Annotated in this window: 107 protein-coding genes and 1 pseudogene (1 of these 108 cut by a window edge); 55 read left to right on the top strand and 53 right to left on the bottom strand. The window is 57.2% G+C overall.

From position 1 onward, the window contains the following. From wzxC to DVA43_RS02690, 17 genes are all read right to left on the bottom strand, one after another. Window positions 1–1,132 carry the 5' portion of a colanic acid undecaprenyl disphosphate flippase WzxC gene (gene wzxC / locus DVA43_RS02770; protein WP_114314512.1) on the bottom strand. 347 nt of this gene lie to the left of the window's left edge, so 1,132 of the gene's 1,479 nt are visible here — the first part of the coding sequence; the start codon lies at window positions 1,130–1,132; its stop codon lies beyond the left edge, outside the window. A gap of 1 nt (window position 1,133) precedes the next feature. Beyond that, window positions 1,134–2,528: an undecaprenyl-phosphate glucose phosphotransferase gene (gene wcaJ, locus DVA43_RS02765; RefSeq protein WP_103825086.1), complete on the bottom strand. Its 1,395-nt coding sequence runs from the start codon at window positions 2,526–2,528 to the stop codon at window positions 1,134–1,136. 49 nt (window positions 2,529–2,577) lie between these two features. Continuing rightward, window positions 2,578–3,948, bottom strand: coding sequence for a colanic acid biosynthesis phosphomannomutase CpsG (gene cpsG / locus DVA43_RS02760; RefSeq protein WP_103825085.1), 1,371 nt, complete (start codon window positions 3,946–3,948; stop codon window positions 2,578–2,580). 116 nt (window positions 3,949–4,064) lie between these two features. Beyond that, the gene (gene cpsB / locus DVA43_RS02755) at window positions 4,065–5,501 is read right to left on the bottom strand and encodes a mannose-1-phosphate guanyltransferase (RefSeq protein ID WP_114314511.1); all 1,437 of its coding nucleotides are present in this window, start codon (window positions 5,499–5,501) and stop codon (window positions 4,065–4,067) included. A gap of 3 nt (window positions 5,502–5,504) precedes the next feature. Next, window positions 5,505–6,728 (bottom strand): colanic acid biosynthesis fucosyltransferase WcaI, encoded by a 1,224-nt coding sequence (wcaI, locus tag DVA43_RS02750; protein WP_114314510.1) that lies wholly within the window; start codon window positions 6,726–6,728, stop codon window positions 5,505–5,507. Beyond that, window positions 6,725–7,198, bottom strand: coding sequence for a GDP-mannose mannosyl hydrolase (locus tag DVA43_RS02745; protein WP_114314509.1), 474 nt, complete (start codon window positions 7,196–7,198; stop codon window positions 6,725–6,727). The genes wcaI and DVA43_RS02745 overlap by 4 nt, the downstream gene beginning before the upstream one ends. Window positions 7,199–7,200: 2 nt before the next feature. Next, window positions 7,201–8,166: a GDP-L-fucose synthase gene (locus DVA43_RS02740; RefSeq protein ID WP_114314508.1), complete on the bottom strand. Its 966-nt coding sequence runs from the start codon at window positions 8,164–8,166 to the stop codon at window positions 7,201–7,203. Window positions 8,167–8,168: 2 nt separating this feature from the next. Further along, entirely contained in the window at window positions 8,169–9,290 is a 1,122-nt protein-coding gene (gene gmd, locus DVA43_RS02735; protein ID WP_103180220.1) for a GDP-mannose 4,6-dehydratase, read from the bottom strand. 27 nt (window positions 9,291–9,317) lie between these two features. Further along, on the bottom strand, window positions 9,318–9,866 hold the full coding sequence (gene wcaF, locus DVA43_RS02730; RefSeq protein ID WP_114314507.1) for a colanic acid biosynthesis acetyltransferase WcaF: 549 nt from the start codon (window positions 9,864–9,866) through the stop codon (window positions 9,318–9,320). Between the two features lie 15 nt (window positions 9,867–9,881). After that, the gene (wcaE, locus tag DVA43_RS02725) at window positions 9,882–10,628 is read right to left on the bottom strand and encodes a colanic acid biosynthesis glycosyltransferase WcaE (protein ID WP_114314506.1); all 747 of its coding nucleotides are present in this window, start codon (window positions 10,626–10,628) and stop codon (window positions 9,882–9,884) included. A gap of 11 nt (window positions 10,629–10,639) precedes the next feature. Then, window positions 10,640–11,860 carry a colanic acid polymerase WcaD gene (gene wcaD, locus DVA43_RS02720; RefSeq protein ID WP_114314505.1) on the bottom strand — a complete coding sequence of 407 codons (1,221 nt, stop codon included), beginning with the start codon at window positions 11,858–11,860 and terminating at the stop codon, window positions 10,640–10,642. Continuing rightward, on the bottom strand, window positions 11,835–13,052 hold the full coding sequence (wcaC, locus tag DVA43_RS02715) for a colanic acid biosynthesis glycosyltransferase WcaC (protein ID WP_114314504.1): 1,218 nt from the start codon (window positions 13,050–13,052) through the stop codon (window positions 11,835–11,837). Before wcaC ends, wcaD begins: the two co-directional genes overlap by 26 nt. Then, on the bottom strand, window positions 13,049–13,537 hold the full coding sequence (gene wcaB, locus DVA43_RS02710) for a colanic acid biosynthesis acetyltransferase WcaB (protein WP_103181109.1): 489 nt from the start codon (window positions 13,535–13,537) through the stop codon (window positions 13,049–13,051). The genes wcaC and wcaB overlap by 4 nt, the downstream gene beginning before the upstream one ends. 2 nt (window positions 13,538–13,539) lie before the next feature. Continuing rightward, a complete protein-coding gene (gene wcaA, locus DVA43_RS02705) occupies window positions 13,540–14,379 on the bottom strand; it encodes a colanic acid biosynthesis glycosyltransferase WcaA (RefSeq protein ID WP_114317059.1) in 840 nt (279 codons plus the stop codon). A gap of 20 nt (window positions 14,380–14,399) precedes the next feature. Then, the gene (wzc, locus tag DVA43_RS02700; RefSeq protein ID WP_114314503.1) at window positions 14,400–16,562 is read right to left on the bottom strand and encodes a tyrosine-protein kinase Wzc; all 2,163 of its coding nucleotides are present in this window, start codon (window positions 16,560–16,562) and stop codon (window positions 14,400–14,402) included. A gap of 2 nt (window positions 16,563–16,564) precedes the next feature. After that, window positions 16,565–17,008 (bottom strand): low molecular weight protein-tyrosine-phosphatase Wzb, encoded by a 444-nt coding sequence (wzb, locus tag DVA43_RS02695; protein WP_114314502.1) that lies wholly within the window; start codon window positions 17,006–17,008, stop codon window positions 16,565–16,567. A 5-nt stretch (window positions 17,009–17,013) separates the two neighbouring features. Next, complete coding sequence (locus tag DVA43_RS02690) at window positions 17,014–18,150, bottom strand: polysaccharide export protein (RefSeq protein WP_103825076.1); 1,137 nt, start codon at window positions 18,148–18,150, stop codon at window positions 17,014–17,016. Window positions 18,151–18,841: 691 nt separating this feature from the next. On the opposite strand from DVA43_RS02690, the gene DVA43_RS02685 reads away from it, so the two are divergent. Next, window positions 18,842–20,425: a TerC family protein gene (locus DVA43_RS02685; protein WP_114314501.1), complete on the top strand. Its 1,584-nt coding sequence runs from the start codon at window positions 18,842–18,844 to the stop codon at window positions 20,423–20,425. 39 nt (window positions 20,426–20,464) lie between these two features. Here DVA43_RS02685 and asmA read toward each other — a convergent pair whose 3' ends face one another. The 3 genes from asmA to udk form a co-directional block, all read right to left on the bottom strand. After that, complete coding sequence (gene asmA / locus DVA43_RS02680; RefSeq protein WP_114314500.1) at window positions 20,465–22,318, bottom strand: outer membrane assembly protein AsmA; 1,854 nt, start codon at window positions 22,316–22,318, stop codon at window positions 20,465–20,467. Between the two features lie 27 nt (window positions 22,319–22,345). Continuing rightward, window positions 22,346–22,927 carry a dCTP deaminase gene (gene dcd / locus DVA43_RS02675; RefSeq protein ID WP_103825073.1) on the bottom strand — a complete coding sequence of 194 codons (582 nt, stop codon included), beginning with the start codon at window positions 22,925–22,927 and terminating at the stop codon, window positions 22,346–22,348. A gap of 89 nt (window positions 22,928–23,016) precedes the next feature. Then, window positions 23,017–23,658: a uridine kinase gene (udk, locus tag DVA43_RS02670; RefSeq protein ID WP_032612454.1), complete on the bottom strand. Its 642-nt coding sequence runs from the start codon at window positions 23,656–23,658 to the stop codon at window positions 23,017–23,019. Between the two features lie 343 nt (window positions 23,659–24,001). Here udk and DVA43_RS02665 point away from each other — a divergent pair, with 343 nt between their 5' ends. Next, window positions 24,002–27,331 (top strand): diguanylate cyclase, encoded by a 3,330-nt coding sequence (locus DVA43_RS02665; protein WP_114317058.1) that lies wholly within the window; start codon window positions 24,002–24,004, stop codon window positions 27,329–27,331. Here DVA43_RS02665 and alkA read toward each other — a convergent pair. Further along, window positions 27,299–28,165, bottom strand: a complete 867-nt coding sequence (gene alkA / locus DVA43_RS02660; protein ID WP_114314499.1) for a DNA-3-methyladenine glycosylase 2 — start codon at window positions 28,163–28,165, stop codon at window positions 27,299–27,301. The genes DVA43_RS02665 and alkA overlap by 33 nt on opposite strands. 133 nt (window positions 28,166–28,298) lie before the next feature. On the opposite strand from alkA, the gene yegD reads away from it, so the two are divergent. The 7 genes from yegD (at window position 28,299) to baeR (ending at window position 40,866) form a co-directional block, all read left to right on the top strand. Further along, on the top strand, window positions 28,299–29,651 hold the full coding sequence (gene yegD / locus DVA43_RS02650; RefSeq protein WP_114314498.1) for a molecular chaperone: 1,353 nt from the start codon (window positions 28,299–28,301) through the stop codon (window positions 29,649–29,651). Window positions 29,652–29,893: 242 nt separating this feature from the next. Continuing rightward, on the top strand, window positions 29,894–31,126 hold the full coding sequence (locus DVA43_RS02645) for an MdtA/MuxA family multidrug efflux RND transporter periplasmic adaptor subunit (protein WP_114314497.1): 1,233 nt from the start codon (window positions 29,894–29,896) through the stop codon (window positions 31,124–31,126). Continuing rightward, the gene (locus tag DVA43_RS02640; RefSeq protein ID WP_114314496.1) at window positions 31,126–34,251 is read left to right on the top strand and encodes an MdtB/MuxB family multidrug efflux RND transporter permease subunit; all 3,126 of its coding nucleotides are present in this window, start codon (window positions 31,126–31,128) and stop codon (window positions 34,249–34,251) included. The genes DVA43_RS02645 and DVA43_RS02640 overlap by 1 nt, the downstream gene beginning before the upstream one ends. After that, window positions 34,252–37,329, top strand: a complete 3,078-nt coding sequence (gene mdtC, locus DVA43_RS02635; protein ID WP_114314495.1) for a multidrug efflux RND transporter permease subunit MdtC — start codon at window positions 34,252–34,254, stop codon at window positions 37,327–37,329. After that, on the top strand, window positions 37,329–38,744 hold the full coding sequence (locus DVA43_RS02630) for an MFS transporter (protein ID WP_114314494.1): 1,416 nt from the start codon (window positions 37,329–37,331) through the stop codon (window positions 38,742–38,744). Before mdtC ends, DVA43_RS02630 begins: the two co-directional genes overlap by 1 nt. Continuing rightward, window positions 38,741–40,144, top strand: a complete 1,404-nt coding sequence (baeS, locus tag DVA43_RS02625) for a two-component system sensor histidine kinase BaeS (protein ID WP_103825065.1) — start codon at window positions 38,741–38,743, stop codon at window positions 40,142–40,144. Before DVA43_RS02630 ends, baeS begins: the two co-directional genes overlap by 4 nt. Further along, window positions 40,141–40,866 carry a two-component system response regulator BaeR gene (gene baeR, locus DVA43_RS02620; protein ID WP_114314493.1) on the top strand — a complete coding sequence of 242 codons (726 nt, stop codon included), beginning with the start codon at window positions 40,141–40,143 and terminating at the stop codon, window positions 40,864–40,866. The genes baeS and baeR overlap by 4 nt, the downstream gene beginning before the upstream one ends. Window positions 40,867–40,903: 37 nt before the next feature. Here baeR and DVA43_RS02615 read toward each other — a convergent pair whose 3' ends face one another. The 3 genes from DVA43_RS02615 to DVA43_RS02605 form a co-directional block, all read right to left on the bottom strand. Next, on the bottom strand, window positions 40,904–41,647 hold the full coding sequence (locus DVA43_RS02615; protein WP_103825100.1) for a MerR family transcriptional regulator: 744 nt from the start codon (window positions 41,645–41,647) through the stop codon (window positions 40,904–40,906). A 114-nt stretch (window positions 41,648–41,761) separates the two neighbouring features. Further along, complete coding sequence (locus DVA43_RS02610; protein WP_114314492.1) at window positions 41,762–42,982, bottom strand: diguanylate phosphodiesterase; 1,221 nt, start codon at window positions 42,980–42,982, stop codon at window positions 41,762–41,764. Between the two features lie 128 nt (window positions 42,983–43,110). Then, window positions 43,111–44,231 (bottom strand): IS3-like element ISSen4 family transposase gene (locus DVA43_RS02605; protein WP_087451024.1). Its coding sequence is split into 2 segments (ribosomal slippage): window positions 43,111–43,973 and window positions 43,973–44,231, totalling 1,122 coding nucleotides; the frame shifts between segments, so codons are not numbered across the junction. A 280-nt stretch (window positions 44,232–44,511) separates the two neighbouring features. Here DVA43_RS02605 and ycgZ point away from each other — a divergent pair. The 5 genes from ycgZ to yegS all read left to right on the top strand — a co-directional run bounded on the left by ycgZ (window position 44,512) and on the right by yegS (window position 48,783). Continuing rightward, window positions 44,512–44,751, top strand: a complete 240-nt coding sequence (ycgZ, locus tag DVA43_RS02600) for a regulatory protein YcgZ (protein ID WP_114314491.1) — start codon at window positions 44,512–44,514, stop codon at window positions 44,749–44,751. A 137-nt stretch (window positions 44,752–44,888) separates the two neighbouring features. Then, complete coding sequence (locus DVA43_RS02595) at window positions 44,889–45,206, top strand: hypothetical protein (protein ID WP_210406695.1); 318 nt, start codon at window positions 44,889–44,891, stop codon at window positions 45,204–45,206. A gap of 38 nt (window positions 45,207–45,244) precedes the next feature. Beyond that, window positions 45,245–45,523: a biofilm development regulator YmgB/AriR family protein gene (locus DVA43_RS02590; protein WP_103825060.1), complete on the top strand. Its 279-nt coding sequence runs from the start codon at window positions 45,245–45,247 to the stop codon at window positions 45,521–45,523. A 173-nt stretch (window positions 45,524–45,696) separates the two neighbouring features. Then, on the top strand, window positions 45,697–47,058 hold the full coding sequence (gene yegQ / locus DVA43_RS02585; RefSeq protein WP_114314490.1) for a tRNA 5-hydroxyuridine modification protein YegQ: 1,362 nt from the start codon (window positions 45,697–45,699) through the stop codon (window positions 47,056–47,058). 825 nt (window positions 47,059–47,883) lie between these two features. Further along, a complete protein-coding gene (gene yegS, locus DVA43_RS02580; RefSeq protein ID WP_114314489.1) occupies window positions 47,884–48,783 on the top strand; it encodes a lipid kinase YegS in 900 nt (299 codons plus the stop codon). 93 nt (window positions 48,784–48,876) lie between these two features. Here yegS and DVA43_RS02575 read toward each other — a convergent pair whose 3' ends face one another. The 9 genes from DVA43_RS02575 to thiM form a co-directional block, all read right to left on the bottom strand. Then, window positions 48,877–49,650, bottom strand: a complete 774-nt coding sequence (locus tag DVA43_RS02575; RefSeq protein ID WP_114314488.1) for an ABC transporter ATP-binding protein — start codon at window positions 49,648–49,650, stop codon at window positions 48,877–48,879. Between the two features lie 9 nt (window positions 49,651–49,659). Further along, entirely contained in the window at window positions 49,660–50,523 is an 864-nt protein-coding gene (locus DVA43_RS02570; RefSeq protein ID WP_114317057.1) for an ABC transporter ATP-binding protein, read from the bottom strand. Further along, window positions 50,495–51,400, bottom strand: coding sequence for an ABC transporter permease (locus DVA43_RS02565; RefSeq protein ID WP_103825056.1), 906 nt, complete (start codon window positions 51,398–51,400; stop codon window positions 50,495–50,497). Before DVA43_RS02565 ends, DVA43_RS02570 begins: the two co-directional genes overlap by 29 nt. Continuing rightward, a complete protein-coding gene (locus tag DVA43_RS02560; RefSeq protein ID WP_103180251.1) occupies window positions 51,397–52,434 on the bottom strand; it encodes an ABC transporter permease in 1,038 nt (345 codons plus the stop codon). The genes DVA43_RS02565 and DVA43_RS02560 overlap by 4 nt, the downstream gene beginning before the upstream one ends. After that, complete coding sequence (locus DVA43_RS02555; protein ID WP_114314487.1) at window positions 52,431–54,047, bottom strand: ABC transporter substrate-binding protein; 1,617 nt, start codon at window positions 54,045–54,047, stop codon at window positions 52,431–52,433. The genes DVA43_RS02560 and DVA43_RS02555 overlap by 4 nt, the downstream gene beginning before the upstream one ends. 36 nt (window positions 54,048–54,083) lie before the next feature. Then, window positions 54,084–55,238: a mandelate racemase family protein gene (locus tag DVA43_RS02550; RefSeq protein ID WP_114314486.1), complete on the bottom strand. Its 1,155-nt coding sequence runs from the start codon at window positions 55,236–55,238 to the stop codon at window positions 54,084–54,086. Window positions 55,239–55,547: 309 nt separating this feature from the next. Continuing rightward, entirely contained in the window at window positions 55,548–56,600 is a 1,053-nt protein-coding gene (gene fbaB, locus DVA43_RS02545) for a class I fructose-bisphosphate aldolase (RefSeq protein WP_103180254.1), read from the bottom strand. A gap of 118 nt (window positions 56,601–56,718) precedes the next feature. After that, window positions 56,719–57,519 carry a bifunctional hydroxymethylpyrimidine kinase/phosphomethylpyrimidine kinase gene (thiD, locus tag DVA43_RS02540; protein ID WP_114314485.1) on the bottom strand — a complete coding sequence of 267 codons (801 nt, stop codon included), beginning with the start codon at window positions 57,517–57,519 and terminating at the stop codon, window positions 56,719–56,721. Further along, window positions 57,516–58,286, bottom strand: a complete 771-nt coding sequence (gene thiM, locus DVA43_RS02535) for a hydroxyethylthiazole kinase (protein ID WP_114314484.1) — start codon at window positions 58,284–58,286, stop codon at window positions 57,516–57,518. Before thiM ends, thiD begins: the two co-directional genes overlap by 4 nt. Before the next feature lie 221 nt (window positions 58,287–58,507). On the opposite strand from thiM, the gene DVA43_RS02530 reads away from it, so the two are divergent. The 29 genes and pseudogenes from DVA43_RS02530 (at window position 58,508) to DVA43_RS02390 (ending at window position 80,470) form a co-directional block, all read left to right on the top strand. After that, window positions 58,508–59,731 (top strand): tyrosine-type recombinase/integrase, encoded by a 1,224-nt coding sequence (locus DVA43_RS02530; protein ID WP_114314483.1) that lies wholly within the window; start codon window positions 58,508–58,510, stop codon window positions 59,729–59,731. 112 nt (window positions 59,732–59,843) lie between these two features. Beyond that, complete coding sequence (locus DVA43_RS02525; RefSeq protein ID WP_114314482.1) at window positions 59,844–60,050, top strand: AlpA family transcriptional regulator; 207 nt, start codon at window positions 59,844–59,846, stop codon at window positions 60,048–60,050. Between the two features lie 282 nt (window positions 60,051–60,332). Continuing rightward, window positions 60,333–60,923 (top strand): hypothetical protein, encoded by a 591-nt coding sequence (locus DVA43_RS02520; RefSeq protein ID WP_147271008.1) that lies wholly within the window; start codon window positions 60,333–60,335, stop codon window positions 60,921–60,923. Between the two features lie 87 nt (window positions 60,924–61,010). Next, window positions 61,011–62,102, top strand: a complete 1,092-nt coding sequence (locus DVA43_RS02515) for an AAA family ATPase (RefSeq protein WP_114314480.1) — start codon at window positions 61,011–61,013, stop codon at window positions 62,100–62,102. 480 nt (window positions 62,103–62,582) lie between these two features. Next, the gene (locus tag DVA43_RS02510) at window positions 62,583–63,056 is read left to right on the top strand and encodes a hypothetical protein (RefSeq protein ID WP_114314479.1); all 474 of its coding nucleotides are present in this window, start codon (window positions 62,583–62,585) and stop codon (window positions 63,054–63,056) included. Beyond that, window positions 63,056–63,409 carry a hypothetical protein gene (locus tag DVA43_RS02505; protein WP_114314478.1) on the top strand — a complete coding sequence of 118 codons (354 nt, stop codon included), beginning with the start codon at window positions 63,056–63,058 and terminating at the stop codon, window positions 63,407–63,409. Before DVA43_RS02510 ends, DVA43_RS02505 begins: the two co-directional genes overlap by 1 nt. A gap of 15 nt (window positions 63,410–63,424) precedes the next feature. Continuing rightward, the gene (locus tag DVA43_RS02500; RefSeq protein WP_114314477.1) at window positions 63,425–64,447 is read left to right on the top strand and encodes a hypothetical protein; all 1,023 of its coding nucleotides are present in this window, start codon (window positions 63,425–63,427) and stop codon (window positions 64,445–64,447) included. Window positions 64,448–64,712: 265 nt separating this feature from the next. After that, entirely contained in the window at window positions 64,713–64,895 is a 183-nt protein-coding gene (locus tag DVA43_RS02495) for a hypothetical protein (protein WP_114314476.1), read from the top strand. Window positions 64,896–64,897: 2 nt separating this feature from the next. Then, entirely contained in the window at window positions 64,898–65,233 is a 336-nt protein-coding gene (locus DVA43_RS02490; protein ID WP_114314475.1) for a hypothetical protein, read from the top strand. Continuing rightward, the gene (locus DVA43_RS02485) at window positions 65,230–65,481 is read left to right on the top strand and encodes a hypothetical protein (RefSeq protein ID WP_114314474.1); all 252 of its coding nucleotides are present in this window, start codon (window positions 65,230–65,232) and stop codon (window positions 65,479–65,481) included. The genes DVA43_RS02490 and DVA43_RS02485 overlap by 4 nt, the downstream gene beginning before the upstream one ends. Before the next feature lie 154 nt (window positions 65,482–65,635). After that, window positions 65,636–65,761 (top strand): hypothetical protein, encoded by a 126-nt coding sequence (locus DVA43_RS25240; protein ID WP_256387103.1) that lies wholly within the window; start codon window positions 65,636–65,638, stop codon window positions 65,759–65,761. A gap of 44 nt (window positions 65,762–65,805) precedes the next feature. Further along, window positions 65,806–67,452 carry a tape measure protein gene (locus DVA43_RS02480; RefSeq protein WP_114314473.1) on the top strand — a complete coding sequence of 549 codons (1,647 nt, stop codon included), beginning with the start codon at window positions 65,806–65,808 and terminating at the stop codon, window positions 67,450–67,452. After that, entirely contained in the window at window positions 67,452–67,796 is a 345-nt protein-coding gene (locus DVA43_RS02475; protein ID WP_114314472.1) for a hypothetical protein, read from the top strand. Before DVA43_RS02480 ends, DVA43_RS02475 begins: the two co-directional genes overlap by 1 nt. Next, window positions 67,786–68,469, top strand: a complete 684-nt coding sequence (locus tag DVA43_RS02470; RefSeq protein WP_114314471.1) for a phage baseplate protein — start codon at window positions 67,786–67,788, stop codon at window positions 68,467–68,469. Before DVA43_RS02475 ends, DVA43_RS02470 begins: the two co-directional genes overlap by 11 nt. Window positions 68,470–68,810: 341 nt before the next feature. Next, window positions 68,811–68,999: pseudogene (locus DVA43_RS25020) on the top strand (hypothetical protein); the annotation flags it as partial. A 304-nt stretch (window positions 69,000–69,303) separates the two neighbouring features. Further along, window positions 69,304–70,581, top strand: coding sequence for a tyrosine-type recombinase/integrase (locus tag DVA43_RS02455; RefSeq protein ID WP_114314468.1), 1,278 nt, complete (start codon window positions 69,304–69,306; stop codon window positions 70,579–70,581). Between the two features lie 273 nt (window positions 70,582–70,854). Continuing rightward, window positions 70,855–71,184 (top strand): hypothetical protein, encoded by a 330-nt coding sequence (locus tag DVA43_RS02450; protein WP_114314467.1) that lies wholly within the window; start codon window positions 70,855–70,857, stop codon window positions 71,182–71,184. Window positions 71,185–71,245: 61 nt separating this feature from the next. Next, entirely contained in the window at window positions 71,246–71,608 is a 363-nt protein-coding gene (locus DVA43_RS02445) for a hypothetical protein (protein ID WP_114314466.1), read from the top strand. Further along, entirely contained in the window at window positions 71,605–71,871 is a 267-nt protein-coding gene (locus DVA43_RS02440) for a hypothetical protein (protein ID WP_114314465.1), read from the top strand. The genes DVA43_RS02445 and DVA43_RS02440 overlap by 4 nt, the downstream gene beginning before the upstream one ends. Before the next feature lie 73 nt (window positions 71,872–71,944). Beyond that, on the top strand, window positions 71,945–72,445 hold the full coding sequence (locus DVA43_RS02435) for a lipoprotein (protein ID WP_114314464.1): 501 nt from the start codon (window positions 71,945–71,947) through the stop codon (window positions 72,443–72,445). Continuing rightward, window positions 72,445–72,837, top strand: coding sequence for a hypothetical protein (locus DVA43_RS02430; protein ID WP_114314463.1), 393 nt, complete (start codon window positions 72,445–72,447; stop codon window positions 72,835–72,837). The genes DVA43_RS02435 and DVA43_RS02430 overlap by 1 nt, the downstream gene beginning before the upstream one ends. A 20-nt stretch (window positions 72,838–72,857) precedes the next feature. Then, the gene (locus tag DVA43_RS02425; protein WP_168194636.1) at window positions 72,858–73,601 is read left to right on the top strand and encodes a hypothetical protein; all 744 of its coding nucleotides are present in this window, start codon (window positions 72,858–72,860) and stop codon (window positions 73,599–73,601) included. Further along, window positions 73,598–73,777, top strand: a complete 180-nt coding sequence (locus tag DVA43_RS02420) for a hypothetical protein (RefSeq protein ID WP_114314461.1) — start codon at window positions 73,598–73,600, stop codon at window positions 73,775–73,777. Before DVA43_RS02425 ends, DVA43_RS02420 begins: the two co-directional genes overlap by 4 nt. Window positions 73,778–73,879: 102 nt before the next feature. Further along, on the top strand, window positions 73,880–74,068 hold the full coding sequence (locus DVA43_RS02415) for a hypothetical protein (protein WP_114314460.1): 189 nt from the start codon (window positions 73,880–73,882) through the stop codon (window positions 74,066–74,068). 75 nt (window positions 74,069–74,143) lie between these two features. Then, window positions 74,144–74,443: a hypothetical protein gene (locus tag DVA43_RS02410; protein WP_114314459.1), complete on the top strand. Its 300-nt coding sequence runs from the start codon at window positions 74,144–74,146 to the stop codon at window positions 74,441–74,443. Between the two features lie 314 nt (window positions 74,444–74,757). Beyond that, a complete protein-coding gene (locus DVA43_RS02405) occupies window positions 74,758–76,287 on the top strand; it encodes an AAA family ATPase (RefSeq protein WP_114314458.1) in 1,530 nt (509 codons plus the stop codon). A 611-nt stretch (window positions 76,288–76,898) separates the two neighbouring features. Beyond that, complete coding sequence (locus DVA43_RS02400) at window positions 76,899–77,360, top strand: hypothetical protein (RefSeq protein ID WP_114314457.1); 462 nt, start codon at window positions 76,899–76,901, stop codon at window positions 77,358–77,360. 242 nt (window positions 77,361–77,602) lie between these two features. Continuing rightward, window positions 77,603–78,985, top strand: coding sequence for a diaminobutyrate--2-oxoglutarate transaminase (locus DVA43_RS02395; RefSeq protein ID WP_103825048.1), 1,383 nt, complete (start codon window positions 77,603–77,605; stop codon window positions 78,983–78,985). An 18-nt stretch (window positions 78,986–79,003) separates the two neighbouring features. Continuing rightward, window positions 79,004–80,470: an aspartate aminotransferase family protein gene (locus DVA43_RS02390; protein ID WP_103825047.1), complete on the top strand. Its 1,467-nt coding sequence runs from the start codon at window positions 79,004–79,006 to the stop codon at window positions 80,468–80,470. A 42-nt stretch (window positions 80,471–80,512) separates the two neighbouring features. Here the strand turns inward: DVA43_RS02390 and DVA43_RS02385 are convergent, their stop codons facing one another. The 3 genes from DVA43_RS02385 to DVA43_RS02375 are packed head-to-tail and all read right to left on the bottom strand — an operon-like array spanning window position 80,513 to window position 84,299. Beyond that, on the bottom strand, window positions 80,513–82,714 hold the full coding sequence (locus tag DVA43_RS02385) for a polysaccharide biosynthesis tyrosine autokinase (protein ID WP_114314456.1): 2,202 nt from the start codon (window positions 82,712–82,714) through the stop codon (window positions 80,513–80,515). Next, window positions 82,696–83,160, bottom strand: coding sequence for a protein tyrosine phosphatase (locus DVA43_RS02380; RefSeq protein ID WP_103825045.1), 465 nt, complete (start codon window positions 83,158–83,160; stop codon window positions 82,696–82,698). Before DVA43_RS02380 ends, DVA43_RS02385 begins: the two co-directional genes overlap by 19 nt. Next, window positions 83,160–84,299, bottom strand: coding sequence for a polysaccharide export protein (locus tag DVA43_RS02375; protein WP_114314455.1), 1,140 nt, complete (start codon window positions 84,297–84,299; stop codon window positions 83,160–83,162). Before DVA43_RS02375 ends, DVA43_RS02380 begins: the two co-directional genes overlap by 1 nt. A gap of 497 nt (window positions 84,300–84,796) precedes the next feature. Between DVA43_RS02375 and DVA43_RS02370 the strand changes: the two genes are divergently transcribed. Continuing rightward, window positions 84,797–85,129, top strand: coding sequence for an RcnB family protein (locus DVA43_RS02370; RefSeq protein ID WP_114314454.1), 333 nt, complete (start codon window positions 84,797–84,799; stop codon window positions 85,127–85,129). 85 nt (window positions 85,130–85,214) lie between these two features. Here the strand turns inward: DVA43_RS02370 and apbC are convergent, their stop codons facing one another. Then, window positions 85,215–86,324, bottom strand: a complete 1,110-nt coding sequence (gene apbC, locus DVA43_RS02365; protein ID WP_103825043.1) for an iron-sulfur cluster carrier protein ApbC — start codon at window positions 86,322–86,324, stop codon at window positions 85,215–85,217. 165 nt (window positions 86,325–86,489) lie between these two features. On the opposite strand from apbC, the gene metG reads away from it, so the two are divergent. Then, on the top strand, window positions 86,490–88,523 hold the full coding sequence (gene metG, locus DVA43_RS02360; RefSeq protein ID WP_114314453.1) for a methionine--tRNA ligase: 2,034 nt from the start codon (window positions 86,490–86,492) through the stop codon (window positions 88,521–88,523). A gap of 118 nt (window positions 88,524–88,641) precedes the next feature. On the opposite strand, the gene DVA43_RS02355 is transcribed toward metG, so the two are convergent. From DVA43_RS02355 to DVA43_RS02345, 3 genes are read right to left on the bottom strand one after another with little or no spacing between them, the layout of a single operon-like run. Beyond that, entirely contained in the window at window positions 88,642–89,112 is a 471-nt protein-coding gene (locus DVA43_RS02355; RefSeq protein ID WP_114314452.1) for a DUF1456 family protein, read from the bottom strand. 46 nt (window positions 89,113–89,158) lie between these two features. After that, complete coding sequence (btsR, locus tag DVA43_RS02350) at window positions 89,159–89,878, bottom strand: two-component system response regulator BtsR (RefSeq protein ID WP_103180279.1); 720 nt, start codon at window positions 89,876–89,878, stop codon at window positions 89,159–89,161. After that, the gene (locus DVA43_RS02345) at window positions 89,872–91,560 is read right to left on the bottom strand and encodes a sensor histidine kinase (protein WP_103825040.1); all 1,689 of its coding nucleotides are present in this window, start codon (window positions 91,558–91,560) and stop codon (window positions 89,872–89,874) included. The genes btsR and DVA43_RS02345 overlap by 7 nt, the downstream gene beginning before the upstream one ends. Before the next feature lie 218 nt (window positions 91,561–91,778). On the opposite strand from DVA43_RS02345, the gene mlrA reads away from it, so the two are divergent. Together mlrA and DVA43_RS02335 are read left to right on the top strand one after the other, a co-directional pair. Further along, a complete protein-coding gene (gene mlrA, locus DVA43_RS02340) occupies window positions 91,779–92,513 on the top strand; it encodes an HTH-type transcriptional regulator MlrA (protein WP_114314451.1) in 735 nt (244 codons plus the stop codon). A 59-nt stretch (window positions 92,514–92,572) separates the two neighbouring features. Continuing rightward, window positions 92,573–92,686 carry a protein YohO gene (locus DVA43_RS02335; protein ID WP_072036698.1) on the top strand — a complete coding sequence of 38 codons (114 nt, stop codon included), beginning with the start codon at window positions 92,573–92,575 and terminating at the stop codon, window positions 92,684–92,686. Here the strand turns inward: DVA43_RS02335 and DVA43_RS02330 are convergent. The 8 genes from DVA43_RS02330 to bglX all read right to left on the bottom strand — a co-directional run bounded on the left by DVA43_RS02330 (window position 92,661) and on the right by bglX (window position 103,302). Next, the gene (locus tag DVA43_RS02330; protein ID WP_103825038.1) at window positions 92,661–93,398 is read right to left on the bottom strand and encodes an ABC transporter permease; all 738 of its coding nucleotides are present in this window, start codon (window positions 93,396–93,398) and stop codon (window positions 92,661–92,663) included. The two genes, DVA43_RS02335 and DVA43_RS02330, sit on opposite strands and share 26 nt — an antisense overlap. Continuing rightward, the gene (locus DVA43_RS02325; RefSeq protein WP_114314450.1) at window positions 93,395–94,330 is read right to left on the bottom strand and encodes an ABC transporter ATP-binding protein; all 936 of its coding nucleotides are present in this window, start codon (window positions 94,328–94,330) and stop codon (window positions 93,395–93,397) included. Before DVA43_RS02325 ends, DVA43_RS02330 begins: the two co-directional genes overlap by 4 nt. Beyond that, on the bottom strand, window positions 94,323–95,480 hold the full coding sequence (locus tag DVA43_RS02320; RefSeq protein WP_114314449.1) for an ABC transporter permease: 1,158 nt from the start codon (window positions 95,478–95,480) through the stop codon (window positions 94,323–94,325). Before DVA43_RS02320 ends, DVA43_RS02325 begins: the two co-directional genes overlap by 8 nt. Before the next feature lie 19 nt (window positions 95,481–95,499). After that, window positions 95,500–96,417, bottom strand: a complete 918-nt coding sequence (locus DVA43_RS02315; RefSeq protein ID WP_114314448.1) for an ABC transporter substrate-binding protein — start codon at window positions 96,415–96,417, stop codon at window positions 95,500–95,502. 70 nt (window positions 96,418–96,487) lie between these two features. Beyond that, the gene (locus DVA43_RS02310) at window positions 96,488–97,723 is read right to left on the bottom strand and encodes an MFS transporter (protein WP_114314447.1); all 1,236 of its coding nucleotides are present in this window, start codon (window positions 97,721–97,723) and stop codon (window positions 96,488–96,490) included. 50 nt (window positions 97,724–97,773) lie between these two features. Continuing rightward, window positions 97,774–99,333 (bottom strand): MFS transporter, encoded by a 1,560-nt coding sequence (locus DVA43_RS02305; RefSeq protein WP_114314446.1) that lies wholly within the window; start codon window positions 99,331–99,333, stop codon window positions 97,774–97,776. After that, window positions 99,330–100,682 carry a glycoside hydrolase family 28 protein gene (locus DVA43_RS02300; protein WP_114314445.1) on the bottom strand — a complete coding sequence of 451 codons (1,353 nt, stop codon included), beginning with the start codon at window positions 100,680–100,682 and terminating at the stop codon, window positions 99,330–99,332. The genes DVA43_RS02305 and DVA43_RS02300 overlap by 4 nt, the downstream gene beginning before the upstream one ends. Before the next feature lie 322 nt (window positions 100,683–101,004). Next, window positions 101,005–103,302, bottom strand: a complete 2,298-nt coding sequence (bglX, locus tag DVA43_RS02295; protein WP_114314444.1) for a beta-glucosidase BglX — start codon at window positions 103,300–103,302, stop codon at window positions 101,005–101,007. 189 nt (window positions 103,303–103,491) lie between these two features. On the opposite strand from bglX, the gene dld reads away from it, so the two are divergent. Beyond that, window positions 103,492–105,249 (top strand): D-lactate dehydrogenase, encoded by a 1,758-nt coding sequence (gene dld, locus DVA43_RS02290; protein ID WP_114314443.1) that lies wholly within the window; start codon window positions 103,492–103,494, stop codon window positions 105,247–105,249. Between the two features lie 103 nt (window positions 105,250–105,352). After that, a complete protein-coding gene (locus DVA43_RS02285; protein ID WP_103825029.1) occupies window positions 105,353–105,907 on the top strand; it encodes a GNAT family N-acetyltransferase in 555 nt (184 codons plus the stop codon). Between the two features lie 77 nt (window positions 105,908–105,984). On the opposite strand, the gene pbpG is transcribed toward DVA43_RS02285, so the two are convergent. Then, on the bottom strand, window positions 105,985–106,905 hold the full coding sequence (pbpG, locus tag DVA43_RS02280) for a D-alanyl-D-alanine endopeptidase (protein ID WP_114314442.1): 921 nt from the start codon (window positions 106,903–106,905) through the stop codon (window positions 105,985–105,987). A 167-nt stretch (window positions 106,906–107,072) separates the two neighbouring features. Continuing rightward, window positions 107,073–107,660: a Yip1 family protein gene (locus tag DVA43_RS02275; protein WP_114314441.1), complete on the bottom strand. Its 588-nt coding sequence runs from the start codon at window positions 107,658–107,660 to the stop codon at window positions 107,073–107,075. Between the two features lie 149 nt (window positions 107,661–107,809). On the opposite strand from DVA43_RS02275, the gene DVA43_RS02270 reads away from it, so the two are divergent. Together DVA43_RS02270 and DVA43_RS02265 are read left to right on the top strand one after the other, a co-directional pair. Beyond that, window positions 107,810–108,076, top strand: coding sequence for a hypothetical protein (locus DVA43_RS02270; protein ID WP_114314440.1), 267 nt, complete (start codon window positions 107,810–107,812; stop codon window positions 108,074–108,076). A gap of 24 nt (window positions 108,077–108,100) precedes the next feature. Continuing rightward, a complete protein-coding gene (locus tag DVA43_RS02265; RefSeq protein WP_114314439.1) occupies window positions 108,101–108,661 on the top strand; it encodes a DedA family protein in 561 nt (186 codons plus the stop codon). A gap of 3 nt (window positions 108,662–108,664) precedes the next feature. Here the strand turns inward: DVA43_RS02265 and DVA43_RS02260 are convergent, their stop codons facing one another. The 3 genes from DVA43_RS02260 to dusC all read right to left on the bottom strand — a co-directional run bounded on the left by DVA43_RS02260 (window position 108,665) and on the right by dusC (window position 112,039). Continuing rightward, window positions 108,665–109,438, bottom strand: a complete 774-nt coding sequence (locus DVA43_RS02260; protein ID WP_114314438.1) for an SDR family oxidoreductase — start codon at window positions 109,436–109,438, stop codon at window positions 108,665–108,667. A 52-nt stretch (window positions 109,439–109,490) separates the two neighbouring features. Beyond that, window positions 109,491–110,909, bottom strand: a complete 1,419-nt coding sequence (gene mdtQ / locus DVA43_RS02255; protein ID WP_114317056.1) for a multidrug resistance outer membrane protein MdtQ — start codon at window positions 110,907–110,909, stop codon at window positions 109,491–109,493. Window positions 110,910–111,106: 197 nt separating this feature from the next. Then, window positions 111,107–112,039: a tRNA dihydrouridine(16) synthase DusC gene (gene dusC, locus DVA43_RS02250; protein WP_114314437.1), complete on the bottom strand. Its 933-nt coding sequence runs from the start codon at window positions 112,037–112,039 to the stop codon at window positions 111,107–111,109. Window positions 112,040–112,272: 233 nt separating this feature from the next. Here dusC and DVA43_RS02245 point away from each other — a divergent pair, with 233 nt between their 5' ends. The 4 genes from DVA43_RS02245 to sanA all read left to right on the top strand — a co-directional run bounded on the left by DVA43_RS02245 (window position 112,273) and on the right by sanA (window position 115,218). Continuing rightward, the gene (locus tag DVA43_RS02245; RefSeq protein WP_103825024.1) at window positions 112,273–112,671 is read left to right on the top strand and encodes a CidA/LrgA family protein; all 399 of its coding nucleotides are present in this window, start codon (window positions 112,273–112,275) and stop codon (window positions 112,669–112,671) included. After that, window positions 112,668–113,363, top strand: a complete 696-nt coding sequence (locus tag DVA43_RS02240; protein ID WP_103825023.1) for a CidB/LrgB family autolysis modulator — start codon at window positions 112,668–112,670, stop codon at window positions 113,361–113,363. The genes DVA43_RS02245 and DVA43_RS02240 overlap by 4 nt, the downstream gene beginning before the upstream one ends. 128 nt (window positions 113,364–113,491) lie before the next feature. After that, on the top strand, window positions 113,492–114,376 hold the full coding sequence (gene cdd, locus DVA43_RS02235; protein ID WP_103825022.1) for a cytidine deaminase: 885 nt from the start codon (window positions 113,492–113,494) through the stop codon (window positions 114,374–114,376). 128 nt (window positions 114,377–114,504) lie between these two features. Continuing rightward, complete coding sequence (gene sanA, locus DVA43_RS02230; protein ID WP_103180320.1) at window positions 114,505–115,218, top strand: outer membrane permeability protein SanA; 714 nt, start codon at window positions 114,505–114,507, stop codon at window positions 115,216–115,218. Window positions 115,219–115,343 lie beyond the last annotated feature (125 nt).

The raw sequence follows: 115,343 nt of genomic DNA, 5'->3' as shown, positions 1-115,343 counted from the left end.
CCAGATGGCCGCCAATAACGATCGCCGGAATAAACAGGAAAGTTTTGAATACGTTGAATTTAAAGCTGATGTCGACGCGGGCTTTTGCCATCAGCAGCGATCCAATCGGGTTGCCGACGGAGCGCAACAGCCCCACCACACACAGCAGTTGCAGGATCGGCACAATGCTCAGCCACTTCTCACCAAACACCAGGGGCACCAGATTGCCGGAGACCACCATCAGCCCCAGCAGCGTCGGGAAGTTAATGATCCCCACCACCGACAGTAGCTTGTAGAAGTTGAGCCTGAGCTTGTCGGTATCGTCCTGAATTTTAGCGAACGCCGGGAACAGCACGCGGGTGATGATCGGGTTGAGCTTCATCGGCGGCACCACCGCCACGTTGTACGCCAGGTTATAGCCACCCGCCACGCTGGCGCCGAGAATACGCGCCAGTACCAGGGTAGAGAGGTTGGTATTCACATAGTTGATGATGCTGTCGGCGGTCAGCCAGGCGCCGAAGCGCAGGTTGGATGACACCGATGCGAGTGAGAAGTGGAAGCCCGGACGGTAGATCTTGCGCCCGAAGTAGCCAAACAGCAGCGTGCGCACGGCAGAGTTAACCAGATACCCGAGGATGGCGGTTAACGCCCACGGCCAGAAATGGGCGCTGATCACGGTAAAGGTAAATCCGGCCAGCACCGAGCTGGTCTCGATCATGCCGATCTTGCTGAACTCAAGCTCCTTTTGCATCAGCGCGCGAAACTGCTGTCCGTGGGGGATCACCACAAACGCGAACGACAGCGTACGCATCAGCGGCGCCAGCTCCGGGTTGTTCAGCGCCAGGGCAATGGCATCGCTCAGCAGGAACAGCGCCACGAACACCAGGATGCCGAGGCCGACGTTCAGCCAGTAGAGGGTGGTCAGCTCCAGCTGGCTAAACTCTTTGCGCTGAATAATGGAGTTGGCGATGCCGAAATCTGACAGCGTATCAGCGAGGGCGATAATCACCAGCGAGACGGTCAACAGGCCAAACTGGTGATTATCAATAATGCGCGCCAGCACCGTCATCTGCACCAGCCCAAGGCCGATGATGATCACCGTGGCGATAGCCGACCACTTTGCCCCGCTAAGGGTTTTTTCACGTAAGCTCATGTCAGTACGCCGCTTTGTTCACGAAGCCCTTGAAGACGGTCAGGAAAACGATTTTGATATCGAACCAGAGGCTCCACTCGCGGATGTACTCCAGGTCGAACTCAATGCGTTTTTCCATCTTCTCCAGGGTGTCAGTTTCGCCGCGCCAGCCGTTGATCTGCGCCCAGCCGGTGATCCCCGGCTTCACCTTGTGGCGCAGCATGTAACCTTCGATAAGCTGACGATACTGCTCGTTATGGGCCACCGCATGCGGGCGTGGGCCGACAATGGACATGCCACCGGTAAACACATTGATAAACTGCGGCAGTTCATCAAGCGAGGTGCGGCGCAGGAAGTTACCCACGCGGGTGACGCGCGGGTCGTTTTGCGTTGCCTGGGTCACTACCTCGTCGTTCTCCATCACCTTCATGGAGCGGAATTTCCACACCATGATCGGCTTACCGTCCATGCCGTAGCGGGTCTGGCGGAAGATCACCGGCCCCTTTGAGGTGAGCTTCACCGCCAGCGCAATGGCGCACAGCACCGGGGAGATCAGCAGCAGGATCAGGGATGAAAGAACGATGTCCTCCACGCGCTTGAGCACCCGGTTGAGCCCGGAGAGCGGCGTGTCATACAGGGGCACCACCGGCACGCCGTTCACCTCTTCGATACGGGAATGCAGGATGTTAAAGGTGAACACGTCCGGGATGAGGATCACCGAGCAGGTGGTATCCGCCAGCTTACGCATCAGGGTTTTGATACGGGCCTCGTCGCTCATCGGCATGGCGATATAGACGTTATGAATTTTGCCTGCTTTGGCATCGTCAATCAGTTGAGAATAGTTCCCGGCCCAGTCAGCGGATACGCCGCCAGGCTGCGCGTCGTGATAAACGCCCACCACGTCAAAGCCCAGCCATGGCTCTTTGCGAAAACCGTCAAGCAGTGCCAGCCCGGCCGGCAGGCTCCCGGCCACCGCCACCCGGCGGGTGTTGTAGCCGCGGTTACGCAGCCAGCCCGCGCCAAAGCGAATAAGCGAGCGGCAGACTACCATCCCCACGCTGGTTAACAGATACCAGGCGAAATAGGTGGCAAAGCGATTATCAAAGTCATTATTGAAGGCCACCAGCCCGAAGCTGAAGACCAGGCTTAAGGTCCAGTTCTGCAACAGCAGCAGTAGCTCGGTGGCGATCTTGACGCCCCGCCATGAGCGGTAGAAGTCGGTCATCCCGCCGATCATCTGGAAGACCACCAGCGCGATCAGCGCCATCAGCAGATGCATGTAGAGGAACGGCAGCCCGCTGATTTTACACACCATCCACAACCCACCGAACATGATGGTGATATCAGAAAAACGCTGCACCATAGAGATTAACGATGCATTCGTTTTGGCTCGCTCGCGCTTTTTTAGATTTGTCATCGTTGTTCCTGTTTCAGGGCCCCCTCCCCCAACGGGAGAGGGGGAAAGGTTACTGATTCAACAGCGCCATAATGTCCTGTGTTCGCGCCGCCATCAGCGCCGCATCGGCACGGGATTCCACGTTCAGGCGCACCACCGGCTCGGTGTTCGACGAGCGCAGGTTGAAGCGCCACTGCGGGAAGGTCATGCTAATACCGTCGGTACGGTCGATCTCCAGCGCGTGCAGGGCAAAGTGGTGCTCCACGCGGGCAATCGCCTCGGCAGGTGCCGCCAGCGTGCTGTTGATCTCCCCGCTCGCCGGGAAGGCCGCCATGCGGTCGCGCACCAGTTCACCCAGCGACTGGCCCTTCAGGCACAGCAGCTCGGTCACCAGCAACCACGGGATCATCCCGCTGTCGCAGTAGGCAAAATCGCGGAAGTAGTGATGGGCGCTCATCTCGCCGCCATAAATCGCGTCTTCTTCGCGCATCCGCTCTTTGATAAAGGCGTGACCGGTTTTGGACATCACCGGCGTGCCGCCTGCTGCGGAGACCACATCCACCGTATTCCAGGAGAGGCGCGGGTCATGAATAATGCGCGAGCCAGGGTTTTTCTCGAGGAAGGCTTCCGCCAGCAGGCCGACGATATAGTAGCCCTCGATAAACTGCCCCTTTTCGTCGAACAGGAAGCAGCGGTCGAAGTCGCCGTCAAAGGCGATGCCCATATCGGCACCGTGCTCGATCACCGCGTTGCGGGTATCGTCGCGGCACTCCGGCAGCAGCGGGTTTGGAATACCGTTCGGGAAGGTACCGTCCGGGGTGTTGTGCACTTTGACGAAGGTGACCGGCACGTTCAGTTCTTTAAAGCGCGCTTCCAGGGCATCCACCACCGGGCCTGCGGCGCCGTTGCCGGAGTTGATGACCAGCTTCAGCGGTTTGAGGTTCGCCACATTGATGTAGCCCAGCAGGTGATCGATGTAAGCATCACGCAGATCGATTTTCTTATAGCTACCGCGCGTTGACTCGTTCACTGGTGGGAAGTCGTTGGCTTCCGCCAGACGCTGTACGTCGCGCAGGCCGGTATCGCCGCTGATCGGGCGCGCACCCTCGCGCACCAGCTTCATGCCGTTATAGTCCATCGGGTTATGGCTGGCGGTCACTTCGATCCCGCCGTCCACGCCTAAATGGAAGGTGGCAAAATAGATCTCTTCGGTGCCGGAAAGGCCGATATCCAGCACATCCACGCCCGCGTCCTGCAACCCTTTAGCCAGCGCCAGCTTTAACGCTTCGCTGGTCAAACGCACGTCGCCGCCCAGCACGATGGTTTTCGGCTTTAAATATTCGCCGTACGCGCGGCCAATGCGCCACGCAATGTCCTCATTCAGCTCTTCGCCGAGCTTGCCGCGAATGTCGTAGGCTTTAAAACAGGTTAACTTTTGCATCATTACCCCTTTTTCAGGCAACAGTTGGCCCGACCCGGAGAGGGCCAATTTAATTTTTTATTTCGTCTATTTCGTAGGCCGGATAAGCGAAGCGCCATCCGGCATTTCAGGCCGCGCTATACGCGCCCGTAACGGTCTTCAAATCGGACGATATCGTCCTCTTCCAGATACGATCCGGAGCGCACTTCAATCAGATCGAGAGGGATTTTCCCTGGGTTTTCCAGGCAGTGCGTCGCCCCCAGCGGGATATAAATCGATTCGTTTTCACCGAGCAGGGTCTCAACATTGTCGATAGTGACTTTGGCGGTACCTGCCACCACTACCCAGTGTTCCGCCCGGTGATGATGCATCTGCACCGACAGCCCCTCGCCCGGTTTAACGGTGATACGTTTCACCTGATAACGGTCACCTTCATCGATGGAGTCATATTTGCCCCACGGACGATAGACTTCGCGGTGAATGTGGTGCTCATGGCGGCCATCGGCCTTGATCTGCTCCACCACTTTTTTGACGTCCTGCACCGCGTTGCGATCGGCAATCAGCACCGCGTCTTTGGTCTGTACCACAACCAGATCTTTAACGCCGACGGTGGTGACCAGGCCCGATTCGGCATAGACATAACTGTTCTCGGTTTTATGGCTGATCACATCCCCGTGATGAACGTTACCTTCCGGCGTGTGGGCGCTGATCTCCCACAGTGAGGACCAGGAGCCGACGTCGCTCCAGCCCGCATCCATCGGCACCACCACCGCATCGGCGGTGCGTTCCATTACCGCGTAATCCACCGACTCCTCCGGGCAGGCTAGGAACGCGGCTTCGTCCACGCGGATAAAGTCCAGATCCGGGTCGACAGTCGCCATTGCGCGTTCGCAGGCTTCCAGGATGTCCGGGCGATACTTTTGCAGCTCTTCCAGATAGCGTCCGGCGCGGAACAGGAACATACCGCTGTTCCAGTAGTACTCGCCGCTGGCGACGTAGGCCTGAGCGGTTTCCAGATTCGGTTTCTCAACGAACTGCGCGACGTCAAAGGCCAGGCTGTCGCCCTCCCCTGGCGTGAAGTTGCCGCGACGGATATAGCCATAGCCGGTCTCCGGCAGGTCCGGCACGATGCCGAAAGTCACCAGCTTGCCGCTTTCGGCATAAGGGATGGCGGCACGCACCGCATCGCGGAACGCCTCTTCCTGCTGGATGACGTGATCCGCCGCCAGCACCAGCATCAGCGGATCGCAATCGGGACTGCTGCGCTTCGCCGCCAGCGCGGCGAGGGCGATGGCCGGGGCGGTGTTGCGTCCGGCCGGTTCAAGAATGATGTTTTCGGTCAGCTTGTTCAGTTGACGCAGCTGCTCGGCGACGATAAAGCGGTGCTGTTCATTACAGATCACCACCGGGCTTTCGCAATCTACGCCATTAAGACGGTTTACCGTGGTCTGCAGCATGGTGAGCTCCCCTTTCAGGCAGAGGAACTGTTTTGGATAGAGCACGCGGGAGAGTGGCCATAACCGGCTACCTGAGCCACCCGCCATCACAACCGGGTACAACGTATTCTTATTCATGATTTATCCCCGAATATCTGCAATAAACTGGTTCAGCACGTTCTCTTTCTCGAGCGTGCGTTCGGCATAGTCACGCGCGATCGCGTTCTCTTTGGGCATATTCAGCGCCTGTTCGATCCCGGCCACAAGGGCGGGTACCGACTCCGGCTCGACGCACACCGCGATCCCTGGCTGGGTGTCGCACAGCTGGCCCAGCTCGGTATGGGCTTCGGCGGTGATCACCGCATTTCCGCCCACCGCCAGAATGTTGGTCAGCTTGGAGGGCAGAACGGCATCCGCCGCGCCGCGCTTTTGTACGACCAGATGACAATCGGCCATCTTCAGCAGCGCCGGTAAGGCCTCGTAGGGCTGCAGCGGCAGGAAAGTGATGTTCTGCAGGCCGCGCTCCTGGGCCAACTTTTGCAGCCGCGCTTTGCCACCGCCCTGGCCGACAATCACAAACTGCCAGGGCTGGTCGCGGAGCTGTTCAGCGGCATCAATAACGTTCTCAAGCCCCTGCTTCTCACCGATGTTGCCGGAATAGAGAATGATTTTTTTGGCTTCTGGCAGACCCAGCTGCTCGCGCAGGGCCGAGGCCTCAACAGCAGTCACGTCGCGAAAACGCGCCACTTCCGACCAGTTTGGAAAGAAGATCACCTTCTCCGCCGCCACGCCCTTCTCCTGCGCTTTGTTCATCATCGAGCGGGAGATGGTCGAGACGTAATCGACGTTATGCAGGCTGCTACGCTCGAAGGCGCTGGCCAGTTTCGCCACTTTGCCGCCCTTGCCTTTCCCGGCCATTCCCAGGCCCAGCATGGCATCCACTTCGTAATCCTGAATGTGCAGCAGGGTGCGGGCGCCTGAGAGCTTGCCCAGCAGGCGCATACCTGGGGTACAAAACAGGGTCGGCACCACGCCAATAATGCGATCCGGCTTCCAGCGACGTTGCGCCATCAGCGGGAAGAAACTGCTCAGGGCAAAGCTGCCCAGATGAATCAAACGCTTTAAGGTCGAGGGCTGCTTTGGCACGTATAGCGGACAGCGCCAGACGGTCGCGGCCCCCTCTTCGCGGCGGTAGCGCCAGCTGGAATAGTGTTCGTCCACCTGCCACTCCGGATAATAAGGCGGTGCGGTAATGACCCGCACCTCATGGCCCTGGCGGGCCATCCACTCCACCATCTCGCCGGTGTACTTACCGATCCCGGTCAGCTCCGGCGAGTAGTTAATGCCGTATACGAGAATTTTCATAAGCCCGGCACTCCGGCCTGCTTCAGAAAATAGGCCCGGCTGTTGTCATGGACGTTATCGCTTGCCAGCAGCGCGTCGGGCGTCAGCCAGCGATAGTCGTCATGCTGCGCATCAGGCAGATGCAGCTCTGCCTGATTCACCTTCAGGCGAAAACCGAGCACCACATAGTGGGTGGTGAAATCGGTGCCGGAAAAGTTGTCGTCATAGAAGTGCTGCCAGACCCCGTAGAACTGCCCTGCCGTCATCGGCAGACGGAGCCCCAGCTCCGCCTGCGACAGACGCGCAAAGGCATTTTCCAGCGTCTCATCTTTCTGCACCCGCCCACCCGGCACGAACCAGTAGCCCTGTGCCGGACGATTGGTGCGCTGTCCGAGCAGGAACTCGCCACGCTCGTTCTCTACAATCAAATCGATGGAGATAAGCGGCGTGGAACGCACTACCGTGGCAAAATCTTCCTGACTTAAAAACATAGTTACCCCCGGAAGCGGTGCTGATTTTCCAGGAACCACTGGTAGGTGCTGGCCAGCCCCTGGGCCAGCGTCACCTCGTGGAACCAGCCCAGCTGGTGCAGACGGGTCACGTCCAGCAGCTTGCGCGGGGTGCCGTCAGGTTTAGTGGCATCGAAGGCCACGCGGCCTTTGTACCCCACCACCTGCGCGATGGTTTCAGCCAGTTCACGGATGGTGCAGTCCACCCCGGTGCCGACGTTGATGTGCGACAGCATCGGCTCGGTGTTCTCCTGCCACACCTCACGGGCCAGCTCCATCACATGTATGCTGGCGGCAGCCATATCATCCACGTGGAGGAATTCGCGCATCGGCGTGCCGCTGCCCCACACCACCACTTCCGGTGCGTTGCTGACGGTAGCTTCATGGAACCGGCGCAGCAGCGCCGGGATCACATGGGAGTTGCTTGGGTGGAAGTTATCGTTCGGGCCGTACAGGTTGGTCGGCATCACCGAACGATAGTCGCGACCGTACTGGCGGTTGTAGGACTCGCACAGCTTGATCCCGGCAATCTTGGCAATCGCGTAGGGCTCGTTAGTTGCCTCCAGCGTGCCCTGCAGCAGCTCGCTCTCGGCGATCGGCTGTTTCGCCATCTTCGGATAGATACAGGAGGATCCGAGGAACAGCAGCTTATTCACGTTGTGCAGGTGCGCCGCGTGAATAATGTTGCTCTCGATCATCATGTTCTCGTAGATGAAATCCGCCGGGTAGGTATTGTTGGCGACAATCCCCCCCACTTTCGCCGCCGCCAGATAGACCTGGTCGATGCGCTGTTCAGCAAAGAAAGCCTCAACTGCTTGCGCATCCAGCAGGTTAAGCTCGTCGCGGGTGCGCAGCACCAGCTCGACGTTGCCACGCTGCTCCAGCTGGCGAACAATCGCCGAACCCACCATCCCGCGATGTCCGGCAACAAAAATACGTTGTTTGGTCATTCTCAGGACTCCAGCGCGATGGCAACCTCGTAGCCGTGGGATTTAAGCAAGGAGTGTTTTTTCGCCGCTTCGAGATCTTTTGCCACCATCTCGGAGACCATCTCCTGCAGCGTGGTTTCTGGTTTCCAGCCCAGTTTTTCGTGCGCTTTGGTCGGGTCGCCCAGCAGGGTTTCTACCTCGGCAGGACGGAAGTAGCGCGGGTCAACTTCCACAATCACATCGCCCGGCTGTACGCCCGGTGCGTCGTGGCCGGTTACGGAGACCACAATCCCTTTCTCGTCTACGCCGGTGCCTTCGAAGCGCAGCTTGATGCCCAGCTGGGCAGCAGCCATCTCAACGAACTGACGCACGGAGTACTGCACGCCGGTGGCGATAACGAAGTCTTCCGGTTTTTCCTGCTGCAGCATCATCCACTGCATTTTTACGTAGTCTTTGGCATGGCCCCAGTCGCGAAGGGAGTCCATATTGCCGAGGTGGAGCTTCTTCTCCAGACCCTGAGCGATGTTGGCGATCGCGCGGGTGATCTTACGGGTCACAAAGGTCTCGCCACGGCGCGGAGACTCGTGGTTGAACAGGATGCCGTTGCAGGCGTACATGCCGTAGGATTCACGGTAGTTAACGGTGATCCAGTAGGCGTACATTTTTGCCACCGCATACGGAGAGCGCGGGTAGAACGGCGTTGTCTCTTTCTGCGGGATCTCCTGCACCAGGCCGTAGAGCTCGGAAGTGGAGGCCTGATAGAAACGGGTCTTCTTCTCAAGACCGAGGAAACGAATCGCTTCCAGCAGACGCAGGGTACCGATGGCGTCAACGTCAGCGGTGTATTCCGGGGATTCGAAGGAGACGGCCACGTGGCTCATCGCGCCCAGGTTATAGACTTCATCCGGCTGGACTTCCTGCAGAATACGGGTCAGGTTGGAGGTATCGGTCAGATCGCCGTAGTGCAGATGGAATTTCGGGTTCGCCGCGTGCGGATCCTGATAGATATGATCCACGCGCTCGGTGTTAAAAGAGGAGGCACGACGTTTGATTCCGTGCACTTCGTAGCCTTTTTCCAGCAGGAGTTCCGCCAGATAAGAACCATCCTGTCCGGTTACGCCGGTGATGAGAGCGACTTTAGACATGTTTATTTTCTCCAGACTTATCAGAAGTTATTCAGTTTCAACGCGTTCGCGTATCACCACTGCGGGATTGCCACGGCAAAGCCTGTTTGCCGGTAGCGACTTAAAAACACTGCTGCGCGCACCAATAACGGTGCCATTGCCAATGGAGACGCCGGGGGCGACAAATACGTCGGTCGCCAGCCAGCATTTCTCGCCAATGGTGATTGGCTGCGCATTAATATCAAAATGTTGACTCATATAATCGTGGCTGCCGGTACAGAGGTAGCATTTCTGAGATACCACTGCATTCGCGCCAATCGAAATTTCACCCAGCGTATATAACACCGCGTCGTCACCAACCCAGGCGTTATCCCCGAGACTTAATTTCCATGGGTAAGTAATTTTTACCGACGGGCGAATCACTACGTTTTTTCCGATTTTTGCACCGAAGCTGCGTAATAAAAATGCGCGCCAGCGATACATAATTTGTGGGGACCAGGCAAATAATGTCGCCTGTACCGCCCACCATAACTGCACCTTAATCCCCCCTGCGCCACGAAATCCTTTTGGCACAGAGAAGCCGCTTAATTCCTGCATACTTTTTCCTTATATTCAGACTTTGTTATATAAGGCTTTGGTTTTACCCGTGGTTTTAAGACGTAATAAATAAGATAATTCCGCCCATACACCCGGCACGCGTAATATGTCGCGTTGCACCTTGCGGGCATCCTGGCATAATTCCAGATTATTCGACGTTGACACGCCGCCCATCGAAAATTCAGAAACCAGACCAGGCAGACGTTTAAAAGGATATCCGGCTTTATACAGCCGAGCGGCCAGAGCGTAATCCGATGAAACGCGGTACTGCAGATCGTACGGGTACGTTTTTAACCCGCTCATCGGAAAGAAAATCGCCTGATGGCTGGCCGGCAGGCTGTGATAAATGTACCAGCCCGGTTTCGCCGTACGGCGCACTTTATTTCCATCACCGAAATCAAGTAACGCATCGCCCATATACATAGCGTTATCCTGGACTCGAACGAGTTGACGGACAAACTGCGCTACGTCGTCATGAAAAATATCGCCGGAATTAAGGAAGATGGCATAGCGCCCCTGCGCCATATCGATACCTTTATTCATGGCATCGTAGATACCGCGATCTTTCTCGCTGATGTAGCGTAAGTTATACTCACCATTCAGTTTTTCGAGGAATTCTGCGGTGCCGTCGTTCGAACCACCATCCACCACAATCCATTCAAAGTTGAGGCTGGGATCGCCTGCCAGATTGCGCAGCGACTGCCAGGTTTTTACCACGCCCTCGTAGTTACGAAAGGCGACAGTAATAACGCTTAGTAACATAAACCACCTCGTTATGAATGCGTAATATTAAGCGCTTTGCGCAAAATAAACGGGCATACAATCAAAAATGCATACTCTGGGCTAAATATTGACCCGGTAAAAAACAGCGATACTGGCGTAAAGAGATAAAGCTGTACGCGAAAATTCTGATTATCACCAAAGGCGCTGATCATCATTTTAAAAACTTTAAACAGATACCACGCCGTTAATAATACTGCGAACCATGAAAAATAAATAATCAGCAGATACAAGCCATTGTCTATTGTTTTTCCGACGTCCGCACCGTTAAAGATTCCGAATGATGCGACATATTCATAAAGTGAGCCAAATCTGACTACACCGTCAATATGGGTTAAAGAGTACCCCACCATCACCAGCGGACCGATAATACGGTAATAAGAGGATGACCCTTCGGTGCCCAAATCACCCAGACGTTCGGAAATATACGGGAAGGCAAATACCACCCCGACTAAAAAGACGGACAATGAAATGATCGCTAAAGGTAACTTTTTCTTGATCGCCTCTTTATTCAGATACTGGAACGCCCACTCCAGAAGGTAAAACAGAATAAATGTCATCACCCCGGAGAACGATCCTGACAGAACAATTCCTGCAAGAATCATAGCATCGCTCTTAGGCGTTTTGATACCAAACTGTTTGATGCTGAGCCAAATTGAGATTAACGCCAGAGCGAAGAATGCCGGTTCAAAATAGAGCGCTGTGGTACGCTTGCCGCCAAATTTAATGAAATTCAGTACATAGCTATTACTGTAAATAAGATATTTCGAAATTATTTCCATCAGGCTACTGCCGCCGGTCAGAATAATTTGCGCCATCTCCAGTGCGGCGAGGGTGACAATGATTCCAATGACCAGATAAAAGAACCTGAGGATCTTCCGATAATTGTGCGGCGAGACCGTTTTAAAGCGAATACTCCACACCATGCCAATAATGATGACGATATAGACAAACAGCATGGTGGAAGTAACGTATTTACTGGCATCCAGCGACTGACCAAAAATGTAGTTGAAGGCCGTCAGCCCCGCCCCCAGCCCCAGCGCTATCATCAGCTTTTTCACGCTGATTTTGTCGACAAACAGTAACAGCAGCAGCGGTAAAAAGGTCACGATGGTGATGGGGAAGCTCTCACCCAGCTGGGCAATTTTGACGTTGACCAGCAGGTAGATGAGCGGCAGCAGCAGATAGCTACAGATTCTGATAGAACGAGACATACTCCTCCAGCATCTGTTGTCCACTGTAGGCCTGGCGGCTGCGGGTGCGGAATGCCTTAAGGGAGGTGCCAAATACCGCCTGGGCGATATCCGCTTTCGCTAACTGCACCAGAGGCAGCACTTCCTCTTCGCTGAAGGTTTTGCCCCCCGATTTTTCCAGTACTTCCCGCGCGGCGTCGCTGTGGGTGGCGATCACCGGCACCCCGATGGAGAGCGCTTCGCACAGGATCAGCGGGTAGTTATCCACCCGGGAGCTGAACACCAGCGCATCCATCCCGTTCAGGGCGCTCATCAGTTTGCGTTTGTCGGTTTCGAAGCCGTGGTTCACCACGTTCGGCCCTTCAAACGGCGAGAATTTGCCGAAGGTGTGCAGCTCGATCTTGTCGCCGAGCGCCATCATGTTGCGCACCAGCTGCTGGTTGGTTTTGCCGTCGTAGCGCAGATCGTGCGCGACCACGGCAATTTTCGGCTTGCCGGCGGTGACAGCGACCGGGGTCAGCTCTGCCAGAATCGCCTCTGTCGCCACGTCGATACCGTTGTTGATGATCCGACAGCGCCCTGCCCCGTACAGGCTGTTAAAGGCGTCGGCCACATGCTGGCTGGGAGAGATGAACTGACAGCCGAGCGCCAGCATGTCGCGGAACAGCTGACGTTTGACATCCACCAGTTTATGGGCGCGATCCACCTTCACCGGCGGATAGTTGCTGAGCGTCGGGCATTTCTGACAGTTCGTTTTCCAGCCTTCGCAGCCGTCGGTAAAGGCGCAGCGGCCAGTGACGCTCCAGTGATCGTGCAGGGTCCAGACGAACGTGGTGTCGGGTTTGTGCGCCTGCACCTTCTGGCAAAACGCCACGACCTCTTCCAGTTTCAGCCAGTAGCTGTGCAGGACGTGAAAATGGAGCACTACCGGGCCCGGGGTGCGGGTCACGGTGCGATACAGGCTGTTGAGGTTGCCGAACAGATCGCGGTTAAACAGACGGAACAGGGCAATATTGGCCACTGAGGTCAGGCGCGGGGTGTGTTTCACCACCTGCGGATAGCGGTCGTGGCTGACGCTTTTCTTGCCGCCCTTGCCGTAACCGTAGATAAAGCGCGACTTAAGTCCTTTTTGCAGCGCGCGCTGATGCAGATCCAGCGCCACCCCTGCCGCCCCGCCTTCGGCGAGACGAACGTTAAATTGCAGAATGTTCATTTGATCACCTTCACGCGGGCCTTCTCGCCCACCACCAGCGCGTTGTCGGGGATGCTGTCCAGCACTACGCTTCCCGCCCCCACGGTGACGTTATTACCGACAGTGATATCACCGATCATCACCACGTTGGCGCCCAGCTCAACGTTATTGCCGATGACCGGACAGGCCAGGCTGTCCGGGCCGCGGTTACCGAGGGTCACACCGTGACGGATGGTAAAATCATCCCCGGCGACCACGAATTTATTGATCACCACGGCATAGCCGTGGTGAATGGTGAAGCGGCGGCCGATGGTGGCCGCGGCCTGGATTTCGTAGCCGAAAATGCACTCGGTGATGAGGCGGTAAAGCACCAGAACCGGTGCCGCCCATAGATTGTTGAGGACGTTTTTTTTGCGCCACACCGAGCAAAAATGGGCCACCCGATAAGCCAGCACCATGCAGCAGGGGCGCAGGCTCCAGCTGTTTGCGCGACAATCTTCCAGCACCATTATTTCCCCCGCAGTCCGTCGGCCAGACGCTTACCGTTACGGACCGAAATCAGCGTCAACAGGGTGCGCCAGTTCATCCGCTTATTGCGGATCTGATACAGCGTAAAGAGCTGATACTTGCGGCTGGCGCGGTCGAACTTGTCCCGGTGCTTGCGGTAGAAGTGGAAGTAGCCGGAGAATTTTTTCGGCGACGAGGTGATCTGCATTTCACCATGATTGATGTGCAGGATCTGGGTGGCTTCTTCTACCTTCCACGGCTCGCCATACTCCACCACCATCCGCAGGAAGATGTCGTAATCCTGGGCGGCGGCAAGCGACGTATCGAACAGGCACTCCTTAAAGCGCCACGCCCAGGTAAAGACCTGATTGCCGATGATGTTGCGCTTGTAGAACAGCTGGCGGGAGTACGGCGATTTTGGGTACAACGGCAGGCTGGCGGGCTGAGAGTAGACCTCCCCCTCGCAAACATAGTCGTTGGCATACAAAAAGGCGTGGGTCACCAGGTGGTGCTGATGCGCCAGGAAGGTCGACAGCCGGTTTGGCGTCCACTCGTCGTCATCGTCAATACCGGTCAGATACTGACCGGATGCCTGCAGAATAGCCTGATTGCGGACCGCGCAGGCGCCGGAGTTAATGGGGTTATGGGTGTAGATCACCCGCGGGTCGTCCAGGTCAGTGACAAACTTCTGGAGCTGCTCGTACGAGGAGGAGCAGTCATCAACGATGATCAATTCCCAGTGGTCATAATCCTGGCGCAATACCGATTTTATCGCACGGATCGCCAGCTGCTGACGGTTCCATGTCGGCATATAAATGGAAATCAAAGGACGTGGTGTCATGGTGTTCCCCGAATGGCTCATTACTTGCTGTCCGACTTATATTCGTACTCGTAATACCCGTAATCCTGATACCCGGTGGCGCGGCGGAAGATGGAGTTGAGGATCACCCCTTTCACCGGAATGCCGTTCTGCTCGAAGCGGCTGAGGCTGGTTTCCACCTCTTTCAGGGTGTTCACCGCGTAGCGCGCCACCATCAGCGTGGTGCCCGCATGGCGACCGACAATTGCCGCATCCGTTACTGCGAGGATTGGCGGGGTGTCGATCAGCACCAGGTCATAGTTTTCACTGGCCCACTTCACCAATTGAGTAAAGCGTTCGCTCATCAGCAGTTCCGACGGGTTCGGCGGCACCTGTCCGCGCGTGATCAGGTCAAAGTTAGGGATGGAGGTCGGCTTCGCGCACTGGCTGATATCGCCCTTGCCCAGCAGAATGTCCGACAGACCGTTAACGTTATTCGTGCCCAGCAGCTCGTGGGTGTAGCCCTTTCGCATATCGCAGTCGATCAGCAGCACGCGTTTGTTGGTCTGGCTGACTACCGCCGCCAGGTTGGCGCAGACAAAGGTTTTACCGATCGACGGGCTGACCCCGGTAAGCATCAGTACGTTGTTGCTGGCCTGCATCATGGCGAAGTGCAAACTGGTGCGCAGGCTGCGGATAGCTTCGATAGCCAGATCCGTTGGGTTACCGACTGCCAGCAGCTGGCTCTGTTTGTAGCGTTTGACGCCATTGGTGGTTTTGACGCTGTCGCGCGACTTCTGCCACTCCGACAGCGGGATGCTGGCGTAGACGTTGATGCCGTGCTCCTCCAGCACCTGCGGGCTTTCGATCCCACGGTTAAACAGGGAGCGCAGCAGCACGCCGACGATGGAGAGCATCAGACCGAGAATAATGCTGCCGAGAATAATCAGCGCCTTCTTCGGCTTCAGCACGCCCGGCTGGGTGATGGCCGGGTCGACAATCCGCACATCGCCAACGGTGCTCGCCTCGGTGATCTTCAGCTCCTGCTGTTTGTTCAGCAGCTGCATATAGACCTGCTGGCCAGACTCCACGTCGCGGGTCAGACGCAGGATCTCCTGCTGAGTCTTTGGCATCGCGGTGACGCGGTTATTGAGCTTGGCTTTTTCCTCTTCCAGCGTCTGGCGTTTTTCCAGCAGCGTACGGTAGGCCGGATGGCGTTTCGTGTAGAGTTTGGAAATTTCCGCCTCTTTAAAGGTCAGCTCGTTGAGCTGGGCGTCGATATTGACCATCGAATCCAGCACCGACTTCGCTTCGAGCGGCAGGTCGACGGAGTCTTTATCCTGACGGAAAGCGTTGAGCTTGTTCTCGGCCTGATCCAGATGGGCGCGCACTTCCGGGAGCTGTTTCGCGAGGAAGTCGAGGCTTTTTGACGCCTCTTCCGACTTACGCTTCACGTTCTGCGCCTGGTAGTTGCGGGTAATGCTGTTGAGAATGTCGCGGATCTTGTCCTTATCCTCGCCGGTAAAGGTCAGTCTCAGCACCCCGGTATCCTTTCCGGTTTCGGTGACCGACAGGTTGCCCTGCAGGTTATTGATCATCCCGAGCATTGAGAATTTGCTGACGGTGAACTCGCTGCCGCTCTGGGCATGGATGTCGCTGACCATCATGCTCACGCCATCTTTATTCAGCATCTCCCCCACCTTGCCGCGGGCGCTAAACCCGGCGTCGCTGGTAAGCTGATACTGGTCTTTCCCCAGCACCTCGAGGGTAAACTCCTGGCTGGCGCCCCCGGCAGGAAGCTGGAAGGTGGTCACTTTAACCGTGTCATTCTGACGGCCCATCAACCGGTCCCAGCCCGCACCAAACACCGGGAAGGTGTTTTTAGTGACGCCGATATCGAGGTCCAGATCGTCCACGGTTTTTCCCAGCACAAGGCGGGACTGGATCAGCTCAATTTCCGCCTGCGAGGCGGGCGGCTTGTTTGCCAGCGCCGATCCAATGTCCTGTACCAGGGAATTGCCGGTGTTTTGCTCTATTTGTACCAGCGCGTCGGCGCTGTAGATCGGGGTGGCAAAAAAGGTGTAAATCACCGCCGCAACGGCAAAGAGCGCGGTGATGCCAATCACCCACCAGCGCGCCTCGACCACGGTCCCGATCAGACGACCAATATCAATTTCATCACTGCCCGCGCTCGGGGCGGCAGAAGGTTTTACGTTTGCTGTCATTATTATCCCTGCTGAACGTTCAGTGCCTCTGCCCACTGGCGGGCAGACTGGTCGAGTAAGGTGTAAACCGCCTCAAACGCTTCATGGCTTTTGCGGTACGGGTCGGGGATCTCACGCTCGTTGTCCCAGTGACCAAACAGCATCACTTTGCCGCGCATCTCCGGTGCGATATCGCACAGGGCATGAATGTGGCGTTTTTCCATCGCGAGGATCAGGTCGTAGTCACGGCACAGGCTGGCCGTCACCTGACGGGCGCAATGCCCGTCGAGTGAAAGCTGATGCTCCGCCGCAACCTGACTTGCACGCTCATCGGCCCCTTTGCCCACCCGCGCGCCCAACCCGGCTGACGCCACGGTGAGCTGCGGTTGGTACTGCTTAAGTAGCCGCTCAGCGGTAGGGGAACGGCAGATATTCCCCACACAAACCACCAGAATTTTGTTAAACATCGTTATCACCAGTTGTGGTACTGATGTACCGTGTCGGTCATGGTATGGATATTGTTGATGGTCGGCATCAGCTGGTTCATCACACGGTTCCAGCGCGTTATCGGCGCGGTGGTGACATAGACCACGTCATATGGCTGGAGGCGGAAGCCGGTCGCCATCACCAGTGAGGTGGCATCAGACATATCCAGCTGGTAAACGTTGGCAATCTTGCCGTTCGCATTGTTTCCTGTAATAGGACGGATCACGAAGATACCGCTGGCATCGGAGGTGCTCATATCCAGCCCTTCCGCGTTGCCCAGCGCTTCGGTCAGGGTCATACCGCTCAGGTCCATCTTGAGGGTGCTCTGTTTCTTCACTTCACCCATCACGAACACTTTCAGGTCGTCATTGCGCGGCACAAACAGGATGTCGCCCGGATAGAGCAGACGGTTCTGGCTCAGATCGCCGTTCTGCATCAGCGCCTGCAGGGAGATACGCTCCTCTTTGCCTTTATGGGTCAGCACCACATTGCGCCAGTCGGCGCCATCAGTAAGCCCGCCCGCGGAGTTGATGGCGTCAAGCACCGTCAGCGGCACGTTGGTGATCGGCTGTTGGCCGGATTTATTCACCTGGCCGGAGACATAGACTTTCTGCGAACGGAATGCGGCGATATTAACGTCCACCTGCGGGTCAGCGATGTACTGCGCTAAACGGCCGGTAATATCACTACGGATCTGTGCGAGCGTTTTGCCCGCCACGCGAAGTTTGCCGACATAGGGATAGAACATGGTGCCATCCGCCTGAACCCAGTTGCCGGTATCGCTGGAGCTACGATACTGCCCCGCCGGGGTGGTCAGCTCCGGGTGATCCCAGACGGTGACGTTAATCACGTCCCCGGGCCCGACGCGGTACTGGTAGTTGGCGATCTCCTGGTCGAGATCGACATTCGGCCGTGCGACAATCGGGCGAGGGCGTAATTGTTCAACCAGCTGCGGGGTCATGGGATAAACGTTAACCATGCGGTTGATGTCAAAATCAGCATCCTGCTGTTTAATCACATCCTTACCGGAAGTTGAGATATTGCTGCCGGGGAAGATCGTACAACCACTCATCAAGGTCACAGAGACCAATAATGGCATCAATTTCATTTTGGATTTCATCATTGATTATTTATCACTATGGCAGAGTAATTATCCTGTGCATTTAAATAAGTGCGAAGGCGTATTACTTTTAGCATGCAGTCAATAAAAGAGAAATATAACTGGCATCAGTCCTAAAAGAAGCTTATTCGCTCTCAGGCTATTGACAGAATAATCGAGGCTGATTAACACGCTTTCAGGCACGCTACCGCCCTTGGCTTTCAGTTACCAATCTACTGTTTAAACAGCTAGTTAGGGGCAAGCACCCTCTTTGACAGGGTTTAATGAAAAAATATAACGGGCAGGATTAATCCGAACACGATATACATTTCTCAGGTCATTAAACCGACACAGAAATAGCACCAAAAACGACTGCTATTTGATGCTGAAAGAATTGTTGCAGCTATCCGAAAAGCAGGCAAGGAATCATCAACGAAGGCGTGGCTTTTAAGAATAATATTAACGGTCGCATTTCCGTATTTTTAGGAATAGCTTTATATTGACATTATTAAATAACGCCAGAGAACCTGCGATATTTCTTATTTTAATTTATTCGGAATTATTCCGATATTAACGTACAGAATGCAGGGTTTATTACCGGCCAGATAAGGAAAATCTATGCAGATAAATGCCAGGTCGGCATTGCATTTTTCTGGCGCAGTATCCATGATCGAAATGTGACAATTGTCATATAACGAAAGGTATTAGTCTCACTATGGAATGGATAGCAGATCCATCAATATGGGCCGGTCTGGTCACCCTGGTGGTGCTGGAACTTGTGCTCGGTATCGATAACCTGGTCTTTATCGCCATTCTCGCCGAAAAACTGCCCCCTGCTCAGCGCGACCGCGCCCGCATCACCGGTCTGTTAATGGCGATGGTCATGCGCCTGCTGCTGTTGGCCTCTATCTCCTGGCTGGTGACCCTCACCCGCCCGCTGTTTACCGTCCACGGCTTTGGCTTCAGCGCCCGCGATCTGATCATGCTGTTTGGTGGTTTTTTCCTGATCTTCAAAGCCACTGTCGAACTCAACGAAAGGCTGGAAGGCAAGGACAGCGAGAACCCCACCCAGCGCCGCGGGGCGAAGTTCTGGGCGGTGGTGGCGCAAATCGTGGTGCTGGACGCCGTCTTCTCGCTGGATTCAGTCATCACCGCCGTGGGGATGGTCGATCATCTGCCTGTCATGATGGCCGCCGTTATTATTGCCATTGCGCTGATGGTGATGGCCAGCAAGGCGCTGACGCGCTTTGTTAACGACCACCCGACCATTGTCATTCTCTGCCTGAGCTTCCTGCTGATGATCGGCTTCAGCCTCGTGGCGGACGGTTTTGGTTTCCATATTCCGAAAGGGTATCTCTACGCCGCAATCGGCTTCTCGGTGATTATCGAGGCGCTGAACCAGCTGGCGATCTTCAACCGCCGCCGTTTCCTCTCTGCCAATCAGACGCTGCGCCAGCGCACCGCGGATACGGTTATCCGTCTGCTGAGCGGCAAAAAAGAGGATGCTGAACTGGATGCCCAGTCCGCCTCGCTGCTTGCCGACCATGACAACAGCCCGATCTTCGCCCCTCAGGAGCGGCGGATGATTGAGCGGGTGCTCCACCTGAACCAGCGCTCCGTCAGCAGCATCATGACCTCGCGCCATGATATTGAGCACATCGACCTCAATGCCCCGGAGGCGACCATCCGTGCGCTGCTGGATAAAAACCAGCACACCCGCATTGTGGTCACCGGTAGCGACCGGGAAGAGGAGTTGCTGGGAGTGGTTCACGTGATTGACCTGCTCAATCAGCAACTGCGTGGCGAGCCGTTAAACCTGCGGGTACTGATCCGCCAGCCGCTGGTCTTCCCGGAAGTGCTGCCGCTGCTGCAGGCCCTGGAGCAGTTCCGTAACGCGCGCACCCACTTTGCTTTTGTGGTGGATGAGTTTGGTTCCGTGGAGGGGATTGCCACCCTCAGCGACGTGATGGAGACCATCGCGGGTAACCTGCCGAACGAAGTGGAAGAGATTGACGCCCGGCATGATATTCAGAAAAACGCCGACGGCAGCTGGACCGCTAACGGCCATATGCCGCTGGAAGACCTGGTGCAGTATGTGCCGCTGCCGCTGGATGATAAGCGCGAATATCACACCATCGCCGGGCTGCTGATGGAGAACCTGCAGCGAATCCCCCAGCCGGGCGAAGAGGTGCAGGTGGGTGATTACGCGCTGAAAACGCTGGAGGTGGAGAACCACCGGGTGCAGAAGGTGCAGCTGATCCCGCTGATCACGGAGGATGATGTGGATTACGAGGTGTGATGCGGTTCCCCTCACCCTCTCGGGTGAGGGGGGATAGCGCTACTGAAGCTTATCCAGCAACTTCTTCACATCTTTCCCGTTTTTCGAATCTTTATTCTTCTCCGCCCAGTCGCTCAGACGACGTTTCGCTTCATCCTGGAGATGCTTACGCAGCAGCTGGTCCACCTGCAGGCTGTAGTTCAGCGCCTGCCATTTGCCGTATACGTTCAGCGGGATCGGCGTCGTTTTCAGGAAATCGACCAGCTTGCCTTCGCCAAGCCAGCCCTCCAGCACGCGAACTTTGAAGCGGGTGTCGGCGGTCTCCTTAACCAGATCCAACGTGCCGTTGCCTTCGAGCATCAGCATTGGTGATTCGCCCTGCATCCCCTCAAGCGTCACCTGCCCCTTATTGAGGGTCAAATCGGTGACAAAGTTGTCCAGACGGGTCGCATTGTCAAAGTTGTCTTTAACCTTCACGTTACTGCTGCGCTCCACCGCCTGCTGCACCAGCTGCTGGAAGTTAAGCCCTTCCATGCGGGTATTGTGCATTTCCAGATGCGCCTTACCCTGCCAGTTGTGGCGGAAGGCTTCCGCGTCAATCTTGCTGCCGGAGAAGTCCCCGGCCAGGTTCAGGCTGCCGGTCAACGCAATCGGATAATTGAAGGCCTTCAGGATGGTGCCGATCTCAATGTTATCAAGACGCGGCTGGAAGGTGGTCTGGGCGGTGGCTTTACGCACGTCGAGCGTGCCGGGCAAGGAGAGCTGCCCTTCCCCCAATTTACCGCTCAGTTCCGCAATGGTCAGAAGCCCGTTCTTGTTGCTCATCTGGCTGCTGACCTGAGTAAAGTCCATCCCGCGCCAGCGAATGCTGTTGGCTTTGAGCTGGATATCGGCACTGAAACCGCGCAGGCCATTGTAATCAGGTTCGTCCAGACTGGAAGCGATAACCGGGCGCTGGGCTCTGGCCTGATTTTGCCCCTGCTGTACCGCCTGATTGTTTGCCGCTGCGGTCGCCTGCGCCGGGAGCAGATTTTCCAGATTGAGCCTGTCGAACTGCAGGTTCATGTTCCATTGCGGGTCGGTTCCCAGGATCACGCTGGCCTGCCCGGTAAGGGCGCTGTCATTAGCCTGCAGATTGAGTTGGTTAAGCGCGAGCTGTTTCTGCTCTTCGCGCCATTGAACCTGCAGCGTGCCCTGCCCGCTGATGCCCTGCGCTGGCAGATCGACGCCGGTCAGTTGCCAGGTGAGCTGCTGAATATCGGCATTCAGCAGATGCGGATAGTCAGAGGCGTTGACGTTAGCGCTAAACGCGAGGTTCAGATCGCGCTGATTGCGGTTCACGCGGGCGCTAAAATCAATTTTGCCTTTGTGATGTTCATCCTGCTCCATCTGCAGGTTGAGATTGCGAACCGTGACCTGCTCATCACCCTCGTGCTGGAACACCAGCACGCTGTCAGCCACCTTCAGACGACCAATGTCAAATGACCAGCCCGCGTCTTCCGCTTTATCGGGAAGGGTATTTTCCCGCGGTGCCACCGGGGCATCGGCATTACGAACCGCTTCGGTCTGCGGGGTCAGCTGGATCACCGCCCCTTTAAGCATCACCTGGTTGACCTGTAGCTGATGCGACAGCAGCGGCATTAACGCCACGTCAAGGCGCATATTGTCGGCAGTCACCAGCGGCTCGGTGGCCCCTGGCGCGGTGAGCGACATGCGCCCGGACAGGATGCTAAGCTGCGGCCAGACGTGCCAGCGCAGCGGGCCATCCAGCTTCAGGACATAGCCGCTGCGCGCCTCCACCTGACGCACCATATAGGCGCGAAAGTCATTGGGATTGACCAGCAGAACCAACGCTGACAGGCCTGCAATCAGCACCACCAGCAAAATCATCAGCGTTGTCAGAACTCTTCTCATGGCTTCCTCAATGGACCGGATTTAAGCTCAATCTTTATCAATACGACTGGCGACAGCACCCTGCTGATCGCGATATTTAGCATCCTGGCGGCGGTTGTACGGACGTGCCGCCGGGCCGGTTAACGGCTCGAAACTCAACGCGCCAATCATCATGCCCGGACGCAGCGCCAGGGGCAGTTTACCGGCGTTGAAAAACTCCAGCACAATACGCCCTGACCAGCCCGGATCGATACGGTGCGCGGTCACGTGTACCATCAGCCCCAGACGCGCCAGCGACGAACGCCCGTCGAGCCAGCCGACCAGATCCGCAGGCAGGGTGATAGATTCAAAGGTGACAGCCAGCGCCAGTTCACCCGGATGTAAATAGAACGCGTCGCCGTCGTCCAGCACGATTTCGTCGCTCATCACCCGATCGAGTGCGGCGCTGACTTCATCTTTCGGCCCGCTGAGGTCGATAAAGGGCGCGGTATGGCCGCTAAAGGTACGAAACTTATTCCCCAGACGGACATCGACAGTCACGCCGTTAATGCGCTCGACCGGCGGGCGCGGGGTAATGCTCAGACGTCCTTCGTCCAGCCAGGCTTCAATATCTCGATCACAAAGACGCATCACTTTCTCCTTTCGTGCAGCGCGCCCTCAGGCCACCAGAGCCGGAGGGCGAGCCCGGTTATCTTTGAACGGTACACAATTCGCGCGTGTTATTCAAAAAACTGGCTGATTTTCGCTTTCAGAATATCAATAGCGATGCGGTTTTTACCTCCGCGCGGCACGATGATATCGGCGTACTGTTTGGACGGTTCAATAAACTGCAGGAACATTGGGCGAACCGTTTTCTGGTATTGCGCCATCACCGAATCCATGGAGCGGCCGCGTTCGTTCACGTCGCGTTTGATACGGCGCATCAGGCAGATATCGAGCGGTGTGTCGACAAAAATCGAGAAGTTCATGGATTCGCGCAGACGGGCGTCGGTGAGCAGCAGGATCCCTTCGAGGATAATGACCTTTTTCGGCGCAATGCGCACCGTTTCCTGCAGACGGGTGTGTTCAACATAGCTATAGACGGGCAGCTCAATGGCGGTGCCGTTCTTCAGGGCCTGAAGATGCTGGAATAACAAGCTGTGATCCATCGCGCTGGGATGGTCATAGTTGGTCTTGACACGCTCTTCCATCGACAGATGGCTTTGATCTTTGTAATAGCTGTCTTCTGGAATAACGCCGATGTGCTCATCACCGACCTGTTCACGTAATTCACGGTAAAGCGTACTGGCAATGAGACTTTTACCTGAAGCCGATGCGCCGGCGATGCCTATAATGACGCACTGATGAGACTTATCAGTCATAAATTTTGCGACCTGAGTAACCTGGATGTAAGGAAGGACGACGCCTGAGCGTCAAACGCGGCAATTATAGGGATTTCATCGGCCTGATACCAGCCGAATAGAAATGTTATGCGAGACGCGTTCAAAGACAGTGCAGATTATTCCTGATACAAATTTTTTCGGCTACTTTTCCAGCGCCAAAGATGAATTTTTTGCAGGATAAGTATTTAATAATGCTGTGATGTCAATTTATCAGCGCATACCATATAAATTGTAAATTGTTTGTACTAGCATGAAGAAAATTAAAAAATGAACTCGTCCGGAGCAGACTCCTGGCGGCATGGCGTCTTCGGATAAAGCGGTAATGAATAAAAAATACCAGCGCGTTTTGGTCACTACGCCACATCCTTTACTACGGCTTGTCAGTCTTGGACTGGTTACCTTTATATTCACACTTTTCTCGCTCGAATTAACGCGTTTCGGCACTTTTTTGGCGCCTTTATGGTTCCCCACCTCTATTATCATGGTGGCGTTCTACCGCCATGCCGGAAAGATGTGGCCCGGCATCGCCCTCGCCTGTAGCGTCGGTAATATCTTCGCCACCTGGCTTATCTTCTCCTGGGATGCCATCAACCTGTGGTACACGGGCATCAACATTGTAGAGGCATTTGTCGGCGCGTTATTGCTGCGCAAACTGCTCCCCGGCTACAACCCTTTGCAGAATCTCGGGGACTGGATCCGTCTGGCGATCGGCAGCGCGCTGATCCCGCCCCTGCTGGGTGGCGTGCTGGTCTGGCTGCTGGTCCCGAGCGACGAGCCGCTGCGCAGCTTTATGGTCTGGGTGCTGTCAGAATCTGTCGGCGCGCTGGCGCTGGTGCCATTAGGGCTGCTGTTCAAGCCGCACTATCTGCTGCGCCATCGCAACCCCTGCCTGCTGTTTGAAACCCTGCTGACCATGGTGGTGACGCTGCTGCTCAGCTGGATCGCCCTGCATTTTTTGCCCTGGCCCTTTACGGCCATCATTGTCCTGCTGATGTGGAGCGCCGTGCGTCTGCCGCGTCTTGAAGCCTTCCTGGTCTTCCTGGTGACGGTAATGATGGTGTCGTTGATGATTGCCAAAAATCCGGTCCCGCTGACCACGCAAAATGTTGGCGCGATGACCAACGCCCCGTGGCTGCCCTTCCTGATGATGCTGCTGCCCGCCAACGTAATGACCATGGTGATGTATGCGTTTCGCGCCGAGCGTAAGCACATTACCGAAAGCGAAGAGCGTTTTCGCAACGCGATGGAGTATTCCGTTATCGGTATGGCGCTGGTCAGCACCGACGGACAGTGGTTGCAGGCGAACAAAGCGCTGTGCCAGTTCCTCGGCTACTCCCAGGCCGAGCTGCGTTCCCTTAGCTTCCAGCAACTCACCTGGCCGGAAGATTTAGAGAGCGATCTGGAGCAACTGGACCAACTGCTGCAAGGTAAAATCAACAGCTACTCGCTGGAAAAGCGCTACTACACCCGCAGCGGCGAGGTGGTCTGGGCGCTGCTGGCGGTCTCCCTGGTGCGTCACGCCGATGGTACCCCGCTCTACTTTATTGCCCAGGTCGAAGATATTAACGACCTCAAGCATACCGAATGGGTGAATAAGCGCCTGATGGAACGTATTACGCTTGCCAACGAGGCTGGCGGGATTGGCATCTGGGAGTGGGATGTCAAACCCAACGTCATCAGCTGGGATAAGCGCATGTTCGAGCTGTATGAAGTGCCTCCCCACGTTAAGCCCACCTGGCAGCTATGGCATGAGTGCATGCTGCCGGAAGATCGTGCCATGGCGGAACAGGTGGTACGGGATTCGCTGGCGGCCCGCGTTCCGTTCAAGCTGGAGTTCCGTATCCGGGTGAAAGACGGTATCAGGCACATTCGCGCTCTGGCGAACCGGGTGCTGAATAAACAGGGCGAAGTGGAACGCCTGCTTGGTATCAATATGGATATGACCGAAGTCAAAGAGCTGAACGAGGCGCTGTTCCAGGAAAAAGAGCGTCTGCATATTACTCTCGACTCCATCGGCGAAGCGGTGCTCTGTACCGACGTGAATATGAACGTCACCTTTATGAACCCGGTGGCGGAGAAGATGAGCGGCTGGCTGCAGGAAGAGGCTTTGTCCCAGCCGATCCTCTCGGTCCTGCATATCACCTTCGGCGATAACGGCCCGCTGATGGAGAACATCCATAGCGGAGATATGTCCCGCAGCGATATCGAACAGGATGTGGTGCTGCACAGCCGCAACGGCGGCAGCTACGATATTCACTACAGCATTACCCCGCTAAGCACCCTCGACGGGCAGAACATCGGCTCGGTGCTGGTTATCCAGGACGTTACCGAATCGCGCAAAATGCTGCGCGAGCTGAGCTATAACGCCTCTCATGATGCCCTCACCCACCTGGCGAACCGCGTCAGTTTTGAGGCCTCCCTTAAGCGGATGCTGCACACCGTGCAGGAGACGCGCCAGCGTCATGCGCTGGTGTTTATCGATCTGGACCGTTTCAAAGCGGTCAACGACACCGCAGGCCACGCGGCGGGGGATGCGCTGCTGCGGGAGCTCTCCTCCCTGATGCTGAGCATGCTGCGTTCCACCGATATGCTCGCCCGTCTGGGCGGGGATGAGTTTGGCCTGCTGCTGCCGGACTGCAACACGGAAAGCGCGCGTTATATTGCCGGACGCATCATCGACGCCATCAACGGCTATCACTTTATGTGGGAGGGCCGCCTGCACCGCATCGGCGCCAGCGCCGGGATCACCCAGATCGACGAGCGCAATAACCAGGCCTCAGAGGTGATGTCGCAGGCTGATATCGCCTGCTACTCGTCGAAGAACAGTGGCCGTGGCGTGGTGACGGTGTATGAACCGCAGCAGGAGCGGATGCTGAACGCGCCGGGCGCTATCTCGCTGGACGAGCAGTGGCACATGATCAAAGACAATCATCTGCTGATGATCGCCCGCAGCGTCGCCTCGCCGCGCATCCCTGAAAGCAGTACCTTCTGGATGCTTGCCCTGCGCCTGTGGACCAACGACGGCGAGATGCTCGAAGAGCAGGCTTTCCGGGCGGGGCTGGCGGAGCCGGAGTTAATCCACGCCCTGGACAGACGTATTTTGCAGGAGTTTTTCCGCAACTTCGCCACCCCATTGACCAACAAAGGCACCGGGGTCGCCCTGCCGCTCTCCATGGCCGGTCTTGCCAGCGCCACGCTGGTGGATGAACTGCTGGAGATGCTGCGCGCCTGTCCGCTGCAGCCGCGCCTGCTGCATCTGATCGTTAACGTCAGCGTCCTGACGCAGGAGGATGACAATACCCACCACAATCTGCAGAAGCTGCGTGAAGCCGGATGCCGTATCATCCTGAGCCATGTAGGCCGCGATATGGAGGTGTTCAACCACCTGAGCGCGCAGATGGCCGATTATCTGCTCCTCGACCCCGAGCTGGTGGCGAACGTTCACGGAAATCTGATGGATGAGATGCTGGTGACCATTATCCAGGGCCACGCCCAGCGGCTGGGCATCAAAACAATCGCCGGGCCGAGCAACCAACCGATCATGATGGATACCCTCTCCGGCATTGGCATCGACTATATCTACGGCAATACCATTGGCGAGCCGCAGCCGCTGGAGCTGCTACTGAATACCAGCTACTTCGGCATCAACTGACGGCGTCCAGCCGTCGGTGTACCAGATATGCAGCAGGGCGTACGAGCGCCACGGCTGCCAGCGTTCCGCATAGCGGCGGATTTGCGCCGGGGTCATCCCGGCAAAGCGCTGCTTAATCAGATAATCATCCGCCAGAAAGACATCTTTTGCCTGCCAGCCGCGCAGGGCGAAGTAGTTCGCCGTCCAGCGGCCAATTCCGGGCCGGGTCTGTAGCGCTTTAATCGCGCTCTCAATATCGGCCGGGGCCTCTGTCGGGAAATCCCCTGCCATGACCGACCGGGCCAGATGAATCAGCGACTCTGCGCGTTTCAGTGGCATGCCCAGCGCTTTCAGCGCCAGCGGATCGGTTTGTGCTACCGCGGCAGGCGTCGGGAAACAGCGATAGCCCAGCTCCCCCGGCAGGGGTTCACCACAGAGCGCCACCAGCTTCGCGGTGAGCTTCGCGGCCATCGCCACGCTCACCAGTTGGCCGAAGATGGCGCGCACGCCCTGCTCCCAGGTATCCATCGAGCCCGGCAGGCGCAGGCCAGGCCGCGCGGCGCCGAGCGAGCCCAGCGCCTGGGCGATCTGCTGCGGATCGCAGTGCAGATCGAACAGGCGGGTGATGCGCGCCAGGCAGAGATCGGCCACCGGCAACAGCCCGTCGCTGAGTACCACCTCCAGCGTGCCCCCGGGCTGCGGGGTGACGTGGATCAGCCCCTGATGTCCCTGGCAGGCAAAGCTGCGGGTATAGTCGGTGGGGGTCACGATTTCAATCCCGGCGACCGCACGATCGCCAAGAAATTTCAACATCCATTGCCAGTCATAGGGCGGGTGCCAGGTGAGGGTAAACATCGTCGCTCCTTTTTTTGTTCTGTCACAGCATAAACGGAGATCGCCACCTGCGCCTTGCTTTCATATTCCAGTTGTCGCCAGCCTGACATTTCGCTACAGTCTCGCCCCTTCTCAATGGCATGGGGACGCTGACGTGTTTATCGGATTTGACTATGGCACCGCCAACTGTTCAGTTGCGGTGATGCAAAACGGGCAGCCGCAGCTGCTGAAAATGGAAAACAACAGCACGCTGCTGCCGTCGATGCTCTGCGCGCCGACCCGCGAGGCGGTGAGCGAGTGGCTGTACCGCCATCATCAGGTGCCGGCTACCGGCACGGAAACCCAGGCGCTGCTGCGTCGGGCGGTCAGCTTTAACCGCGAAGAAGATATCGACGTCACCCCGGCCAGCGTACAGTTTGGCCTCTCTTCCCTGGGTCACTACATTGAGGATCCGGAAGAGGTCTACTTCGTGAAGTCACCAAAATCCTTCCTCGGTGCCAGCGGCCTGAAGCCGCAGCAGGTAGCGCTGTTTGAAGATCTGGTCTGCGCCATGATGCTGCATATTCGCCAGCAGGCCCAGACTCAGCTGACGGATACGATCACCCAGGCGGTGATTGGTCGGCCGATTAACTTCCAGGGGCTGGGGGGCGATGAAGCGAACCAGCAGGCGCAGGGGATTCTGGAACGTGCTGCGCAGCGTGCCGGGTTCCGCGACGTGGTGTTCCAGTATGAGCCGGTTGCCGCCGGTCTCGATTTTGAAGCGACCCTGAACAGTGAAAAACGGGTACTTGTGGTGGATATCGGCGGCGGGACCACCGACTGCTCGCTGCTGCTGATGGGCCCGCAGTGGCACCAGCGCCAGGATCGCGAGAGCAGCCTGCTGGGGCACAGCGGCTGTCGTATCGGCGGTAACGACCTCGATATCGCCCTGGCTTTTAAGAGCCTGATGCCGCTGCTCGGTATGGGCGGGCAGACCGAAAAAGGCACCGCGCTTCCGATCCTGCCGTGGTGGAACGCCGTGGCGATTAACGATGTGCCAGCGCAAAGCGATTTCTACAGCGTCGCCAATGGCCGTTTCCTTAACGATCTGATCCGTGACGCCCAGGATGGCGACAAAGTAGCGCTGTTGCACAAGGTGTGGCGTCAGCGTCTGAGCTACCGGGTGGTACGTAGCGCCGAAGAGAGCAAAATTGCCCTCTCCGAGGCCGCAGAGCACGCCGTGACGCTGCCGTTCATCAGCGATGAGCTGGCGACAGCCATCAGCCAGCAGGGGCTGGAGGCGGCGCTGGCGCAGCCTTTACAGCGCATCCTCGAGCAGGTGCAGCTGGCGCTGGATAATGGCAATGAAAAGCCGGACGTGATCTATCTCACCGGGGGTAGCGCCCGTTCGCCACTGATCAAAAAAGCGCTGGCGCAGCAGTTGCCGGGCATCCCGATTGCCGGGGGCGATGATTTTGGCTCCGTCACCGCCGGGCTGGCGCGCTGGGCGCAGGTGGTCTTCAGCTAGGGTGGGAATGCCGGGCGGCGCTTCGCTTGCCCGGCCTACAATACTCTTCCGCAGGGAGAGAATGTCGTTTGTGTAGGCCGGGTAAGGCGCAGCCGCCACCCGGCACGCAGAGCGCACCGGCCTTGCCCCGCGCCATTCGGACAATTCCAGACAGTCTTTCATATTTCCTCCATTTTTCCGCTCAATTGCCTCACTAAACTAGTATTATTTTCCGCACTGTTTCAGGACGAGAACATATAACGATGAAAGGCCGCAATAAATCCCGCTGGGTAATCGCCGCTGGCATCATTGTGGTGGCCCTTGCCACCGCGTGGTACTGGCATCAACACGCTTCGGCTCCTGCCGGTGCATCCAGCCAGGCGCAGCGCCCGGCAGGCGGTGGACGCCACGGGATGCGCGGCGGCGCGCTGGCCCCGGTTCAGGCCGCCACCGCGGTCAGTAAATCCGTACCGCGTTATCTTTCCGGGCTCGGCACCATTACTGCCGCCAACACCGTCACCGTGCGCAGCCGCGTCGACGGGCAGCTTATCGCCCTGCACTTTCAGGAAGGACAACAGGTAAAGGCTGGCGATCTGCTGGCTGAAGTCGATCCCAGCCAGTTCAAAGTTGCGCTGGCCCAGGCCCAGGGACAGCTGGCCAAAGATCAGGCCACCCTCGCTAATGCCCGCCGGGATCTGGCCCGTTATCAGCAGCTGGTGAAAACCAACCTCGTCTCCCGCCAGGAGCTCGACGCCCAGCAGGCGCTGGTGAGCGAAAGCATGGGGACCATTAAGGCAGACCAGGCCGCCGTCGCCAGCGCGCAGCTCCAGCTCGACTGGAGCCGCATCACCGCTCCTATCGACGGGCGGGTGGGGTTAAAACAGGTGGATATCGGCAACCAGATCTCCAGCGGCGATACCACCGGGATCGTGGTGCTGACCCAGACCCACCCTATCGATCTGGTCTTTACCCTGCCGGAGAGCGATATCGCCACCGTGATCCAGGCGCAGAAAGCCGGTAAAAGCTTAACCGTGGAGGCCTGGGATCGGGCCAACAAGCAGAAGCTGAGCGACGGTACCCTGCTGAGCCTCGATAACCAGATCGACACCACCACTGGCACCATCAAGCTGAAAGCGCGCTTCAACAATGAGGACGATGCCCTGTTTCCGAACCAGTTTGTTAACGCCCGCATGCTGGTCGCTACCGAAGAGAATGCGGTGGTGATCCCAACGGCAGCGTTGCAAATGGGTAACGAAGGCAACTTCGTCTGGGTGCTGAACAGTGACAACAAGGTCAGCAAGCACCTGGTGAAACCGGGCATTCAGGACAGCCAGAGCGTGGTGATTGCCGCCGGGCTGTCGGCAGGCGACCGTGTGGTGACCGACGGCATCGACCGTCTGACCGAAGGGGCCAAAGTGGAAGTGGTTGAAGCCCACGCCGACACCCCTGCCCAGCCAGCCAAACGCGAACATAAAAAACAGGGAGAGAACGCCTGATGCAGGTGATGCCCCCGAGCTCTACAGGCGGGCCGTCGCGTCTGTTTATTCTGCGCCCTGTCGCCACCACCCTGCTGATGGTGGCGATCCTGCTGGCGGGGATCATTGGCTACCGCTTCCTGCCGGTCTCCGCCCTGCCGGAAGTGGATTACCCCACCATTCAGGTGGTGACGCTCTACCCTGGCGCCAGCCCGGATGTCGTCACTTCCGCCATCACCGCCCCGCTGGAGCGCCAGTTTGGACAGATGTCGGGCCTGAAGCAGATGTCCTCCCAAAGCTCCGGCGGCGCGTCGGTGGTGACGTTACAGTTCCAGCTCAGCCTGTCGCTGGATGTTGCCGAGCAGGAGGTGCAGGCCGCCATCAACGCCGCCACCAACCTGCTGCCGTCTGACCTGCCTAACCCGCCGGTCTACAGCAAGGTGAATCCGGCGGATCCGCCGATTATGACCCTCGCCGTCACCTCCTCCGCCATGCCGATGACCCAGGTCGAAGATATGGTAGAAACCCGCGTGGCGCAGAAAATCTCCCAGGTCTCCGGCGTCGGGCTGGTGACCCTCTCCGGTGGCCAGCGCCCGGCGGTTCGCGTGAAGCTCAACGCCCAGGCGCTCGCCTCCCTGGGGTTGACCAGCGAAACCATTCGCACCGCCATCAGCAACGCCAACGTTAACTCGGCGAAAGGCTCCCTCGATGGTCCGACCCGGGCGGTGACCCTCTCCGCCAACGACCAGATGCAGTCCGCGGATGAGTATCGTCAGCTGATTGTCGCCTACCAGAACGGGGCCGCAATCCGCTTAGGGGATGTCGCCACCGTCGAGCAAGGGGCAGAAAACAGCTGGCTCGGGGCCTGGGCCAACAAGCAGCAGGCGATCGTGATGAACGTCCAGCGCCAGCCGGGGGCGAATATCATTGATACCGCCGACAGCATTCGCGCCATGCTGCCCACCCTTATCGACAGCCTGCCAAAATCGGTGAGCGTCAAGGTGCTGTCGGATCGCACCACCAACATTCGCGCCTCGGTCAGTGATACCCAGTTTGAGCTGATGCTGGCGATTGCGCTGGTGGTGATGATCATCTACCTGTTCCTGCGCAACGTTCCGGCGACCATCATTCCCGCCGTGGCAGTGCCCCTGTCGCTGGTGGGTACTTTCGCCGTCATGGTGTTCCTCGACTTCTCGATCAACAACCTGACGCTGATGGCCCTGACCATCGCCACCGGCTTTGTGGTGGATGATGCCATCGTGGTGATCGAGAACATCTCCCGCTATATCGAAAAAGGCGAAAAACCGCTGGCGGCGGCGCTGAAGGGGGCCGGTGAGATCGGCTTTACCATTATCTCGCTGACCTTCTCGCTGATTGCGGTGCTGATCCCGCTGCTGTTTATGGGCGATATCGTTGGACGCCTGTTCCGCGAGTTTGCGGTGACCCTGGCGGTGGCGATTTTAATCTCGGCGGTGGTCTCCCTGACTCTGACGCCGATGATGTGCGCCCGCATGCTCAGCCATGAATCCCTGCGCAAGCAGAACCGCCTCTCCCGCGCCTCGGAACGCATGTTCGAGCGGATTATTGCCGCCTATGGCCGCCTGCTGGCCAAAGTACTGAACCACCCGTGGGCGACCCTCGGCGTGGCGCTGGGTACCCTGGCGTTAAGCGTGCTGCTGTGGGTGATGATCCCCAAAGGCTTTTTCCCAATCCAGGATAACGGCATCATTCAGGGTACATTGCAGGCCCCGCAGTCGGTGTCGTTCGCCAGCATGGCCCAGCGCCAGCAGGCGGTTTCCGACGTGATCATGAAAGATCCGGCGGTAGAGAGCCTGACCGCGTTTGTCGGCGTCGATGGCACCAACCCATCCCTCAACAGCGCCCGCCTGCAGATCAACCTCAAGCCGCTGGACGATCGTGACGACCGGGTCAATACGGTGATCGAGCGATTGCAGCGCGCGGTGGCGAAAGTGCCGGGCGTGGAGCTCTACCTGCAGCCGACTCAGGATCTGACCATCGACACCACGGTGAGCCGCACTCAGTATCAGTTTACGTTGCAGGCCACCAGCCTCGACGCGCTCAGCACCTGGGTGCCGCAGCTGGTGGATGAGCTCCAGCAGCTGCCGCAGCTCTCGGACGTCAGCAGCGACTGGCAGGACAAAGGCCTGGCGGCGTATATCAACGTCGATCGCGACAGCGCCAGCCGGCTGGGCATTAGCATGGCGGATGTGGATAACGCCCTGTACAACGCCTTCGGCCAGCGCCTGATCTCCACCATCTATACCCAGGCTAACCAGTACCGGGTGGTGCTGGAGCACGATACCCGGCAGACGCCGGGGTTGGCAGGGCTGGATTCGGTGCGCCTGACCAGCAAAGATCGCGGGATTGTGCCCCTGAATGCGATTGCCAAAGTGGAAGAGCGCTTTACGCCGCTTGCGGTGAACCATCTGGATCAGTTTCCCTCCACCACCATTTCGTTTAACGTGCCGGACGACTACTCGCTGGGCGAGGCGATTCAGGCCATTACCGACACGGAAAAACGTCTCAGCTTCCCGACCGATATCCAGACCCACTTCCAGGGCAGTACGCTGGCGTTCCAGGCGGCGCTCGGGAGCACCATCTGGCTGATCGTGGCTGCGGTGGTGGCGATGTACATCGTGCTGGGGGTGCTGTATGAGAGCTTTATTCACCCCATCACCATCCTCTCGACCCTGCCCACCGCGGGCGTGGGTGCGTTGCTGGCGCTGATGCTGGCGGGCAGCGAGCTGGATGTGATTGCGATCATCGGCATTATCCTGTTGATCGGCATCGTCAAGAAGAACGCCATCATGATGATCGACTTTGCCCTCGCCGCCGAGCGCGAGCAGGGCATGCCGCCGCGGGAGGCAATCTATCAGGCCTGTCTGCTGCGTTTTCGTCCGATCCTGATGACCACCCTCGCCGCGCTGCTTGGTGCCCTGCCGCTGATGCTCAGCACCGGGGTCGGGGCCGAACTGCGCCGTCCGTTAGGGATTGGCATGGTGGGCGGTCTGCTGGTGAGCCAGGTGTTAACCCTGTTTACCACGCCGGTGATCTACCTGCTCTTTGACCGCCTGGCCCTGTGGAGCAAAAGCCGCTTCCCGAAACGTGAAGAAGAGGAGGCGTAAGTGAAGTTTTTCGCCCTCTTCATTTACCGCCCGGTGGCGACGATTTTAATCTCTCTCGCCATCACCCTCTGCGGCGTGCTCGGCTTCCGGCTGCTGCCGGTGGCCCCGCTGCCGCAGGTGGATTTCCCGGTGATCATGGTCAGCGCCTCGCTCCCCGGCGCCTCCCCGGAAACGATGGCCTCGTCGGTGGCAACGCCGCTGGAGCGCTCGCTCGGGCGCATCGCCGGGGTCAACGAGATGACCTCCAGCAGCTCGCTCGGCAGTACGCGCATCATTCTGGAGTTTAACTTTAACCGCGATATCAACGGCGCGGCGCGTGACGTGCAGGCAGCGATCAACGCCGCGCAAAGCCTGCTCCCGAGCGGCATGCCGAGCCGTCCGACCTACCGCAAAGCCAACCCGTCCGATGCGCCGATCATGATCCTGACGCTCACCTCGGACACTTACTCCCAGGGGCAGCTGTACGATTTCGCCTCCACCCAGCTGGCGCAGACCATCGCCCAGATTGAGGGCGTGGGCGATGTGGACGTCGGCGGCAGCTCCCTGCCCGCGGTGCGCGTGGGGCTCAACCCTCAGGCGCTCTTTAACCAGGGCGTCTCGCTGGATGACGTGCGCAGCGCCATCAGCAACGCCAACGTGCGCAGACCCCAGGGTTCGGTGGAGGATGGCAGCCGTCGCTGGCAGATCCAGACCAATGACGAGCTGAAGACCGCGGCGGAATATCAGCCCTTAATCATCCACTACAACAACGGCGCGGCGGTGCGCTTAAGCGACGTGGCAAGCGTCACCGACTCGGTGCAGGACGTGCGCAACGCCGGGATGACCAACGCTAAGCCCGCCATTTTGCTGATGATCCGCAAGCTGCCGGAAGCCAACATCATCGAGACGGTGAACAGCATTCGCGCCCGTCTGCCGGAGCTGCAGGAGACCATTCCGGCGGCCATCGATCTGCAGATTGCTCAGGATCGCTCCCCCACCATTCGCGCCTCGCTCGAAGAGGTGGAGCAAACGCTGATCATCTCGGTGGCGCTGGTGATCCTGGTGGTATTTCTCTTCCTGCGCTCCGGACGCGCCACGCTGATCCCGGCGGTGGCGGTCCCGGTGTCGCTGATTGGCACCTTCGCCGCCATGTACCTGTGCGGCTTTAGCCTCAACAATTTGTCCCTGATGGCGCTGACCATCGCCACCGGCTTTGTGGTGGATGACGCCATCGTGGTGCTGGAGAACATCTCCCGCCACCTCGAAGCGGGGATGAAGCCGCTGCAGGCGGCGTTGCAGGGCTCGCGTGAGGTGGGCTTTACGGTGCTCTCCATGAGTCTCTCCCTGGTGGCGGTGTTCCTGCCCCTGCTGCTGATGGACGGGCTGCCGGGGCGTCTGCTACGGGAGTTCGCGGTCACGCTGTCGGTGGCGATCGGTATATCGCTGCTGGTGTCGCTGACGCTCACGCCGATGATGTGCGGCTGGATGCTGAAACGCAGCCCACCGACGTCGCAGCCGCGCAAACGGGGCTTTGGCCGTATGCTGATGGCGTTGCAGTCGGGCTACGGTAAATCGCTGCAGTGGGTGCTGAACCACACCCGGATCGTCGGGCTGGTGCTGATCGGCACCATCGCCCTCAACGTCTGGATGTATATCACCATTCCGAAAACTTTCTTCCCGGAGCAGGACACCGGGGTGCTGATGGGGGGCATCCAGGCCGACCAGAGCATCTCCTTCCAGGCGATGCGCGGCAAATTGCAGGATTTCATGAAGATCATCCGCGAAGACAAAGCCGTGGATAACGTCACCGGCTTTACCGGCGGCTCGCGGGTCAACAGCGGGATGATGTTTATCACCCTCAAGCCCCGCGAGGAGCGTAATGAAACCGCGCAGCAGGTTATCGACCGCCTCAGGGGCGCGCTTTCGAAAGAGCCGGGAGCGAATATGTTCCTGGTGGCGGTGCAGGATATCCGCGTAGGCGGTCGTCAGTCGAATGCCAGCTATCAGTACACCCTGCTGTCGGACGATCTCGCGGCCCTCAGAGAGTGGGAGCCTAAGATCCGCAAGGCGCTGGCAGCGCTGCCGGAGCTGGCGGACGTTAACTCCGACCAGCAGGACAACGGCGCGGAGATGGCCCTGATCTACGATCGCGAAACCATGTCGCGGCTGGGCATTGACGTCAGCGCCGCCAACAGCCTGCTGAACAACGCCTTCGGCCAGCGGCAGATCTCCACCATCTACCAGCCGATGAACCAGTACAAGGTGGTGATGGAGGTCGATCCTCGCTATACCCAGGATATCAGCGCCCTGGATAAGATGTTTGTGATTAATAACGACGGCAAGGCGATCCCGCTCTCCTACTTTGCCCGCTGGCAGCCTTCGAACGCGCCGCTGTCGGTCAACCACCAAGGGCTGTCGGCGGCCTCGACCGTGTCGTTTAACCTGCCAACCGGCAAATCCCTCTCGGAAGCCAGCGACGCCATCAACCGCGCCATGACCCAGCTTGGCGTGCCGTCCACCGTGCGCGGCAGCTTTGCCGGCACCGCCCAGGTATTCCAGGAGACCATGAACTCGCAGGTGATCCTGATTCTGGCGGCGATCGCCACGGTCTATATCGTGCTTGGCGTGCTCTATGAGAGCTACGTCCATCCGCTGACCATTCTCTCCACCCTCCCCTCGGCGGGCGTGGGAGCCTTGCTGGCGCTGGAGCTGTTTGGCGCCCCATTCAGCCTGATTGCGTTGATCGGTATTATGCTGTTAATCGGCATCGTGAAGAAAAATGCCATCATGATGGTCGACTTTGCGCTGGAGGCGCAGCGCAACGGCAACATGACGCCGCAGGAGGCAATCTTCCAGGCCTGTCTGCTGCGTTTTCGCCCGATCATGATGACCACCCTGGCGGCGCTGTTCGGCGCTCTGCCGCTGGTGATCTCCAGCGGGGATGGCGCGGAGCTGCGCCAGCCGCTGGGGATCACCATTGTCGGCGGGCTGGTGATGAGCCAGCTGCTGACGCTCTACACCACCCCGGTGGTCTATCTGTTCTTTGATCGCTTACGGGTGCGTTTTTCACGTAAACAGAAAGAGACGGTAAACGGCTAATGACGGATCTCCCCGCTAACGTTCGCTGGCAGCTGTGGATTGTCGCCTTCGGCTTCTTTATGCAGTCGCTGGATACGACGATCGTCAACACCGCCCTCCCCTCCATGGCGAAAAGCCTGGGGGAGAGCCCGCTGCATATGCATATGGTGATTGTCGCCTACGTGCTGACGGTGGCAGTGATGCTGCCCGCCAGCGGCTGGCTGGCGGACAAAGTGGGGGTGCGCAATATCTTCTTTACCGCCATCGTGCTCTTTACCGCAGGCTCCCTGTTCTGCGCCCGGGCGGAGACGCTCAACGAGCTGGTGATGGCCCGGGTGCTACAGGGCGTCGGCGGCGCGATGATGGTGCCGGTGGGCAGGTTGACGGTGATGAAGATTGTCCCACGCGAGCAGTACATGGCGGCGATGACCTTTGTGACCCTTCCCGGCCAGGTGGGGCCGCTGCTGGGTCCGGCCCTTGGCGGGGTGCTGGTGGAGTACGCCTCCTGGCACTGGATCTTTCTCATCAACCTGCCGGTGGGCATTATCGGGGCGATTGCCACCCTGATGTTAATGCCGAACTACAAAATGCAGACCCGGCGTTTCGATCTGGGGGGCTTTTTCCTGCTGGCGGCGGGGATGGCGACCCTGACCCTGGCGCTGGACGGGCAAAAGGGGCTGGGGATCTCCTCCCTGGCCCTCGCCGGGCTGGTGACCATCGGCGTGCTGTCAATTCTCTGGTACCTGTGGCACGCCCGGGGCAACGACCGGGCGCTGTTCAGCCTGACGCTGTTTCAGAACACCACCTACCGGTTGGGGCTGCTCGGCAGCCTGGCCGGACGCATCGGCAGCGGCATGCTGCCGTTTATGACCCCGGTCTTTTTGCAGATTGGCCTCGGCTTTTCGCCGTTCCACGCCGGGCTGATGATGATCCCGATGGTGCTCGGCAGCATGGGGATGAAGCGCATTGTCGTGCAGGTGGTGAACTACTTCGGTTATCGCCGGGTGCTGGTCGCCTCCACGCTGGGGCTGGCGCTGGTGAGCCTGCTGTTTATGGGCGTTGCGCTGCTGGGCTGGTACTACGTTCTGCCGCTGGTGCTGTTCTGCCAGGGGATGATCAACTCCATCCGCTTCTCCTCCATGAACACCCTGACGCTGAAAGATCTGCCCGATGAGCAGGCGAGCAGCGGCAACAGCCTGCTGTCGATGATCATGCAGCTGTCGATGAGCGTGGGCGTGACGATTGCCGGGCTGCTGCTGGGCATGTACGGGCAGCATCAGCTCACCGCTGACAGCGCCGTCGTCCATCAGGTGTTTCTCTACACCTACCTGAGCATGGCGCTGATTATCGCCCTGCCAGCCTTTATTTTCGCCCGGGTTCCGGATGATACCAGCAAGAATGTCGTCATCAGGCGGCGCAAAAGGAGTGAACGATGAAGTTCTGGCGACCGGGTATCACCGGCAAGCTATTTCTGGCTATATTCGCCACCTGTATGGTCCTGCTGATCACCATGCACTGGGCGGTGCGGGTCAGCTTTGAGCGCGGCTTTATTGACTACATCAAACACGGTAACGAGCAGCGTCTGCAGGGCCTGAGCGATGCCCTGGCCGAGCAGTACGCCCTGCACGGCAACTGGCGTTTTTTACGCAACAATGACCGCTTTGTCTTTCAGATCCTGCGCTCGCTGGAGCACGACACTGACGACGATCGTCCCGGTCCCGGCATGCCGCCCCACGGCTGGCGTACCCAGTTCTGGGTGATCGACCAGGAGATGCGGGTGCTGGTCGGCCCGCGGGCTCCGGTGCCGCCGGACGGCACGAAGCGGGCCATCACCGTCAACGGCGCGGCTGTTGGCTGGGTGATCGCCTCCCCGGTCGAGCGGCTGACGCGCAATACCGACATCAATTTTGATCGACAGCAGCGTCAGACCAGCTGGCTGATTGTCGCCCTCTCCACCCTGCTGGCGGCGCTGGCGACCTTCCCGCTGGCGCGTGGCCTGCTGGCTCCGGTTAAACGGTTGGTGGACGGGACCCACCAGCTGGCTGCGGGGAATTTTTCCACCCGCGTCGATACCCGCAGCCAGGACGAGCTGGGCAAGCTGGCGCAGGACTTCAACCAGCTCGCCAGTACGCTTGAGAAGAACCAGCAGATGCGCCGGGATTTTATGGCTGATATCTCCCACGAGCTGCGTACCCCGCTGGCGGTGCTGCGCGGCGAACTGGAGGCGATTCAGGATGGTGTACGCAAGTTTACCCCGGAATCGGTCGCCTCTTTACAGGCGGAGGTGGGCACCCTCACTAAACTGGTAGAGGATCTGCATCAGCTGTCGATGTCCGACGAAGGGGCGCTGGCCTACCAGAAAGCGCCGGTGGATGTGATCAACATTCTGGAAGTCGCCAGCGGCGCCTTCCGGGAACGCTTTGCCAGCCGCGACCTGCGCATTGAGCTTTCGCTGCCGGAGAACGCGGTGGTATTTGGCGATCGCGATCGGCTGATGCAGCTGTTCAACAACCTGCTGGAAAACAGCCTGCGCTATACCGATGCGGGCGGCGCGCTGCGTATTTCCGGCAAATGTGAAGATCACCGCTTTGCGCTGACCTTCGCCGACACCGCGCCCGGCGTCTCTGACGACCAGCTCAACAAGCTGTTTGAACGTTTTTATCGCACCGAAGGTTCCCGCAACCGCGCCAGCGGCGGCTCCGGGCTGGGGCTGGCGATCTGCGTCAACATCGTTGAAGCCCACGGCGGAACCCTCCGCGCCGCCCATTCGCCTTTTGGCGGGGTTAGCATTACAGTAGAGCTACCGCTGGAACGCGATTTATCGAGAGAAGTATGACTGAATTACCCATTGACGAAAACACACCCCGCATCCTGATTGTGGAGGATGAGCCTAAACTTGGGCAGTTATTAATCGACTATCTGCGGGCGGCGAGCTATGCCCCGTCGCTTATCAGCCACGGCGATCAGGTCCTGCCGTATGTACGCCAGACCCCACCGGATTTGATCCTGCTCGACCTGATGCTGCCAGGCACCGACGGCCTGACCCTGTGCCGCGAAATCCGCCGCTTCTCTGAAGTGCCGATTGTGATGGTGACCGCCAAAATCGAAGAGATTGACCGCCTGCTGGGGCTGGAGATTGGCGCCGATGATTACATCTGTAAGCCTTACAGCCCGCGCGAAGTGGTGGCCCGGGTGAAAACCATTCTGCGCCGCTGCAAACCGCAGCGCGAGCTGCAGGCGCTGGATGCTGAAAGCCCGTTAATCATCGACGAAGGCCGTTTCCAGGCCAGCTGGCGCAGCAAGATGCTGGATCTGACCCCCGCCGAGTTTCGTCTGCTGAAAACCCTGTCGCACGAGCCGGGCAAAGTGTTCTCCCGCGAGCAGCTGCTGAACCACCTGTATGATGATTACCGGGTAGTGACGGACCGCACTATCGACAGCCATATCAAAAATCTGCGCCGCAAGCTCGAAGCGCTGGATGCCGACCAGTCATTTATTCGCGCAGTGTATGGCGTGGGTTATCGCTGGGAAGCGGATGCGTGCCGGATTGGCGGATGAAGGGGAAAAATGTTACCCGCTGCGGCGGGTAATGGCATCAGACAGCCTCAGCTGCCCCATGTGCCGTAATGATATAACCCTGCTTTTGCCAGTGCTCCAGCTGCTGGCGCTGTGCGTCCGATAAGGTTTTACCCGCCCAGACGAGGATATGTTGTCCGGGGAAGAACTCCGGGTGAGGTAACTCAAGAGGTTCAGCAAAGACGTTGATGCGCCAACCCCGTTGCGAAAGGCGCCACGCCTCTAGCCACAAACGGGTACGATCCTCCACACCCCAGCCAATCAGTAACGCATCCCTGCCCGCTTTGGTGCGCGACTCGGTCAGGCTGCTCACCGCCTGCTCAATCAGGATACCGTCCAACAGGCTACCCATGGCGCGCGCGGTGGCGTGATCAAGACTGAGCGTTTCCCGCACGGGGATAAACACATGATCGACCAACGCATCTACTGAGTGGTGCTGACAAAATACCGCGATCTGCGCGCGTGATTTTGCCGGGCTGACCTGGCGCAGCGTGCCAATCATCTCTTCCTGCAGCACACGCCAGTCTCCCGGTTCGGCGGGTTTATCCCCATCAAGGAGGGCTTTAACCTTACCAACCGGTACGCCACGTTCAATCCAGCGCTTGATCTCCTCAATGCGCTGTAGATCGTCGTCATCAAATTGACGATGTCCGCCTTCACTGCGCTGCGGTTTGAGCAGGCCATACCGGCGCTGCCATGCCCGCAGGGTGACGGGGTTGATGCCGCAGCGTTCTGCGACATCGCCTATACTGTAAAAGGCCATCGCTTCCTCATACATGATCGATATATTCATTGTTCAAGGTAACGAATCTCACCGGGCTGTACAACTCGTTATATTGTACAACAGAATTGTATCATTGCCCGGTGAAGGCTAGCGCTAAATCTCCTCGCGCGGCTCAGGCCACGAAACTGGCGGGATGCCGGCCAGTTCAGGGTGAGCAAACAGATGCCCCTGGAACTGCGAAACGCCGGCAGATTCGAGCCACATCCACTCTTCTGGCAGCTCCACACCCACCGCGGAGATCAATATTTCCAAAGCTGTACAACATTTGATAATCGCGAGCACGATCGCCTGCCGTGGACCACTCTTGTGCACGTCGCGGATCAGGTCCCGGTTGATCTTAATCCGGTCTGGCTGGAACTGCGCCAGCAGCAACAGGCCGGCAAACCCTCCACCGAAGTGGTCGATCGCCACGCCGATGCCCGCCGCTTTTAACTCCCGCACCGCACCGGTAAACGCATCCAGACGGGAGATGACTTCATGCTCGGTGAACTCCACCACAATCTGCTCGGGCACCAGCCCGTGAGCCTCTATCTCCTGAATGAGATAGCTGACGGCGTTGGGGATATTGACCAGCGTCATCGGTAAAAGGTTCACTGACAGGCTCTGTTCCCCCAGCCCCAGTGCGCTTGCCATCGCAAAGGCGACGCTTTTGCTTTTAAGGTCAGCTTCGTAGATGGCATCATCCTCCAGCCCCGCAAACCAGTGCTGGGTAGAACCCCCTTCCGGGGTGCGGACCAGAGCTTCAAGGGAGACAATTTCACGAGCCAGCGGATCGATAATCGGCTGGAAGGCGAAGTTGCACGAGTCACTGTAACGCCCCGACAGAGCACGTACGCTGGGCGCCTCAGTGTCCGGGACAAAGACCCAGTGATCCCCTGACGGTAGCTCAAAGTAGTTCTCTTTCTCACTCTCTTCGACGAAGGTTCTGAAGAAGTGCAGTGCCCTGTCGTTATAGGTCATCTGGTACTTTGTGGTGCCCTTATCCAGGACATTTTGCAGCACCTCGTGGCGGTCATAGTGCCGTAAATCAAACAGTTCCATGCCGTATTTACCGAAACGTCGGGCGGGGGAGTAATCGCACAACAGTTCCACCACGTTGTGGTGACGCGGATCCTCACAAATCGCGCCGTAAATGGCTCTTACATTCTCCTCAGGTCCTTCGAGCAGCTGAAAAAAGAGCTTGCCAGTAAACAGAAGAATCCCGCTAACGCCGGCTTCTCTGTTTTTTACATTTGCTGCAACAACCATGTCTTCCAGCATAGTAACCGGTACGTCGTCACGAAGGTGACTACGGTAAATGATGGTAGTGAGCATAGGGTTTCCAATAAGAGGAGGTGAATGAATGTCCACAGTATCAGATGGTTGGCTTTAAGTCTTATAAGCCTGCCCGGACGGAGCGCTACCCGTCACCTGTGACCTGCCCCCACGATTAGATACAACACTCAGTTAGTAACGTCGGAATCTTCATTCTCAGAATGACCCTTTCTCCAGCCCGCTGCAAATTCAGACGGTGTCTGATAATTCAGCGTGGAGTGCGGGCGGCATTCGTTATAATCCTGCCGCCAGTCATTAATAATTTTCCTAGCATGAACGATATCGCTGAACCAGTGCTCATTCAAACATTCATCGCGAAATCGTCCGTTAAAGCTCTCAATAAATCCGTTCTGCGTTGGCTTGCCCGGCTGGATTAAGCGCAACTCAACACCATGCTCAAAGGCCCATTGATCCAGTGCACGGCAAGTGAACTCCGGCCCCTGGTCAGTTCTTATCGTCGCCGGATAGCCTCGAAACAGTGCAATGCTGTCCAGAATACGCGTGACCTGAACGCCTGAAATCCCAAAGGCAACAGTGACCGTCAGGCATTCCTTTGTGAAATCATCGACGCAGGTAAGACACTTGATCCTGCGACCGGTGGAAAGTGCGTCCATGACGAAATCCATCGACCAGGTCAGATTGGGCGCCGCCGGACGGAGCAGCGGCAGACGTTCTGTTGCCAGCCCTTTACGACGTCTTCTGCGTTTTACGCCCAGGCCACTGAGGTGATAAAGCCGGTACACGCGCTTATGATTAACATGAAGCCCTTCACGGCGCAGCAACTGCCAAATACGACGGTAGCCAAAACGCCTGCGCTCCAGTGCCAGCTCAGTGATGCGCCCTGATAAATGCGCATCAGCAGCCGGACGGTGAGCCTCATAGCGGCAGGTCGACAGGGATAAACCTGTAAGCCTGCAGGCACGACGTTGCGACAGACCGGTCGCATCACACATCAACATCACGGCTTCCCGCTTCTGGTCTGTCGTCAGTACTTTCGCCCAAGAGCCACCTGAAGCGCCTCTTTATCCAGCATGGCTTCGGCAAGCAGCTTCTTGAGTCTGGCGTTCTCTTCCTCAAGCGACTTCAGGCGCTTAACTTCAGGCACCTCCATACCGCCATACTTCTTACGCCAGGTGTAAAACGTGGCATCGGAAATGGCATGCTTGCGGCAGAGTTCACGGGCGGGTACCCCAGCTTCGGCTTCGCGGAGAATACTGATGATCTGTTCGTCGGAAAAACGCTTCTTCATGGGGATGTCCTCATGTGGCTTATGAAGACATTACTAACATCGGGGTGTACTAATCAACGGGGAGCAGGTCACCTGTACTCGCAATAACGCCGTTAATGGTCGGCAATGTACAACGTTTTAAGCTTATTTTACAAAATAAATTCTATGCAACGCATTGAATATTAATACTTAGCACATAATGATCAAAATATATTTGTTAACTTGTACAATTAGTATGTACAGTATTTACAGCTTAACAAGATATTAACCTCTTTAATGCAGCGGATTTCAGGAGTGACATATGCGCGAGAACGGGTACACACCGAACACAGCCAATGCCATTGCCCATTATTTTAACAAAGCAAATCAACCTTCCCAGCAGGAGATGCTCGGACAGATTGTGGTAGAAATTTTACGGGAAGGAAAAATTCTTAATCGAAAAGCGATTTGCACCCGCCTGCTTTATCGAATGGAACAAGCATCGGATCGCGAAGAGGAGAGTCGCTATCAGACTCTGGTTGGCCTGCTGTTTGATCGTTAAGCGATACGTGACAGCGGCTGATTACCCTGTTTTTTGAGTCAGTTTTTTCTTTGAGACAGATTTTTTATACTGTCGCTACAGACTGACTTTATGCCGCATCTATTCCTGCAGGAAGATGCGGCGACAGAGACGTAGTTATGAACAGAAGTGACCATGAACGACTGACTGATGAACTTATTGGCGAAGCCACCTTTTCTCTACTGAAAGATAACGGCCCCATCAGCATGAAGCTATTGCTGGAGAGGCTACAGCAGATGTTATCGGTAGAGCAGGACGGGCAGCGTCGGCACGTTCTTTCCCGAATCATTTTGGAAATTTCCAACGATGGGAAGGATAGTACCCGGCGTAATACCAAAAGTGAGCGGCAGGAGTGGGATACGGATGGTCGACACAGCAGCAGCAATGTGTATCCCCTGTTTGGCAATAGCCCGCAAGCCAACAGGAATAAGCATTAACTGCACCACTTACTTATTAACTGAACCGGTGTGACACTATGAGCCAGGCTATGCTCCAGACAACTGACTTTTATGAAGAACTGCCCAATGCTGCATTGTCTAACTATTTTCGCAGCGCTGGCGCTATGCTGGCCGAAGAGTGGGCGTTGCTTCAGACTGTGACAGGCGCCATTCTGGATGCGAAGGAACCGCTGACTAACAAAGCGATTATTTTACGTTTGATTCGCGAAATCGAATCTACGCGCGACGTTGTCCGCGCCGATATCATTCGTAAGACCCTGGAAATTATTGTCGATCACACCCAGGACGACCTCTGATTACCCACGCCTGAGCCAAACACCGACGGTACTGTCCTGCCGTCGGCGTTTACTCACTCAATGGTTTACCTCCCCTTCCCGCAGCGCTACAATGCCCGCCCTTAATGTATGGGATCTCCTCCCGGCGCCCATCTGGTGTGCGCATCTGACCTGTCATCAGAACGAGAACTAACATGTTTAAACCGGAACTCCTCTCCCCGGCGGGAACGCTGAAAAATATGCGTTACGCCTTCGCCTACGGCGCCGATGCCGTTTATGCGGGCCAGCCGCGCTACTCCCTGCGCGTGCGTAATAATGAATTCAACCACGAGAACCTGCAGCTCGGCATCAACGAAGCCCACGCGCAGGGTAAAAAATTCTACGTGGTGGTTAACATCGCGCCGCATAACGCCAAGCTGAAAACCTTTATCCGTGACCTGAAGCCGGTGGTGGAGATGGGGCCAGACGCGCTGATTATGTCGGACCCGGGTTTAATCATGCTGGTGCGGGAGCACTTCCCTGAGATGGACATTCATCTCTCGGTACAGGCCAATGCCGTGAACTGGGCGACGGTGAAATTCTGGAAGCAGATGGGGCTGACCCGCGTGATTTTGTCCCGCGAGCTGTCACTGGAAGAGATTGAAGAGATCCGCACCCAGGTGCCGGACATGGAGCTGGAAATTTTCGTGCATGGCGCCCTGTGCATGGCCTACTCCGGCCGCTGCCTGCTCTCTGGTTATATCAACAAGCGCGACCCAAACCAGGGCACCTGCACCAACGCCTGCCGCTGGGAATATAAGGTCCAGGAAGGTAAGCAGGATGAGGTAGGCAATATTGTGCATAAGCATGAGCCTATTCCGGTACAGAATATTGAGCCGACACTGGGTATCGGGGCGCCAACCGACAGCGTGTTTATGATCGAAGAGGCCCAGCGCCCGGGTGAATATATGACCGCGTTCGAAGACGAGCACGGTACTTACATCATGAACTCTAAAGATCTGCGTGCCATCGCCCACGTTGAGCGCCTGACCCAGATGGGGGTGCACTCCCTGAAAATCGAAGGCCGCACCAAGTCCTATTACTACTGTGCGCGTACCGCTCAGGTCTATCGCCAGGCGATCGACGACGCGGCTGCAGGCAAACCGTTCGACAGCACCCTGCTGCAAACGCTGGAAGGGCTGGCGCACCGTGGCTATACCGAAGGTTTTCTGCGTCGCCATACCCATGACGACTACCAGAACTATGAATATGGCCACTCGGTTTCCGAACGCCAGCAGTTTGTCGGCGAGTTCACCGGTGAGCGCAAGGGCAACCTCGCGGCGGTGGCGGTCAAAAATAAGTTTCTGGTGGGCAACAGCCTGGAGTTGATGACCCCGCAGGGCAATATTAACTTCACCCTGGAACATATGGTGAATGGCAAAGGCGAGTCGGTCTCCGTAGCGCCAGGAGACGGTCATACCGTCTGGCTGCCTGTTCCGGAAGAGATTGGCCTGGATTACGCGTTGCTGATGCGTAATTTTGACGGCGAGAATACTCAGGCGCCGCACGCGAAATAATGAAAGCGGGTTATTTTTTGGTATGAGATGATTCTTAGAATTCGATCACATACCGCTGCGTTTGATGAGGGTATTATTATCAACGCTGAAAAACATAACCCATAAATGCTAGCTGTACCAGGAACCACCTCCTTAGCCTGAGTAATCTCCCTTACGCAGGCTAATTTTTTGTCTGAAATCCTCCTTCCCCCTTTCCTGACGCCTCTTCGCCCTGCAAAAAACACTAATGTAAATTTATTTCAGCCTATAACCAAAAGTACGTGAATTTATAAATATATTAAAGTTAGGTTATATATTCACGCAACCAATGCTATTCTTCTTTCGAATGAAATTTCACTTAAGGAGCAAGGAGGCAGTATATGTACTGGGTGGTTGAAAACAGGATGGTTTGCCCTCGTACTGGAACAATTTTTATACACGTACTCACCGTTAAAAACCTCAGGCTGATAATTTGGTATAAAGGAGATTATTTTATCAGCATCGGATCCGTTCTTGTCACAAGTCCCTTCGGTATCGCCGTTGACGGCAAACTCAGAACACTACACATCCTTCGAACATTTCCCTATACACCTTCGTTCTGGTCATCATTTCTTGAGAATTCAGGCTGCCCTGGCAATGAAGAGGGGCTGATTACCCGCTGTGCACATCGTCAGAAATGTGTTTTCGCTTTATGCCCGTATGGGGCGATAACCGCCTGACCAGGCCTGCACGAGTGGCGTTCACTTTGGCTCGCCACTCATTTAATTTTCGCCTTTCGTCCTCTTCTTACCCGCTTTTCCCCGCGCTGCGATACACTTCTGGAAGATCAGCACAGGAGCAACGTGGATGGCGACCTATCCAGCAAGTTTATTAATTCTGAACGGCAAAGGGACAGGCAACGATCTGTTGCGCGAAGCCGTGACGCTTCTTCGTGAAGAAGGGGTGGTGATCCATGTTCGCGTAACATGGGAGAAAGGTGATGCAGCTCGTTATATCAAGGAAGCCTGCGACCTCGGTGTGGAGACCGTCATTGCAGGCGGCGGCGACGGCACCATAAACGAAGTGGCGACGGCGCTGATTGACCTGCCCGCCGCGCAGCGTCCGGCGCTGGGCATTTTACCCCTCGGCACTGCCAACGATTTTGCCACCAGCGCCGGGATCCCGGAGGCGCTCGATAAGGCCCTGCAGCTGGCGATTGCCGGCAAAGCCACGGCGGTGGATATCGCCCGGGTCAACGACGAAACCTGCTTTATCAATATGGCGACGGGCGGTTTTGGCACTCGCATCACCAGCGAAACCCCGGAAAAACTCAAAGCTGCGTTGGGTGGCGTTTCGTACCTGCTCCACGGTCTGGCGCGGTTAGATACTCTGAAACCCGATCAATGTGAAATCCGCGGCGAAAACTTTCACTGGCAGGGTAACGCCCTGGTGATTGGCATCGGCAATGGCCGTCAGGCGGGCGGCGGCCAGCAGCTTTGCCCGGAGGCGCTAATCAACGACGGGCTGCTCGGGGTGCGTATCATTACCGGGGATGAGCTGCTGCCTGCCCTGCTCACTACTCTGACCAAAGCGGAAGACAGCCCGCATCTGGTGGATGGCGAGTCGGCGTGGTTCGAAATCCAGGCACCGCACGGCATGACCTTTAACCTGGATGGCGAACCGCTGAGCGGCGACCATTTCCGCATTGCGCTGTTGCCAGAGGCGATCCAGTGCCGGTTGCCGCCGGATTGTCCGCTTCTGCGCTGATTTGCCCGACGGCGCTGCGCTTGCGCGGGCCTACGGGTTTTGTAGGCCGGGTAAGGCGAAGCCGCCACCCGGCAACAGCCCGCACTATACACACTAATAGACCGCCACCTCCCGGGCCATCTCGCGGGAGTACTGCTGGCTGGCGTTAACCAGCATCCGGGTGTAATCGGTTTTGGCCTGCCCCGCCACCAGGTCGTCCACCGTCAACGTTTCCAGGATTTTCCCGTACTGCATCACCGCCACCTTCTGGCACAGATGGGCGATCACCCCCAGGTCGTGGGTCACCATCAGGTAGGTGAGCTTCGACTCGCGCTGCAGCTCCGCCAGCAGGTTTAAGATCTCCGCCTGCACCGAGACATCCAGGGCTGAGGTAGGTTCATCCAGCAACAGCACCTGCGGCTCCAGGATCAACGCCCGGGCGATGGCCACGCGCTGACGCTGGCCGCCGGAGAGCTGATGCGGGTAGCGGTCACGAAAGGCGCGGTTGAGGCCAACTTTATCCAGCAAGCCGTGAATACGCCGGTCCCGGTCGTTGATGCCGTGGATTTGCAGCGGCTCCTCCAGAATATCGCCGATGGTATGCCGGGGGTGCAGCGAACCGTACGGGTCCTGAAACACCATCTGTACCAGCCGACAGCGCTGGGGGCTGATGCGCCGCTCCAGCGCCTGGCCGTTAATCGCCAGCGCCCCCTCCCAGTGGGTGAACAATCCGGCCAGGCACTTCAGCACGGTGGTTTTTCCGGAGCCCGACTCCCCCACCAGGCCGTAAATCTCTCCTGGCTGGACGTTAATATTGATGTCATACAGTACCTGGTTGCGTTTCTCGCCTTCGCCGAACGCCAGATTCAGGTTTTTTACCTCGATCATCTTCGCTCCTTATTCGGTCAGCCAGCTGGCCTGACGCTGCAACACCGGCAGCACCGGACGGCGGTGATTCATCTCCGGCAGGGCGTTGATTAACCCCTGCGTATAGGGGTGCTGCGCGTTATGCAGGTCGCAGGCGGCGATGGACTCCACCACCCGCCCGGCATACATCACCAGCACCCGGTCGCAGAAGCTGCGCACCAGGTTGATGTCGTGACTGATAAAGATCAGCCCCAGCCCGCGGGACTGGACTAAATCGTCCAGCAGCCCCAACACCTGCAGCCGCACCGAGACGTCCAGTGCCGAGGTCGGTTCATCGGCAATCACCAGCTCCGGGTCGGTGATCAGCATCATAGCGATCATAATGCGCTGCCCCTGCCCGCCGGAGATCTCATGCGGATAGAGCTGATAGACCCGCTCCGGCTGGCGAATGCGCACCACGTCGAGCATCTCCAGCACTTTGGCTTTCGCCTCGGCCTTGCGTCCCGGATGGTGGGTCAGCCAGGCCTCGGCAATCTGATCCCCGACGCAGACCACCGGGTTCAGGGAGTACTTCGGATCCTGCATGATCATCGAAATACGCTTGCCGCGAATGCCGCGCATCTGCGCCTCGCTGACGCTGCGTAAATCGACATCGCCAAACTGCATCCGGGTGGCGGTGATCTGCGCCTTTGCCGGGTGCAGACGCAGCAGCGCCCGTCCGACGGTGGATTTCCCCGAGCCCGACTCACCGACAATCGCCAGCTTCTCGCGCCCGAGCTGAAAGGAGACGCCGCGCACCGCGTTGGTGACCGCGCGTCCGTTGATAAAGTCGACGTGCAGATCGCGCACATCGAGCAGCGGCACATCAGTTGCTGCGAGGATCGAGGATGTCACGTAAGCCATCTCCTAAGAAGTTGAACGCCAGGCTGTTAATCAGGATCGCCAGCCCCGGAATAGTCACCACCCACCAGCACTCCATCATGTAGGTACGGCCACTGGAGATCATCGCCCCCCACTCCGGCTCCGGCGGCTGTGCGCCAAGGCCGAGGAAGCCCAGCCCGGCGGCGGTCAGGATGATCCCGGCCATGTTCATGGTGATACGGATAATCACCGACGGCAGGCACAGCGGCACGATGTGGCGCCACAGCACCCGCACCGGGGAGGCCCCCTGCAGACGCACGGCGGAGATAAAGTCGGCCTGGCGTAACGACAGGGTTTCAGCGCGGGCCAGACGGGCAATCGGCGGCCAGGCGGTGAGCGTAATGGCGATCACGACATGTTCCAGCCCCGGGCCGAGCGCTGCGACAAACGCCAGCGCCAGCACCAGGCTCGGGAAGGAGATAAAGATATCGGTGACGCGCATCAGCACCGCATCCACCTTGCCGCCAAAGTAGCCGGCGGTAACCCCCAGCAGCAGCCCCAGCGGGCCGACGGTGACCGACACCAGCAGCACGATATAAAGCGTGATCCGCGAGCCGTAGACCAGGCGGCTGAAGATATCCCGACCAAACTCGTCGGTGCCGAACCAGTGCTGCGCGTTCGGCGCCACCAGGGCGTTATTCAGATCCTGCACCAGCGGGTTGTACGGCGCGATCCAGGGCGCGAAGGCCGCCACGATCAACAGCAGCAGAATAATACCGCCGCCAATGGCCGTCAGCGGGTTACGCGCCATCTGCCCGGCAAAGCCGAAGGTACGGCGGGCCATCCGCGCCAGGCGCTGGCGTCCTTCGCTGCGGGAAGCGCGCAGCGGTGTATCCAGAGAAACGGTCATGATTTCGTCCTCGGGTCAAAGAGTTGATACAGCATGTCGGAGAGCAGGTTGAGCATCACGAAGATCATCCCCACCAGCAGCACGCAGCCCATTACCGCATTCATATCCCCCAGCAGCAGGCTGCCGGTGAGATAGGAGCCAAAGCCCGGCCAGGAGAAGACGGTTTCAATCAGCACCGCCCCTTCCAGCAATGAGCCGTAGGCCAGCGCCACCACCGTCAGCAGCTGCACCAGGATGTTGCGAAACGCGTGGTTCCAGATCACCTGCCGCTCGGTTAAGCCTTTTACCCGGGCGGTGATGATGAACTCCTGCGACAGCTGGGCCAGCATAAAGCTGCGGGTCATGCGGCTGATATAGGCCAGGGAGTGGAAGCCCAGCAGCGAGGCGGGCAGCACCAGATGGTTAATGGCGTTCCAGAAGACTGCGCTGTTACCCGCCAGCAGGGCATCGACGGTCATCAGCCCGGTGCGGCGTGGCACCAGGCCATCCAGCCCTAAATCCAGCCGTCCGGCACCGCCTACCCAGCCAAGCCAGGCGTAGAACAGCAGCAGTCCCATCATCCCCACCCAGAAGATTGGCGTGGAATACCCGGCGAGGCTGATGATGCGTACCACGTAATCCGAGACGCTGTTACGGCGCGCGGCGGCCAGCACCCCCAGGGGGATCCCTAAACCGGCCCCGACAATAATCGCCATGGTCGCCAGCTCCAGGGTGGCCGGGAAGACGCGCAGAATGTCATCCAGCACCGGTTTGCCGGTCAGCAGGGCATTGCCAAAATCGCCGTGCAGCAGGTTGTTCAGGTAGATCCCGAACTGGGTCAACAGGGATTTATCAAACCCCAGCTGCTGATAGACCTGCTGATAGGTGCTGTGGTCGGCATCCGGGCCGACAATCGCCAGCACCGGATCCACCGGCATCACGCGTCCAATGAAAAAGGTCAGTACCAGCAGGCCGAACAGGGTCACCAGCACCTGGGTCAAGCGTTTTGAAAAACGCCGGGTGCGGGAGCCTGGAGCGAGGATCGCAACACTCATTTTTCACCTCCGGTTTTGTAGACTTCCCGCAGGAAGGTAGTGGCGGAGGGATGCGACTGGAAGTTTTTTACCTCGTTACGCACCACCACCGAATCGACCATCTGGGAGAGCGGGATCAGGGCGGGGATCAGCTGGTCGTAACGCACCTGAATCTGCTGGTAGTCGGCGATCTGTTTTTGCGGATCGCGCTCCAGCAGCGCTTTATCGATCATCTCGTTCAGCGTCTTGTCGTAAAAACCGGTGCGCCAGCCCTGGAAGTTGGTTAACCGGGCTGCGTCGCTGTTGTCCGGGTTATAGACCAGCGCGCGCAGGCTGGAGTGCGGATGCGGTTCCACGCCGCTGCCGCCGCGCCCCACCAGCATGTCGAACTTACGCTCGCGCATCGCACCATAGATCTGATTCCCGGTGCCGGTAATGATTTTGGCGTTGATGCCCGCCTGCATCAGCGTGGACTGTACGGCGATGGCGATATTGAGGAACGGCTGATCCGCCAGCACCCGCAGGGTGGTGTCAAAACCTTCCGGATAGCCCGCCTCCGCCAGCAGCTTTTTGGCGCGCGGAATATCGAGTTTGTAGCCCGGATCCGGCAGCGTCGACGGCATTCCCGCTTTGATGGGCCGCTGGTGCAGCACGCCGTAGCCCGGCATCAGCGCCTTGTTAATACCCTGATAGTCAATGAGATAGCGCACCGCCTCCCGCACTTTCGGGTTGGCGAAGTGTTTCTCCTTCATGCTCATCGCCACGTAGTAGACCGTGCCCTTCTGCACGGCTTCGACGGTGAGCTGCGGATCCTTGCGCAGGGCGTTGATGTCAGCCACCGCCATGTTGCTGGCGATATCCAGATCGCCTTTCTCCACCATCAGGCGCAGGGTCTGCGACTCCTGGAAGTGGCGCAGCACTACGCGGTTCATCTTCGGCTCTTCGCGCCAGTAGTGCGGATTGCGCTGCATGCGCAGCACATCTTTTGCCTGCCAGGTCTCCAGCATAAACGGCCCGGAACCGGCTTCGTTGGTGGTGAGCCAGCGGTTGCCCCAGTCGTTGTTCACCTCGTGGCTGAGCACCGTTTTACGATCCAGCACGCCAAGGTTGCCCAGCGCGCCGAGGGAGTAGATCACCAGCTGTGGGTCGTTGGCCTTCGGCAGGGTAAGCTGCACGGTGTAGTCATCCAGGGCCTTAATCTGCTGGTCGATGTTCTTCTTACTGAAACCGTAAGATTTCCATACCGAGGCCTGAGCAAGGTTGACGTGCAGTAAACGCCGCATGGACCACACCACGTCTTCGGCGGTCAGCGGGTTACCGGAATGGAAAGTGACGTTATCGCGCAGGTGGAAGGTCAGGGTTTTGCCGTCCGGCGAGATATCCCAGGATTTCGCCAGCGCCGGTTTGACGTTAGTGAGAGTGTTGGGGTCCAGTTCCACCAGCGAATCGTAGAGATTGACCACAATGCCGACCACTTCGTTGCCGGTCATCGCGGCCGGATCGAGGGTCAGCAGGTTGTTCATGTTCATACCGATGATGAGCTGATCGGGCGGCGTTTTCGCGTACGCCGCACCGCTCCCCATCATCAGCGAGAGCGCGAGTAAACACGCCCTCGTGAGGGAGTTTTTGTTCATCTGTGTATACCGTTTGTAGGGTAGAAGTTTTATTTATCAGTCGTGGCTGACGGTATTGGCTTCGATATACGCAAAATTAATCTCTTCGCCGAGTCCCGGGCGCGTCGGCAGGCTGACCATGCCGTTTTCATCCATTGGGTCGATCAGGCTGTGCAAGTACGCAGCTGGCTCATCGTAATCGAGGAACGGGTGCAGCAGTCCGCGCTCATACCAGCGGCAGTTCTTGATCGCGCCAATCACCGCCAGGCTCGCCGCGCCGTTGCCGTGCACTTCACAGTCCATACCAAACGATTCGGCCAGGTTCGCCACTTTCAGGGTTGGCGAAATGCCGCCCACGCCGTTGGCACCGGCACGCAGGATGTCGCAGGCCCCCGCCTTCACCCAGTCGGCGCGGCTGTGGTGCTTACCGCCCAGGCTTTCCGGCCCGATAATCGGAATGGAGAGGTTTTCCGCCAGCCAGGCATAGGAGGCCATGCTCTCCTCTTCCATCGGCTCTTCAAACCAGGCGAAATTCAGTTTTTCCAGCTCCTTACCGATCCACAGCGCTTCCGCGCGGCTATACCAGTGGTAGCCGTCGATCATCAGGTCGATATCCGGCCCGACCGCTTCACGCACTGCGGCGCAGGCTTTGATATCCATTTTTGGATTGGGAGCGAAAGAGACTGGCGGCATCCAGGTGTGGAGCTTGATAGCTTTGTAGCCGCGAGCAACCAGTTTTTCAGCGAAGCTGGCGTACTCTTCCGGGGTGGAGAGGCCGCCCGGCAGATCGTCCCCGCACATGGTGCTGCCGTAGGCCGGGACTTTGTCGCGGTAGCCGCCGAGGAGTTTCCACACGGGCATATGGAGTTTGCGGCCAATCAGATCCCACAGCGCCTGCTCAACAAAGCCCAGCGCGCGCTCGGTCAGCTGATGAGCGCTGCCGCGCTGCCAGTGCGCCAGCTCCTGCCAGATCTTCTCGCGATTGAACGCATCCTGGCCGACCAGCACTTTACGAAAGAAGGTGTTGACCACAAAGGGGCGCACCACTTCCGGCGGTGCAAATGAATACCCTTTGGTGCCATCGTCTGCGGTAATGGTCAGCATCGCCATTTTTGCCAGGCTTTCCGGTCCCGGATGGGAGTGTCCGGCGCTGTCAGAGACCCGGCGAGTGGGATACTGAAAGACGGTGACGTTTACAGATTCGATTTTCATTTTTTATCCTTAAAACGGCGTAGGTTCAGCGTGTTCTTTCATTTTGAAAAGCTGTTTCGAAACTAACTTTAAGCGCAAAATTCATCCACTTCCTTAGACAAATTCCGCTAAGCGCTGACCATTTTTTGTGCATTTGCACGGGCAGAAGTGACACTTTTCACAAAAGAGAGGGGAAATGTGAAGTGGATCGGAAGGGTGATTTGAATGAAATGAAACAAGGTTTCGTTAGTAGTTCTCGTCGCTGTAGGCCGGGCAAACGACGTGCCGCCCGGCATCTGCCCCGCTTCCAACGGAAGAGGGGCAGAATTGCTAGGCGATAGTGACTTTTTTATCGAGATAGACGTCCTGCACGGCGTTAATCAGCTTCACGCCGTCGGCCATCGATTTTTTAAACGCCTTACGGCCGAGGATCAGCCCCATGCCGCCCGCACGTTTATTAATCACCGCCGTGCGCACCGCATCGGTGAGATCGGTCTCGCCCCCTGCCGCGCCACCGGAGTTGATCAGCCCCGCGCGGCCCATATAGCAGTTCGCCAGCTGGTAGCGTACCAGGTCGATGGGGTTATCGCTGGTCAGTTTGCTGTAGACCCGATCGTCGGTATAGCCAAACTTGACCGCCGTATAGCCGCCGTTGTTCTCGGCCATTTTCTGCTTAACGATATCCGCCCCGATGGTGGCTGCCAGATGGTTGGCCTGCCCGGTTAAATCGGCAGAGACGTGGTAATCCGTACCGTCTTTATTGAAGGCCGGGTTACGCAGATAGGCCCACAGCACCGTCACCATGCCCAGCTCATGGGCGCGCTCAAAGGCGGCGGAGATCTCTTCTATCTGGCGGCGCGACTGCTCCGAGCCGAAATAGATGGTCGCCCCTACCGCTACCGCACCCATGTTGAACGCCTGCTCGACGCTGGCATACAGGGTCTGGTCATATTCGGTAGGGTAGCTCAGGGTTTCGTTGTGGTTGAGCTTGACGAGGAACGGGATGCGGTGGGCATAACGTCGCGAGACCGAGGCCAGCACGCCATAGGTGGAGGCCACGCAGTTACAGCCGGCCTCGATCGCCAGCTCGACGATATTCTTCGGATCGAAATAGAGCGGGTTAGCGGCAAACGACGCCCCGGCCGAGTGTTCTACCCCCTGGTCCACCGGCAGGATCGACAGATAGCCGGTTCCCCCCAGACGCCCGGTGTTATACAGGGTCTGCATGTTTCGCAGTACCGCTGGCGGGCGGTTGTTGTCGACCATCACGCGGTCGACGTAGTCATGGCCAGGCAGATAGAGCTGGTCGGCTGGAATGGTCATACAACGATGCTGTAACAGGCTTTCGGCATCTTTGCCAAGCAACTGCGCAATATCAGTCATAGGTTTGCTCCCCTTAGTGCCGACGGGCTGTCGGCATGTTTTCTCCAGGCTCACAGGATTGCGAGCTCCCTAAGCCTGGTCCGTGGGTGGCGATTTTTCCAGCGATAAGCGCTAACCTTCACCACCACGCATGGAAATGATGGACCGGACCAATGCCCTGCCCCACTTCCAGCGTGTCCGCCTCTGCCAGCGCGCAGGAGAGCCAGGCTTTGGCTTCGCGCACCGTATCCGCCCAGCTATTATGCCGCGGGCGCAGCGCCGCCAGCGCGGCCGAGAGCGTGCAGCCGGTGCCGTGGGTGTTTTTGGTATTGATGCGCGGGGCGGTAAAACGCAGGGTTCCATCCCGGGTAAACAGCCAGTCGGGACTTTCAGGATCGTCCAGATGCCCGCCCTTCATCAGCACCGCTTCACACCCCATCGCCAGCAGGGCATCGCCCTGGGCTTTCATCTCCTGCTCATTGCGGGCATGGGGCGCATCCAGCAACGCCGCGGCTTCGGGTAAGTTAGGGGTAATGAGCGCCACCTGCGGCAGCAGTTTCTTGCGCAGCGTATCGACGGCGGAAGGTGAAAGGAGCGGATCGCCACTTTTCGCCAGCATCACTGTATCCAGCACTACGTTCTTCACCTGATGACGCAGCAGCTGCTCCGCGACGGCCTCGACAATATCGGCCTCTGCCAGCATGCCAATCTTGGTGGTGTCGATACGCACATCGCTAAACACCGACTCCAGCTGCGCCGCCACGAAATCAGGTTCGATGCGATAGACCGACTGCACCCCGCGGGTGTTCTGGGCTACCAGGGCGGTGATCACCGAGCAGCCGTATGCGCCGAGCGCGGAGAAGGTTTTCAGGTCGGCCTGGATCCCGGCCCCGCCGCTGGGGTCGGTGCCGGCAATGGTCAGGGCATTAATCCGTTTCATCGTTGTGCCCCCAGTGTCCACAGGGCATCAAGGAACGCTGCCGCAAAACTGCCCGGCCCGCGGCTTTGGGCAGCCGCAAGGGTACCGGCCCGTTTCATCCAGCCGCAGGCCGCCGCGATGTTATCCAGCCGATCGCCCGGCAGCGAACAGCTGGCCGCCACCACCGCCGACAGCGCGCAGCCGGTGCCCACCACCCGGGTCATCATCGGGTCGCCCCCCGTCAGGGTCTGGGTGCGCAGCCCGTCAGTGACGTAATCCACCTCCCCCGTTACCACCACAATCGCATTGGTTTGTCGTGCCAGCGCCTGGGCGGCGGGCAGCGCGCTGGCTGCCGTATCGGTGGTGTCCACGCCGCGTCCGCCCGCGCTCATCCCGGCGAGCGCGAGAATTTCCGAGGCATTGCCGCGAATGGCCGCCGGTTTCAGGGTGAGAATTTGCTGGCAAAAACGGGTCCGGTACGCCAGCGCGCCAACGGCTACCGGATCGAGCGTCCAGGGCTTGTCCGCCGCCACCGCGCTTTCAATCGCCCGGCGCATCGCCTGGGCGCGCGGTGCGGTCAGGGTGCCGACATTGATCAGCAGCGCATCGGCCAGCGCGGAGAATTGTTCGGCCTCTTCGGCTTCAATCACCATCGCCGGTGATGCACCAAGGGCCAGCAGGACATTGGCGGTAAAGGTCTGCACCACATCGTTGGTCATGCAGTGGGTCAGCGGAGAACGGGTTCGGAAATGGTGTAAGGCGTGTAGATTAAGCAGGTCAGGCTGCATGGTATCGCTCCTGCCTTGCGCGAAGAAGCGATAGCCCGGAGGGCATCTGACTTCCCTACGCTGGCATTATCCAGATCAGGAAATTCGACGTCAGGTGTATGGCACCATATCCCGTTACTGTTACGGGAATTACGGGCATCTCAGAACAACGCCGAACACATTAAAACACATTGAAACACTGTTTAAATGGGTGCTTTATCAAGTAGCTGGGTAATTGAAATATGAAAGCACCTAAGAAAATAACCAAACAAGCCCAGGTCGACGCGCTGACGCTGCCCGCCGATAAAAACATGATGCGGGTCGCCGTATTTAACGGCGGTCTTACAGGGCTGTCGCTGGTGCTGCGTCGTACGTCTTCCGGCGGCGTCACTGGCAGCTTTATCACCCGTAAAGAGGGTAAGGACATATCGATCGGCCCGCGCTCGTCCTGGACGCTCGCAGAAGCGCAGGAACGCCACCGCGAGATCATGAGCAACATTAAACGCGGCGCAGATCCCCGGACGGAAGCGATCGCCGTACCGCATGACCTTAACGCGCTGTTTCGGGCCTACATCGACAACCCGGCTTTTGCACCTGCTGACTCCACCGTTAAAACGTATGTCAGCACCTGGGAAAAACATTGTAACCGCTTGTCGTCTTATGGCGAAACCCGGATCGAGAACTTCACCCGCGAGGGTGCGCACAATTTGATCCGCACGGTTGCCGGTCGTAGCGTCAACGTCGCCAAAAAGATCCGCGACATCCTGCTGGCAATGCGTCATTACCTTGAAAGCCAGTACGACATGCAGACGTTTGAAACACTGATGACCCTGCAAAAACTGCTGGGTAAGAACAACGCCGCGCTTGAACGCTCTTTACAGCCGCGCAAAAACTACCTGTCTAAAGACCAGTTGCGCGCGTTGTGGGCTTACCTGTGCGAGGACGACGCCCGCCCCGCTCACCTCGCCGCGCGTATGCTGATCTGCGCCCCGCTGCGTAAAGGCGAGGTCGTCGGGGCACGCTGGGACGAAGTCGACACGGCGGCGGGATTATGGCGGATACCCGGGAGCAGGACAAAAACAGGTTTTCCGATCAACGTACCGATCAGCCGGGAAATGAAAAAAATCTTCCTTCTGGCGAGCCTGTGCAACGACGGCGAATTTATCTTCGGCATCAGTTCGTCGGCGATCAATCACCGGTTGCCTGATATGCGTAAAGCCTGCGGCAACGCCGAACTGACCGTCCAGGATTTAAGGAGAACAGCCGCCCAGCTTTCGGCGGCTGACGAGCTTAACAACCCCGGCACTGGCTTAACGTTTATCGAGGCAGATCTGATCCTGAACCATGTTAAGGGGGCGAAGAGTGAAGCGTCCGCCGTTGCCTCGACCTATCAACCGGAAACGCTGCAAAAGATGGTCACAGACGCGATCCGCAAGTATCAGAAATGGTTAGCGAAAGTCCTGTAACGGGACGTGTTACGGGATGCTAAGTATATGATTTAGCATCGGAAATTCGCTTGATGCCGTCCATTTGTTCGGGTATGTTTCGATCTGTTCAACCAACAGAGAGGATCTGAAAATGCTTTTAAACGGTAAACAAACAGCCGAATACCTGGGCATTGCCCGAACAAAGTTTTATGCACTGCTGAAAGTGGATCCCACTTTCCCGAAAGGCGTTGCGCTGACGTCGTCCCAGCGTTTCTGGGATCCGGCACGTCTGGACGCATGGCGCGAGGCGCGTTTCGCTGAAGTGAATCAAAAACCGAAGGGAGGCCGGGCAGCATGAGCGAACGAAGAGTAGACAGGGAAGAACAGCAGCACAAAAACAAAAAGCCCGTCGGCCAGGACGAGCTTTTTTGAAGAGCATTAACCGCGTGATCAACGAGATTAATTATATGACCGATCATCAAATCAGTTCAATTTGTAATCGGCTGGTGGAGGTCAACAAGTGACAACCACCATCCCAGATACTAAACCAATTACGGGACGCGCGCAACCCGGTAAAGTCGTCCTCTTCCCGGGCACGACCGACGACGAAGCACTTCGCGAAATGCAGGCTTACGCGAGTATGTCGGACGAAGAACGCGCCGCAGAGATTAAAGCTATTCTGGAGGCCGCTGATGCAGCAGATGACGGCGATACGTGGCAGCGTCCGGCGATGTTCGCTGCAACGGAAGAACATTACACCGCGTTAAGTGCAACCACCGACAAAGGGATCACGTTCCATACTGTCGGCGTAAAAGACCCTGACGCGTTCGCCGAACAGTTACAGTATATCAACGGTCTGAAGCGCTGCACAGACGGCGGACGCGTTACCGTGACAATGCTTGATGCAACCCTTCCCGATCGTTACGACTGCTTAGGCGAGCAGTTAGCGCACTTCCTGCGCGACTTCCGCTTCCTGCTTTCTTACTATCGGGACACCGCCGGGGTTCGCCACGCACTGATCATGCTTCCCCATTCCGGCATCCCTGTCGAAACGTCCGACGAGTTCGCAGTACGAATCCGCGACGGCGTGCTGCCGTTTCTTAACAATGGTTCCTTTAAATGGGTAAACCAGTCGGCGCGCCTGTCCTATCGGGCTAACATTCGCAAAATCGAAGACGTGGAGATCTTCGACGGTGCGTTACTCGATGGCCAGGCTACGGCGCGTTACTAGGGGTTATATTCCGGGCAAGAAGATGCCGGGGCAGAGCCACAGCTGATCCAGCAGGCACCGGACAAAGGACGACCGCTGGTGGACGGTATGATCCAGGTCGGTGACTACGGCGTTATTTACTCCCCGCCGAACACCGGCAAAACCACGTTCGCGGCGTACCTGGGCTACTGCGTGGCAAACGGCATCGACGTCCTGGGCTTCATGCGGACGAAGCGCACCCACGTGATATACGTCGATCTGGAGTTCAACAACATCGACGGCATGTTACAGGCGTGCGCCGAGATCCACGGCGAGACGAACGGCTGGCGCGACCGGTTCCATATCGAGAACAACCTTACGGACCTGGGGAACGACGCCGCCGTCGATATCTGGTGCGCCCAGATGAAACGCAAGACCGGTGACGCGCCTGTCCTGGTCATTGTGGACACCCAGCGCAAGGCGGCGCGTAATTCCACGTTCAACGGGCAGGCGCTGAAGGAGAACGGCAACGACGACATGACCGTCATTGCCAACGCCCTGATGCGTATTTCCTGCCGTCTGAACGGCGCGGCCTTCAGTCTTCACCACACCACCAAAGCGAACGAAGAAGTTATGGCAGGCGGCGGTGCCCTGGAAGCGGGTATTACGTCCGCTTTCGTCCTGACGGTGCCGGACAAGTCGAAACCGGATTACCTGAACATTGCCGCCACGAAGCGACGCGGGAACGGGATGCCTAAATCGATCTGGTACGGTCTGGAGTTCCTGAACGTTCGGATCATGACTGAGGACGAGGAAGCCGCCGCGAACGCCGAGGCCGACGACTGGTTGCGTGATGCCCGCCGTTCTGCGTACGCAGGCAAGGCACCCTCGCACCAGAACAGATGGCAGAAGTTCGACACAGGCCCGCAGACGCACGCTAAGACGGTCTACCCTGGACTATTCGAGCCGTTCGACGTTCGCAAGGGTGCGATAAGCGGGAATGAGAATAAGACCGTTCAGCGCCGGACAGCGATCGACGCCGTCCGTGAGTTCGTAAACGACCGACCGAAAACGACGTCGGCGGATCTGGTTACTAATAAGCTGGCACCGTCACCGGACACCGCGCGCGATTATCTGAAGACGTTGCACGCGTCGGGATTGATAGCGCAAATTGAGCCGAGATCCGGCAAAAAAGGAGCGGTTTACGGTCCGGCGTCTTAACAGGGATTTTTAACAGGGTGACGTATAGAGATCTACGTCACCCCGTTAACAAGATAACACCAACCTAATAAAACCCCTTAAAGGGGTTTTTTTATTGGTGTCTGGGCTGTCGTTCCACGTTGACCGGACGTTAACAGGGTAACGGGTCCCCCCGTTTAGAACCCGCATGGTTGCTGGGTTTCTTAGTCTTAACAGGGGGACCCCGCAGAACGTCGCCCCGTTAACGTCGACGGCCTGCGAAACTCGTTTCGCTGGTCGGCGAGGTTGGCCCAGCCCGGCGAGGGCGGTTTTCTTAACAGGGTGATGCGTCGCCCCGTTAAAAAACGAAGGTCAAAGGCGGCTTATCAGTAAAGCGGTTGTCATAATTTATGGTTGTCACTTAACCCCTTTCCCCGCCTGTTAGCACCGTTACAAATTCCCGGGGATCCCTGAATGCGTGTTAGAACGGATTGAACCGTAACACCACCACAGGATCCGAATATGCCACGCGCACCGAAACAACCGCCCCGCGTTATGGGGAACGGTCACGACAAAGGCTTCCAGCCAGGCAGAAAGAAGACCGGCGGTCGCCGTCCTTCCGCTGACGTCTGGGAAATGCTCGAAACGGCGGCACAGCTTGCTAACGACCGGGCAGACCGCGAAGACAAGGTCGAACTGACCAAAGAACTGTTAGTCGCACAGCTGATCGAGACGGTCCGGCGTACGGCACCAGATACGGCGTTGCGCGTTCTGGTCCCGACGCTTTACTCGAAGGCCACCGTTAAGCCGGTCAACATCAAGATCGACACCACGACGGAAGGTTTACCGGCGTCCCTGGAGGCTATCGCCCAGCAGATGGCCAACGGCGGCGACATCACGGCGTTAACGGCAGTCTTCACCACGCTGAAAGAGTTACAGACGGCCCGCGCTGCGGCGCTGGAGCTTCGCGCACTTGAACGGGAGTTAGAAAAATGATGTCACCCAGCAGAATTAAGGCGCTGCGCAAGCGCGTACAGGCCAGCAACGAAGCCCGGACGTTGTCGGCGGGTAAACCTACCTGGTTCACTCACGAACGCTTTACGGAGGCTGTGAAGGCGTTTAAAGCGCAGGTCGGCGATCCGCCTGAACACCTGGGCCAGGACTGGGAGTCGTTCTTCCTGCCTTGGGAGGCGATGATCGCAGGCTACCCGGCGGACATGCGCGCGGACTTCGAACGGCACCAGGCAGAAGACGCCCGGGAGTTCAACCCGCCGTCGTGGAGCTTCGGCGAAATGGTCACACGTCAACACGTCGCCGACCACGGCGCGGCATATTCTGGAATTGAATAAATACCGGCGGAAATCATGACGACGATCGAGCAGCTACGGCGACAGGTCCGCCAGCACCTGGCCCCGATGGATGAAACCCCGGCGGACTACGTCGAGCCGACACCGGCAGAACAGAAGGCCAGCTATGAAGCGTTCTGGCGGAAGATTGAGCGCAACCCGCCCACCGGCAGGCGTGAAAAAATCAAAGGCCGGGAGGACGACGCCCGCGTCTCGGTGCCGCTGGTCGACAAGGCACCGAAACCGGCCCCCGCCCGCAGGAAGATGCCCAAGCTTGCGGAGGAACACGCCCACCAGCAGGCGCAGGCAGCGCGTAAAACCGCACAGGAAGCCCGTCAGCAGCTTGAGCAGTTCAACGCGGCGCGTGACCTGCTGGCGCAGCGCGTGAGCGTACGGCGGACCCCCTGCGGCCTTCTGGTCGAACTGCGTAAGCGGCAGGGACATAAACCGCTGACGCCCGACACCCTGCGGATCCTTGCCGCCGGTGCAGGTGTCGACGAAGCAACCGCCCGCCACGTCCTCGACAGCATCGCCATTGAATACAGGCGCAGCCAGCTACACGACCGGCGCTTCGTTCTGGCAAAATTCGAGGCGGTACACGGCAACGTTTACGATTACAGCCGCGTGGACTATCGCGGCGCAGAAGTGCCGGTCGTTATCGGGTGCCGCATTCACGGCGATTTTACCCAGCGCCCCCGCCAGCACCAGAGGGGCAGCGGGTGCCCTAAGTGCGGAAACGACGCGAAGGGTGACAGCCTGCGTAACACCACCCACAACGCCCGGGCGCGTAAGTTTTTCGCGAAAGTCCGCGAGGTTCACGGCGAACACTACGACTACAGCCGGGCATTGTACGTCAACGCCCACACGAAGATCGTGATCGGCTGTCCGGTTCATGGCGATTTTGAGCAGGAGCCGCAACACCATGCAGCGGGCAGCGGGTGCCGCCAGTGTCGCGACGAAAAATTCATAGCCAGCGGAGAGGCTACGCGCTTCCCTGCCGGAGTATTCCAACCCACCGCCTACAACATGCCCCGTATATAGCCTAAATCGCGCGTCAGCGCCTCGCTGTCGCGTTTTCCTACATATTCCAACTCACTCCACAGTAAAAACGCCCTGAGCGCGTCACATGCGCGTACGTTAAAACCCCTATATACGATCTTTCGATGCAAATTTCGCGAATCCGTCTGGCCATCGGAAAATAACACTCGACCGCTGATCATAGGTCGCCCGGTAAGCCTGCCCCGTGATCCTCTTAGCCGTCGGCACGGCGGCAGGCGAACCAAATCAACCAACCACGGGCGAAACAATGGACAAACCGAACACCAAAGAGATCGCCGCAGAAGTTAAAAGCGGCGTGGAAGTAAACATCGGCAAAGCCGACCGTAACACGCGCGACCGTGTCCGCTACGCCTGCGCCGCCCTGGGTTTTAAGGTGGTGATCAAGCGTGTCGGCTTCGGTTATTTAGTCAGCAAAACAGGAGCTATTTAACGATGGCCACACTTGAACAGAAAAAAGACTTTATCCGCCGTAAACGCGGCCCGCATTCGATCAGCCACATGGACGCCGCCGAGATCAGCCGCTACGCGCTGGCCATCGCTGGCACCACCAGCGAGAGCGCGCTCGACGGCATCATCGCCTTCGAGGAAGGCAGCATTCGCGCGGACAGTTCTGATAACTTCCGTTTCGACTACAACGACACCAGCCGCGCGAACGTTGAACGCCTGCGCATGGCGTTGCGTGGTCGTGGCGTGCTTCAGGCCAACAACTACAGCGACAGCAAAGTGATCAGCGAACACCGCCGGATCTTTACGGGGCGTGAGTCGTGAGCCGGGCTATCGCGGCAAAAGCCGCAATTCTGGCAGCGGCAGAACGTCACCCGGAAGACGGCGACATCGACGGCGCGTTCGATCAGCTGATCGCCGACACCCTGCCGGAGACTTACGCCCAGGCGCAAGCCGTGCCGGTCCCTGGTCTGTTCCTCGATGCGCTGGCGCAGCAGATGGCCCAGCGTTTACGACCAGCAGACGGCGAAACCAGCGCCACCAGCGGCGCGGGATATTCTGAGGACGAATAACAATGATCAACATTACACACGGTCGCGCCCGTCCAGTCGGCTGTTTATTTTTCAGATCGAAGATGGAACAGGACGCGTTTCATATCCTGCCGATCGCCTGGCGGCTGCGTCGCGACGCAAAAGCAAAGGCACAGGCACACCGCCGGGGTAAACCATGAGACATCGTATTCCACGCCGCAGCCGTGCCGAGATTGCCCGGACAATTCGTTTTGCCCTGGCGCGCCGCGCGGAGCGTCGGCGAGCAGCAGAACAGACCGCAGCAGTACCAACGCCCCGTTAACCGGGGCGTTCTGCTATTTAGATCTTAACAACCGGTGGTCGCTTATGAATATTCGAGAACTATTGATCAAGGTCGGTTTCGACGGCGGTAACGCCGATCGCGAACTTAACAACATCGACAAGAAAACCGACAAGGTTAAGCGCGGATTCGAAGCGCTTAACGGCGTTCTGGCGACCTTGTTTGCTGCCGGGTCCCTGCGCAGCCTGATCCAGACTGCGGAGAGTATGCAGAACCTGGACAGCAGATTGCAGGCTGTTACCGGCAGCGCAGCCGAAGCAACCGCAGCAATGCAGCAAGTCCACGCAGCCGCCAACGAAACCGGGATCGGCTTCGCTGAAATGGGCGACACCGTGGCCCGCGTTATCCCTGCGGTGAAAGATTTCGGCATGACCGCAGACGACAGCGTAAAAATTGCGACTAACCTTGCCGCCGCCCTGAAACTGAACGGCGCAACGGCAGCGGAAGCGGGAGCAGTGGTAACGCAATTTAGCCAGGCGCTGGGGTCCGGCGTGCTTCAGGGCGACGAACTGCGTTCGATTATGGAGGGCGCGCCGAACCTTTACCGCGACATGGCGAAAGCGATGAACGTCACGATCGGCGAGTTCAAGCAAATGTCGAGTAAAGGGAAGATTACGTCGAAATGGCTTGCGGACTTCATGCTGAAAAACGACAAGTACCGCAAACAGTTAAAGGAAATGCCGAAGTCGATCGGCTTCGCCTGGAACACCATTAAAAACGACGTCAGCGCCGCTATCTGGAGCGTGAACAAGCAAGGCGGTTTCCTGGCGACTATCGCGAACCGTATTTTAAAAGCGTGGGACAAGCTGAAGAAAGGCGCGGACGACTTCGTCGAATCCCTGGGCGGTCCTGACGGCCTGATCCAGCTTATGAAAGACTGCGGCGCAACGGCGATTTGGATGGCTGGCGCGTTCGCGGCTATCAAGATCGCCTCCATGCTTACCAACCCGGCAGGCGCGGCGACCGTCGCTGTTACGGCACTTGGCGCCGCTTTTCTGTTACTTAAAAACGATTTTGAGGTCTGGCAGAACGGCGGACAGTCTGCAATTGACTGGGGGCACTGGGGCGATCAGATTATGCGCCTGGCGGACGCGTTCGGGCTTACCGGCGACAACGTGAAGAAAACCGACGATGCGCTCAACGGTCTGAAGAGTTTTTCGCTGGCTGACTGGTCTGTGAAGAAAGAGATCGAAAGCATTAGCCGCATGTTTAACCAGCTTTCGAACACCATCAACGATACGGCAATGACGATTAAAGCGCTGTCGCAAGGTAACTTTGACGCCGCCAGTTATTACGCCGATCGGACAATGAAACCGGAAAAATACTACGACAAAAACGGCTTAACGCTGGATCCTAACGGTCGCGGCGCAACGGTCGATTATGCCGATCAGTATTACCGCAATGAACTTAACGGCAAAGGCAACCCGGTAACGCCGCAGAGCGCACCGACTACCCGCCAGGGCTGGGAAGGTGACTACGTTCCGCCGCAACTGCCCGGCGTCACTAACACGACGACCACCGTCAACAATTCGCCGACGTACAACGTCACCGTAAACGCCCAGACCAACGCCACCGCCGCCGATATCGGCGCAGAGGTCAAACGGCAGGTTAGCGCGCAGATGCCGCGCGACAGGCTCGCCGACTCGCTGAACAAAAACAGCGGGGCCAGATAATGCTAATCGAAACGATCCGCCGCTGGCGAATGATGCGTAAGGGCGTTAAGTGGCTTGATTTCCACGTCAACTTTTACGGCGCGCAGAGTGCGCGCCTTCAGACTAAAGCGGGTGGCGTGCTGGCCCTAGTGGTAACGCTGCCCGAAATGACGGTCGGCGAGCTTAAGGCCCGTTTCCCGGATTACGCCGACCAGTTAGCCGCATGGCCTGACGAGCAGAGCATGATCCAGAACTTCTCGATCGACTGGTTCCACCCTGAATACATTCCGGGCCGGAACCCTGCCGAGTGTCACGAAATTTACCGCGAGATCTTCGCGTACTGGAGTAAGCATAATGGCCTTTGATATCACAAGCAGCAGCGAGAAAAACCCGCTGTCGTTCCTTTTCCATGATACCAGCGACAAAATCTTCAATATCCAGGGCGGCGGCTTGTCGGCGCTGACCGTGGACACTGTTGATCGCGAGGTCCACGACTGGCATAACGAGATCAGCGACTACCCTGTCGAGGGTGCCGCTAATATCAGCGACAACATCAAACAGACCCCGGACCGCCTCGAATTTACCTGTTTTATCAGTAACACCCCGGTCGAAGGTACGTTCGACCAGGTGGCGAACTTTACCGATCGCTTTCTCAATGGTCGAAAGCGCACGCAGGACGCCTATAACCAGCTTTTAGCGCTTAAAAACCTGCGCATTCCGGTGACGGTCGCAACGCGTTACCGCGTTTACGAAAATATGGGTATCGAGTCCGTCAGCATTCCCCGGGAGCCGGACAACGGCGATGCGCTGGTCTTCGATATCACCCTGAAAGAAATTAACATTGTCAGTACGGCAATGACCAAAGTTCCCGAGGGTATCGGGCGTGCAGGCGCACAGGCTGGTAACAGCGCAAAAACCCGGTCCGGTGTGAAGGTAGACGCCGGTAAGTCTACAGGTCGTGTGACAGACGCCGAAGACGCACCTAAGCCGGTACAGACCCAGCGCAGCGCCCTAAGCGCGATATTTCACGGATTATGACCAATGACTCTCGATCAGATAACCGCAAGGCTGGCCATCGGCCCCGCCACCGCTGCCGAACTACTCCGCGCCGGTGCCACTGAAGACCAGATCGCCGGGCTTGTGCGCACCGGCTGCGCGGCGGTACTTCAACACGACCCTGATCCCGAAGCGCTAATAATCGGCGGCTATGGATCACCGGCCCCATTACATTGAACCCGCAGCCCGCCACCCCCGGCGGGCTTTATTGATTCACCTGAAAAATAAATGATCAACATCAATAAATAACATTCCGTTACGGTTTAAAAAGTGTGCGCTTCATCACAACAAACGACAACCACTTAACCCAGGAACACCCACCAATGATTAACCGTTACACCATAGGCGCAGCCGCTGCCCTCTTCGCCGTCGCCACATTCACACCTGAACCGGCGCACGCGATCAGCGCCAGCTACCGCGCACAGCTTGAAAAGAGTGGATGCACGCAGGTTACAGACTCTAACGGCACCTGTGACATTCATAAAACCAAAGCGCAGAACACAGGCGGCGCACTGCCTGACGTTATCGGCGGCAACACTGAAGATGCCTTCAGTGCATTATCTGCGGCGGGCTGGAACAGCAGCGAGCCGTTGACGTTCGACAAAGGCAATCACCGTCTGATCCTGACCGTTCGCGGCGACACGGTCATTAACGCCGAACAAATTAAATAAACCGTAGCCCGCAAAACGCGGGCTTTTCTATGCCTGGTGCGGCGAGGGACATTCAGAGAGTGAATGAAGCGCTTGTTTAATGTATTACATTGTAATACGATAATTGAACACCAAACAAGCGACAACCACACCAGGACTAACAACCATGCAAATTTTAAAAACACCCGCGCAGGTGCTTAAAGCGAAGCGCCCGCCAGAACAGAAGGTCGCGTCGTTCGCCATTGTGATCCCGGGCCTGACGACAGCGGGCCTTTACCTGCGGATCGACACATACAAAGGCGAAGACCGCGCCCGCTACTACCTGCCCCACCCTCGCACGGGTAAACCTGTTTTCCTGGGAAGCCGTGAGCGGGTGAGCGTCGTCGAAGCATACGCCTCGATGCTGACCGCCCAAGCCGACGCCCTGTTACACGGCGATCAGCGGCCCAGCGTGGCACGCGTGACGCTTTCCCAGGCGTTCGACGAATGGATGGCCAGCCGTGAACAGACCACGACGAACGAGCTTTACCGGTCATTCTGGCGTAACCACTTCGCGCCGCACTGCGAACGGCGGTTACTCAAAGATCTGGACGCGGCAGTCGTTACCGGCGTGATCCGCGCAGCCCAGGAAGCGGGATGCCCGCGCACCGTGTTACCGCGTGGCGTCTGGTTCTTTAAGCAATTGTCGATTTATGCGGAGGTCAATCACTCTCTGAAGGGTGCGCGCCTGCCGCCAGACTTCCAGTTATCGCACATCCTGGGGAAAGACGCGCCAGCACCCAGCACGCGACGTCAGGTGACGACAGACGAGGCAGGCTTCCGGGCATTGTTCGACCTCCTGCCGGATGATACTGAAGGCGACGCCGTGCGGTTCCTGATGCTGACCGGCACCCGCAAAATGGAAACGCTCGCGGCGACCTGGGACGAGATCGAAGACCTGAAGACATGGACGATCCCGGGCGAGCGTATGAAGCAGGGCGAGCCGCACACGGTTTACCTGATGTCCATGCACCGGGAGATCTTGCGCCGTTCGCCGACGTACAAGCGACGCGCGGAGCGTGACGAAAACGGCAAAGGGCCGCTGGTCTGGCCTGCGAAGAACGGGCACGGCATGACGGCGAACAGACCCAACAAGCTGTTAGCAAAACTGAAGGCCACCGGCACGGACGACAACGGCGAGATCCACCGGTTAACGCCGCATGACCTGCGCCGTAGCTTCTCAACAATAGTACGCACCAGTGAGGACGACGGCGGGCCGGGCAGAGACGCGGATCTGGTTGACCTTATGACGTCGCACAATCTTAAAGCCGACGCTATCCGGGATACATACCAGCGCCAGGCGAAGATCTACGCCGCAGCACTGCGCCGCGCGTGGGGCAAGGTGTCGAACTGGTGGCAACAACTGGAAGAAGATGCAGAGGAACCGATGCGGCACATTCAGTAAAGGAATAAAAAGGCCCACCGGAGATCCGGCGGGCCTTTCTACGTCCGGCAGGCACCACCCCGCCGGACTCTGGGCCACGGCACCACCCGACAGCCCAACGACAACCACGAAACCCGAAAGGGTACGAGGTTTAACCGTTGGCGAGTGTAGCACCGGCAACCGGTTAAAAACATGTACGGAGCATCAATAGCTAAAAAGGTCTTGTGTAATGTATTACATTGTAATACATTAATCCCACACCAAACGACAACCACCAGCTAGACGAGGCACCACATGAAAACTGTTAGCCGTGACGAACTCGATTCAATGATCGACCACATGGACGACGCAATCAGCGAAGGCAATATCCCCGCAGTGCGTTCATGGAAAGCAGATATCGACGCCGCAATCGCCGCAGCACACGACGAAGCGCTGGCCATCAACAGCGCGAAGGACCGCAACGCGAAAGCCCGGGCACGTATCAACGCCGCCGCAATGACGGCGGACGACCTGATCGCTACTGTCGCGAACGGCGACGAGGACGAGATCAGCCGCCTGGCCTGTTCTGCTGAACTGGCGCACCGCTGCGGCCCCGTCACCAACGTCGCCGCCTGCGCATTCTGACTACATGAGAACGGCGGGCCACCAGCCCGCCACCAACGACAAGCAAACGAGGCAATTAACCATGTATGAAAAAATTATCGCGGCAATGCAGCGCGGCACCCCGTTAGACATCGCTATGTGCGAGGAAGCGCCGCGCCTGGTAACGGCGTTCTGTACGGCAATCCATCGCGAATGCGGCAACGCCAGCCTGTTCGGTGACGTGGAAGTCGCCCACAACACGCCCGGGGAGATCGAAGAACTGGTCGAAGCGGTGTTTATTAAACGCCTTGTCGCCGCGATCCCACAGCACAGCCGCGCGGACATTATTTGCAGCGTTCTGCCGACGTTGATTAACGGCGACACGCTGACCGACGAAGGCCGCGACGTCTGGGAGACTATCAAGACGCAGATTGCTGAACTCTTACGCGAGCAGGCCAGCAAATGAAAGCACCAGCCGCCCGCCTGAACGCAGGCCAGGAGATCCGCCACCGTAAACGCTGGACGGCGATCCGGTCCGTCACCTGGCAGACCAGCACGACCCGCATCACCCTGGAGGGTGGCGAGGTCGTCACCTACTGGCACGACCAGATCATTAACTACCGCACGCCCGCCGTGGACCGTCACAGCGGCCCGGTGTACGCAAGCCGCATCGACGCCGACACGAAGGCAGACACGGCGAAAGGGATCGAATCAATCCGCGCCAAATAAGGCGCGGGATATTCAGAGACAGAATAAAAAACTTGCGTCCTACATAAACGACAACCACTTAAGAGACACCACCATGAAAAAACTGATCATCACCACTCTGATCGCCGCCACCCTGACCGGCTGCGCCAGTGCCCCGGCCTACCAGTCGCCGACCGCAGGTCGCGACCTGTCCACGCTGACGCCGCGTGAATTGTGCCTCGACATCGCGCAGACGCGCCACGTTAATGACTCCGCGCGTTTCCTCGCGGCACTTGACCGCCTCAACCAGTTGCAAGCCGCAGGACAGACCGGCAATGTAACGCCAGAAGCGTGTAAAACCATTGCCGATATGGAAGAACGTAACATTGTCGCGAGTGAACAGCGCCAGCAGGCGGTCGCTAACCAGAACGCGGCAGCGTGGGCCGCTGTAGGGGCCGCAGGTCAGCAGATGCAGCAACAACAAGCCGTGTATGACCAGCAAGCCCAGATGCAGCAACAGCAAGCAATGCAGCAGGCCCAGCACATGCAGGATCAGATGGCGGCGGATATGCGTAACCGCCAGTTAATCAACGCTATCAACGGGACGGGCTTCTGATGAAAAAATTAATCGTTGCGCTGGCGCTTGTCGCCAGCTTCACCGCCCAGGCTGAAGACTTCGCCAAACTGGAAACTAACGCAATGGCGGCGGTCATCGCTATGCAGGAACAAATGTTCGCCGCTACTGCTAACGTGCCAGAACTGAAAGGCGTTAGCGCTGACGACCGCCGCGTGATGGCCACGGTAGCCGCTAACGACGCGGCGGCGAAGGCTGATCAGAACATCGCGGCGGAACTGGCCCAGGGCCACACCTGCGACGAAATGCTGGCAGGGCTGAAGGAGAAAGACCGCGCCTATATCCAGCAGAACCCACAAAAAACGGGCTTCGTGATCGCCGGTGAAAAATACCTTAAGAACAAATGTCCGCTTATCGCGCGCGATATGCCTTAACAGCATCGGGAGACAAAACGATGAGCAGCAACAATCACATTTTTTCGGGCTTCAGCGGCTTTTGTCTTTTCGCCGTGATCTGCTGGTACGGCAAAGACTTTTACCAGGAATGGAAAGCAGACCGCGATCCGGTCGTGGAAGTAACCGCCGTACGGCTTGCCGCCGATATGGAGCAGAACGAACCCGGCACGCAGGCCAGCTTAGAAGGTAAGCGCATCGCAGTAACCGGAACGATCGAGAGCTTCGGCGAAACGTTCGGTAAAGGCCAGGTGCGCTTAACCGGCACCCCGGGCACGTTCGGCGGTTGTGACGTGGTGGTTAGTCTGGCTGACAAGTCCGACGCCACGAAGATGCACAAAGGCGACGTCGTTACACTGGTCGGCGTGGATCCGTCCGTCACCATGTGCGACGTATTCCTGGACGCGGGGAAGATTTACGCCAGCGCACCGGCACCGGCTGAACCAGAGCCAGCACCTGCACCCGCAACAAAACCCGCGCAGGCCGCAGGCCAGACGGCAACGATTAACGTCGACTGCGATATTATCGGGCGGTCTGTTCTGCGGGCGCGCGGCCTCGCTCTTGACGAGTATAACGTCGGCACTATGAAAGGCGCGTGCGAGGCGGGCGCGAAATGGGCGGCGAAGAACTACACAGCGAAGGAGATCCGGCACTACTCGCCTAATGAGTTTCAGGAAGCCGCGTTCAAAGCCGGTGCCCGTTATGTCCTGGATCAGTACGCGGCACAACTGGCGGCTGCAAAATGATCCGCGCCGTTCTGATACTGCTGGCACTGATGGCCAGCGCAGCGCACGCCGACACGGTGGAGCGCTGCCGGATTATTGCCAGCACCGGCGATAAGGTCTGCGAGGTGCGCGGGCGCGTGGTGGAGAGGTGCCACACGGACAGCACCGGCGCGGAGACATGCAGGCGTTACGACTGACGGCATATTCAGCCCGCAAATGTAACCCGCTTCGGCGGCTTTTATAGCCTCACCGATTACAATGTAATACACTATGAATGACAACAATTTAAGGAGACACCGATGCCACGCGCAACCAACACCACGCCCGCCCCTATTCCACCGGGCAAGCGAAAAGCAGTAACCCGCGATCACACTATGACTTTACGCCTGACGGCTGAAGAGAATGCGAAGATCGAAGCAGCTACGAGCGCGGAGGAAAACATAAGTAAAGGTGACGTCCTGCGCCGTCTGATCCGCGAGCATCTATAACCTTTTATCCGCGCGAATATGTAACGACAACCACCGCGACAGAATAAGTCGCCGCAAACCGTAGGCTGATATTCGATGAAAAACAACGTGAATTTAAACGACCTGTATGACAGCGGCACAATGCTACATAACGACGACATTACGCCGATCGCAGCCCGTCCCGTCCGGGTCAATACGTCTAACCAGGAACGAGAAGGCCAGCGGGACGCCGGGCGACCTATGACGGAAACCCATTTCGAATGGCTAATGATGGGTAAATGTAGCGACGAAAAAGGCTACCAGGTACGTATTGCAAAGTTTGAAGGTGAAATCGACTGCGTATATTTCGCAGATTTTGAGGCCGCACTGACTTACTTCAATAAGTGGGTTTATTAGTGAGAAAGAAGTCAGCGCCGAAGAAGCACCGCCGTTTGAGCCGTGGTGAGAAAGAACGGCGATGGGAGAACAGCCAGATGCCCGAACTAGTACGACGTGTGAACAACCCTTGCAACGTGTCCGCGTCGTGCTTTAATCGGCACATTCAAGACGAGAATAAGCCCGCTTCATGCGGGTTTCCTTCAATAGGATAAATCAAAAGAGTCCTCGTACATAATTGAGATATTTTACGGGAAATGTGAATCTGATATCATGGCCGAAGTGAGTCACATAATCATAAGTGCTCGTTATTTAATCATGCAAGGAAGAGTGCAATGCCTCCAATTCGCAAGAGCATTACCAATCAAAAACTCAATTCAATTAAAATCCAGAAATTAAAATGTATTAATGAATTGAATGAAATTTTTTTTAGCCCGCACCCTTTAACCGCCATTCTTGGCCCGAACGGTAGTGGCAAATCAACGATCCTTCATGCTTTAGCAAGTATATATATGCCGGAAGAAGGTTTTCCTGGTGAAGATAATAAATTAGGCGATTTTTTCCCTCGAAGCCCACAGGCTGAATGGAACGGAAGCAACTTCAATATCAATATATCATATCGTCGCGGTGCCGAACTAATTGAAAATGAGACCAAAAATTACGGAAAATCGAATAATAGAGGCTCTCGTTGGGTTCAAATATATGCCAGGCGCCCTATGCGAGAAGTTTACTATTTAGGTATTGATAAATGTGTTCCGATGATTGAGTCGGAGAAAAACAACAATGTTAAGTATGAAACAAATAATGTAAGCAGTAATGAGATTACTGCAATGCTTGCTAAAGCCTCTTACATACTAAACAAACGATACACTAGTTTTAACCATCATGAAAAACCGAACGGCTCAAAATTTATTGGCGTAGAAATTGAGGGCTTGGCATATTCATCTCTTAGCATGAGTGCAGGCGAACAAAAAATTTTCCTTATCCTAGAAACGGTTTTCAAAGCGGATAAAAATGCTCTCATATTGCTTGATGAACTTGATCTCTTGCTACATGACGAAGCGTTAAAAAAATTAATTTTTGTCTTATCTGAACATGCAAAAGACAAAAACAAACAGATTATATTCACTACGCATCGCGAGTTAATAATAAGCATGGCGGATAGAGTTAATATACGTCATATTGTATCTCTAGATGCTCGTTCTTACTGTTTTGAAGAAACCAAACCAGATGCTATAAATAGATTAACAGGTGAGCAAGTTACTCCATTAGAAATTTATGTTGAAGATGACGTAGCAAGCACAATTGCTAGAAAAATATGTTCTTCGCTTCAGGCTAGTAGATATGTAAAAATATTCATGTTTGGAGCAGCTACTAACGCCTTTACATTACTGTCAAGTTCTCTTATCAGAAATGAGGATGTTTCAAGAAAAATATACGTATTAGATGGCGATGAATATAACACAGACGAACTGAAATCCACAGCTGTAGATAGAGTGTTAACAGGAACAGAAGAAAGAACTGCCCAGTTAAAGATACAAGCTCAAGGAAAAGTTATACAATTTAATCTGCCCAATAATACTAAGCCTGAAGCTTTTCTCCATCAATTAATAACAACGATTTCAACTGAGGGTTTGGAAAACGATGCATTAGAAATTATTGAAGTTGCTAATAATATCCGCTATGAACTGGATGCACATAGATATATAACCAACATCATCAACAGGTTGGGCTTAGAACGAGCATCTGGGTTAGCTAAGATCATCGATCTTGCATCAAAACATCCTGATTGGAACCATTATACCCAAAGCGTCTCAGACTGGCTGACCCCCTTGATAGAAGAATTAAGAGAGCGGAACGACTAACGGTTACTGCCGTGAAAGAATACGCAGGCCTGATAAGTCCTTCGGCCTTTACATAGCAGCTTAAGAGAATGCTGGCAAACAATGATGTTTAACATTCTCTGCCAATGCTATATGTAAAGGCTAATGATGTGGATCTTTGTCGAGTGCAAAGAAAAACTGGGGACTTTTTTGGGTACACAGCAACGCGGGATGCCGGGATTACTGGCGCGGGTATATTCCAGATCAGGTGGTACGGGTATTTCTCAGCCTTCACAAAGAAGGGCACCCCGAGTCAAATTACATACTGTAATGGAGGCAGCGTAGAGGATGCGTCTGGCAATAGCAAGATCCCTTCTGGCCCCCTTTATTACATTCGCGTCACCACCCGGCTTACATCTGCAAAACCATTTTCCGACCTCCTGATAACCGTCAGCCAGGATAACTCTCAAGTTTTTAGCTATTCGTGCTAAATGTGATCTTCATCAACCTGATAACGCACCTCTTCCGCGATAGTCACCGCGAGCCATCGCTGCGTTTCTACTATAGACGCACGCATAGAATGGCCAGACCAACAATAATGAGCTTATCAACCCCGAGGAATATCGGTTCCTCAACTTATTTAAGGTTAATGTATGAAAAAGATTCTGTTAGTCGGGATGGTGGCTACGCTTCTTGCGGGCTGCGTCTCAGAAGAGCAGCGCTTAGCGCAGTGTCAGGCCAAAGGCGTAAGCCGCGACGCCTGCTACGTTGCCGATCAGAACCGTCAGGCCGCCCTCAATGCCGCGGCGGAAAAACAGGCCCTCGAGAATGCGCACGAAGCTGTACAACACAGTCAGGCGGCACACGTTGCCGACCCGCTGCGTGAAGCGTCATTTAGCGCCAATGGCATCAAAGCCAGCATCAATAACGGCTTTACCCAGGCGACCATCAACGGCAAAAAAGCCACGGTGAAACGCTTCAATGCTAACTTCTACGAAGTCAGAGGCGCAGGCTATGTCCTGTCGATCTCGCTGAATGCGGACGGCGTGACCGATGCCTCGTGGAACAAAACCCATGGCCGCGACAACGGCATTCTGAACGTCGTTCAAAAGTAGCCCAAAAGTATTCTAAAACGCCCCTCTTTTTTACACGAAGCGCCCCCCACAAAACCTCAGCTACCATGCGGGGTTACGCCTTACGCGCGTTGATTCAACGCGCGTTACAAAACGATAAACAATTAACCATTGAGCCCCGGGCAAAAAGGCTCTATATTGGCCGCGTTTTTTGAGGCCCTTCTCATTTTTTTCATTAATTATTCAATCGGAGCCACGTGCTGAGCTGCGGTTGTAGGAGTGATATGATGACGGATAAAGTCCGTATTGATACTTTGAATGCTTCTTCTTTCAAAACCAACGAAACCTATCTGGCCCGTCAGGCCGAAATGGAATCCAATGTCAGGAGTTATCCGCGCAAACTGCCTTTAGCTATTACCAAGGCGGAAGGGGTGTGGATCACCGATGCGGATAATAAAGAGTATCTTGATTGCCTGGCCGGTGCGGGAACGCTGGCGCTGGGTCATAACCATCCTGATGTGCTGAAAAGCATTCAAAGTGTCATTACCAGCGGCTTGCCGTTACATACCCTGGATCTGACGACGCCGTTAAAAGATGCGTTCTCAGAATACCTGCTCTCCTTGCTGCCAGGTCAGGGTAAAGAGTACTGCCTGCAGTTTACCGGCCCATCCGGTGCAGACGCCGTTGAAGCCGCGCTGAAGCTGGCGAAAAAAGTGACTGGCCGTAGCGGCATTATCAGCTTCTCCGGTGCTTATCACGGCATGACCCACGGCGCACTGTCCGTGACCGGCAACCTCTCTCCGAAAGAAGCGGTTGACGGCATGATGCCTGAAGTTCAGTTCATGCCTTACCCACACCAGTACCGCTGCCCGCTGGGTATCGGTGGTGAAGCGGGCGTGAAAGCGCTGGCTTACTACTTCGAAAACCTGATCAACGACGTGGAAAGCGGCGTGCGTAAACCTGCTGCCGTGATCCTGGAAGCTGTCCAGGGCGAAGGCGGTGTGAACCCGGCGCCGGTTGAATGGCTGCAGCGCATCCGTAAAGTGACCGAAGAGCACGGCATTCTGCTGATCCTCGACGAAGTTCAGGCTGGTTTTGCCCGTACCGGTAAATTTTTCGCCTTCGAACACGCAGGTATTCAGCCAGACATCGTGGTGATGTCGAAAGCTGTAGGCGGCGGTCTGCCGCTGGCCGTTCTGGGTATCAAAAAGCAGTTCGATGCCTGGTCTCCGGGTCACCATACCGGTACTTTCCGTGGCAACCAGCTGGCGATGGCTACCGGCCTCACCACCCTGCAGATCCTCAAAGAGCAGAACATCGCCGATAAAGTTGCCGCCCAGGGCGAGTGGCTGAAAGCGAAGCTGGTTGAGCTGCAGAAACGCTATCCGGTTATCGGTCACGTGCGCGGTCTGGGCATGATGATCGGTATTGAGATCGTCAAACCGCACGAAGCTGCCGACCATATGGGCTGCTTCCCGGGCGACGGCGAGCTCTCTGCGCTGATCCAGAAGAAGTGCTTCGAAGCGGGTCTGATTCTGGAGCGTGGCGGCCGTAACGGTAACGTTGTGCGTCTGCTGCCTTCCCTGCTGATCAGCGATCAGGAGCTGAACGTGTTCCTGGACAAATTTGAGCAGGCGCTGCTTGCTGCGGGCGTTCGCCCAGTCTAACCGGAGACAATGGATACAATGTCAGATTTAAACCCGATTTTGTCGTCCTCGGCGCAAAGCATCGAAGCCTACCAGCAGGCGATCGAGCAGAGCACCCAGGCGGTCATGCAGTGGCTGAAACAGCCGGAAATGTACCAGGGTAAAACGGTCGCCGAGCTGCGCGAACGTATCAACCTGGAATTCAGTCCGGAAGGGCTGGGCAACGAAACCGCTATTGAGCGTGCCGTTGAATATTTCCTGAAAGACAGCCTGGCGGTGCATCATCCGCAGTGTGTGGCGCATCTCCACTGCCCGAGCCTGGTGGTAAGCCAGGCGGCGGAAGTGATGATCAACGCCACTAACCAGAGCATGGACTCCTGGGATCAGAGCCCGTCCGCGACCATTATCGAGATAAAACTGATCGAGTGGCTGCGTACCCGCCTGGGTTATCAGGCGGGCGACGCTGGGGTCTTCACCAGCGGCGGCACCCAGAGCAACATGATGGGTCTGATGCTGGCGCGCGATGCCTTCTTTGCGCGTCAGGGCCACTCCGTCCAGCAGGATGGTCTGGTAGGCGATCTGCGTAAGATCCGGGTGCTGTGCTCCGAGAGCGCGCACTTCTCCGTGCAGAAGAACATGGCGCTGATGGGCCTCGGCTACCAGTCCGTTATCCAGGTTAAAACTGACGAATGTTCGCGCATGGATCTGACCGATCTGGCCGCGAAAATTGAGCAGTGCAATGCCAACGGCGAACAAATTCTGGCGATCGTTGCCACCGCAGGCACCACCGATGCGGGCGCTATCGATCCGCTGCGTGCCATTGCAGAGCTGGCGGCGAAACAGAATATCTGGGTTCACGTCGATGCGGCATGGGGCGGCGCGCTGCTGATGTCCGAGAAGTATCGCGATTACCTTGACGGCATCGAGCTGGTGGATTCCGTGACTCTGGACTTCCACAAGCAGTTCTTCCAGACCATCAGCTGCGGCGCGTTCCTGCTGAAAGAGGCGCGTCACTATGAGCTGATGCGCTATCAGGCGGCGTACCTGAACTCTGAGTTCGACGAAGAGGCTGGCGTACCAAACCTGGTGTCCAAATCCCTGCAGACCACCCGTCGTTTTGACGCGCTGAAGCTGTGGATGAGTCTGGAAGCGTTGGGCGAGAAGAAATACGCTGAGATCATCGATCACGGTGTCACCATGGCCCAACAGGTTGCGGCGTATGTCACTGAGCAGCCGCGACTGGAACTGGTCATGCCGCCGCAGCTGGCGAGCGTTCTGTTCCGTTTCCGTCCGGAGCATCAGCTGGATGACGCGGCCATCGCGCTGCTCAACCAGAAGATTGGCGATGCTCTGCTGGAATCAGGCCGCGCTAACGTGGGTGTTACCGAGCATAACGGTGTCACCTGCCTGAAGCTGACCCTGCTGAACCCAATTGTGACCCTGGAGGATGTTAAAGTCCTGCTGTCACTGGTGGAACGCACGGCGAACGAGCTGCTGGCTAAGTAAGTTGTCCCCCGGCAGCGCTCGCTGCCGGGTCTCTCCCTTTCGTTATCTCGCTTTACTCTTCTCGTTTCCGTGCTGCCCGGCAGAATAGCCATAAGCATCATAACCGGAAGCATAATAGCTGGCTGCCGATTTCACGACGTCGTTCAGAATCGCCCCTTTGATGTTGACCCCCATCTGCTGTAAACGATGCTGGCTGACCTCCATCTCGCGAACGCTGGTCACGTTAAACCGGGCCACCAGCAGGGTAGAGGCGGCGATCTGACCTACCAACGCAGCATCGGTGACCGCCAGAACCGGCGGCGCGTCGACAATCACTATGTCGTACCGTTCGCTGGCCCAGGCCATAAATTCACGAAGACGATCGTGCGATAGAAGCTCAGCGGGATTAGGCGGATACTGCCCGCAGGTCACAACATCAAACTGTCCGCTGGTGTAATTCTGAATCGCCGCCTGGAAGGTCACTTTGCCTGACAGCACATCCGATAAACCGGCGTCATTGCGCAGCCCAAAGATGTTATGCACATAGCCTTTACGCATATCAGCATCGATAAACAGCACCCGTTTATCGACCTGCGTCACCAGCGCCGCCAGTGAGGTACTGACCAGTGTTTTACCGCAGTCCTGAGTCGGGCCGCTGAACATGAGAATGTTATTTGCGGCATCCATCATCGCGAAGTGCAGGCTGGTGCGTAACCCGCGCACTGCTTCGACAAAATTATCCAGCGGCCTGTCGACGGGTAAGAATGGCACATCTTTAATTTTATGCCGCCTGGAGTAGTTGAAGAAATAGCGGCCGCCCGCCCGGGTTTTATTATGCAGCCAGACCGAATGGGGCAAGGTGGCATAAACGTTAATGCCCTCTTTTTCAAGCTGTTCCGGAGCGTTTATGCCGCGTCGTAGCGCCGCTTTCGCCAGTACGCACCCTGACGAGAGGAAGAATCCGAACAGGGTCATGAACGCCACAATTGTCGCCTTGCGCGGCTTGATAGGCTCAGGGTGCGTGGCTGCCGAGTCGATAATGCGCGCATTGCCAATCGTGCTGGAACGGGAGATATTGAGCTCCTGCTGACGCGTCAGAAGCTGAAGATAAACCGCCCGATTGGTATCCACGTCGCGGCTCAGGCGCAAAACCTGCTGCTGCGTAGACGGCATCGTCTCCACACGCTTGTTCAGTCGTTCACGTTCGCTTTCTAAAGTCTGCCGCTTTTCACGCAGCGCCCGATAGGTTGGATGGTCCTTTTTAAAGTGCTGAGAGACCTCCGCCTCGCGGAAAGTGAGCTCGTTGAGCTGATTGTCAACGTTAACAATCTGTTCCAGCACTGACTTGGCTTCCAGGGTTAAATCCACCGAGTCACGCTGTTTACGATAGGCATTGAGACGCTCCTCGGCCTGCTCCAGCTCTTGCTGCACCAGCGGTAGCTGGCGTTGCAGAAAGTCGAGGCTCTGCGAATCCTGGGCGGCCTGGCGGGCAATATTCTGCTGCAGATAGTTGTGCATAATATGATTGAGCGTGCTTTTGATCTGCACAGGATCGTGGCCAGTCAGACTCAGCATCAGGATCCCGCTCTCTTTACCCTGCTCGGTCACGCTAAACTGACGGCTCAGGGCATTGATCACCTCCAGTTGCCCACGTTGCCGAACCTTGAATTGTGTGCCGGGCGGTGCCGACAATTCGCGAACGGTAATGCTCACCCCGGCATGTTGCACGGGGATACCTACCGTGCCGCGCGCGCTGATGCCCTCTCCTTCCAGCAGAAAACGTCCGTTATCTTCAGCGGTCAGGGTCAGTATCATCGGCTTGCCTGGAATTTCAGGGATCGTCAAATTATCCAGAATCAGCGTAGCGGCGGGCTGACCGGTAAGCTTCGCCCATGCTTTGCCTATCAGCGGCAGGCGAACCTGGGTTATTTCATCGCGTAAGCGCAGCGCCTCCACCGTTTTACCCAGGATCATTCGCGATTTCAGTATCTGAATTTCGGCGCTGGAATCTGATGAAAGCGTCGGTGTCAGCTGATCCAGGGTTTTAAGAATGCTGTTCTGCTGCTTATCTTCTATTTGCACCATCGCATCGGCGAGATAGACCGGTGATGCAAAGAGTGCATAAAACGTTCCCAGAAGCACAAAAATTAGCGTAATGCCGAGAATAGCAACGCGATGATCGATTAACTCTCCCAGAAGACGCGCCAGATCAAGCTCATGATGACTGTCAGCATGACCCTGGGTATTTACAATGTTCGACGGCATGTACGTAATCCCTTAACGGTAAGTCGGTTGGCCCATTCCTGGCTTGCTTCGCCAAGCAGGCGAAAAACATATTCAAAAGCTTCCATGCTTTTGCCGTACGGATCGGGGATCTCTTGTTCCCTCAGCCATTGCCCAAACAGCAAGGCTTTGCCACGCGCCTCCGGCGCGATAAGCGAGATCCGGTTTATTTGCTGTGACTCCATGGCCAGGAGCAGATCGTATTCACGCATCATCGCTGCCGTCAGCGGGCGGGCCACATGATCCGCCAGGGACAGGCCATGCATGGCAGCGACTTTTTGCGCATAACGATCCGCCGGGTACCCGGCAAGACCGCGAATACCTGCTGATGCGATGGTTAACGAGGGTAACTGTTGCTGTAACAGACGCTCTCCAATCGGGGAACGGCAAACATTTCCCGTACAAATCACCAGAATGGATCGGATCATTATTCAGGCCACGATTTAATAAAGCGCACAGTTTCGGTCAGATCATGCACACCGCTGATCGTCGGCACCAGCTGCGTCAATACTCTGTTCCAGCGTGAAACAGGCGCGGTGGTGACATAGACGATATCGTAGGGCTGAAGTTGAAATTCAGTGCCGAGCACCATCGCAGACGCGTCGCGGGCATTGAGTTGATAGATACGCGCGATTTTGCCGTCCTGGCTGTTCTTGCCGTTGGAGCGTATGACGAAGATGCCGGTGGCGTCGGCCATGCTCTGGTTCAGGCCACCCGCGTTCGCCAGGGCTTCTGCCAGCGTCATGCCGCTGCGATCCATCTTGAGGGTGCTCTGTTTCACCACTTCACCCATGACAAAAACTTTCAGGGCATCATTGCGTGGTACGAACAGAATATCGCCCGGCCACAGCAACCTGTTTTGCGTCAGGTCCCCGTGCTGCATCAGGGCATAGAGAGAAATCCGGGTATCCTTACCCTTATGCGTCAACACGACATTTCGCCAGTCTGCATCCGTCGAGAGGCCACCCGCCGCGTTGATCGCATCCATAATGGTCAGAGGGATATTGGTAATTGGCTGCTGCCCTGATTTCACCACTTCGCCAGTGACATAGGCTTTTTGCGAACGAAACGCCGCGATACTGACATCGACCTGCGGGCTTTCAATCACCCTGTCCAGTCGGGCGGTGATCTCTTCGCGCACCTGGGCGAGCGTTTTTCCGGCAACGTGCAGCTTGCCGACGTAGGGATAAAAGAGCGTTCCGTCTGCGCCGACCCAGTTTCCGGTGTCGCTTGCGCTACGGTATTGCCCGGCAGGGGTAGTGAGCTCGGGGTGATCCCAGACGGTGATCATCAACACATCTCCGGGGCCTATACGGTACTCCCAGCGCTTTAATTGTTCATCCAGACTCGGATTTGCCTGAGATTTCACCTGGCTTGTTCGAAGCTGTTCAATCACTGAAGGCGTTAATGGCCAGACATCCATTTTCTTATTTAAATCATATGGATTGTCGCTAACTGCAATATTATTTTTCCCAGAAGTGTTTATATGTTGACCGGGCGTAATGGTGCAGCCTGTTAATAATAATGCGCAAAAAATACTTACACTGGAGCGGAGTGGTGTTGTCATTAATAAGAGATACTCTAATATATTCCGTTAAATGCCCATCAATTTCCCTGTAGCTCCCATTAAATTTGCCACATCACTTAACTTAAAATTTTACTTGCGATCAAAGAGTTACAAGGAAACAACCTAATAAAAAAACACTAGCTGTACTGGAGATTGTCTGGTGATATCTTTGAAAAGAGGAAAACCAAAACAACACAAATTAATTAAAAAGCATCATAAACACTTCACAAAAAAATTAACATAGTACATTAACGGCTATTATGTCCGAACGCGTCATTTTCGGAATTTATAAATACAAAAATAAATAATATAAATTTAAATTAGGAAATGAATTCACTATATAAATATTTAAGTCTGGCCAGAGCAACTTAAGGATGTGTTGATTTGTTACATTTTTAACGCACTTAGCCAACCGGCAAAACATAAAATAGACTATCTGTTGCTCAGCCACGAAACGGCAGAACAAGAGTAATGGCCACGGTAAATCTGGAGATAAAATGACTAAAGGTAAAATTCTACTTCTGGGCGTATTGATGTCACTGGCGAGCACGGCATTTGCTGCGCCACAAGCCACAGCGGCCCCCTCTGGCATCCAGGCCTATGAGGAACAGGAATTTGTAGCCGATTTTACGAAATACAAGATTGGTGATTTCGCCCCGGCGCAGTACCTGACACCTGAGTACACCATCAAGCAGTATAAGCTGCGTAACCTGCCTGAACCGGATGCGGGAACCCACTGGACTTACATGGGCGAGAATTACGTGCTGGTAGGCGATACTGACGGTAAGATCTACAAAGCGTATAACGGCGATATCTTCTACCACCGTTAATCGCTTATTGCGCCGGGTGACGCTTCGCTTACCCGGCCTACCCTAACTTGTAGGCCCGCGCAAGCAAAGCGCGCCCGGCAAAGCCTTACACCGCGCGGAACGCGATATCGCCCGGGATCACCTCACCCTGCCAGTAAAGCTGTGCGGCAACGCGGTTTGCCAGCTGACGATACATCTCAGCAAACTCACTTTCAGGACGGTTGACGACGGTCGGCTTGCCGCTATCCAGATCTTCACGCAGCGTAATGTGCAGCGGCATCTGCCCCAGCAGCTGGGTGTGATACTGCGCAGCCAGTTTTTCTGCCCCGCCGGTACCGAAGATGGCTTCATGGTGACCGCAGTTGCTGCAGATATGCATGCTCATGTTTTCAACGATACCTAGCACCGGCACCTCTACCTTCTCGAACATCACAATGCCTTTTTTGGCATCAATCAGTGCGATGTCCTGCGGGGTGGTGACAACCACCGCACCGGTAACCGGGATGTTCTGCGCCAGGGTCAGCTGAATGTCACCGGTGCCCGGCGGCATATCCAGCACCAGATAATCGAGATCCGGCCACATGGTCTCCTGCAACATCTGCATCAGCGCCTTGCTGGCCATCGGCCCGCGCCACACCATGGCGTTATCGTCGGTGACCAGATAGCCAATGGAGTTGGTCGCCAGACCGTAAGCCATAATTGGCGCCATGTGGGTGCCATCCGGCGAAGTCGGACGCTGATTTTCCGCGCCCAGCATGTTAGGAATTGACGGACCATAGATATCAGCATCCAGGATACCGACCTTCGCCCCTTCGGCGGCCAGCGCCAGCGCCAGGTTCACGGCAGTAGAGGATTTACCCACCCCGCCCTTGCCGGAGCTGATCGCGATGATGTTTTTCACGCCATTGATGCCCGGATGGTTCTTCACCCGTTTCAGGGTGGCGATGGTATGGGTCAATTTCCAGTCGATGGCCTTCGCCCCGGTGATGCGCAGCAGTTCGGCGCTGGTTTGCTCTTTCAGCGTCTCGAACGCATGGCTCCAGACGAACGGCATATGCAGTTCGACATGCAGGGTATCATCCAGCCACGCCACGTGATGTAACGCTTTCAGCGTGGTGAGATTGTGCTTCAGGGTGGGGTGCTGAAAATTAGCCAGCGTCCCGGCAACCATTGCGCGCAAGGCTTCCGGTGATTTGGCCTGGGATTGAGAACTCATCCCGACTCCTTTGTAGTTGTTCTGAAAAAGAGATGTAATTACCAAGTTTACCCCAGAGGTAACAATTATTCATTTATGGATTAATGCCCTTATCACTTGGCGTAGTTATTCCCTTTCGGGTAACATCAAAAACCCTTTTCACAGCTAAAAGAAGTAATACCTACTATGACTCAAGTCGCGAAAAAAATTCTGGTAACGTGCGCTCTGCCGTACGCTAACGGCTCCATCCACCTCGGCCACATGCTGGAGCATATCCAGGCTGATGTCTGGGTCCGTTACCAGCGAATGCGCGGCCACGAGGTAAACTTCATCTGTGCAGACGACGCGCACGGCACGCCAATCATGCTGAAAGCGCAGCAGCTGGGTATCTCCCCGGAGCAGATGATTGCCGAAATGAGTCAGGAGCATCAGACCGATTTTGCTGGCTTCGACATCAGCTATGACAACTATCACTCCACGCACAGCGACGAAAACCGTGAGCTGTCGGAGCTGATCTACACCCGTCTGAAAGAGAATGGTTTTATCAAAAACCGCACCATTTCTCAGCTCTACGATCCAGAAAAAGGCATGTTCCTGCCGGACCGTTTCGTGAAAGGCACCTGCCCGAAATGTAAATCTCCGGACCAGTATGGCGATAACTGCGAAGTGTGCGGCGCAACCTACAGCCCAACCGAGCTGATTGAGCCGAAATCCGTGGTTTCCGGCGCGACGCCTGTGATGCGTGATTCCGAACACTTCTTCTTCGACCTGCCGTCGTTCAGCGAAATGCTGCAGGCGTGGACCCGCAGCGGCGCGCTGCAGGAGCAGGTGGCGAACAAGATGCAGGAGTGGTTTGAATCCGGCCTGCAGCAGTGGGATATCTCCCGCGACGCGCCATACTTCGGCTTCGAAATCCCCAACGCACCGGGCAAATACTTCTACGTCTGGCTGGATGCGCCTATCGGCTACATGGGCTCCTTCAAGAACCTGTGCGACAAGCGCGGCGATACCACCAGCTTCGACGAATACTGGAAGAAAGATTCCACCGCTGAGCTGTATCACTTCATCGGTAAAGATATCGTCTACTTCCACAGCCTGTTCTGGCCAGCCATGCTGGAAGGCAGCGGTTTCCGCAAGCCAACCAACCTGTTTGTCCACGGCTATGTAACCGTGAACGGTGCGAAGATGTCCAAATCCCGTGGCACCTTCATTAAAGCCAGCACCTGGCTGAACCACTTCGATGCGGACAGCCTGCGCTACTACTACGCGGCGAAGCTCTCTTCCCGTATCGACGATATCGACCTGAACCTGGAAGATTTCGTCCAGCGCGTCAATGCTGACATCGTGAACAAAGTGGTCAACCTGGCCTCCCGTAACGCCGGCTTTATCGCCAAGCGTTTCGACGGCGTGATGGCGGCGGAACTGGCCGATCCTGAGCTGTACAAAACCTTCACCGACGCGGCTGCCGTAATTGGCGAAGCGTGGGAGAGCCGCGAGTTTGGTAAAGCGGTGCGTGAGATCATGGCCCTGGCCGACCTGGCAAACCGCTACGTTGACGAGCAGGCACCATGGGTAGTTGCCAAACAGGAAGGCCGCGACGCTGACCTGCAGGCGATCTGCTCTATGGGGATCAACCTGTTCCGCGTGCTGATGTCTTACCTCAAGCCGGTTCTGCCGCAGCTGGCCGCGCGTACTGAAGCGTTCCTGAACACCGAACTGAGCTGGGACAGCATCAATCAACCGCTGCTCGGCCATAAGCTGAACGCCTTTAAAGCGCTCTACAACCGCATCGAGATGAAGCAGGTTGAAGCCCTGGTTGAAGCCTCGAAAGAAGAGGTGAAAGCCGCCGCCGCGCCGGTTACCGGCCCGCTGGCGGACGATCCGATTCAGGAGACCATCAGTTTCGATGATTTCGCCAAAGTCGATATGCGCGTGGCGCTGATTGAAAACGCGGAATTTGTGGAAGGCTCCGATAAGCTGCTGCGCCTGACCCTCGATCTGGGCGGCGAGAAGCGCAACGTCTTCTCCGGTATTCGTTCCGCCTATCCGGATCCGCAGGTGCTGATTGGCCGCCACACGGTGATGGTGGCGAACCTCGCGCCGCGCAAAATGCGCTTCGGCATCTCTGAGGGGATGGTGATGGCCGCAGGTCCTGGCGGGAAAGATATCTTCCTGTTAAGCCCGGACAGCGGTGCGCTGCCTGGTCATCAGGTGAAATAAATAAAAAAGCCGGAGTTAATCTCCGGCTTTTTTTATGCCCTTTTGCCGGGTGCCGGCTTCGCTTTACCCGGCCTGGATAACCCGTAGGCCCGTGCAAGCACAGCGCCACCGGGCAACATTACGGCTTCGCGGCATGCACCCGGTTGGTGAGCCCACGCAGGAAGTAGCGCAGGAATTGATCCCCACACTCGCGGTAATTTTTATGGTCCGGCGCGCGCATCATGGCGGTGATTTCCGGCATTGAGACGCGGAACTTCTGTTCGGTCATAATGGCCAGAATATCGTCGGTTTTCAGTGAAAAGGCGATGCGCAGTTTCTTCAGCACCGTGTTGTTATTCACCCGACGCTCCAGCGACAGCTCAGGCGCAGATTCATCTTTGCCACGCTTGTGGTAGATCAGGCCGTTCAGAAAACCGGAGAGGATGATGTCCGGGCAGCGAACAAACCCCTCCTCGTCCTCTTTGGTCATCCAGGTGTCGAACCCGGCGGAGGTGGATTCCATGTCGGCAAGCGCAAGAATGCGCACCATGTCGTTGTTATTGGCTTTCAGGGTGTAGCGCAGGCTACGAAGAATATCATTACTGAGCATAGAGCCTTCGAGTGTCGATGATGCAATGGCGCGCAGTGTAGCAGTTTTACAGCCCTATCGCCTCTTTCAAACTTTTCAGGTAGCGACGGCTGACCGGCACCGTCTGTCCGGCGCGCAGCACCAGCTCCGCCTGACCGTTCTCTTCAAGGCGGATCTCTTTCAGATGGGCCATGTTTACCAGGTACTGGCGATGACAGCGCAGCAGCGGCGTGCGGCTCTCCAGGGTGCGCAGCGTCAGCTCGGTAAAGCCCTCTTTACCTTCGTGGCTGGTGACAAACACCCCGCTCATCCGGCTGCTGACAAAGGCCACGTCCTCCATCTGCAGCAGATAGATCCGGCTGTGGCCGGTACAGGGGATAAATTTCAGCGGCTGCTGGTGTTCCGCCAGCAGCGATACGTCCTGCACGTTGCGCTCCTGGCGCAGGCGGTTGAGGGTCTTTTCCAGCCGCGGCTCTTCGATGGGTTTCAGCAGATAGTCAAAGGCGTGCTCTTCGAACGCTTTTACCGCGTATTCATCAAAGGCGGTGAGAAAGACAATGTAGGGTCGATGTTCCGGGTCGAGCATGCCCACCATCTCCAGGCCGCTGATGCGCGGCATCTGGATATCCAGAAACAGCACGTCGGGACGCAGCTTGTGCACGGCACTAATGGCTTCAATGGCGTTAGCGCACTCGCCGACAATCTCAATATCGCTGTGCTCCTGCAGCAAAAATCGCAGGTTTTCTCGCGCTAAAGGCTCGTCATCGACAATCAGCACATTCAACATGCGTGTTCCTCCAGAGGCAGTCGTAAGGTTATACGGGTAAAGCTATCGGGCTCACAGGTAACGGTAATGCCGCAGTTCTCACCAAAATGGGCGCGCAGGCGTTTGTCCACCAGCCCCATTCCCAGGCCTCCCCCCTCTTTTGCACCGCTGTAGAGCCCGGCGTTGTCTTCTATATTCAGCACCAGATAACGGTTAAAGCGGCTGGCGGTGATGGTTATCTCTCCGATACCCAGCAGCTGGGAGGTGCCATGCTTGATGGCGTTTTCCACAATCGGCTGCAGGGTAAAGGCCGGCAGCTGCTGCCAGGCCAGCTCATCCGGCACCGACAGCGTCACCTGCAGACGCGACTGGAACCGGGCCTGCTCGATTTGTAGATAGGCATTCACATGCTCTATTTCATCCGCGAGGGTGACAATTTCCGACGGCCGCTTCAGATTCTTACGGAAAAAGGTCGAGAGAAATTGCACCAGCTGCGTTGCCTGCTCGCTGTCCCGACGGATCACTGCCTTCAGGGTGTTGAGGGCATTAAACAGAAAATGCGGGTTCACCTGCGCATGCAGGAGCTTGATCTCCGACTGGGTCAGCAACGCCTTCTGCCGCTCATACTGCCCGGCGAGGATCTGCGCCGAGAGCAGCTGGGCGATCCCCTCCCCCAATGTACGGTTGATGGAGCTGAACAGGCGGTTTTTCGCTTCATACAGTTTAATGGTGCCCATCACCCGCTGGTTTTCGCCGCGCAGCGGGATCACCAGCGTCGAGCCCAGCTTGCACTGCGGATGCAGCGAGCAGCGGTACGGCACTTCGTTTCCGTCGGCGTAGACTACCTCACCGGTCTCGATGGCACGAAGCGTATATGCGGACGAAATCGGTCTGCCTGGCAGGTGGTGGTCGTCCCCGGTGCCGGTAAAGGCCAGCAGTTTTTCGCGATCGGTAATGGCGACCGCGCTGATATCCAGCGCCTGATGGAGCACCTGCGCCACCTTCATGCTGTTCTCTTCGTTAAAGCCCTGACGCAGGATCCCCTCCGTCGAGGCCGCGACATTGAGCGCCGTTGCCGAAAAGGCCGAGGTGTACTTTTCAAACATGGCCCGCTTATCGAGCAGAATGCGCATAAACAGCGCGGCGCCTACGGTGTTGGTGACCATCATCGGCGCGGCAATGCTGCCCACCAGATGCAGGGCATCTTCGAAGGGACGGGCAATCAGCAAAATGATCAGCATCTGCACCAGCTCGGCCACCAGGGTTATCGCGCCTGCGGTAAGGGGGCTGAAGACTTTATCCGGGCGACCGCGGCGGATCATCACGCTGTGGACGAGGCCGCCAAGCAGCCCTTCGACAATGGTCGAGATCATACAGCTCAGCGCCGTCATGCCGCCCATTGAGTAGCGGTGCAGCCCCCCGGTCAGCCCCACCAGTCCGCCAACAACCGGACCGCCAAGCAGGCCACCCATCACCGCGCCAATCGCACGGGTGTTGGCAATGGAGTCTTCGATATGCAGGCCCAGATAGGTGCCGAGAATGCAGAAGATAGAGAAGGTAACGTAGCAGAGCAGCTTGTGCGGCAGACGAACGGTGACCTGCATCAGGGGGATGAACAGGCGTGTTTTACTCATCAACCACGCGATGACCAGAAACACACACATCTGCTGAAGCAGCAGCAACACCAGATTAAATTCGTACATACCCACAAACCGCAAATTCTGAAAGCGCGTAACATACACCGAAGCGCAATAACTTTCTTTGCAGTCAAAGGACGAAAATGTGTTTTCGTGTTAGCCATCACACCTTTAGCCGAACATAATCTGATATTCGCATTATTTGTGCAAAAAAAGAGCGAAACTTCCTGGTTCGGGATTCTCCGTCTACAGTTAATCTGGGCATCCGCAAGCCGGGGGAAAACATGGCGCTCTACACGATAGGAGAAGTGGCACTCCTGTGTGATATCAATCCTGTGACGTTACGGGCATGGCAACGACGATATGGATTACTGAAACCGCAGCGAACCGACGGCGGCCACCGGCTGTTTACGGATGCGGATATCGACCGCATCCGTGAGATCAAAGGCTGGATCGATAATGGCGTGCAGGTCGGGAAGGTCAAAACGCTATTGAGCCCGGAAGGTCAGGAGGCGCAGGATATCTGGCGCGAACAGCAGGAGGTACTGCTGCGTTATCTGCAGTGCGGCCATTTGCACCGCCTGCGTATCTGGATCAAGGAGCAAGGCAGTGAATACCCTGCGCAAACCTTAATTAACCAACTGTTCATCCCGTTACGCAGGCGTCTGCAATCCCAGCAGCCTACGCTCCAGGCGCTGCTGAGCGCGCTGGACGGGGTGCTTATCAACTACATCTGCATTTGTCTGGCTACGGCGCGAAAGAAGAACAGCAAGGATGCGCTGGTAGTAGGCTGGAACGTGCACGATACCACACGCCTGTGGCTGGAGGCGTGGATTGCGGCGCAGCAGGGCTGGCGCGTCGATGTGCTGGCGCATTCGCTGCCACAGCTGCGCCCGGAGCTGTTCGACGGACAGACCCTGCTGGTCTGGTGCGGAGAGTCACCGACGGCGGCACAGGAGCAGCAGCTGACCCAGTGGCAGGCGCACGGCTATCCCGTCTTCCCGCTGAAAGGCAATTAATGGTTCATTAACACCCGCGCTTCACCGTATAATCGCCCTGTTAACATCAGGAGCACATTATGAAGGCAACCAAAGTCGCGGTTATCACCCTCTTCTTTCTCATGGCCGTCAGCGGTATTGGGGGCGTGATGCTGGCAGGTTATTCGTTTATTGTCCGTGGTGGTGTCGGCTGAGGCTTCGCGCCAGCCGTTCAAAGGCGCGATCGACCACAATCGCCGCCAGCGCCACCAGCAGCGCACCCTGGATAATATAGGCGGTATTAAAGCCACTTAAGCCGATAATAATCGGCGTCCCCAGCGTATTGGCCCCCACCGTTGAGGCGATGGCCGCGGTACCGATATTCACAATCACCGAGGTGCGGATCCCCGCCAGCATTACCGGCGCGGCCAGCGGCAGCTCGACGTTGCGCAGGCGCTGCCAGCCACTCATCCCCATTCCTTCGGCTACGCTGATGGCCGCCGCGGGCACTGCCGCCAGCCCCGCCAGCGTCGCCTGTAAAATCGGCAGCACCCCATAGAGGATCAGCGCGATAATCGCCGGCTGCTGACCAAAGCCCATCACCGGTACCGCAATAGCCAGCACCGCCACGGGCGGGAAGGTCTGCCCGACGGCGGCAATGGTCTCCACCAGCGGGCGAAACTCCCGGCCCGCCGGTCGCGTTACGGCAATCCCGGCGCCTGCACCCACCACGATGGCAAAAATACTGGAGATGCCGACCAGCCAGAAGTGGGCGAGCGTCAGGCTAACGAAGCTCTCCTGCTGGTAGACCGGGCGCGGCAGCTCCGGGAACAGCGCGCTGAAGAGCGGCGCGCTGTAGGGCATCAGGAACAGGAGCGCCACAAACAGCGCCACCAGCCACAGAAGTGGATCGCGTAATAGCCTCACGACGCCTCCCGGGTCAGCAGATCGCGAAACCAGAGCGTGCCGCACGGCTTTTCCTGGTCGTCCACCACCGGCAGACGTTCACAGCCCTGGCTGACAAACGCCGAGAGCGCATCCCGCAGGCTCATGGAGGCCCGCAGCGGGCTGGACTCGCCCGAGGTGATTTCCGGGCGCATCGACTCGCCGACCGTGCGCAGCGACAGCAGGCGTACGCCCAGTTCGCTGCGGCCAAAAAACTCGCGCACAAATCCATTCGCCGGTCGGGTCAGCAGCGCCAGCGGCGTCCCCTGCTGCACTACCCTGCCGCTGTCCATCAGCACCAGGTGGTCTGCCAGCCGGAGCGCCTCGTCGATATCGTGGGTCACCAGAACAATAGTCCGCCCCAGAATACGATGGATGCGGGTCATCTCCAGCTGCAACGCGCTACGGGTGACCGGGTCGAGGGCGCCAAAAGGTTCATCCATCAGCAGTACCTCCGGGTTAGCGGCCAGGGCCCGCGCCACACCGACCCGCTGCTGCTGCCCGCCTGAGAGCTGGTGCGGATAGCGCTCACGCAGGGCGGGATCCAGCCCCAGTAGCGCCATCAGTTCATCCACCCGATCGTCAATCTGTTGCCGCGGCCATTTTTGCAGCTGCGGCACGGTGGCGATGTTGCGCGCCACCGTCCAGTGCGGGAAGAGACCGATGGACTGAATGGCATAACCCATCCGCCGACGCAGCTCCAGCACCGGCAGGCTGCGGATCTCCTGCCCGGCAAAGCGGATCAGACCGCTGTCGTGCTCCACCAGACGGTTGATCATCTTCAGGGTGGTCGATTTGCCCGAACCCGAAGTACCCACCAGCACCGTGAAGGCCCCTTCGGCAAAGGTCAGATCCAGATTGCTGACCGCGGGCTCGCCGGCAAAGGTTTTACTTACATCATCAAATTCAATCATCGGTTCTCCTTTGCAGCAGGGCGATCCACAGCGCAAACAGCGCATCCACTACCACCGCCAGCACGATGGTGGGTATAACGCCCAGCAGCACCAGATCCAGGGCGCTGCTCAGCAGCCCCTGGAACACCAGCGCGCCGAATCCTCCGGCGCCAATTAAGGCCGCTATCACCGCCATCCCCACGGTCTGCACCGCCACTACGCGCAGGCCGCGCAGCAGCACCGGCAGGGCCAGCGGGAGCTGGATCTGCCAGAAGCGCTGGCGGCTGTTCATCCCCATCGCGTCGGCGCTCTCCAGCACCTCGGCGGGCACCTGGCTGAGCCCCGCCAGCACCCCACGCGCCAGCGGCAACAGGGCATAGAGCACCAGGGCGATCAGCGCGGGCGTCATGCCGGTTCCGGCAATGCCCAGCGACGACAGCCACGGCCAGGCGCGGGTCAGCCCGGCAAGGGGGGCAATCAGCAGGCCGAATAACGCGACTGAGGGGATGGTCTGAATGATATTGAGCACCGCAAACACCGGCCCCTGGGAGGCCGGACGGCGATAACAAAGCAGCCCCAGCGGCACGCCAATCAGCAAGGCCGGGATGAGGGTGCCCAGCAGCAGCGTGAGGTGCTGCTGCCCGGCATCGTTAAAGACATCCTGCCGGTTGGCGTACTCTTTCATCAGCGAGAGGGCGTTGAGTTCGCCGCTGAACAGCAGCAGCAACGGCAGGATCCAGATTTGCGCCTGTAGCAGCCAGCGCCAGAGCGGCGACAGGTTAAGCCGACGAATGGCATCGCTGCAGGCGAGCAGGCAGAGCGCCAGCCAGAGCCACAGGCCGCTGCCTACGGCAGTGCGCGCCAGCGGACTTTCGCTGCTGGCAAGATGCGTGGCGGCAAGCCCCGCGCTCCAGACCAGCGCGGCGAACAGCAGCTCGCACACCACAAGCGTCGCCACTACTGCCCAGCGCCCACGCATCAGGGAGAGTCCCAGCAACAGGCCCGGCACAATAAGCAGCAGCGCAGGCGAGAACGCCCACACCTGCCAGACGGCGCGCCCTTCCCCGGATACCAGCCGGTTGGGGGCGAAATTCACAAAGGGTAGCGCTCCTGCTGCGAGGGCAATGAGAGCCATCAGCAGCAGCACGCGGTTATGACATCTTATCGGCACAGCACAGTCCTGCGGCGGGTTATTTCACCAGCCCTTTTTGCTTCAGGTAATCTGCCGCCACTTTTTTGGCATCCAGCCCTTCGACTGCAATGCTGGCGTTCAGCTGTTGCAGGGTTTTCTCATCCAGCGTTTCAAATACTGGCTTCAACCAGGCGTCCAGCTCCGGATAAGCCTTCAGCACCGCTTCGCGCACCACCGGCGTCGGGGCATAGATCGGCTGAACGCCTTTTGGATCGGTCAGGGTTTGCAGGCCCAGCGCCGCTACCGGGCCGTCGGTACCGTAGGCCATCGCCGCATTTACGCCCGAGGTTTGCTGAGCGGCTGCTTTGATGGTGACGGCAGTATCACCACCCGCCAGTGACAGCAGCTGGCTCTGATCGAGCTTGAAGTCATAGGCTTTTTCAAAGGCAGGCAGGGCATCCGGGCGTTCGATAAACTCGGCTGAAGCGGCGAGTTTAAAATCACCCTTCTCTTTCAGATAACGGCTGAGATCCTCAAGGGAAGTGAGTTTGCCTTTCTCCGCCACATCCTTGCGTACCGCGATGGTCCAGGTGTTATTCGCCGGAGCCGGGGTCAGCCAGATTAGCTTGTTCTGTTCGGCATCGAGTTTTTTCACTTTCTCGTAGCCATCCTTTGCATTTTTCCACGCCGGGTCGTTTTCGTCTTTAAAGAAGAAGGCCCCGTTTCCGGTGTATTCCGGGTAGATATCCAGTTCGCCGGAGGTGATGGCACCACGCACTACCGGGGTAGTGCCAAGCTGCACTTTATTGACGGTTTTGACGCCGTGGCTCTCCAGCACCTGCAAAATAATGTTGCCCAGCAGCGCCCCTTCCGTATCAATTTTCGACCCGACCTTTACCGGCTCCGCCGCCTGTAATGGCAGGCTCAACGCCGCCAGCAGCGCCGTTGAGCCAACAATCCCCTTTAAAATAGTCATTCCGCTTTCCTCATGATTTTGCCGCCTTTTTCAGAGGCTTGAGAGAAAAGCGTAGTCGATAAGTGGCGTTTTAGCGCGTCTCAGGTAGTTTTAACGGCAGGGTAAGCACGCTGGCGGCAAAGTAGAGTATGGCGATCACCCACAGCGTCCCCTCCACGCCGAGCGGGGCCACGCAGAGGGTCACAATCAACGGCCCGACAAAGTTGCTCAGGCCAGAGCCCAGATTGAGGCAGGAGATCGCCGCGCCTTTGTTATCAGGAAGCAGGGAGGGGATCAGCGCGCTGAGCGGCCCAAACGCCCCGAGCCCAATGGCATAGAGCGCTAAGGCGCAGAATAGCGCGGGCTCGCTGTCACCAAACAGCACCGGCGCGTAACATACCGCCACCATCGCCAGCCCGCACAGGGTGCCGGAGAACCAGACCACCGTGTTGCGCCATCCGATGGTGTCCCCCAGCCAGCCAAAGAAGTAGCTGGCAAAAATATTAACCACGTTCACCAGCCCCCAGATGGTGAGCCACGCCGCGATGCTGAAGCCAAAGCGCGGCAGGTAGACCGGCATCAGGATCACCAGCGAAAATTTACCGATGTCGTTGATGGTTTTGACGATCACCGCGAGACGCATTTTGGGTTCCCGCACCAGCACCATGATCCCTTCGGTGAGTGCCGCCCCCAGGCTGCCGCCCTGAGCCGTCTGCGGCCGATCGCGGTTGAGCACCAGCGCGCAGAACGCCCCCAGCACCACAAAGATAAAGCCGCTCAGCAGGGTCGCGGTTTCGCCGATCCGCGGCAGCATCAGGCTGGCGTACCACGGTCCGACGATCGTCATCCCCACGCCAAAGGCGATCCAGAACCAGGAAACCGCCCGCCCCAGGATACGCGGCTCGCAGCGCTGGTTGATCCAGACCAGAAACGAATAGGCAAACAGCGGGTAAGCCACGCCGCGCAGGGCGTAGCTGGCGACCATCAGGGGATAATTCCCCTGCGGCAGGGCATAGCCGATAAAGGGGATCGAACCGAGAAAATAGACCGCCGTGGCACCCCACATCAGGCGACGCAGACCCAGTACCCCCGCGCCAATCCCCGAGAACCAGGAGATCACCGCCACGCACAGGCCAAACACCGATGAGAGCAGGCTAATGTGAAACGCGTCATAGCCGCGGTTTTGCAGCATCGAGGCCAGCCAGCTTTGCTCGATGGTGGCGCCAGTAATAAACAGGAAAAGGCCGATAAAGCCCCAGCTCAGTTCCCGGGGCAGACCCAGTCTGGCCCAGATCCCTTGCTGAATATATACGCTGTGTTCTGTCATGTGCTTCGTCCTGAAAGACCAGGCGCACAGGCCCGGTCAGAATAGGAGGATCAGGCGTTGTTAAATTGCGGGGAGGTCTGTCGCGCAATCATTCGTTTACGGTTGAGATAGCCAACACTATTCTCGCCCCAGCAGTGCTCATACGGCATACCGGTCAGGCTTTCGATAACCGCACGGTTTTCCGCGCTGACGGTCGCCTTGCTGCCCCCCTGCTTCAGTCGTGCCACCTCTTCGTTCAGAATGGCGTGCGTGCGGCTGTTAACGCGGAACTGGAAGGCCGACCAGATCCCCCATACGGTGAGGATCACCGGCAGGACAATCATGATCACCATGATCATATGGATGGCCGACTGCGGCTGCGCGGATTGCCCCGAGACAAAGCCCGACATCTGCAATGCCACGCCGACGAGGAAAATTGACATCGACTGAGAGGCTTTACGCAGCAGGCTCATAAAGCCGGCAAAGATCCCCTCCCGACGCTGACAGGTGAGGATCTCGTCCACATCCGCCACGAAGGTGTAGTTATTCCATGGAATGGCGTAGATCCCGCCGCGCGCCAGGCCAGCAATCGCCGCCCCGGCATACAGCAGCACCATCCCGCCGGTCTGATGGAAGTATGCTGACACCAGCAGGGCAAAGGCCACCAGCGCCATTGAGGCCTGGGTGGCAAAGGCCCGGGACGGGGAGTAACGCAGGGTCAGCCAGGTGGCGATCCCGACGCCAAAGAACTGCAGAGCGTTGATCACGCCGAGCAGGTTAGAGGCCATCACCGACGAGGTCATCAGGGCGAAGACCACGAAGTAGGTAAAGACGGAGTTGAAGATATCCTGCGCCACTGAACCGCCCAGATACATCCCAAGGTGCGATCTGAACGTCTTGATTTTCAGCGTAGAGACAAAATCGTAATAGATTTGGTACGCCCGAGTCGCCAGCGGTACTTTCTTCTCCTCGTCGGCGTGGGCTTCGCTCTGCTGGATCTCCTCCAGCGAACGTTCCCAGGTGCCGAAGTAGACAAAGAAGAGCACAATCATAAAGGAGACGGTAAAGATGGCACCGGTGTAGAAAAACGACGCCGAGGTTTCCGGGCCGAAGTACGCCACCAGACGTCCCGGCAGGAAGGCGGCAGCAAAACCGGCCAGCTGGGCGATGTACATGCGGGCGCTGGTGAGTTTAGAGCGCTTTTTGAAGTCGGAGGTCATCTCTGCCGACAGGGTGTCGTAAGGGATGATGATCATGGTGTAGACAATCTCAAACAGGATGTAGAACAGCAGGTACATCCAGTAGTTAAAGCCCTCCACCCACAGCAGGCTGTAGACCGACACCAGCGGAATGCTGGCCAGCAGGAAGAAGCGGCGACGGCCAAAGCGGCGGCCCAGCGCCGTCTTGTGGAAATTATCGGAAATGTAGCCGATGACCGGACACATGATCACATCGACAATACGCGCCACCGCAAACAGCGAGCCCGCCTGAATCGGTGTCAATCCGCAGAAGGTGGTTAAGAAAAACAGCAGCCAGGCGCTGACAAGCGTGAAGGCACCGGAGCCAATCACATCTGCCAGCCCGTAACAGACATAGTTACGCAGTTTTATTTCTCGCACTTTTTTTATCATTTTCTATTCCCTGTATTCGCCGGGTAAGTTCGGATGCTCTCTTCATCCCAGCCCGCAGGTAACGGCAGCGGACGGGTAATCTGGATGGCGTGCAGCTGTAAACCCTCAACGCCTGCGGCATAGAGCGCGGGCAGTCCGTGCGGATAACGTTCTACGCCGTGGGCGCGCCCCGTTTGCGGGTTGACGAGATAGGCGTTATCCAGTCCCATCCCTGTCGGGCGCGCGGGGTTGCAGGGAGGGCGCACGTCATAGCAGCCCTGCTCGTCGCTGGCGCTCAGGCGCTGAGAGAAGCTCAGCCCGTTGAAGGTGATGTCGTGAATGGCGCCCGGCACGTCGCTGTGCAGGTTGATAGCCCCTTCCCCGCTTCCGCTGAGGCTTAGAAAGGTGACCTGGCTTATTTCGCCCGGCGTGACGTCGGGCGCACGGTGGCGGACGGAGACAAAGACCGGATCGGCTTTTCCCCAGTGGCAGGGATCGCCGTGCCGGCAATCAAAGACAATATTGCTGAACAGCATCTGGCTGAACCGTCCGCCGTCGCGGGAGACCAGGCCGATGGCGCGGTTGGATTCGAAAATGACGCAGTTGCTGACCACCAGGTTGCGGATATCGGCAAAGGTCTCGGTGCCCACTTTGATGGCGCAACTTTTTGAGCGAATGATGCAGTTATTGACCGTGACGTTCTCCATCGGCTGCTGCAACGCTGCGCTTTTGGCGGTGGTCTTCAGGCAGATGCCGTCGTCGGCGGCGCTGAAATAGCTGTCGCTGAGGTGAACGTGCTGGCAGCTGTCGAGATCCAGCGCATCGGTATTGGAGAGCGCCAGATCGTTATCGATGGTGATCTGTTTGATGAAAACATGCCTGCAACTGACCAGGTGCGCGGTCCACATGGGCGCGTCATACAGCGTGATATCGGCGATCCGCACCTGCTCGCACCCTTCCAGCACCAGCAGGCGCGGACGATGGGTTTTCGGCTGACGGTAGCCCTGGGCGTCTGGCGTTGGCGCAAACCAGGCGCTGGCATTGCCGTCGATACAGCCTGGACCGCTCAGGGTCAGATGATGGGCATCACGTGCATAGAGGAGCGCCATCCTTGAAAGCTCGGCCATGCTTTGGGTTTCGCAGGCCTGGTAGTCCGCCTCATGGGGGCTCGCCAGTAGACGCGCACCGGCTTCCAGATGCAGGGTGAAGTTTGACGGTAATACCAGCGTGCCCGTCAGGTAGGTACCCGGCGTGATCACCAGCGTCCCGCCACCAGCCTGAGCGAGGGTCGTAATCAGCCCCTGGAGGAGATCGGTGACGGGAGTCAGGCCGCTGCGGTCGAGAACGACATTTTCTAACGAGAGCTTCATGTTGATACCTGTCAGCTGTTAAGTGACAGGCATTTAACGCCGTTTTATCCCCCCGCTCGCGGGCCGTATTTGGGGATTTTGAGCGAAGAGTGAAGATCGTCACGCCAGAATAAGGCGGTAGAAAGCGCTTTTGATGGGGTTCACGTTTTCTCAGGGGCGGCAAAAATGAAGTGTGAAAATCATCACAAATCACCTGCCAGGAAGGGATAAAAAAGAGGGATTCAGGTCGGTTTCAGGCGGGACTGGAAAAAAATTGCGGGGCCGATCACGAATCAGGTGAGGCGGCCCCGTCTGGATATTGCCCGGCACCGCCGGGCTTTTTTTACAGCAGCTCGAACTCACCCTTGTTTACGCGAGCAGAATCCGTACCGATGAAGACGTTGAATTTGCCTGGCTCAGCGTCATATTTCATCTGCTGATTCCAGAACTTCAGCGCATCCACGTCGATTGGGAAGCTGATGGTCTTCGTTTCACCCGGTTTCAGGTTGACCTTCTCAAAGCCACGCAGCTGTTTCACCGGGCGGCTCATGGAGGCAGTAATATCCTGAACGTACATCTGAACCACCGTCTCCCCTTCACGTTTACCGGTGTTGGTGACATCCACGCTGGCGGTCACCGTGCCATCCGCCTTCATGGTCTGGGCCGACATTTTCACCTCAGAAACCTTAAAGGTGGTGTAGCTCAGGCCATAACCAAACGGATAGAGCGGACCATTGGCTTCGTCAAAGTAGCGCGAGGTGTACTTGTTCGGCTTGTCGGCGTTGTAAGGTCGGCCAGTATTCAGGTGGCTGTAATAGACCGGGATCTGCCCCACCGAGCGCGGGAAGGACATCGGCAGTTTACCCGACGGGTTGTAGTCCCCAAACAGCACGTCGGCAATGGCGTTACCGCCCTCGGTACCGGCGAACCAGGTTTCCAGAATCGCGTCAGCCTGCTGATCTTCTTTCACCAGCGCCAGCGGACGGCCATTCATCAGCACCAGCACCAATGGCTTGCCGGTGGCTTTCAGCGCGGTAATCAGATCGCGCTGGCTTTGCGGCAGGGTGATATCGGTACGGCTCGAGGCTTCATGCGCCATCCCCTGGGCTTCACCCACCACGGCCACTACCACATCAGACTGCTTGGCGGCATTCACCGCTTCGTCAATCATCTCCTGGGCGGAGCGCGGATCGACTTTCACCGCCTCTTCATACTGGTTGAGGAAGGTGACGATGTCTTTATCGTTGGTGACATTGGCCCCTTTGGCGTAAATCACTTTGCCTTTGTCGCCCAGCGCGTCTTTAATGCCCGTCAGCACCGTGACGGACTGATCCGCTACGCCTGCCGCAGACCAACTGCCCATCACGTCGCGTTGGCTGTCGGCCAGCGGGCCCACCACCGCCACGGTGCCGGATTTCTTCAGCGGCAGGGTCTCGAGACGGTTTTTCAGCAGCACCAGGCTCTCACGCGCCACTTCACGCGCCTCTTTACGGTGCAGGCGGCTTTCGGCGTTGGTGTCTACCGGGTCAGACTCTTTTGGCCCCAGGTGGCTGTACGGATCGTTAAACAGCCCCATATCATATTTGACGTTCAGAACGTGGCGCGTGGCGTCGTCCAGCTCCGCCATGGTGACCTTACCGCTCTTCACCAGACCCGGCAGGTACTTGCTGTAATACTCGTCGCTCATGCTCATGTTGATGCCGGACTTCAGCGCTACCCGCACCGCATCTTCCGGATCGGCGGCCGTGCCGTGCTTGATCAGCTCCTTGATCGCCCCATGATCGGAGACAGTGATGCCCTTAAAGCCCCACTGGTCGCGCAGAACTTCTTTCAGCAGCCAGCTGTCGGAGGTGGCTGGCGTGCCGTTCAGGGAGTTCAGGGCCACCATCACCGCGCCGCTGCCAGCATCCAGACCCGCTTTGTACGGCGGCATATAGTCGTTGAACAGGCGCTGCGGGCTCATGTCGACGGTGTTGTACTCTTTGCCGCCCTCCACGGCGCCATAGGCGGCGAAGTGTTTGACGCTGGTCATCACCGAGTAGCGATCCGCCGGGCTTTTGCCCTGCATCGCTTCGACCATGGTTTTACCCATCGTCGCGGTGAGATAAGTATCCTCCCCGAAACCTTCCGAGGCGCGGCCCCAGCGCGGATCGCGGGAGACGTCCACCATCGGCGCCCAGGTCATGTTCAGGCCGTCGTCCGCTGCTTCGTATGCCGACACGCGGCCCACGGTTTTCACCGCTTCGAGGTTAAAGGAGGAGGCCAGGCCGAGAGTAATCGGGAAGACGGTACGCTGGCCGTGAAGCACGTCAAAGGCGAAGAAGAGTGGGATTTTCAGGTGGCTGAGTTCCATCACCTGATCCTGCATTTTGCGGATATCCTGGCGGGTGACGGTGTTGAAAATTGCGCCCACCTGCCCGTTTTTAATCATCTCGCGAATGGCTTCTTTCGGATTATCCGGCCCGACGCTGATGAGGCGCAGCTGGCCGATCTTCTCATCAACCGACATCTTTGTGAGCAGGTCGGTTACAAATGCGTCCCGGGCTTCCGGCGTTAGCGGATGATTGCCAAACAGGTCGTCAGCCAGCGCGGGTTGCAGCGCCAGACTTACAGCTACCCCTACAGAACAGAGCCATTTCATCTCGTTTACTCTCTCATCAATAACCGCCGGATAGTCGCGGCCAGACCGTACGAAAAGCGCAGTGTGCCATAAACCCTCTGAACGTTGCAGGGTTTATTCTCTGATTTTTCTGGTGAATACTGGTTCGCTTAAACATTAATCGCGCTATGATTTTTGACGACGCATTTGAATAACCACAAGGGGTGGACGATGTCTTCTGAACGACTGCACGATAACACCAGTTTCATTAACGAGCTATCACGCCTGGTAGGCCAGGCGCACCTGCTTACTGACGCCGCGAAAACCGCCCGCTACCGCAAGGGCTTTCGCTCCGGACAAGGGGACGCGCTGGCGGTGGTGTTCCCGGGCACGCTGCTGGAGCTGTGGCGGGTGCTCAATGCCTGCGTCGCAGCAGACAAAATTATTCTGATGCAGGCGGCCAATACCGGCCTGACCGAAGGCTCCACGCCGAACGGCAATGATTACGATCGCGACATTGTGATTATCAGCACCCTGCGCCTCGACAAGCTGCATCTGCTGGATAAAGGTGAGCAGGTGCTGGCCTATCCGGGCACCACGCTCTACTCCCTGGAAAAGGCGCTCAAGCCGCTGGGCCGTGAGCCGCACTCGGTGATTGGTTCCTCCTGTATCGGCGCCTCGGTGATCGGCGGGATCTGCAATAACTCTGGCGGATCGCTGGTACAGCGCGGCCCGGCCTATACCGAAATGTCACTCTTCGCCCGCATCGATGAGCAGGGCAAGCTGACGCTGGTGAACCATCTGGGTATCGATTTAGGGGTCACGCCGGAGCAGATCCTCAGCAAGCTGGATGACGACCGCGTGAAAGACAGCGATGTACTGCATGACGGGCGCCACGCTCACGACCATGATTACATCAGCCGGGTGCGTGAAATTGATGCCGACACCCCGGCGCGCTATAACGCCGACCCGGATCGTCTGTTTGAATCCTCCGGCTGTGCCGGCAAGCTGGCGGTCTTTGCCGTACGCCTGGACACCTTCCCGGCCGAGAAACGCCAGCAGGTGTTCTATATCGGCACCAACCAGCCGGAGGTGCTGACCACCATCCGTCGCCACATTCTTGGGGAATTTACCCATCTGCCGGTGGCCGGTGAGTATATGCACCGGGATATTTACGACATCGCCGAACGCTACGGCAAAGACACTTTCCTGATGATCGACAAGCTCGGCACCGACAAGATGCCCTTCTTCTTCACCATGAAGGGGCGCACCGATGCCATGCTGGAGAAAGTGTCGCTGTTTAAGCCCAACTTTACCGACCGCTTTATGCAGAAGCTGGGCAGCGCGTTCCCGGCACACCTGCCGCCGCGGATGAAAAGCTGGCGGGATAAGTACGAACATCACCTGCTGTTGAAGATGGCGGGCGACGGCATTGCCGAAGCGCAGAGCTGGCTGAGCGAATTCTTCAAAACCGCGGAGGGGGATTTCTTCGCCTGCACCCCGGAAGAGGGCAGTAAGGCCTTTTTACACCGCTTTGCCGCCGCTGGCGCCGCGATCCGCTATCAGGCAGTTCACGCTGACGAGGTGGAGGATATTCTGGCGCTGGATATCGCCCTGCGCCGCAACGATACCGAATGGTTCGAAAAACTGCCGCCGGAGATCGACAGCCAGCTGGTGCATAAGCTCTATTACGGCCACTTTATGTGTTACGTCTTCCACCAGGATTACATCGTCAAAAAAGGGGTCGATGCCCACGCCCTGAAGGCGCAAATGCTGGCTCTGCTGAAGGCGCGCGGCGCGCAATATCCGGCGGAACACAATGTCGGTCACATTTACGAAGCACCGGACTCATTAAAACAGTTTTATCGGGCTAATGACCCAACTAACAGTATGAATCCGGGGATTGGTAAAACAACCAAGCATAAAAACTGGCAAGAGCAGCCTGAAACAGCGACTCATAGCCCGCAAGCCACTGATCAAACCAGTTAGCCAGAATGGGCCCGCTGTTAAGCCTGTACAAATCGTACTAGAGTAGCCACGGGTCGCCAGAGAAACGTTTCTCTGGCTTTTTTTGATGAGGAGCGGACATATTATGTCGGCTGTTGAAACTTTCTCCGAAACTGACGTTCAGGTTCGCGATGCAGAGGCGGAGGACGCTCATGCCATCGCCGCCATCTATGCCTGGCACGTCCTTAACGGGCGTGCATCTTTTGAAGAAGTTCCCCCTACCGTTGACGAGATGCGCGAGCGTATACACGCGGTGACCAGCCAGGGGCTGCCGTGGCTGGTGGCGCTCTATCGTGGGATTGTGGTGGGCTTCTGTTACGCCACCCATTATCGCGCGCGCCCCGCCTACCGTTACACCCTTGAAGAGTCGATTTACGTCGAGGCCAGCACCCCCGGACGCGGCTTTGGCAGCGCGCTGCTGAGCGCCCTGATTGCCCGCAGCGAAGAGGGGCCGTGGCGCCAGATGATCGCCGTGGTGGGCGATGGGCCGAACAACGCCGGGTCGTTACGCCTGCATAAAAAGCACGGTTTTGAAGTGGCAGGACAGCTAAGAAGCGTGGGATACAAAAAAGGCGACTGGCGCGATACGCTGATTTTGCAGCGCCCCCTCAACGACGGTGACTGGACGCTGCCGGAGTAAGGTGATATTGCCCGGCGGCGCTACGCTTGCACGGGCCTACGGGTTTTGTAGGCCGGGTAAGCGCAGCGCCACCCGGCTCAATCGTTCTGCGCCGTCGCCATCTGGGCGGCTTTTTGCTTTTTGTAGCTCAGAGCTGCGGCGGGAACCGGGGTGACTTTTCCGGTTTCAATCCAGGTCCGCAGACGGCTGGCGTCGGCAAAGTGGGTATATTTGCCAAAGGCATCCATCACCACCAGCGCTACCGGCTTGCCATTAAAGACCGTACGCATCACCAGACAGTGGCCCGCGGCGTTGGTAAAGCCGGTTTTGGTCAGCTGGATATTCCAGTTATCGCGGTAGACCAGATGGTTGGTGTTACGAAACGGCAGGGTATAGGCCGGATGCGAGAAGGTGGCCATCTCTTCCCGGGTGGTGCTGAGCTGGCCGAGCAGCGGATACTGCTTAGTGGCGATCAGTAACCTCGTCAGATCCTGCGCCGTCGAGACGTTATGAATCGACAGACCGGTTGGCTCCACAAAGCGCGTCTGAACCATCCCCAGCGCCTTCGCTTTCGCATTCATCGCCCGGATAAAGGCGTCATAGCCGCCGGGATAGTGGTGCGCCAGGCTTGCCGCGGCGCGGTTTTCCGAGGACATCAGCGCCAGCAGTAGCATATTTTTACGGCTGATTTCGCTGTTCAGACGCACGCGGGAGTAGATCCCTTTCATCTCTGGCGTATGGCTGATGTCGACGCGCAGTTTTTCATCCAGCGGCAGTCGTGCATCCAGCACCACCATCGCGGTCATTAATTTGGTAATCGACGCGATCGGGCGCACCAGATTCGGGTGGCTGGAATAGATCACTTTGTTGGTATTCAGATCGACGATCATAGCGCTGCCGGAAGCAATCTCCGGCTGTGTCGCCGTAGCCACAGCGGTAGTTTTGGCGATTGCGGGGGTCGCCACTGGCACGGCCAGCAACAGTGCAAGACTCAGTAAAGAAACGCGGAATTTCAGCATGGTGAGATTTCGGATAATTATTCACGCACGTAATAACGTACGCCGCCCGGGCCGAAGCGAGAACACGGGCTGGCTAAGGCATCATAGCCGTCCGGATGCCTTGCTACCAGTAGTTAATCGTGAACAGATGCTGCATTGCTGGCAATTACGCCAGCAATGCAGGGTCGTCAGAAGAGACGATATCCATAACCCCAAAGAATAACCGTCAGCGCCAGTAGCACTTCCAGCAACAGCACGCCGATGGCGAGAGTCGAACCGGAAAAGCTGCGGCCCTCTTCTTTGTTGATATTCAGGAAGGTAGGAATACCGATATAGAGCAGATAACCGGTATAAAAGAGCGCCAGGGTGCCCACCAGCGCGCAGAGCCAGACAATAGGATAGAGCGCCACGATCCCGCTTAAAAACAGCGGGGTTGCTACGTAACCGGCAAACACCATGCAGTGCGCCAGGGAAGGACGCTGCGGATAGCGACGCGCCATCCAGTAAATCACCCGCCCCATTACCGCCACCCCTGCCAGCATCAGGGCATAAAAGACCGCGGCCAGCGCCAGGCCGGTTGTCCACGAAAGTTTTACAATGTTGCCGTCGTCAAAATCCCAGCCAATTTGCGTGGTACCGATGAACGCGCAAATCACCGGTACGGCAGCCATCAGCAACACATGGTGGGTATAGTGATGACTGACCGTTTCGTTTTCGCCTCTGATCACGTGCATTTCACGATCGGGATGGGAAAAGAGTCCCCAGACATGGTTCATAACGCCCCCTTGTTGTCGGCCCGCTAGCGATAACTCAAGTATAATGCAGGCCTGAGATTATTTTTTGTACAGTATAAAAATGCAGCGGCAGGTTTGGGCGTCTGGTATATTACTCCCTGCTAAACAGCAGTTTACGGGAGAGATCTCTGATGGCGGAATTCATTTTTTTCCAGAAAGGAGAGCAAATCGCTGCGCTGGATAAGTCCGACCTGCAGGGTGCAAAAATGCTGGTTGAACAGGGATATAAAAAGCAGTTTGAAGAGGTGACTGCTCCTGACGGCCCGCAGGCGCTGGCGCGCTTTGCCGATATCAAAAAAGAAGAAGAGGTAGCGCCGTTTGCCTGGGCGACAGGTGCCCTGTTTTTTGGTCTGATCGTTCCTGTTTTAGGTTTCATCAGCTGGTTGTTCATGCGTTAACGTTTCCTGCGCTACGCTTAGCGTATGGATATTAATACTTTGATTGCACAGTATGGCTATGCCGCGCTGGTCGTTGGCAGCATAGCGGAAGGGGAAACTATCACTCTGCTAGGGGGTGTGGCGGCGCATCAGGGGCTGCTGCGTTTTCCGCTGGTCGTGGCCGCAGTAGCGCTGGGGGGCATGATCGGCGATCAGCTACTCTATCTGCTTGGCGTCCGGTTTGGTCCGTCGATCCTGCGGCGCTTTTCCCGCCATCAGAAGAAAATCAACCGCGCCCAGCAGCTGATCCAGCGCCACCCTTACCTTTTCGTGATCGGCACCCGCTTTATGTACGGTTTTCGCATCATCGGCCCGCTGCTGATCGGGGCCAGTCGCCTGCCGCCGAAAATTTTCCTGCCGCTGAACATTGTGGGCGCCATCATCTGGGCGCTGATATTCACTACCTTAGGCTACGTGGGCGGTGAAGTGCTGGAGCCCTGGCTGCACGCGCTGGACCAGCACCTGCGCCACTGGATCTGGCTGATTGTGGTGCTGGTGCTGGTTTTCGTGGTGCGCTGGTGGCTGAAACGCCGGGATCGCAGCTAAGGATTACTGCTCCGGTTTAAACTGTGGATTGCCCAGCATAAAGCCGCCATCGACGATAAATGACTGTCCGGTGGCGTAGCTGGCGTCGGTGTCACATAGCCAGGCGACCAGGCTGGCAATCTCTTTGGTATGCCCCGGCCTTGCCAGTGGAATGTTGGGCATGGAGCCGGGCTTCACTTCGCTGTCGTCCATGTCATTCATCGGCGTGGCAATGGCCCCCGGCGCCACGGCGTTCACCAGAATGTTATGGTGAACCAGCTCCATCGCCATCGACTTGGTCAGGCCGCCGAGGGCGTGTTTGGCTGAGGTGTAAGCGCTGGCCTCCGGCAGCGGCGTATGTTCATGCACCGAGGTGATATTGACGATACGTCCCCCCTCCCCCTGCTTTACCATCTGCCGGGCGGCGATCTGCGAACAGAGAAATGCCCCATCCACATCGACGCTAAAAATGGATCGCCACTGGTCATATTCCATCTCAAGAAACGGCGCTTTGGTCATCGCCCCGGCGTTATTGACCAGCACGTCAAGACGGCCAAAACGTTCAATCAACGTCTCGATGGCTTTCGCCCCGTCCGGCAACTGGCTGAGATCCAGATGGATGGCCTCTGCCCGCCGCCCGCGCGCCTCGATCTCGCGGCAGGTTTTCATCGCCCCTTCTTCATCCGAGTGCCAGGTCACGCCAATATCAAACCCACGCTCCGCCAGCATCAGCGCTGTGGTTTTGCCGATCCCCGAATCTGATGCCGTTACAATAGCCACACGATTGGTTGAACCCATACTCACCTCCAGAAAAGAAGACAAAGAAGTAAGTATAGTGACTTCTCATTTTTCACCCGTGCTTATAGCCGCCACCCAGCGCGGAGGTGAGTTGCAGGGTAGCATCGATGTACTGTCCCTGCAGCGTCAGCCCGGCGAGTTGTTCCTGCAGGGCGGGGATTCTGGCTTCGCTGACGCGCGAGCCTGCGATAATCCCGGCGTTGAAACGCGCCTGCGCCAGAGCCACTACCCGAGCCGCATCGGCTTCGACGCGCTGCTGATGTTTATTTTTCTCCATCAGCGTCTCAACGTTGCTTGCGCAGCGGGTCACCTGATTGACCGCCTCCACCACCGCTTTGTTGTAGTGAGCAATCGACAGATTGCTTTGCGCCTGGGCAATATCAAGATTCGCATTCAGGCGACCGCTGTCAAAAATGGGCAGGGTCAGACCGGCAGTGACGCCCATCTGCTGTGCCGAGGAGCGGAACAGATCGCTTAAGTGCAGCGCATCCTGTTGCAGGAAGGCCATCAGGTTCACGTCAGGATAGAAGGCCGCTTTCGCCGCATCCACCTCATGCAGGGAGGCTTCGATATACCAGTGCGCCTCCTGTAAATCTGGGCGACGAGCCAGTAATTCATAGCCCAGGGTCGACGGCAGGTTGCTCTCCACTGTTGGCAAGGCGTGCGGGGTCAGCGTCACCGTTGGGGAGTTGGTAAGCGCCGCCAGACGCGCCTCAATGGCTTTCATTTTGCCCTTCACTTCCGCCAGCCGTTCATCCGTTTTACTGGCGTTAATGTCGGTTTCCACCCCTTCTACAGAAGAGGTGATGCCATGCTGGTACAGCTCCCGGTCGGTACCGATAATATTGAGCTGCTCCTGTTTAATGGCGGCTAAGAGATGCCCGATGGCCGCCTGGGTTTGCCAGTCCCAGTAAAGACGCGCCACGCTGCTGGCAAGCAGTTGACGGGTCTGCTGCAGCTCCGCCTGTTGTGCGTTGACCTTCCCGATGCGGGCTTCAACCTGGGCGCGGTTTTTACCCCACAGATCCAGATCCCAGCCGGCGGTCAGGCCGAAGGTGCCGTTGGTGTACCAGGGGCCGGTGGTTCCAGCCGCCGGATCGGTTATCGCGAAGGGCCCCATCAGCCCTTCGGCTGACATTTTCTGGCGCTCTGCGTCGGCAGAGAAATTAACATCCGGGCCATCGGCAGCCATTGCCATTTTGGCCTGCGCTTCGGCAAGGGCGATGCGCTGACGGGCAAGGGTCATATCCGGCGCATCGGCCAGGGCTTTGGTAATCAGCGTATTTAATTCTGGATCGTGAAAATCTTCCCACCAGCTCTCTTTTGGCCACTCTCCGGCAGCCAGGCCGGTATCAATTTTCGCGGCGGGGATCTGTTGATTCAGCGAGGTTGCGGTATCGTGGCCCGGGGCGCAGGCAACAAGAAGCAGGGAGAGAGGCAAGCAGCAGAAATAAAAAATCGAACGATTCATGACGTTATTCACCAAAAAAAGAAGGGGGGCAAAATACGCCCGCTTCGCCTCCTTTGTTTAGGAATCGGTGGCAATCCACAATTTGTCATACCTTTACATATCCAGTAAAAACCCGGATACGCATCCCGTTTGCACACGTTGACCGTGTCGTTCGGCGCCACAATGCGCGCCGCAAAAACGTGATGCTGACCGTGCTGCTATTTCGCCTGAATCACCCGGGCAATATCCGCCGAGCTTTGCAGAGTACGGATCTCCTGAAACAGCGCCAGGGCTTCGTCATACTCTTTGCGCAGATAGCTTAGCCACTGCTTGATACGCGCCACATGATACAGGCCGGTGTCGCCCTGCTTTTCGAGGCGGGAGTACTTCTTCAGCAGCGTCACCACCTCCGGCCACGGCATACGCGGCTCGTTGTATTTAATCACCCGGCTGAGGTTTGGCACGTTGAGCGCCCCGCGCCCGATCATAATGGCATTGCAGCCGGTCTCCTGCATGCAGGCCAGCGCGCTCTCGCGATCCCAGATTTCGCCGTTGGCCACCACCGGGATAGTCAGCCGCTTGCGTATCTCGCCGATGGCCTGCCAGTTAATGCGCTCGGTTTTGTAACCATCTTCTTTGGTGCGGCCATGAACCACCAGCTCGCTGGCGCCCGCCTGCTGTACCGCATCGGCAATTTCAAACTGCCTGTCGCCGCTGTCCCAACCGAGGCGAACCTTTACCGTCACCGGCAGATGGGAGGGCACCGCCTCGCGCATCGCTTTCGCGCCGCGGTAGATCAGCTCAGGATCTTTCAGCAGCGTGGCGCCACCGCCGCTGCCGTTAACCATTTTTGACGGACAGCCGCAGTTCAGATCCACGCCCCAGGAGCCCAGCTCGACGGCGCGGGCGGCGTTTTCCGCCAGCCACTCGGGATATTGTCCCAGTAGTTGGATCCGCACCAGGGTGCCGGAGGGGGTGCGGCTCTGGTGATGCAGTTCCGGGCAGAGTCTGTAAAACGATTTTACCGGCAACAACATATCCACCACCCGCAGGAACTCGGTGATGCAATGGTCATAATCGTTAACGTCGGTCAGCAGCTCACGCACCAGCGAATCGAGCACGCCTTCCATCGGTGCCAGTAATACACGCATATCAGTATCCGTAAAAAAAGAGGCGCTATGGTATCTGCTCTGTGTAATGGTGGAAAGCCCTGTTTAAGGGCTCATGGAACCGGGCTGATTTATAATGTTTTTACCCTTCTGGCTGGGGGAATGCCCGAGGTTCCGAATGGGAATGTCTGGTATGCTCAAAAGTCATGATGTGATCCGTAGCACGTTTCCGGTTTTAATTGTATGATGAATGCGTTCCATTAAGGGCTTCCACCATGAATAAAACACTGATCGTTATCTGGCAATACCTGCGCGCCTTCATCCTGATTTATGCCTGCCTCTATGCAGGTATCTTTCTCGCCTCCCTGCTGCCGATCACCATTCCCGGCAGTATTATCGGCATGCTGATCCTGTTTGTGCTGCTTGCGCTGCAAATCCTTCCGGCAAACTGGGTCAAGCCAGGCTGCTCGATACTGATCCGCTATATGGCCCTTCTGTTCGTCCCCATCGGTGTGGGCGTGATGCAGTATTACGATCTGCTGAGCGCGCAGTTTGGCCCGATCTTCGTCTCCTGCACCATCAGTACGCTGGTGGTGTTTTTAGTGGTGAGCTGGAGCACCCATCTGGCACATGGGGAGCGTAAAGTGATTGGACAGAAAGGACAGAAAAAATGATGGCTAATATCTGGTGGTCGCTGCCGCTCACCGTGGCAGTCTTCTTCGCCGCACGTAAGCTGGCGGTGCGCCTGAAGTTCCCGCTGCTTAATCCCCTGCTGGTGGCGATGGTCGTGATCATCCCTTTCCTGCTGTTAACCGGCATCCCTTACGATCACTATTTCCAGGGCAGCAAAGTCCTCAACGATCTGCTCCAGCCTGCGGTGGTCGCGCTGGCGTTTCCGCTGTATGAACAGCTGCACCAGATCCGCGCCCGCTGGAAGTCGATTATTACCATCTGCCTGGTGGGTAGCGTGGTGGCGATGATCACCGGCACCTCGGTGGCGTTGCTGATGGGGGCAACACCGGAAATTGCCGCCTCCATTCTGCCTAAATCGGTCACCACCCCGATTGCCATGGCGGTGGGCGGCAGTCTCGGCGGCATCCCGGCGATCAGCGCCGTGTGCGTCATTTATGTCGGTATTCTGGGTGCGGTATTAGGCCATACGCTGCTGAACGCCATGCGCATCCGCACCAAATCTGCCCGTGGTCTGGCGATGGGCACCGCCTCACACGCCCTCGGCACCGCCCGCTGTGCGGAGCTGGATTACCAGGAAGGTGCCTTCAGTTCGCTGGCGCTGGTGATCTGCGGGATTTTGACCTCGCTCATCGCCCCGTTCCTGTTCCCGATCATTCTGGCGGTGGTGGGCTAAAATTTGCGACGCGTCGCGCATTTTTAATCTGATTTTCATAAGTTGCACACATAATGAGATCTAAATCACATATAAAGCCCCAGCGGCTCCGTACACTACCGATCCATTAACCTTTATGAGGCAACGCCATGCATCCACGTTTTCAATCAGCTTTTGCCGAGCTAGCAGAGAATTTGCAGTCAGCCCTGGCCCCGGTTCTGGCGGATGCACACTTCCCCGCCCTGCTGACGGCTGAACAGGTCGCCGCACTGAAACGTGCCACGGATCTGGATGATGACGCACTGGCCTTTGCGCTTCTGCCGCTGGCGGCGGCCTGCGCCCGCGCTGACCTTTCCCATTTCAACGTCGGCGCCATTGCCCGCGGCGTGAGCGGCACCTGGTACTTCGGTGGCAATATGGAGTTTCTCGGCGCCACCATGCAGCAGACCGTGCATGCGGAACAGAGCGCCATCAGCCACGCCTGGCTGCGTGGTGAAAAATCCCTGCAAGCGATCACCGTCAACTACACCCCGTGCGGCCACTGCCGTCAGTTTATGAACGAGCTTAACAGCGGTTTACAGCTGCGCATCAACCTGCCGGGCCGTGCCCAGCATACCCTGGCGGATTACCTGCCGGATGCGTTCGGACCGAAAGATCTTGAGATCAAATCGCTGCTGATGGACGAGCAGGACCACGGTTATGCCGTGAGCGGAGATGAACTGACCCAGGCTGCTATTCTTGCCGCCAATAAAGCACACGCGCCATACAGCAACGCGCCGAGCGGCGTGGCGCTGGAGTGTCGTGACGGGCGAATCTTTACCGGCAGCTATGCCGAGAATGCCGCCTTTAACCCGACGCTGCCGCCGTTACAGGGTGCGCTGAACCTGCTCAGCCTTAACGGTTACGACTACCCGGATATCCAGCGCGCCATTCTGGCGGAAAAAGCCGATGCACCGCTGATCCAGTGGGATGCTACCGCGGCCACGCTGCGTGCACTGGGTTGTAGCAACATTGATCGTGTCCTGCTGGGCTAAGCGTATGATGCGGGCAGCCATGCCCGCACAACTGATGAAAATCCCCTCAATTAAATCGCCCTTTCTTGCGCTTACCAGACGGGTAAAGTAGCCTGAGTGAAATTTCACCTTTGGTAAGAGTCATCTGTATGTTAAAGCGCGTGTTTTACAGCCTGGTTGTCCTGATCGGCATCGTGCTGTTGACTGCGCTGGGCCTCGACCGCTGGATGAGCTGGAAAACGGCTCCTTATATCTTTGATGACCTTCAGGATCTGCCCTACCGGCAGGTCGGCGTGGTGCTGGGCACCGCCAAGTATTACCGCACCGGGGTGATCAACCAGTATTACCGTTACCGCATTCAGGGAGCGCTCAACGCCTATAACAGTGGCAAAGTGAATTATCTGCTGCTGAGCGGTGACAATGCGCTCCAGAGCTATAACGAGCCGGTCACCATGCGTAAGGATTTGATTGCCGCAGGGGTTGATCCAGCCGATATCGTGCTCGACTATGCCGGTTTCAGAACCCTCGATTCGATTGTTCGCACCCGTAAGGTGTTTGATACCAACGATTTCATCATCATCACGCAACGCTTCCACTGCGAACGCGCGCTGTTTATCGCCCTGCATATGGGCATTCAGGCCCAGTGCTATGCCGTCCCGTCACCAAAAGATATGCTCACCGTGCGGGTACGCGAGTTTGGCGCACGCCTGGGGGCGCTGGCGGATCTCTACATCTTTAAACGCGAACCACGCTTCTTAGGCCCGCTGGTGCCAATCCCGACGATGACAGAAGTCCCGGCCGATGCCCAGGGTTATCCGGCGGTCACCCCAGAACAGCTGCTTGAGATGCAGAAGAAGAAGTAACCCCCGCCGGGTGGCGGCTTCGCCTTACCCGGCCTACAAAACCAAGAACCAAAAAACAAAAACCAAAATTCAGCGATGAAGAAATTCAAAGGCAAATAAAAGGCTTACAGCGGCTGTCTGGTCCG

This window comes from Leclercia sp. W6 (assembly GCF_003336345.1).
Taxonomy (GTDB): Bacteria; Pseudomonadota; Gammaproteobacteria; order Enterobacterales; family Enterobacteriaceae; genus Enterobacter.
The sequence above is the reverse complement of the archived record's forward strand: the minus strand, read 5'-3'. Positions and strand labels throughout refer to the sequence as shown.

Bases quoted from the DNA above. Each gene is read 5' to 3' on its own strand.
- wcaJ (WP_103825086.1), bottom strand. From the start codon at position 2,528: ATGACAAATCTAAAAAAGCGCGAGCGAGCCAAAACGAATGCATCGTTA.
- cpsG (WP_103825085.1), bottom strand. From the start codon at position 3,948: ATGCAAAAGTTAACCTGTTTTAAAGCCTACGACATTCGCGGCAAGCTC.
- cpsB (WP_114314511.1), bottom strand. From the start codon at position 5,501: ATGAATAAGAATACGTTGTACCCGGTTGTGATGGCGGGTGGCTCAGGT.
- wcaI (WP_114314510.1), bottom strand. From the start codon at position 6,728: ATGAAAATTCTCGTATACGGCATTAACTACTCGCCGGAGCTGACCGGG.
- DVA43_RS02745 (WP_114314509.1), bottom strand. From the start codon at position 7,198: ATGTTTTTAAGTCAGGAAGATTTTGCCACGGTAGTGCGTTCCACGCCG.
- DVA43_RS02740 (WP_114314508.1), bottom strand. From the start codon at position 8,166: ATGACCAAACAACGTATTTTTGTTGCCGGACATCGCGGGATGGTGGGT.
- gmd (WP_103180220.1), bottom strand. From the start codon at position 9,290: ATGTCTAAAGTCGCTCTCATCACCGGCGTAACCGGACAGGATGGTTCT.
- wcaF (WP_114314507.1), bottom strand. From the start codon at position 9,866: ATGCAGGAATTAAGCGGCTTCTCTGTGCCAAAAGGATTTCGTGGCGCA.
- wcaE (WP_114314506.1), bottom strand. From the start codon at position 10,628: ATGTTACTAAGCGTTATTACTGTCGCCTTTCGTAACTACGAGGGCGTG.
- wcaD (WP_114314505.1), bottom strand. From the start codon at position 11,860: ATGTCTCGTTCTATCAGAATCTGTAGCTATCTGCTGCTGCCGCTCATC.
- wcaC (WP_114314504.1), bottom strand. From the start codon at position 13,052: ATGAACATTCTGCAATTTAACGTTCGTCTCGCCGAAGGCGGGGCGGCA.
- wcaA (WP_114317059.1), bottom strand. From the start codon at position 14,379: ATGACACCACGTCCTTTGATTTCCATTTATATGCCGACATGGAACCGT.
- wzc (WP_114314503.1), bottom strand. From the start codon at position 16,562: ATGACAGCAAACGTAAAACCTTCTGCCGCCCCGAGCGCGGGCAGTGAT.
- wzb (WP_114314502.1), bottom strand. From the start codon at position 17,008: ATGTTTAACAAAATTCTGGTGGTTTGTGTGGGGAATATCTGCCGTTCC.
- DVA43_RS02690 (WP_103825076.1), bottom strand. From the start codon at position 18,150: ATGATGAAATCCAAAATGAAATTGATGCCATTATTGGTCTCTGTGACC.
- DVA43_RS02685 (WP_114314501.1), top strand. From the start codon at position 18,842: ATGGAATGGATAGCAGATCCATCAATATGGGCCGGTCTGGTCACCCTG.
- asmA (WP_114314500.1), bottom strand. From the start codon at position 22,318: ATGAGAAGAGTTCTGACAACGCTGATGATTTTGCTGGTGGTGCTGATT.
- dcd (WP_103825073.1), bottom strand. From the start codon at position 22,927: ATGCGTCTTTGTGATCGAGATATTGAAGCCTGGCTGGACGAAGGACGT.
- udk (WP_032612454.1), bottom strand. From the start codon at position 23,658: ATGACTGATAAGTCTCATCAGTGCGTCATTATAGGCATCGCCGGCGCA.
- DVA43_RS02665 (WP_114317058.1), top strand. From the start codon at position 24,002: ATGAATAAAAAATACCAGCGCGTTTTGGTCACTACGCCACATCCTTTA.
- alkA (WP_114314499.1), bottom strand. From the start codon at position 28,165: ATGTTTACCCTCACCTGGCACCCGCCCTATGACTGGCAATGGATGTTG.
- DVA43_RS02645 (WP_114314497.1), top strand. From the start codon at position 29,894: ATGAAAGGCCGCAATAAATCCCGCTGGGTAATCGCCGCTGGCATCATT.
- DVA43_RS02640 (WP_114314496.1), top strand. From the start codon at position 31,126: ATGCAGGTGATGCCCCCGAGCTCTACAGGCGGGCCGTCGCGTCTGTTT.
- DVA43_RS02630 (WP_114314494.1), top strand. From the start codon at position 37,329: ATGACGGATCTCCCCGCTAACGTTCGCTGGCAGCTGTGGATTGTCGCC.
- baeS (WP_103825065.1), top strand. From the start codon at position 38,741: ATGAAGTTCTGGCGACCGGGTATCACCGGCAAGCTATTTCTGGCTATA.
- baeR (WP_114314493.1), top strand. From the start codon at position 40,141: ATGACTGAATTACCCATTGACGAAAACACACCCCGCATCCTGATTGTG.
- DVA43_RS02615 (WP_103825100.1), bottom strand. From the start codon at position 41,647: ATGGCCTTTTACAGTATAGGCGATGTCGCAGAACGCTGCGGCATCAAC.
- DVA43_RS02610 (WP_114314492.1), bottom strand. From the start codon at position 42,982: ATGCTCACTACCATCATTTACCGTAGTCACCTTCGTGACGACGTACCG.
- ycgZ (WP_114314491.1), top strand. From the start codon at position 44,512: ATGCGCGAGAACGGGTACACACCGAACACAGCCAATGCCATTGCCCAT.
- DVA43_RS02595 (WP_210406695.1), top strand. From the start codon at position 44,889: ATGAACAGAAGTGACCATGAACGACTGACTGATGAACTTATTGGCGAA.
- DVA43_RS02590 (WP_103825060.1), top strand. From the start codon at position 45,245: ATGAGCCAGGCTATGCTCCAGACAACTGACTTTTATGAAGAACTGCCC.
- yegQ (WP_114314490.1), top strand. From the start codon at position 45,697: ATGTTTAAACCGGAACTCCTCTCCCCGGCGGGAACGCTGAAAAATATG.
- yegS (WP_114314489.1), top strand. From the start codon at position 47,884: ATGGCGACCTATCCAGCAAGTTTATTAATTCTGAACGGCAAAGGGACA.
- DVA43_RS02575 (WP_114314488.1), bottom strand. From the start codon at position 49,650: ATGATCGAGGTAAAAAACCTGAATCTGGCGTTCGGCGAAGGCGAGAAA.
- DVA43_RS02565 (WP_103825056.1), bottom strand. From the start codon at position 51,400: ATGACCGTTTCTCTGGATACACCGCTGCGCGCTTCCCGCAGCGAAGGA.
- DVA43_RS02560 (WP_103180251.1), bottom strand. From the start codon at position 52,434: ATGAGTGTTGCGATCCTCGCTCCAGGCTCCCGCACCCGGCGTTTTTCA.
- DVA43_RS02555 (WP_114314487.1), bottom strand. From the start codon at position 54,047: ATGAACAAAAACTCCCTCACGAGGGCGTGTTTACTCGCGCTCTCGCTG.
- DVA43_RS02550 (WP_114314486.1), bottom strand. From the start codon at position 55,238: ATGAAAATCGAATCTGTAAACGTCACCGTCTTTCAGTATCCCACTCGC.
- fbaB (WP_103180254.1), bottom strand. From the start codon at position 56,600: ATGACTGATATTGCGCAGTTGCTTGGCAAAGATGCCGAAAGCCTGTTA.
- thiD (WP_114314485.1), bottom strand. From the start codon at position 57,519: ATGAAACGGATTAATGCCCTGACCATTGCCGGCACCGACCCCAGCGGC.
- thiM (WP_114314484.1), bottom strand. From the start codon at position 58,286: ATGCAGCCTGACCTGCTTAATCTACACGCCTTACACCATTTCCGAACC.
- DVA43_RS02530 (WP_114314483.1), top strand. From the start codon at position 58,508: ATGAAAGCACCTAAGAAAATAACCAAACAAGCCCAGGTCGACGCGCTG.
- DVA43_RS02525 (WP_114314482.1), top strand. From the start codon at position 59,844: ATGCTTTTAAACGGTAAACAAACAGCCGAATACCTGGGCATTGCCCGA.
- DVA43_RS02520 (WP_147271008.1), top strand. From the start codon at position 60,333: ATGTCGGACGAAGAACGCGCCGCAGAGATTAAAGCTATTCTGGAGGCC.
- DVA43_RS02515 (WP_114314480.1), top strand. From the start codon at position 61,011: ATGATCCAGGTCGGTGACTACGGCGTTATTTACTCCCCGCCGAACACC.
- DVA43_RS02510 (WP_114314479.1), top strand. From the start codon at position 62,583: ATGCCACGCGCACCGAAACAACCGCCCCGCGTTATGGGGAACGGTCAC.
- DVA43_RS02505 (WP_114314478.1), top strand. From the start codon at position 63,056: ATGTCACCCAGCAGAATTAAGGCGCTGCGCAAGCGCGTACAGGCCAGC.
- DVA43_RS02500 (WP_114314477.1), top strand. From the start codon at position 63,425: ATGACGACGATCGAGCAGCTACGGCGACAGGTCCGCCAGCACCTGGCC.
- DVA43_RS02495 (WP_114314476.1), top strand. From the start codon at position 64,713: ATGGACAAACCGAACACCAAAGAGATCGCCGCAGAAGTTAAAAGCGGC.
- DVA43_RS02490 (WP_114314475.1), top strand. From the start codon at position 64,898: ATGGCCACACTTGAACAGAAAAAAGACTTTATCCGCCGTAAACGCGGC.
- DVA43_RS25240 (WP_256387103.1), top strand. From the start codon at position 65,636: ATGAGACATCGTATTCCACGCCGCAGCCGTGCCGAGATTGCCCGGACA.
- DVA43_RS02480 (WP_114314473.1), top strand. From the start codon at position 65,806: ATGAATATTCGAGAACTATTGATCAAGGTCGGTTTCGACGGCGGTAAC.
- DVA43_RS02475 (WP_114314472.1), top strand. From the start codon at position 67,452: ATGCTAATCGAAACGATCCGCCGCTGGCGAATGATGCGTAAGGGCGTT.
- DVA43_RS02470 (WP_114314471.1), top strand. From the start codon at position 67,786: ATGGCCTTTGATATCACAAGCAGCAGCGAGAAAAACCCGCTGTCGTTC.
- DVA43_RS02455 (WP_114314468.1), top strand. From the start codon at position 69,304: ATGCAAATTTTAAAAACACCCGCGCAGGTGCTTAAAGCGAAGCGCCCG.
- DVA43_RS02450 (WP_114314467.1), top strand. From the start codon at position 70,855: ATGAAAACTGTTAGCCGTGACGAACTCGATTCAATGATCGACCACATG.
- DVA43_RS02445 (WP_114314466.1), top strand. From the start codon at position 71,246: ATGTATGAAAAAATTATCGCGGCAATGCAGCGCGGCACCCCGTTAGAC.
- DVA43_RS02440 (WP_114314465.1), top strand. From the start codon at position 71,605: ATGAAAGCACCAGCCGCCCGCCTGAACGCAGGCCAGGAGATCCGCCAC.
- DVA43_RS02435 (WP_114314464.1), top strand. From the start codon at position 71,945: ATGAAAAAACTGATCATCACCACTCTGATCGCCGCCACCCTGACCGGC.
- DVA43_RS02430 (WP_114314463.1), top strand. From the start codon at position 72,445: ATGAAAAAATTAATCGTTGCGCTGGCGCTTGTCGCCAGCTTCACCGCC.
- DVA43_RS02425 (WP_168194636.1), top strand. From the start codon at position 72,858: ATGAGCAGCAACAATCACATTTTTTCGGGCTTCAGCGGCTTTTGTCTT.
- DVA43_RS02420 (WP_114314461.1), top strand. From the start codon at position 73,598: ATGATCCGCGCCGTTCTGATACTGCTGGCACTGATGGCCAGCGCAGCG.
- DVA43_RS02415 (WP_114314460.1), top strand. From the start codon at position 73,880: ATGCCACGCGCAACCAACACCACGCCCGCCCCTATTCCACCGGGCAAG.
- DVA43_RS02410 (WP_114314459.1), top strand. From the start codon at position 74,144: ATGAAAAACAACGTGAATTTAAACGACCTGTATGACAGCGGCACAATG.
- DVA43_RS02405 (WP_114314458.1), top strand. From the start codon at position 74,758: ATGCCTCCAATTCGCAAGAGCATTACCAATCAAAAACTCAATTCAATT.
- DVA43_RS02400 (WP_114314457.1), top strand. From the start codon at position 76,899: ATGAAAAAGATTCTGTTAGTCGGGATGGTGGCTACGCTTCTTGCGGGC.
- DVA43_RS02395 (WP_103825048.1), top strand. From the start codon at position 77,603: ATGATGACGGATAAAGTCCGTATTGATACTTTGAATGCTTCTTCTTTC.
- DVA43_RS02390 (WP_103825047.1), top strand. From the start codon at position 79,004: ATGTCAGATTTAAACCCGATTTTGTCGTCCTCGGCGCAAAGCATCGAA.
- DVA43_RS02385 (WP_114314456.1), bottom strand. From the start codon at position 82,714: ATGCCGTCGAACATTGTAAATACCCAGGGTCATGCTGACAGTCATCAT.
- DVA43_RS02380 (WP_103825045.1), bottom strand. From the start codon at position 83,160: ATGATCCGATCCATTCTGGTGATTTGTACGGGAAATGTTTGCCGTTCC.
- DVA43_RS02375 (WP_114314455.1), bottom strand. From the start codon at position 84,299: ATGACAACACCACTCCGCTCCAGTGTAAGTATTTTTTGCGCATTATTA.
- DVA43_RS02370 (WP_114314454.1), top strand. From the start codon at position 84,797: ATGACTAAAGGTAAAATTCTACTTCTGGGCGTATTGATGTCACTGGCG.
- apbC (WP_103825043.1), bottom strand. From the start codon at position 86,324: ATGAGTTCTCAATCCCAGGCCAAATCACCGGAAGCCTTGCGCGCAATG.
- metG (WP_114314453.1), top strand. From the start codon at position 86,490: ATGACTCAAGTCGCGAAAAAAATTCTGGTAACGTGCGCTCTGCCGTAC.
- DVA43_RS02355 (WP_114314452.1), bottom strand. From the start codon at position 89,112: ATGCTCAGTAATGATATTCTTCGTAGCCTGCGCTACACCCTGAAAGCC.
- btsR (WP_103180279.1), bottom strand. From the start codon at position 89,878: ATGTTGAATGTGCTGATTGTCGATGACGAGCCTTTAGCGCGAGAAAAC.
- DVA43_RS02345 (WP_103825040.1), bottom strand. From the start codon at position 91,560: ATGTACGAATTTAATCTGGTGTTGCTGCTGCTTCAGCAGATGTGTGTG.
- mlrA (WP_114314451.1), top strand. From the start codon at position 91,779: ATGGCGCTCTACACGATAGGAGAAGTGGCACTCCTGTGTGATATCAAT.
- DVA43_RS02335 (WP_072036698.1), top strand. From the start codon at position 92,573: ATGAAGGCAACCAAAGTCGCGGTTATCACCCTCTTCTTTCTCATGGCC.
- DVA43_RS02325 (WP_114314450.1), bottom strand. From the start codon at position 94,330: ATGATTGAATTTGATGATGTAAGTAAAACCTTTGCCGGCGAGCCCGCG.
- DVA43_RS02315 (WP_114314448.1), bottom strand. From the start codon at position 96,417: ATGACTATTTTAAAGGGGATTGTTGGCTCAACGGCGCTGCTGGCGGCG.
- DVA43_RS02310 (WP_114314447.1), bottom strand. From the start codon at position 97,723: ATGACAGAACACAGCGTATATATTCAGCAAGGGATCTGGGCCAGACTG.
- DVA43_RS02305 (WP_114314446.1), bottom strand. From the start codon at position 99,333: ATGATAAAAAAAGTGCGAGAAATAAAACTGCGTAACTATGTCTGTTAC.
- DVA43_RS02300 (WP_114314445.1), bottom strand. From the start codon at position 100,682: ATGAAGCTCTCGTTAGAAAATGTCGTTCTCGACCGCAGCGGCCTGACT.
- bglX (WP_114314444.1), bottom strand. From the start codon at position 103,302: ATGAAATGGCTCTGTTCTGTAGGGGTAGCTGTAAGTCTGGCGCTGCAA.
- dld (WP_114314443.1), top strand. From the start codon at position 103,492: ATGTCTTCTGAACGACTGCACGATAACACCAGTTTCATTAACGAGCTA.
- DVA43_RS02285 (WP_103825029.1), top strand. From the start codon at position 105,353: ATGTCGGCTGTTGAAACTTTCTCCGAAACTGACGTTCAGGTTCGCGAT.
- pbpG (WP_114314442.1), bottom strand. From the start codon at position 106,905: ATGCTGAAATTCCGCGTTTCTTTACTGAGTCTTGCACTGTTGCTGGCC.
- DVA43_RS02275 (WP_114314441.1), bottom strand. From the start codon at position 107,660: ATGAACCATGTCTGGGGACTCTTTTCCCATCCCGATCGTGAAATGCAC.
- DVA43_RS02270 (WP_114314440.1), top strand. From the start codon at position 107,810: ATGGCGGAATTCATTTTTTTCCAGAAAGGAGAGCAAATCGCTGCGCTG.
- DVA43_RS02265 (WP_114314439.1), top strand. From the start codon at position 108,101: ATGGATATTAATACTTTGATTGCACAGTATGGCTATGCCGCGCTGGTC.
- DVA43_RS02260 (WP_114314438.1), bottom strand. From the start codon at position 109,438: ATGGGTTCAACCAATCGTGTGGCTATTGTAACGGCATCAGATTCGGGG.
- mdtQ (WP_114317056.1), bottom strand. From the start codon at position 110,909: ATGAATCGTTCGATTTTTTATTTCTGCTGCTTGCCTCTCTCCCTGCTT.
- dusC (WP_114314437.1), bottom strand. From the start codon at position 112,039: ATGCGTGTATTACTGGCACCGATGGAAGGCGTGCTCGATTCGCTGGTG.
- DVA43_RS02245 (WP_103825024.1), top strand. From the start codon at position 112,273: ATGAATAAAACACTGATCGTTATCTGGCAATACCTGCGCGCCTTCATC.
- DVA43_RS02240 (WP_103825023.1), top strand. From the start codon at position 112,668: ATGATGGCTAATATCTGGTGGTCGCTGCCGCTCACCGTGGCAGTCTTC.
- cdd (WP_103825022.1), top strand. From the start codon at position 113,492: ATGCATCCACGTTTTCAATCAGCTTTTGCCGAGCTAGCAGAGAATTTG.
- sanA (WP_103180320.1), top strand. From the start codon at position 114,505: ATGTTAAAGCGCGTGTTTTACAGCCTGGTTGTCCTGATCGGCATCGTG.